Here is a 99,912-nt window from a genome sequence, read left to right on the forward strand (position 1 = left end):
ATCATCGCATCTGTGCACCATACGCTTTATATCTTCCGCGGTTTCATGGTTAGAAATCAGTGCGTGAATTGTTGAAAGCTGGTTTATGAATTCGTGCTTAATAATCCGACTTTGGTTTAGCTGTGATTGTACGTGGAGGTAGCATTCGTATTCTTCCTTTTGCCGCAAAGCTCCAGAACCCCCTGAAAGGAAATAATACATACAGTCTCTGAACTAGCTGAAATATGTATGAAAATAGGATTGGGTAAAGGTAAATATCATATTGTATCACTAGAGGACTCTCCCTTTTCTTCAGCAGAACATAATACAGATGCTATGAAGCTATCCAGCATATCGGATGAAGCGCCTGTCTGCTGTAAAGCGTATAATGTCTGGAGCTGATTAGCGTACTCATGTTTCATGAACCGCTGCTTTTCCAATTGTTTTTGTATATGATAAAAGTAATGGTACTCATCATTTCTCCTGTCATGAAGCTGGCTGAGGTTTTCAGCGGCTTTTTTCTTTTCTTTCAGATGTTCCATGGAGAAAAATAGAATAACATCAATTATTAAATCAAGGGCGAGGAAAAGATTCCCAATCACGGCTGTCTGTAAGGATAACTGTGAAAGTATGTTTAAACATATAAAAAACAATATGAACTGGTAGATGGGAAACAGGCAGTAGGGAATGATATCCAGAACATCCTTTTTATTCCGAAGCAGCTTGAAAACCATGGAAGAAAGCATCATCATTGCCAGCAAAAACATATTGGAGAAGGTAATGCCAACAGAAAACTTTATATTGTTGTCAAGGCCCTGATACATCCTTGTGCCGAGAAGATAGGTCAGGCATACCATGCAGCCTAATTCTCCGGCAATCCCCATAAATGCATAATAACAGGTCAGACACATTGTTGTGCGCACGGATGTTCCGAATAAAAAATAAATATTAAAAAAAGTAAAACAGAAAGCCAGGAATATATGCAGGGGAATTATCCTCTGCAATGGTATGGCAGCCAGTATAAATCCGATATTTAAAGCTGCAAAGCCAAACCAAATGAAGAGCTTTGAATGCTTTTGAGGCGTATACATCATAATCATCCCAAAGGACCCCACGAATCCTCCGATTATATATGAGAGAATGGGCAGCCATATATCACAATCTAATTTAACCAATGTATTGCTCCTTTTATTCATGGACAACAGGTTACTGTAAATATTATAAGCAGAAAAGGGGAGACAGACAATGATGAATTATGCATATTTTGCAGGAATTATGTAAATCATGCAAACCGTATTGTAAAAGTTAGGAAGTACTTTAAAATATTATATAAAATCCGGCGGAGGAGGTAATGTAATGACAAAAGAGAAAAAGAATATCATATCCCGATGTGTGATGTGCGGCGCATTCATACTCTGTTTTTTTGCAGGTACAATTTTTTCACCACTGGAAGCTGGTGCGGCAGCATCGTCTATCATCAATAGACACAATAAAAATTTTACAAAACCTGAAGATGCGATTGAATACTATGTAAAGAAGATATCTGAAGGTGACTTTTCGGGAGCGCTGGATGCCTGTGCAGGAAATGGAGGATTTGACTTTGTCGCATTTAGTGAGGAAGCTGGTTTTATTATACCTTTCAACCAATGGCCTGACCAATATAAAATGTATAAGGATATGAACGAGATATATGATGCAAACAATCTGGTAAAACAGACGAAAGAACTGATTTGGTCACTATTAGAACCCGATATTGATTTTGCACAGACTTATAGCACACAAACTTTAAACGCGGCAGAGATAAGTAACAATCTGAATCCGTCCAGGTTGGCATCGCTTGAGGTGGTTAGGATGGAAGATGATTACATCAGAGAAAGCAATAAACAAAAAATGGCGGATAATTGTAAAAAAATGGCCAAACGATATAGAGCGGATGAGTATAAGGAATATGCTGTTTTATATAAATGGGAAGACAGATACTATTCAGGAGGTTATACCTTACTAAAATTTGGAAAAAATTGGAATATCCTTGGCCCTTATGCTACCTATTGGGGCAGCACCCAAGAATTGACCGAGACAACTGAAAAGGCTTTTAATCAAAAGATAGTTGACTATAAAAAAGAAAAATAATGATGTAGCAGGAGATGAAATGGAAAAGATAAAAGGTGGAAAAATTACTTTTATAGGGGCGGTCATGGTTTTAACTATGTGCATGACCATTACAGCATATGCAGGCTGGCAGAAGAATGGAAGCGCGTGGAAATATGACTATAATGGAAGCTATTTGACTGGAGCATGGGATATCAACGGAAAACGGTATTATTTTGACCAAAACGCAAACATGGTTACTGGGTGGAAGGCGATAAACGGTAACTGGTATTATTTTAATGCAGACGGCCCTATGGCATTTAACCAGTGGGTTGGGGATTATTATGTTGGAAGTAATGGGGCAATGCTTACTGACTCCTGGGTTGGCTCCTATTATGTGGGGGCGGATGGTAAATGGGACCGGCAGAAGGCGGCGGGAGGCCTGATTCAAGATAACATTATGGACAATTTGGGCAATTCCAACAATGAGTATTTCATATGTGATATACAGAGTTTTGAAGATGCAGGCGGTGCCTACAGGACAAAATGTACGATAGCAAAGGCAGTTACAGTCCCCTCCTCTTTTGAAAGTAATAGAAGGATTGGTGAAAAGGTGAGGATTGGAAATTATAATTATACTGTTACACAGGGAACTGCTAACAGCAGATTTAATTACATAAGGGAAAATGATGGGATACAATGTTATTTGCTTCCCAATGTTTGTCCAAACGGAAATTCTGCTATGCGTTTCATGACTCTGGACGGGGAAGGATGGCTTTTTGACGGAGCTGGGACAGACGGATATGTATATATAGCCAAATATGCAGAGATAAAGTTGATTGATGCCTCAAACGATTTCCAATTCCTTGGAAATCTTCCGGTATCAGCAACGGAGTATGTCAATGGTGAATGGAATCGGGAAGGGGTATACGCCTTGGATAACTGTCCGGGCTGGATTGAGACGGACGCAAATGGAATTATAAAAAAGATTACTGTATTGTATGATGATTAATTTAAAAACAAGCTGTTGTTTGGAGAGGATATGATATGCCATGGAAATTAATTGAAAAGATAAAGGGGCTTTTGGAGGTGCCATACACTTTTTTTCGCATTTTAGTTTTTTTCTGTACCATAAGCTTTATAAGCATTATTTATCAAAATGGCCTATCTGGCAGCCTGCTGGCTGTTCCGGCCATAATAGTTTTATATGTTCTGTTTTTCCTTTTTAGAGCGACAGGTAAAAAGATAAATAAGGAAGCCAGTGACGAATACTATTACGCAAGGTACCGAAAATCATTGCCACCGCAGGTGGAAAAGGACTTGTTTGAGTTCCTGGCATCATCGGGCAGTTTACCGGATTTTATTGATGTAGGTAAGGGCGGTATAAAAGTTGGTTATAGAAATTTCTTATTTAGGGATTATCTGTGTGAGGATATAGGTGATGCAGCAGATATGGCAGGTGTTGCCAATTGGCTGGCAGAAACCATATACTCACGGTACAAAAAAAGTTATGAAGTCAAAATAGTTTATTTTCACGATACAGAGTTTCAGGAGAATCATATAACCGGCTTTCGCCTGGAGGTAAAAAGGGAAAAGCCTGTATTACAAAAGTGGTAGGAGCGAGGAGGAATGAGAATGAATAAAGTTATGTGGAGCGTTTTGCCGATGGCTATTGTATTATGCTGTGCATGCGGAAAATCGTATACGTGTGATGAATGTGGAAAAACCTTTCATGGAGATGCCTACTATGATAGTTTCGACGAAGATTTCATTATGTGTGCATCCTGTGCAGAGGAATACTATTCTCCGTTACCCTACAGTAATTTTAAGCTTACTGGCAGCAGGCAGAATCAAGATGCTGATGTGAAGGAAATAAGTACGAAAGCAGATATCTCATCAGAAAAGAATCAGGAGAATTATAGTATTAAAGCGGGGAGCAGCTTTAGTGAGGGAAAGGCATTTGCTTATATTTACAGAAATGGCGGGGAGGAATATGCTTATATTGATTCACAGGGTGAAATCATATTTGAACTTCCGTCAGGATTTACATATGGAGATGAATTTCATGAAGGATACGCAGTGATAACAGACTGGGATTATGGGAAAGGCAAAGACCATACGGCACTTGGGCATATGTATGCGCTGATTGATGAAAAAGGCAATATTGTCATTGAACCGGGTATATATGATTTTATTGGCAGGGTATCGGAGGGGGCCGCATTTACATTTGTTTGTGAGAAGGATTATAAAGGGAACAGGATTGAAACAAAATTTGTATCACCCAATAACGAGGAGATATTTAGTGTTGACCCGGCCTTGGTGGTGGAAGATTATGATGAGGCCCCGGAATATGCAAAATATGTGATACATGATATAAAAAATATTTATTTTATTGATGGATTAGTGTCGATGCAGGGAGTCAATCAAGCGGCCAATGCAGGAGATATACTGGTCTATGACAGCAAAGGAAACCAGGTTTTTTTCTTTGAATGGCTGGGCGACGGGGACAACGCCAGACGTATCTGGAATAAGCCGTTAGGTTCAGAAAAAACGAATTATTTTCTTAACGCTCCGAATAATTGGAGCAAACGTGATTATCCTGCGGGGTTATTCCTTATTTACGACAGAAAAAATTGTACGATTAATAAATATTATCCGGATGCCGAATTTTCTACGAACCAGGAGGCAATGGCCGATGGTTATGTCATGGGATATTTGAAGGAGAAGAATCGCAGCTGCGGCGTTGTTGTTTATGATTATCAGGGCAGCAAAATCTCAGAAAACAGGGAATTGGATATAGAGAGTATAAGAGAGACAGATGCTAATTATTGGGTAGTTGAACTGCAGAATAAATATTACGGAATCATGGACCAAACATCCAAACTTCTTTTTGAACCAATTCAGGGCAAGATTGTATATGTTGGAGAGGGAAAGTTTTATTGTGATGGGACTGGTGATGTGATTGATGCAACGGGAACGGTTCTATTCAATACCCCCTATGATTTAAAGTATGGATATGCCGGATATGATAATGAATATGATATGGAGTATAGGATTTATAAGAATGGATATATCATGGTAAAAGATGGGAAGGACTATTATTATATGGATGATAATGGAAAAATTTTAAATCACTAAACAGATTTCCTCAGGAGGATACTGGTATGGGAATAGCAAGGTATTACCAGATTGTATGTGTTTCTTCACAAGACAATTTGGTATTGGTTTTTGAAAGAAGAGGTAATTGTGATGAAGGGTATAGTAAATAAACGATTCTGGCTGACTCTGCCTGTATTGGGGGCGGCTGTCATAATAACATTTTTCCTGATTCAAGAAATGGTATCCTATGGTGAAGAGCCCATTGACAGCAGCGTACAAAATGATTTTTCATATCAGGATGGGCAGTGGATATACTATATTGACCTGGGAAAAATTATGCGGCTGAATATCAAGGGCGATAAGGCGGAAGTTGTCATGCAGCCAGAATATACAGTTGATGGAAGCGGAAACCAGATTGAAGCAAATCTGACCTATTTGGGAAAGGCAGGAGGTAAAATAATATTTCAGTCCGGTACCTCTGAAATAAAAACGTTTACTGGAAAAAAAGCCAAAAAACTAAAAGGAACCACGGTAAACAATATTAATAAACAATTGGTTGTCAGTGCAGATGCAAAGAGGCTTGTGTGGTTGGAAAACCCTAATTTCAATGGGGATAATAAAAACACACTGGTGCAGCTTCCCATTGGAGGTGGCATTACGAAAAGAAAAAATCTGGAAGCTGAGAATGTGGAGCTGATTGGAGATTATGATAAGGTATGCTACTTTATAGAAAAGGCCGGAGAGGATAATGCGGAGGAAAATTCTTTGTGGAAGCTGGATTTAAGCAAAGGAAGGGTGCCGGACAAACAATTGATGATAAATAAATTTCCGGCGGTAAGTGCCTGCCTGGCAGAGGGAAATATATATTATGCTAGCGATAGTATATATAAGATTGATTTAATGGATTCCAATTTGAAAACAGTTAAAATATACGATGATAAACCCAATATAATAAAGTATTGCGATGGCAGAATATATTGCGGAAATAAAGAAAGAGGAATCATATACAGCATAGACCTTTCCGGCAGCGGGTACAGGGAACTGTATACCGGTTACAATGGAACAGCTATGGATGCCGGCAAAGACTATGTGTCAGTTGGATATCCGCAATCTGAGACATTCAGAATCATACGCATCAATGAATAAGGTAACCAATAACACGCTGAAAAGAGATGAAAATGAAAGAAAACATAATTCGAAAAGTTGTTTTTGCCGGAGCTGTCCTGGTTTCAATGCTGTCCATGTCTGCGCCGGCAATGGCGGCCTGGCAGCAGAGCGGAGATACATGGAAGTATGAGAACAACGGTACATATCTGACTGGTTGGTGGAAGATAGGTGGTTCCCGGTATTATTTTGACCCGGAAGGGAGAATGCTTACTGACTGGCAGTATCTGAACGGATTCTGGTATTATCTAAATGCAGACGGTTCCATGGCACATGACCAATGGGTAGGAAATTATTACGTTGGCAGCAATGGGAGAATGGTCAGGAATGCCTGGATAGGGGAGTATTATGTAGGGGGCGACGGGGCCTGGATTCAGGATAATCAGAATGTACAGCCAATGTATGAAGCATATTGTGAGCAGAACTACGGGAGCCGCGTTCAAAAAATACTGTTTGCAGATATTACTCATGATGGCAGGGATGACTGTATCGTGGTTTTAGCGCCGATAACAAGAGCATATGGTAACGTGGTAATTCTTACTGCGGATAATACCGAAGTGAAGTGTCTTACAGAACTGGAATGCAGTTTTAGGACGGATTTTTATCTATATGAACAGAACGGAAAGGAATATATCCTGGGAGCATATATCGGCATATATCAGGGGTCAGGAACTTATAGTTATGAGATATTCAACCTGAATTCGGATGGCTCTAGAGTTTGTCTGGAAGAAGCCTATGTTGAGGTTTCAGATTCATCACAGATTGAAAAACAGGAGCAGATATATTCTGAAATGTTAAGTCCGTATGTTAGGAATGCAAAACTTATATACCGTGGACTTGACAATTAACAGGATATATTTCAAAGCTAATCCATCCATTTATGCCCTGATGTGTGTTTAATGGTTTATGCGAGCATCATGCTGACAGGAAAAACAAGAAAATATAGGATGAAGCTCCTGGCAGATGTAGCAGGAGCTTCTTTTTATAGCGAAGAAGTGAGATAAGCCAGATATTCATTCTTAGAAGCCTGTTGGAAGGTACGTCCGATAGGAATTATTTCTCCATTTTTTAATACAAATTCCGTACTTTTAAATGTAGCAACATGTCTTAGATGGACAATATAACTGCCATGGCAGCGGACGAAATTAGGGCCAAGTAATGGTTTTAAATTTTTAAGGCTCATGGCGGCTTTAAATGATTTTGTTTCGGTAACTATAATGGAGTGATGCTCAATTTTTTCAACGTATAAAATTTTATCAATGGGTATCCTCAGCTCATAATTGGATATATTTAAAACCAGTGAGGGAGGTGTCTTTTTTAGTTGGTTGATTGCTTTTTCCAATGCCTTTGGCAGCATTTCTTCCAATTGTGTTTTTAAGACAAAATATAGGTGGTCGGCTTCATACACAAAAGGCGCGTAATCAATAAATCCTGTCAGGAAAATAATTTGACAGTTAGGGGCTTGCAAATTGATTTTTCGGGCGATTTCGATTCCGTTTATTTCCCCCAATCGTATATCTAAAATGATGATACTATAATCAAAGGAATTTTCTTTTAATATATGTATCAGTTTTTCTGGTGATAACTGTGTAAAGGAGTATTTTTTATTTTCAGCTTGCTGATGCAGGAGGAAATTATATATGAATCTCTGCACATAAGACATCTGGTTTAAGTCGTCATCGCAGATACAAATTTTCATGGTTACGGTATACCTTTCTGGCAATATTTTATACTTTATATTATAAATTAGATACGTAACCCAAACAATATTAAATCCTTGTAAATAATGAAGATTAGATGTAAATTATGCAAATCCGGTTATATGTAAGAAGATAAATAAACCAGGCAAACCTTCGACAAAGTACGACAGTAAATTGGCAGCTGGCTTTATCCATTGTCTGAGCCGGAGGCCCGGTGTACGGATAATACCGGGCAGCGTATACTAGAGTATGACGGAAAAGACAGTAAAACAAGTATTCCTATTGAAATTGTAGGAATACTATGATATAGTAAAAAGCGTAGATGAAGCTTTTAACTTTAGGACTACAGAAAGGCGGATTTTGATTATGAAACAATTAATTTATCTGGATAATGCGGCTACCACGAAGACCAGGCCGGAGGTGGTGGAAGCCATGCTTCCATATTTCACGGAATATTACGGGAATCCCTCCTCGGTCTACGACTTCTCCACAGAGAGCAAGAAGGCCGTGAACCATGCCAGGGAAACCATTGCCCAGTCCCTGGGGGCCAAAACCAATGAAATATATTTCACGGCAGGCGGCAGCGAGGCCGACAACTGGGCCCTGGTGGCCACGGCTGAAGCCTATGAAAATAAAGGGAAGCACATCATTACCACAAAGATAGAGCACCACGCCGTTCTCCACACCTGCCAGTACCTGGAGAAGAGGGGATATGAGGTGACCTATCTGGATGTGGATGAGAACGGGGTGGTCAAGCTGGATGAGCTTAAAAGGGCCATCCGTCCTGATACCATTCTCATATCGGTTATGTTTGCCAATAATGAGATTGGCACCATTGAGCCCATCAAGGAGATTGGGGCCATTGCCAGGGAACACGGGATTCTGTTCCACACCGATGCGGTACAGGCATTTGCCCATGTGCCTATCCATGTGGATGAATATAATATTGACATGCTCAGTTCCAGCGGTCACAAGCTGAACGGGCCAAAGGGAATCGGGTTTCTCTATATCCGCACAGGCGTGAAGATTCGTTCCTTTATCCACGGAGGCGCCCAGGAACGCAAGCGCCGTGCCGGTACAGAGAATGTGCCGGGCATTGTGGGATACGGCAGGGCCGTGGAGCTGGCCATGGCTAATATGGAGGAGAGGGCTGCCCAGGAAACGGGACTGCGGGATTATCTGATGAAGCGGGTCATGGACGAGGTGCCATTTACCAGGATTAACGGCTCACGCACCAGCCGTCTTCCCAACAACGTGAATTTCGCTTTCCAGTTTATTGAAGGTGAATCTCTTCTCATTAAGCTGGATATGGCAGGAATCTGCGGTTCCAGCGGCTCGGCCTGCACCTCAGGGTCACTGGACCCCTCCCATGTGCTTTTGGCCATTGGGCTGCCTCATGAGATTGCCCACGGTTCCCTCCGTCTCACCTTAAGCGAGGAGAATACAAAGGAAGAAATCGACTACGTGGTGGAGCAGATTAAGGAAATCGTGGAGTATCTGCGCGGAATGTCGCCGTTGTATGAAGATTATATGAAACACAATGGAAACAAGGAAAAATAATATACAGGCAAATGCCTGTATCAAGGATAAGCTTAGAAGCATACCAGGAGGAAATAGATGTACACAGAAAAAGTAATGGACCATTTTGAGCACCCGAGAAATGTGGGTGAAATTGAGAACCCCAGCGGAATGGGGACAGTGGGAAATCCTAAATGCGGCGATATCATGAGGATTTACCTGGATATAGATGACAGCCAGGTTATCCGTGATGTAAAATTTAAAACCTTTGGCTGCGGAGCGGCCGTGGCAACCAGCAGCATGGCAACAGAGCTGGTAAAGGGAAAGACCGTACAGGAGGCCATGGCAGTAACCAACAAAGCTGTGATGGAAGCACTTGACGGACTGCCTCCTGTTAAGGTACACTGTTCTCTGTTGGCAGAGGAAGCAATCCATGCTGCCCTCTGGGATTATGCACAGAAAAACGGTATTACCATTGAGGGCCTGGAAAAGCCCAAGGATAATATTGAGGAAGAGGAAGAAGAGGAGAACTATTGAGCAAGAAAGTAGTGGTAGGCATGTCAGGAGGAGTTGACTCCTCCGTGGCAGCCTGGCTGTTAAAAGAGCAGGGTTACGATGTGATTGGCGTGACCATGCAGATATGGCAGGATGAGGATACTGAGGTCCAGGAGGCAGAGGGCGGCTGCTGCGGTTTAAGCGCAGTGGATGACGCCAGAAGGGTTGCCATGGACCTGGGTATCCCTTATTATGTGATGAATTTCAAGGAAGAGTTCCGCAAAAATGTAATGGATTACTTTGTGGGCGAGTATGCGGAGGGAAGGACGCCTAATCCCTGTATTGCCTGTAACCGCTATGTGAAGTGGGAGTCCCTGCTGAGGCGGAGCATGGCCATTGGAGCTGATTACATTGCCACAGGGCATTATGCACAGATAGACAGACTGCCGGGAGGCCGTTATTCCCTTAAGACCTCAGTGACCGCATCAAAGGACCAGACTTACGCCCTTTACAATCTGACCCAGGACCAGCTGTCCCATACCCTGATGCCTGTGGGCAGCTACCACAAGGAGGAGATACGGGACATGGCGGAGCGCCTGGGGCTTCCGGTGGCCCATAAACCGGACAGCCAGGAAATCTGCTTTATCCCGGACCATGATTATGCGTCGTTCATTGAGGAATACACCGGCAGGGAGCTGCCGCCGGGCAACTTCGTGGACCTGGACGGCAATGTGCTGGGTCGCCACAGAGGCATCACCCACTATACGGTGGGACAGAGAAAGGGGCTGAACCTTTCCATGGGCCGCCCTGTGTTTGTGGTGGAAATACGCCCTGATACAAATGAAGTAGTCATCGGTGACAACAATGATGTATTTACAAATGTGCTCCGCTGCGATAAACTGAACTGGATGGCAGTTGACGGACTTCATGGTAAATCCATGGAGGTAACAGCCAAAATCAGATACAGCCACAAGGGAAGTCCCTGCACCATCCGTGAAATCGGGGAGGGCATGGTGGAATGCCGGTTCCATGAGCCGGTCAGAGCCGTGACACCGGGACAGGCCGTGGTATTTTATGACGGGGATTATGTGGCAGGCGGAGGTACCATAATAAGATGAGACAAACAGCAGGCAGGAACAGCATGTTACGTAAAAAAAGACAGGTAAAGGGTCTGGCAGCCATTGGTCTGGCAGGAATCATGGCAGCCAGCCTGGGTCTGGCCGGATGCGGCAAGTATGAGTCCAGCAGTGAGATGAAGGCCAGAATGGAGTCAGACAGCGGAGCGGTTTCCCAAATCCAGGACAGTCCGGCTGTCCGCGGTGAGTCCGGCGCACCGGATGAAAGAAGTAAGGCTGAGACCATTAAGCTGGATACAGAACGCACCACGGCGCCCATGCCCCAGTTTGAGGATACGGCGGACACGGTTTATGTGAAATCACCGGACGGCGGCAGCGTACGCATACGCTCTGCCTGCGATACAGGGGATGATTCCAACATTCTTACATATGCAAGCCCGGGGACCGGACTGAAGCGCACCGGCAAGGGCGAACAGTGGACCAGAATCGACTATAACGGAACGCCGGGCTATATATCGTCGGAATTTATAACCACCCAGGTGCCTGAGACCACGGCAGCGGCTCCACGGGTGTGCGTGGACAGCGGGGAGATAACTCTGAATCCATCGTGGAAATACGCGGAATTTTCCAAAATCAATTCAGGCGCAGCCGTACTGTACCGTTCCGAGGCAGCAAGCCCCAAGGGCATTACGGTTTGCGTCAATGCAGGCCATGGAACCAAGGGCGGTTCTTCCGTCAAGACCCTGTGCCATCCCGACGGCACGCCGAAGGTAACCGGAGGCACCACCGGGGCAGGGGCAACCTCTGCGGTAGCTGTGTCAGGCGGCATGACCTTTGCAGACGGAACCGCTGAGAGCAGGGTGACGCTGTCCATGGCAAACATACTGAAGGAAAAGCTTCTGGCAACAGGATATGATGTGCTGATGATTCGGGAGAGCGACGATGTCCAGTTGGATAATATAGCCAGGACCGTCATTGCAAATAACGCAAGCGACTGCCACATTGCCCTTCACTGGGATTCCACCACCAATAACAAGGGAGCCTTCTATATGAGTGTTCCCAATGTGGAATCCTACCGGAATATGGAGCCTGTAAAATCCCACTGGCAGCAGCACAACGCCCTGGGGGAAAGCCTGGTGGCCGGGCTTAAGGGGGCTGGGGTCAAGATATTCTCCGGCGGCTCCATGGCCATGGATTTGACCCAGACATCCTTTTCCACGGTTCCGTCCGTGGATATAGAGCTGGGAGATAAGGCGTCTGACCATTCTGCGGCCACGCTGAATACACTGGCGGACGGCCTGGTGGCCGGGGTAAACCAGTATTTTGGGCAGTAAACTGAAAACTGTAAATGTAAGGAAAATGTAATTCCTTCCGCATTTACAAATAAAACCCCATGCGTTACAATGAACATAACACCAAAGTTTTGTTCAAGATAAGGAGGGATTAAATGAGATTAATGAAACGCCTGCTGGCAGTGGTTCTGGGAGCAGCCCTGTTATGTCCCATGACCGCTTATGCGGCTCAGTCACAGGAGGCATTGGAGCTGTATAAGGCAGTGGAAGCCAGGAACCAGAACATGACGGATATGAACGCCTTCTACGATTTCAAGATTAAAATGACAGGCAGCTTACTTGAAAATGAAGGCGTGGGTCCCCTGGACATGAGGCTGGAGATGAATATGAAGATGAATCATATGCAGGACCCCAGCCAGCTGCGCTATATGGCCTATTGCCGTATGACGGTTCCGGACAGCGAGCCCATTACCTATTCCATGTATTATATGGACGGCTACACCTATATGGATATGCTGGGACAGAAGGTGAAGTATCCCATGGCTATGGGCGACATGATGAATCAGGCCATGGCGTCATCCAATGCCTTTGATGTACCGGAGGATTTAATTGGAGATTTCAACCTGTGGGATGAGGGCGAGAACAAGGTCATCGGCTATACCATTAACGATGCCAGGATGAACGAGTACATGCAGATGGTGCTTGGCTCTACCGGATTGTCAGGCATGCTGGACGGACTTGATATGAAGCTTCACAATATCCGCGGCGAGTACGTGGTTAACCCGGCCGGGGACTGCATTAAGATGCGTCTTAAGATGGATATGGATATGACCATGCAGGGCGAGACCTTCAGCGTGAATCTGGACGGCGATGTTGGAATCGCAGACCCGGGCCAGCCCGTGGATGTTCCGGCTCCAAACCCGGCAGAGTATACCGAGATGCAGGCACCGGCAAATTAGCCGGAATTAGAGGCTGTTTTTAAGATAGTTTGAAACTGTGCTGAAAATGTCTAAAAAATTAACGCCAACTACTACACAAAACACGGATTTTAGTGTATAATGCAGTAGTTGGTATTTTTTATGGAGGAGTACCCAAGTGGCTGAAGGGTCTGGCTTCGAACACCAGTAGGTCGGTAGCACCGGCGCGAGGGTTCAAATCCCTCCTCCTCCGTTTTGCAGACAGTACAGTCCGCGGGGACTGTGCCATAATAGGAACACATACCGGCGCAATGCCCGGAAGGGCCGTATTCACGGCTTTCCGGGCATTGCGCTTTTTGGCTGTCACTGCTGCCAGGCATACAAAAAATGCAGCCCTGGTTCATCAGGACTGCATGCGGTTTTCAGGAAATTCCTGAGGGAAATCATGTGTGGCGTTGTCGCCGCAGGGTAAATCAATTTCAGGAATGTCCCCATCCCCATAGGTGCTGCTGTTTCTGCCTGGAAGCTCCAGAGGGCCCTGTCTGTCAGGCTCCTGCCTTCCCGGTACCTGTATACCTTCCATGTGCCTCATCCCTCCGTAAACATATTTTCCACGTAGTTGCGCATTTCCTCATGACTTTTTATGCTTCTGGCCCTGTTTACCACCTGTTCCTGTTCCGGCGTGGAAAGACCGGAAAAACGGCTCATGGCTTCCGGGTTCATGGCCAGTTCCATGGTAAAGCCAATGGGAAGTTCATCTCTCTCTATCATCTTCATCACCTCATGGTTAGTATGGAAGGCGGGGATGGAAAATATGCATGGACGGATTCAGTATTTAAAACGTACCTGTGACAGAACCGGGAATGGTAAACTGTACAGCGCCCATGTAACCCGGCGCAACATCATATTCATTAAATGTAATCACAAGTTCGCCGTTTTCATTGAAGTAATAGCTCTCGTCGCCTGTCAGTCCTTTGAAATCCTCATCCGGCATATCGGATTGGTAGAAATACGCAACAGACTCATCCTGTGCCATCTGTTCCGCCATCTGGCTCTTTATATTGGCGCTGATGGCATCCAGCATTTCCGGCCGGCCGCTGAACAGGTCTTTTAAGGAAATGACATTGCCGGTGGCCTTATCTATGGTGAATACCTTGACGAACTGGGCCCCGCTGGCCATGGTAAGAGTGGTGTCAATGCGGATGGACAGGTATTTGCTGTTGTCCGTTACCACCTCGTAGCGGGAATCCAGACCATAGTGTCCTTCGCCGTTGTCCTTGGACAGTTCTTCCTCGTACATGGCAATGAGTTCATTGCCATATTCCTCAATGGACTTGTTTGCAGGAACCTGGGCGCCTTCGGTTCCTTCAATGGTTACCTGGGGAACCTTGATATCAGCCTCAAAATTATCCTTTTTATCTTCATAGGTGCGGAAAGTCACTACCTTTGCAATGGAGCCAATGACCGGAATCTGTTCCATTGCATTGGCCAGGGCCGGTGTGGAATTGGCCAGTACGGTTATGGCAATCATGGCAGCAGCAGCAGCCCCGCCTGTCTTTTTAGCAAATTTCATGATAATCACGCCTTTCTGTTCTTTTTTTGCCTGGGCAATGCCCGCAAGCATGCGTTCCTTTGCTTCCTTTGGAACCGGTATGCTTTCATATTCTGATTTCAACTTATCCATCTGTCTGCTTTCTTCCTGTTTCATGAGCATGGCTCCTTTCTGAAAAATGGTTCTGGTTACCGCCTGACGGCACCGGCTCCAGTTCCAGTCTTAACCGTTTCAGGGTGCGGTAAAGCCTGGCCTTTACCGTGTTGAGATTTTCACCTACTATGACAGCAATGTCTTCTAATTTAAGGTCCTCAAAATACCGCAGTATGATGACGGTCCTGCTTTTTTCATCCAGCTGGTTTATCATCTGTTTTAAATCCAGGTCCTGGTAATAATCCTCTGTCGGAGTTTCCGGCATTTCTTCTGTGGGGGTTTCTTTCTTTTTCCTGCGCAGCATATCCAGGCTGGTGTTGACTACGATTCGGTATATCCATGTGGAAAGGTAGTCTTTATTTCTGACCCCTTTGCAGTCCTTGATTGCCCGGTAGGCGCTTTCCTGGACCACATCCAGGGCATCATCTTTGTTACGCATTAATTTAAATGCAAGGCGGTAGTATCGTTCATAATTTTCCGTAAGGAGACGTTCTGTTTCCGCCGTATGGTTGTGGAAGCCCATGTATCTGCATCCTCCTTTCATATCCTTCTGACTGTTAGACGTCTGAGGCAATGATAAAGTTGCATCTATTTTAAGATTTTACAGATTGATTCATAAAATGCAACATCCATTGTGTTTTAAGCTGAAAAATGTTATATTGTTCATGTGACAGAATCAGTGAGACAGGAACAATGAGAGGTGTACAAAAGCATGAGAGAGGAACGTACCAAGGATATAGATGGGATGAATGATTACGAAGACATCCGGCAGGTACCGCTGGAGCCGGACAGGCCCTTGGCAGGCCGGCAGAATCCTCCTGTGGGGGATTCCTACATAGGGGGCAGACCCAGGCGCGACCGGGTTTCCAGGAGGAAACCCGGTATGGGAGACAGGGAGCCCCAGGCCCGGAAACCTGCTGCCAGGACAGGGCAGGAGAAAACAGACAACAGAAGACAGGAGGACCGTCCCCGAAAAACGAAAAAAACAGGGGATGCAGGTTCAGGAGAACGCCGGAAAGGTTCTAAAAAAGGCGTGCCCGTCCTGGCGCTTTTGTTGGTGCTGGTGCTGGGCATAGGGGCCGGTCTGGGCGGAGGCTATTACCTTTGGGGCTGGGAGCGGCCCTATACCGTGGATTTGAAAGCAGTGGAAGTGCCGGATTACGTGGAACAGGATTTCATAAGAAAGAACATTTTTTCCAGGCCGGATGTGGGGCGTCAGAAGGTGGATAAAATTGTCATACACTATGTGGCCAACCCCGGCTCCACAGCCAAGAATAACAGGGACTATTTCGACAGCCTGGCGGACCAGGACCCGCAAAAGAGCGGTTCTTCTGCCAGCAGCCATTTCGTGGTGGGCCTGGAAGGCGAGGTCATCCAGTGCATTCCGGTAAGCGAAATTGCCTACGCCAACGCCCCCCTGAACAACACCACGGTTGCCATCGAGGTGTGCCATCCGGATGACAGCGGAAAGTTCAATGATGCCACATATAAATCCGTGGTGGATTTGACAGCCTTCCTGTGCAGGCAGCTGAAGCTGACCCCGAAGGACGTCATACGCCATTACGATGTTAATGGAAAGCTCTGTCCTAAATATTATGTGGAAAACGAAGATGCCTGGGAACAGTTTCTGAAGGATGTGAAGGCAGCTATGAAGACAGAAAGTGCTGGATGAGATTATGGGGAGGGGGCAGGAAAACCCGCCCCCGTCATTACTAAAGCAAAACAAATTCCGGTTTCCTGCCATGATACACAGTAAAATATTTGAAGCCGCAGTCCAGCAGCAGTTCCCGGCAGGTGTCAAAGGCATAGCCTACGTACTCCGGCGTATGGGCGTCGGAGCCGATGGTAATCATCTCGCCTCCCAGTTCCCGGTAGCGGATGAGAATCTCCCGGCAGGGATTTGGCTGGCCCAGGCCGTACTTAAAACCGCCTGTGTTGCATTCCAGGGATTTGCCGTTTTCAATGAGAATCATTAACAGGGGGTCAATCCACCGGCTCAGGTGCTGGTAGTCATAAAAGTCATTCTGGTGGGGGGCGTAGCGCACCGCATAATCCAGATGGCCGAAGGAATCAAAGGTGTGGCACAGGTTCCTGACGCGCATCAGGGAGGCTTCAAAGAAGTCCTCAAAGCCGGGCACCTCTCCCCGCTTATTCCAGTATTCCGGGTCGTACGGGTCCATGCTCTTCACAAAGTGGCTGGAACCGATGATGAAATCAAAGGAATCACCATAACGCTTTACAAAGTGCTCCAGATATTCCTTAAGATGGTCCTGCAGCCCCAGTTCAATTCCAATGTTGATGCGGATGCGGTCCCTGTACTCTGCCTGGAGCATGCGCAGGGATGTAAGGTAGGTTGGAATATCCAGAATAAAATCGCAGTCGCAGAATCCGGAGTCGTAGTCGTGATGGTCGGTGATGCACATCTCCTTCATGCCAAGTTCTATGGCCTTCTCAATCTGCAGACCTATAGGGGTGTTGGAGTCACCGGAAAATTCAGTGTGCAGATGGCAGTCGTATATCATTGGAGCTTCTCCTTTGCTTCTATAGTAATGACTTTTTTACGAAAATAAGAGCATTTTTATACATAACAGCATTTTCATACGCATTTCATAACAACATTATAGCAGAAAATACCCGAATGGCAAGATTCCAGTATTTTCTTAGTATAAAAAGGTCAAATATCCGTAAAAATAAAAAAAGGACTTGCCAATTCATTAGAAATTGATTACAATAGAGAGAGGTTGATTAATATTTAACAATAATATATTTTTTAACAAACTAGGAGGAATTGAATCATGGCAGTAAAAGTAGCGATTAATGGATTTGGACGTATTGGACGTCTGGCTTTCCGTCAGATGTTCGGAGCAGAAGGTTACGATGTAGTAGCTATCAATGACTTAACCGATCCTAAGATGTTAGCTCATCTGTTAAAGTATGATACAGCACAGGGCGGATATGCCGGCGTTTATGGCCAGGGACTGCACACTGTTGAGGCTGGAGAGGATTCCATCACTGTAGACGGCAAGAAGATTACCATTTACAAGGAACCAAAGGCTGCTGACCTTCCATGGGGCGAAATCGGGGTAGATGTTGTTCTGGAGTGTACAGGTTTCTACTGCTCTAAGGACAAGGCTCAGGCTCACATCGAAGCTGGCGCTAAGAAAGTTGTTATCTCTGCTCCGGCAGGCAATGACCTTCCTACTATTGTATATAGTGTAAACGAGAATGTACTGACAGCTGATGACAAGATTATCTCTGCTGCTTCTTGTACAACAAACTGCCTGGCTCCTATGGCTAAGGCACTGAATGATTATGCTCCTATCCAGAGCGGTATCATGTCCACCATCCACGCCTACACAGGCGACCAGATGATTCTGGACGGACCACACAGAAAAGGCGATTTAAGAAGAGCAAGAGCCGGCGCAGCCAACATCGTTCCTAACTCCACCGGTGCTGCTAAGGCTATCGGCCTGGTTATCCCAGAGCTGAACGGCAAGTTAATCGGTTCCGCACAGCGTGTACCTGTACCAACCGGTTCCACCACAATCTTAACAGCTGTTGTTAAGAAGGCTGGCGTTACAAAGGAAGACATCAATGCCGCTATGAAGGCAGCTGCCAGCGAGTCCTTTGGATACAACGAGGATGCGATTGTATCTTCTGACGTTATCGGTATGAGATATGGTTCTCTGTTTGATGCAACACAGACCATGGTAGCTCAGATTGCGGATGACCTGTACGAGGTTCAGGTTGTTTCATGGTATGACAATGAGAACTCCTACACAAGCCAGATGGTAAGGACAATCAAGTACTTTGCTGAGTTAGGCTAATTGTGACAACAGGACAGTGATTTTTAAGTAGACTCATGAAGGGTCCGGTCGTTTGGGCCGGGCCCTTTGTTACATGCAATGGTCCGCCGGCCCTGCCTGCGGGCGATTGTTTGCCAAAAGTAAGAATGACTCTGAAAGGGGATTTGACGATGTTAAACAAGAAAACAGTTGATGATTTAAAAGATTTACAGGGCAAAAAAGTACTGGTACGCTGCGATTTCAACGTTCCGTTAAAGGAGGGCGTTATCCAGAACTATAACCGTATCGATGGAGCCATCCCTACCATCAAGAAGCTGCTTGACCAGGGCGCTAAGGTTATCCTGTGTTCCCATTTGGGAAAACCAAAGGGCGAGCCTGTTCCGGAGATGAGCCTTGCGCCGGTTGCTCCTGCTCTCAGCGAGAGACTGGGCGTAGAGGTTAAGTTTGTGGACGATGCCAAGGTAACAGGACCTGAGACACAGAAGGTTGCTGCCGGCTTAAAGGACGGGGAGGTTCTGCTGCTCCAGAATACACGCTACAGAATTGAAGAGACTAAATTCAAAGACGGCGATGCTGCCAGCGAGGCGTATGCAAAAGAACTGGCTGACCTGTGCGACGGCATTTTTGTAAACGACGCGTTCGGTACTGCCCACAGGGCGCACTGCTCCAACGTAGGTGTTACCAGATTCACCAAGGAGAATGTGGTTGGCTATCTGATGGAGAAGGAAATCAAGTTCTTAGGCCAGGCCGTAGAGAACCCGGTTCGTCCGTTCGTTGCCATCCTGGGAGGCGCCAAGGTTTCCGACAAGATTAATGTAATCAACAACCTGCTTGACAAGGTTGACACCCTGATAATCGGCGGCGGCATGGCTTATACCTTTGCAAAGGCACAGGGCCAGGAAATCGGCAACTCCTTATGCGAGGCGGATAAACTGGATTATGCTCTGGAGATGATTAAGAAGGCAGAGGAGAAGGGCGTTAAGCTGCTGCTTCCTGTTGACCATGTGGAAGGAAAGGAATTCTCCAACGAAACAGAGCATAAAGTAGTGGATGTAATTGATGCAGGCTGGTCAGGATTTGACATTGGGCCTAAGACCATTGCTCTCTATAAGGATGCATTACAGGGTGCCAGGACAGTTGTGTGGAACGGACCTATGGGCGTGTTCGAGTTCTCCAACTTCGCAGAAGGCACACTGGAAGTCTGCCGTGCTGTTGCCGGCCTGGCAGATGCCACCACTGTAATCGGCGGCGGTGATTCCGTTAATGCTGTGAAGAGACTGGGCTTTGCTGATAAGATGACCCATATCTCCACTGGCGGCGGCGCTTCCCTGGAATTCCTGGAAGGCAAGGAACTGCCGGGCGTGGCTGCAGCTGACAATAAATAGTGATTGTGCGTGAAAGGGAGAGGTAAAATACAATGGCAAGAAAGAAAATTATAGCAGGCAACTGGAAGATGAACATGACTCCGTCAGAGGCAGTTGCCCTGGTTAACGAGTTAAAACCATTGGTAGTGAATGAGGATGTGGATGTGGTATTCTGTGTACCTGCCATTGACATCATTCCTGCTATGGATGCAGCTAAGGGCTCTAATATCTGCATCGGAGCTGAGAACATGTACTATGAGGAGAAGGGCGCTTATACAGGTGAGATTTCTCCCGGCATGCTGGTAGATGCCGGTGTTAAGTACGTAATCATCGGCCATTCTGAGAGACGCGAGTACTTTGCTGAGACAGATGAGACTGTGAACAAGAAGGTGCTGAAGGCATTTGAGCACGGCATAACTCCAATTGTATGCTGCGGCGAGACACTGACCCAGAGGGAGCAGGGAATCACCATTGACTGGATTCGCCAGCAGATTAAGATTGCATTCCTGAATGTGACGGCTGACCAGGCTAAGACTGCAGTCATTGCTTATGAGCCAATCTGGGCAATCGGCACAGGCAAGGTAGCTACCACAGAGCAGGCTGAGGAAGTCTGCGCAGCGATTCGTACATGCATTGGTGAGATTTACGATGAGGCTACAGCTGAGGCAATCCGTATCCAGTACGGCGGCTCTGTATCCGCATCCTCCGCTCCGGAGCTTTTCGCACAGCCGGATATTGACGGCGGACTGGTAGGCGGAGCCTCCTTAAAGCCTGACTTTGGCAAAATTGTAAATTACAACAAGTAACAGCGGAATGTGTGCCCTGCCCCTGACGGAGCGTGTCCCATAGCGGGATTCACGTTCTTCAGAGCGTATTTGAAAAATTACTGTGGCCGTCTGGCCGCCCCAATTTGCGGCCTGCCGAGACCCGATTTCGTCAGCGCAGCCCAGCTGCGCATCCTCAATCGGGCCTCAGTACCCCGCAAGCTGGAGCCGCCGGCCGGCCACAAGCATTTTTTAAATCTGCTCCAAGGCGGCAGGGCATTTAAAACAGAAGGAGATTGAACAATGATTAAAAAACCAACCGTATTAATGATTCTGGACGGCTACGGGCTAAATGATAACTGCGACCATAATGCTGTATGTGAGGGCAGGACTCCGGTTATGGACCAGCTTATGAGCCAGTGCCCCTTTGTAAAGGGAGAGGCCAGCGGCATGGCAGTGGGTCTTCCGGAAGGACAGATGGGCAACTCTGAGGTGGGCCATCTGAACATGGGAGCAGGCCGTATTGTGTACCAGGAGCTGACCAGAATCACAAAATCCATTCAGGACGGGGATTTTTTTGATATTCCGGAGTTTCTCTCAGCAGTTGAGAACTGCAGGAAGAATGATTCCGCCCTTCATATGTTCGGACTGGTGTCTGACGGCGGCGTACACAGCCACAACACCCATATCTACGGCCTGCTGGAGCTGGCTAAAAAGAACGGCTTAAAGAAGGTATATGTACACTGCTTCCTGGACGGCCGCGATACGCCTCCTGAATCAGGAAAAGGCTTTGTGGAGCAGCTGGAAGCAAAGATGAAAGAGATTGGCGTAGGCGAGGTGGCCTCTGTCATGGGACGCTACTATGCCATGGACCGTGATAAGAGATGGGACCGCGTGGAGCTGGCATACAATGCCCTCACAAAGGGCGAGGGCAATCAGGCAGACAGTGCTCCGGCAGGCATTCAGGCTTCTTATGACAACGGCAAGGCGGATGAGTTTGTGATTCCTTTTGTGGTGGTGAAGGACGGTAAGCCTGTGGCCACCATCCAGGATAAGGATTCCGTGATATTCTACAACTTCCGTCCGGACCGTGCAAGGGAGATTACCCGCGCATTCTGCGACGACAGTTTTGACGGTTTCCCAAGGGAGAAAAGACTGGACCTGGTGTATGTATGCTTTACGGATTACGATGAAACCATCCAGAACAAGCTGGTTGCATTTAAGAAGGAGAGCATTACCAACACCTTCGGCCAGTTCCTGGCAGCACACAAAAAGACCCAGGTAAGGATTGCAGAGACAGAGAAATATGCTCATGTGACCTTCTTCTTTAACGGCGGCGTGGAAGAGCCAAACGAGGGCGAAGACCGCATCCTGGTTCCCTCTCCAAAGGAAGTTGCCACTTATGATTTAAAGCCGGAGATGAGTGCAATGGGCGTTTGCGACAAACTGGTGGAGGCCATTAAGTCCGGCAAATATGACGTTATCATCATCAACTTTGCCAACCCGGACATGGTAGGCCACACCGGTGTGGAGGATGCTGCCATCAAGGCTATCGAGACTGTGGATACCTGCGTGGGCCGTGCAGTGGAGGCCATCAGGGAAGTGGACGGCGTCATGTTCATCTGTGCAGACCACGGCAATGCGGAGCAGCTGGTGGATTATGAGACCGGCGAGCCGTTTACCGCCCATACCACCAACCCGGTTCCATTTATCCTGGTGAATGCAGACCCATCCTGCAAGCTGCGTGAAGGCGGCGCCCTGTGCGATATCGTGCCTACCCTCATTGAGCTTATGGGAATGGAGCAGCCTAAGGAAATGACCGGCAAATCACTGTTGGTTAAATAAGCATAAAAATGATAAAGCCAGTTCCGGATGTCCGGAGCTGGCCTTTTTAGTGAGAGGGCTGCGGCAAGGGGGAATGACTGTAAAAACTAGACTACCGCATGTCTCGGATGAATGTGCTGAGCTGATACAGTTCCGTCCGTTTCCTGGCTGTCGTCCGCCGGATTTTTATGAATGACATTAATCTCCCGGACATCCGCCTTTACCTTTGAGGCGGCTGCATTATCCATCACAGCTGTATTGCCGGCAGATGTTTTATCCACGGATGATTTGGATACAGCCGCTTTCCCCGGAACACTTCCGGATAATTTGATGGAAGCCTTTGCACAGGCAGGCCCTACCATTTCATACAGAAGACCGCTGGACAGAATGATGGTGGACAGTAGCTGGCCGCTCTCAGCAGGAAGCATACGCTGTCCCAGCACAGCCAGGCCAATGGATACACCGGCCTGGGGAATCAGCGCCAGGCCAAAGTAACGGCGGATTTCCGGTGAGGCGTGGGTAACCGCGGCGCCCAGAGCGGAACCCGTGTATTTTCCTGCAATGCGGACCAGGAAGTAAACAACACCAATGATTCCTGCGGCTGCCAGGCTGGGGATGGAAAGCCTCATGCCGGAGAGCACGAAAAACATTACCAGAAGGGGCGGCGTGAACTGGTTCAGCTGTTTAAACAGGTGTTTATTGCCGCTGGCATTGATATAGGCAGTGCCGGAGGCCATACAGGCCAGCAGGGGAGATACATTGAGGGAGGTGCAGATACCGGCCACGCCCATGATGGTGACGCAGGCCAGGACCAGGCTGTGGTCCTTGCTGCGGCGTTTGTGTATCAGCCTGCTGAGCACCACGCCGGACAATCCGCCCAGAACCAGGGCTAAAAGGTTAAAGAGCACCGGAAAAGCAATCTGGGAAAACGTCACCGAACCGTTTCCTGAACTGGCCTGGACAAAGGCGGCGCACACGCTGAAGGCAATCAGTGACACCGCATCGTCCAGGGCAACAACCTGGAGAATGGTATCCACAAACGGTCCCCTGGCCTTGTACTGGCGGATGGTCATGATGGTGGAAGCAGGGGCAGTTGCACAGCCGATGGCGCCTAACAGCAGGCTGAAGGACAAAGATAACCCCATAACCAGCATGACTGCTGTTATGAAGACGCCTGCGGTCAGGGATTCAAACAGGGTGAGAATAACCATGTTCTTTCCGTTGGCTTTTAAGGATGACAGTTTAAAATATTTACCTACTCCGAACGCGATGAATGCCAGGGCAAGGTCCGTGATAAAATCCATCTGTTCAATATATTGTGAAGGGACAAGGTTCAGGCACCAGGGCCCGATGATGACTCCCGCAATGATATAACCAGTGACATTGGGTAAATGAAGGCGTTTTGTGATTCGTGTCAACAGAAAGCCGGATGCCAGCATGACTGCTATGGACAATATGATTCCTGCTGCTCCCAGGTTTGATAAAAATAGTGCCATAATCAACACTCCTTTCTGCGTTTCTTTTTTGTTTTGCTTGATTATAGTAGTGTTTGGTGATAAAATCAAATGATATTATTTGATTGGGATATAAAAAATATTTATATACGAAGGGGGACGGGCCTGTGTTCGACATGAAAGTAAAGACCCTTTTGGCTGTAATTGAGGCCGGAAGCTATACAAAGGCAGCCCAGAAGCTGAATCTGACACAGCCTGCGGTGAGTCATCAGATTCGCCTGCTGGAAAATGAGTTCGACATAAAAATATTTTATAAGAGTAAAAACAAACTGAAGCTGACCCCCCAGGGAAAGATACTGGTGCAGTACGCCCGCAGGGCGGCTGCCGTCTATTCCAATGCCTGTCAGGCCATTGCGGACAGCAAGACGGAGACCAGCCACCTGAATGTAGGCATCACGCCTACGGCGGGAGAGACCATCATTCCCCAGGTCCTGGCTACCCTCTGCAACGAGAATCCGGATATACATATAAATATTTGTGTCAATACCATTCAAAAAATTTATAGCCGCCTGAAGGCATATGAATTGGATTTTGCCGTGGTGGAGGGCGGGGTGCCGGATACGGCCCTGGTGTCCACCACTTTGGACACGGATTACCTGTGTCTGGCTGTCTCACCCATGCACCGTCTGGCCAGGGCCAAGACCGTGTCCGTGGAGGAGATACGCCATGAAAAGCTGATTCTGCGCAGCCGAAGCGCAGGCACCAGGCAGCTGTTTGAGAAGCACCTGGGAGCCAGGGACATGAGTCTGGCTGAGTTTAACGTTATGATGGAGCTGGATAATGTGTCCATGATTAAGGAGTTAGTAACCATGGATTTGGGAATCACCATCATTGCCAAAAGCGCATGCCGCGAGGAACTGGCCAGCGGCCGTCTGGCTATTATACCCATTGAGAATTCTTCCATGGTGCGCCAGATTGACATGGTATATCAGAAGGATTTCCTCCATCCGGAGCTTATCCAGAATATCCGCGCTATTTATGAACAGTTAAAGGCAAAGTGACGGTAAGTATGAAATATCCCTTCCATTTTTAAGGGAAATAGGATAAAATGGAAGTTGGCTTTTAATTGATATAACATATGATAGGAGTATGAATTGTGTCTGGAAAAAAAGGTATGAAAACCAAGAAACTTTTGAAAAGCTTTCTTCCCTATTATGGGAGGTATAAGAAGATTCTGATATTTGATTTACTCTGCGCAGCGCTGACCACGCTGGGAGAGCTGATTCTTCCCCTGATGCTGCGCTATATCACCAACCAGGGAATGCAGGATTTGGCCTCCATGACAGCCGGAATCGTGATTCGAATCGGCGGTCTGTATCTGGTGCTGCGGCTGATTGATTCCCTGGCAGCCTACTATATGGCTTACACAGGCCATGTTATGGGCGTATACATTGAGACAGACATGCGCCAGGATGCCTTTGAGCATCTGCAGATGCTGTCCGACAGCTATTACAGCAACACAAAGGTGGGACAGATTATGTCGCGTATCACCAGTGATTTGTTTGACGTAACGGAATTTGCCCACCACTGCCCGGAGGAGTTTTTTATAGCGGCCTTAAAGACCGTGGTTTCCTTCATCATTTTGTCCGGCATCAATCTGGAACTGACCCTGCTTATATTTGTGCTGGTTCCAATTATGATTATTTCCTGTACCTGGTTTAATATGAAAGTAAAGGAGGCATTCCGCAGGCAGCGCAACCAGATTGGTGAGCTTAATGCCCAGATTGAGGATACTTTACTGGGCAACCGTGTGGTCAGGGCTTTTGCCAATGAGCCGGTGGAGATTGCCAAGTTCGGCAAGGGCAATAGGGATTTCATGGATATCAAGAAGTACACCTACCGTTACATGGCTGCGTTCCAGATTACCACCAGGTCTTTTGACGGACTGATGTATGTGGTGGTGATTGTGGCAGGAGGTATTTTCATGATTCAGGGCAAGGTGGCGCCGGGAGATTTGGTGGCCTATACCATGTATGTAACCACCCTTCTCACTACCATCCGCAGAATCATAGAGTTTGCGGAGCAGTTCCAGCGGGGCATTACAGGTATTGAGCGTTTCCAGGAAATCATGGATGTGGTGCCTGATATTAAGGACAGCAAAAATGCAAAGAAGATGGAGCATGTAAAGGGCGCTATTTCATTTAACCATGTAAGCTTTGAGTATCCGGATGACCATGTGCCGGTATTGGAGGATATTAACATCACAGTGAAGCCGGGAGAGCGGATTGCCCTGGTAGGACCTTCCGGAGGCGGCAAGACCACCATGTGCAACCTTCTGCCCAGGTTTTATGACACCACCTCAGGCAGCATCACCATAGACGGGCAGGATATAAAGGACGTGACACTGCAGAGCCTGCGTTCCAACATTGGTGTGGTACAGCAGGATGTATATCTGTTCTCCGGTTCTGTCTATGAGAACATCAGCTATGGGCGTCCGGGCGCCACCAGGGAAGAGGTTATGGAAGCTGCCAGACTGGCAGGAGCCCACGAATTCATCACAGAGCTTCAGGACGGATATGACACGTATGTAGGCGAACGCGGAGTCAAGCTGTCCGGAGGACAGAAACAGCGCATCAGCATTGCCCGCGTATTCCTTAAGAACCCGGCCATTCTTATTCTGGACGTAAAATGGAGTAAGGATTTTTTATGTGTATCATGTGCATAGCGTTAAAAAGTGAGGGAAATAGAAACTGCATACACAGATAGAAAGGTAAAGTGTGTATAGCGTTGACATAGATTAGGATTGCAACTGGTGACTGGGGATGACCTGGAGGCCAGTTTTTTATTGTCCATTTTTAATGGAAAGCCATCACTTGTTTGTTGGTTATTGGGATAGCTTTTGCGAAAGAAAAAGGTATAATGCTGTACTGACAATCAAAGAAGAAGGAATGAGGAAACGATGCCATTACAGAAACCAAGGTCTGGGACAGCCAGAGAGAAAAGAAATTGTTGGTCGAGAGGGAACGGACCATACAGCTACAGGGGAGAACTGAAACATGGTCTTTCCCTGAACAGACGGTATCTGAACAGGAAGGTCCGCCGTTACACCGGAGATGCGTTGAAAGGGAATCAATACCGGAAAATATGCAAGACGGTCTATATGGTTGATTTTACTTAACCGTGAGCCATGCTCTTATGTTTGAGGAGCATGGCTTTTAAGTCAGATTGTCATAATGCAGTTGGCAATTGATAGAAGGAGGCTTGGGACAAATGAAAAAGGAAATCTATTCTGTGAAATGTCCGAAACGGGTTCAATTTGGCGATCCGCTGTATTTTGAAGAATACAAGGGGAAGAAGTTGGCCAGTCTGGTAGCGGACTGTAAACCACCGCGCAACTTTGTGGCAAAGGTTGTTTTAACGGAAGAACCAGTAAAGGGATACCCGGATGAGATGTCCTGCACTATGACGCTTTACATGGCGCCGAAGGAAACAATCGACACCTACGTGGACGGCTGTATGTACAAAGGTCAGGATGTTACGGAAAAAGAAATCGGAGTGGATACCGCAAAATACCTGTTCAATGTGGACGGACGCTATGAGGAAATTCATACAGGCGCGGATGGCTATTGGGGAAATTACATGGAGCTTTCCCGTGGACAGGGTACGAACCGGATTCTGGATGCGATGACGGTATCTGTGTGCATGCCGGAATTTAAAGATTTTGAAAGCATGAAGCGCCTGACCGGATATTTCTTTTTAGATGCCCGGCTTTTAGCGGCTCCAGACAGCCAGACCACACAGATGAAAATGGAATAAAAGTGAAGAAAAATATTAGATGGAAGTGAGGAATGATGTCGATGAAAGATTATGAGGTAAACACCGCCGTATTATTCCATACCGGTTTTGCTGACGGGGAATGCAATCGCCTGATGTTTGAAGGAATGAAAGAAAAAATAGTCAATGACATCAGGAGCGCATTCGAGAAAGACAGCACACTCTCCCAAAATATCACCAGTAACCTGGATTTTACGTTTTCCGGGTACAAGGTAAAAGTGGAGTATACGTTCTCGTGCCATGACGAAAACGAAGCGGAAGCGGAAAGTTTTTCAAATTACTGTCTGCAGAATATCCGGGAAGGATTGCAGGAAAAGGGATACACCATGGAAAAAGTTACCTGCGAGGCAGGCGAGATGGATATGGCGTGGCTGGATCGGCTGGAAACTATGTGGTTTGGATAAAGCCCGCCAGGATTCGGCTGTGAGCAAAATGGACATGAATACTACATCAGGGAGGCTGATACAATGATGCATTATGAACGCGTGAGAACCGATTTATCACAGGCAGAAAAGACAATAAAAACAGCACTGAGATTCACGATTGATTCGGAAACAGAAAAAGCGGCATTGGAGGAAGCGCTGGGGCTGGTTCAGCAGGCAAAGGAAAAATGTCGGATGGTTCAGGAAGAATCCATGCAGGCGTTGTTTACACGGGGCATGAAAATGCAGTAGATGATGAAATTGTAAATGAATAAAAAAGAGAAATAAGTAAGACCGATTATGTTCTTCATGTGAGAATATGACCGGTCTTTTTTGTTTTTAAAGCGATTGAAGATGAACACTTATTTTGAGAGAAAGGACTGAGAACCATGACTGCAAAATTTATGGCCAGTACACCATATGCCAATACCGAGTTTGAGATGCAGATGATTCCTGGCTTCACACCCCGCAGAAGCGGAATGACGGTGAGCCGCTTTGAATACAGCGTTTGTGGCGATGACGGTAGCTGCTGCTCACAGCAAGGCAGAAAGAAAAAAGATACAAACCCTGCTGGCTGCGTCTGCCTGCGTGAACGGCTTGTGACGGGCTGTGTCCCCTTTCATGAGCTGTTGGGCGTACTTACCGCAGAGGTACGGGAACGCCCCTTTGTGAGCCGCGTGTCGCGCCTGTCGGCCAGACCACGGACGTTATTCTCTGACCGCAGGCATTTCCGATGCTTTGAACGACAGTGGAAGGAACGTACAAAGATGCAGGATGAGTCTGCGTGGTGCGCCGCCCTGTACCTTCTGACCGCAGATATGTTCCTCTGGAGCAAAGCCGAGGCGGCGGTGCGTCCGGATTTGATTGATTTTTCATCCATCCATATTCACGGTGTGGATCTGGACGGCTATGTTTTGTTTCATACAGCAAAAGACTTATACAAAGGAACCAAACACATCAGCCTTTCGGAACTGACCGATCCGGAGCTGGTGAGTGATGAAGCCTTCTGGCTGATTATCACCGCGTTCCTGATCCGGCGCTATGGCCCGGCTGTCATTTTGAAGGAAACGGAGGGTAAAGAATGCTTGAAATCTATTTAACCGATGGCGAAGATCAGGGCGTGTGGTTAAAGCTGCCATCCTCATCCGCTGAACTTGGCGAAGCCTATGCCAAGCTGGAGGAAGCGAAGGAATACCCGAAAATAGAAATCCATGATGTAAAGTCCCCCGTAGATGGTCTGGCGGACTTTTTGACAGGGAAACCAGCCACATACCACAGTCTGGAGGAACTCGATTTCCTCGCCAGACGGATGGAGGGCATGACGGAACAGGAGCGGGAAATCTTCGGAGCCGCTGTGCAGATTGAAAAGCCGTATACCCTGATGGAACTTGTGAACCTGTCCTGCAACCTGAATAAATTTGCGTTTTATCCGGATGTCCGGACAGAGGCAGAGCTGGGGAAATATCTGATTCAGAAGGATTATGACCAGATACCGGAAGAACTCGCCGCCGCTTTGGATTATGAGGTATTTGGCCGGACGTATGCGGAAAATCACGCCGGACAATTCACACAATCAGGCTATGCCTTCAGAACCGGCGAGGCGCTGGAGCCGCTCTATGATGGAAAATGCCTGCCTGATCCAAATTATGAGAAAAACAGTCTGCTGAAGGTGTCCTGTTACAAGGATAAAAAAGTGGATTCATTCTATCTGCCTGTGCCGGATATGAGACTGGATTATTTAAGGAATAAACTTAGAATATCCAGTCTGGAGGACTTCCGGCAATTTCATGTTCTGGATGAGCTGGAGGGGCTGAAGGAACGTCTGCCCTGTGGCAGTTCCATACCGGAACTGAATCGTTTTGCCGCAGCGCTGAATATGAAATTAGATGGTACAAGAACGCAGCAAAAAACACTATTTGCAGCACTGGAAGCGGAAGCCCCCAGCACAATGGAAAGAGCGATTCAGATTGTGGAGACTCTGGGTGATTACCGGATTGTCATGGAACCGAAGGAGTTTAAAGAACCGGCGGACTTCGCTCATAGAGAGCTGGAGATCAGTGACAGTTACTATGTTGATAAATTCACAGCAAAGTTTTTGAATTTTACCTCCCTTGGAAAAGCCATGATGAAGGAAGAAGGAGCCATACAGACAACCTGTGGGGTGGTGGTAAATGAGCGGAGTACGATACAGCCGCTTCCGGAGGAATTGTCCTCCTTTAAGCTGTTCAGCCCTCTGGCCGCGAACCTGTTTACCAGACATGAATGGGGGTACTCTGACCAGCCACAGGAAATAGATGCCTATGATTTATGTGAGTACGAGAAATTGCTGCGGGATTTCCTGAAGAAGGAGTCGCTGGAATATGAAGGGGAACGGGTGCTTGCCCCTTATCTGAGAAATAAGCTGCTGGAGCGGAAGGTTTACTCCATGACTCCCGCGGTCGAGGAATGGGACGGAAAGCTGTGGGGAGTTTTGGACGTGCAGGCGTATGGGAAACTGTCGGAGGGAGAATTGGAGGGCCTAAAGGAAGAATGGGAGGGACAATGCAGCGACGGGTTCGGGGAAGGATTTGCACAGCAACCGATTGAAGTGGACAACGGTGAGATGTATGTGTGCTTTTGGCAGCCCGGAAACAATTTTGTGATACAAACAGAGCAGGAATTGAAATCCGGCCAGTCACAGGGATTTGGGATGAGAATGGGAGGGATGTAGATGCAGGTGACTATCACGGCAGACCAGCACCGGGGTCAGCGCGGCTACCACGGCGCGGATTTGGAACTGCCAGCCAGCCGGTATGCGATAGACGATGCCCTGCAGCGCGCCCATGTGCCGGAGGGCGGCGGCTATGAGCTGCATGGCTTCAGAGGCTTTCCCAGTTTTGTCAGATCCGCCCTGATTCTATCGGGCAGTAAAACGCTGGAGGAATTAAATCTGCTGGCGGTTAAGGCAGGCCGGATGAATGAAACGCAGCTTGGAGCCTATGAAGGGATTCTGAAACTCCGGCAGGACGCCGATATCGACCACCCCATGAGCATGAAGGAACTGATCAATGCCGCCTACAACGTGGATAGTTTTGAGTTTCATCCCGGCGTCACCAATGATTATGATCTCGGCGCAATCTGTATGCAGAATGAAATGCTGGATTTGATTCAAGACCTGCCTGACGAGGTGTTCGACCTGCTGGATGAGGAAAAGGTCGGCCAGGCACTCCGCCGTAATGATCAGGGTACTTTTACCTCGCAGGGTTATGTGTACCGCAGCTCGAAGGATTGGCAGGAGGTCTATGACGGCGTTCATCTGCCGGAACAGCCGGACGGTCACAGCGGTCTGATTTCCCTGCGGCTGGAAAGCGTGGATAACGCTCCGGTTACGGACAGCGGCGTGTGGCTGGAATTACCCGCCGATGAGCAGGCCATGCGGTTGGCGCTTGCTTCACTTGGAGAAAGTACCTTTGACACCTGTGTGATTGCCGAGGCAGAGAGCATCCTCCCCTCCCTGAAATACCAGCTTGCAGGTGATGAGGACATTGGCAGGCTGAACACGTTAGCAGGGAGGATGCAGGCGTTTCCGGACAGGCGGACACTGGTGAAATATAAGGCTGTGCTGGAGCTGGAGGTCTGCAATGACCTCGATATGCAGTTGGATATTGCGGAGAATCTGGACTGTTATGATTACGATCCCATTATCCTCTCCCTGGAAGCCTATGCGGAATATGTCCTGAAAGAAGCCGATTTCGATGTAAACGATCCGGCATTTTCCGGATTCGATTTTAAAGGTTATGGGGAGCGCTGCCTGCAGGGCAACGGTTTTGTCACCACACCCTACGGCTCCATCGCCCGCAATGAGAAACCCTTTGTGCCGGAGTATACCAGACTGACTCCCGGAATGACCATGCAGTAAAGGCAGAGAAAGGAACATGCAATGGCAGTATTTGACGCGACAAAAGAAGGGTATATGCTGGCGGAGATTGACGGGAAGCCCGTCCTTTTCACCAATATGCGCCTCGACCGTGACACTGTCCCGGAGGGGCTTTTTTGTTATGATGTACGGGATTCTGATGATTTGGACGGCAGCTTTGCCGAGATCAAACGGTCTGTGATGGTCAACCACTGGGGAACCATCCTGTGCCGGGAGCCGTTTCCGTTGGATGAACATGGCGGTTATTATCCGGATGACTGGGGATTTATCGACCGGGATATGAGCCTTACGGAATTTCAGCAGGCAGCGCTGGAACAGCTTGCGGCTGTTATGAAGAAGGAACCTTCCTATTCCGGCATGGAGATGAAATGACAGATAACGACCGCCGCAGGCAAAGGAGGTGATGCGGCATCAACAGCTTTATTAGTTGGGTGGGCGGTAAAAAGGCCCTCCGCAAGTTGATTTATACCATGTTCCCGGCTAAGTTTGACCGTTATATTGAGGTATTCGGCGGCGGTGGCTGGGTGCTGTTCGGGAAGCCGCCCGACCAGAGGTGCATGGAGGTCTACAACGATTACAATTCCAATCTGGCCAACCTGTTCTACTGTGTGAAGAACCGGACGGGATCGCTCCTGCGTGAACTGGGGTTCCTGCCCATCAACAGCCGTGATGAGTTTACCGTAATCCGTAACTTCCTCGACAAACAGGAATTCGACACCCGGTTCTTGAACGAGGAACTGGAGCTGGCCGAGATTTCCCTGCCGCCGCCGGAGTACGAGGAAATAAAAGCGATTCTGCAGGAGAATGCGGAGGTGACGGACGTCAAGCGTGCGGCGGCATTTTTTAAGCTCATCCGTTACAGCTATGGGAGCGGATGTACCTCGTATGGCTGCCAGCCCTTTGATGTGCGGAAATGCTTTGCGGCCATCTGGCAGGCATCCCGCAGGCTTTCGGATACCGTGGTGGAAAACAAAGACTTTGAGGCGCTGATCCGGCAGTATGACCGGGAGAACGCCTTTTTCTATTGCGATCCGCCTTATTATGAAACGGAGGGTCACTATGCCGTGGTGTTCCGGAAAGAGGATCACACACGGCTTAGGGATGCGCTGGCTGTGAGTAAGGGGAAATGGATGGTCAGCTACAACGACTGCGAATTTATCCGGGAACTGTATGCCGGTTATACCATCACAGCCGTCACCCGCATCAACAACCTGGCCCAGCGTTATGACGGGGGCTGTGAATTCCCGGAGGTCATCATCACCAATTACGATCCAAGAGAACAGGAACGGACAGAGCCAAGGCAGCTTCATCTGTTTTCCCTATATGATGAGGACGAGGATGACCGCTATGCGATAGCAGAGCCGACCGGCTCGGAAAGTGAGGCAATATGAATCAGTCAGAAAAGAAAATGACACCGGCACCGCCGGAAGGGAACGTCCTTTCCATCCCGAACATCATGCTGGAAGCGGCGGGGATTCCCAAAGACAGCGACCTGACAGTGGAAACACTCCCTGGTGTCCTGCTAATAGGCCATGAGGAACCGTTTAAGACGGTAACCCATCCCCTGCTTGGACTGCTGGAGGATTTGGGGATTCCGTTTGAAGATGTCAGGCAGGCGCTGGAGGAAGGAGGATATCTTGACAAATAAACCGATTTATAAGTTGGTGGATGGGAAAGGCCGTGTGCTGATTCCCAAGGCATTGCGGGACGCGGCAAAGATGGAATACGGTGACATTGTGCGTCTCGGCCTTGCGGACGGCAGGGTGACGGTGCGCAAGGTGGACATCGTGGAAGCTGGCGACCAGTCCCCGGAAGCCGTGGAAGCCTATGTGCGGGCGGCGTTCAAATCCATGCCGGATGCCACAAGGCTGGAACTGATTGGCGAATTGAGCACTCTGCTCCAGAAAAAGGAGGGATAAACCGATGCGAATCTTTACACATGAGGATTGTGACCAGACCGGCTTTGGATTTTCCCTGAAAAATAAGGTGGTTGTCCTGCCACAGTCTGTGCTGCCCGAAGATCATCCGGGGCAGATTTTCTTTTGCACAGGCGGCAATGGGGCGAATCCCAATCCCATTGGGCGGTCGGTATTTCTGGTTTCCCTGTCCACCGGAGAGCAGTGCCGGTTCCTGCGCGGCGATGTGATGGGGACGCTGAAGCCGGAGCTTCTGCCCGATGAGGCCAAGCTGCAGCTTTCGCAGATCCGCCCATCCGGCGCGTTAGATCTTTCCAGTCATGCGCCGCAATACTCCGGTTACAGTTTTCTGCCCGATGGACGGTATGCTGCGGGCGTCTGGCTGTGCTCCCCGCAGGAGGTCATGGGCTATATGGAAATGCAGAAGCCCTATCAGTACCGGGTGCTGATTTGTGACCGGGATGACTTTGCGGTTATGGAGGTGGTAAAGGGAGAACTGGTTTATCCATCACAGGAAGAACTCGAAGCATTCCGTCAGGGACAAAAAAACGGAGGCATGACCATGACATAAAGGGAGGGAACGGCTATGAAACCGATCCGCATTGAAAGCGGCATCATCGTCTACTACGGAAACCGGGTGGGCCGTGTGTCGGCTGGCCGCGCTGTGGTTGATCCCATGTTTGAGGGGCCGGAATTAATTGATTTCCTTACAAAGCAGCGGAATATCCGTGAGGTCCAGTGGACAGACGGGATGTTTGACCGGCTGATGAGCGCCCCCAGGGACGCCCGCGAAATGGAGGTATTAAAGAACTGCCGTATCTGGCAGCTCAAGCCTGATGTGGATATCCGGATGAAATTCGTCAGCTATGACGAACTGTGCAAAAACTTCGGCCCGCCTGATCTGGAAAATTACCAGCAGGTGTATGACGGCGCGGTAGAAACCAATGACCTGGCCGCGCTTTATACCAAGTTCTACCTTGACTACCCGGCCAGTTATACCGGACACATCATTTCCATGAGCGATGTGCTGGAGCTTTATGATGAATCCGGCAGCACCTTCCACTACGTTGACCGTATCGGCTTTAGGCAGGTAGATTTTGAACCGCCTGGACAGTCGATGGCGCAAGGACCAATCATGCAGTTTTAGCAGGCGGCATTGTCCACCTGTTTTTACTGAAAAGAAACAGAAAGGACGCTTTTCCCATGAAAAGGCAGAAGAAAAAAAGGAGGAACCACCATGACAGAACTGGATATCCGCATCACTTCCATGTACCCGCCCGGCTCACAGGGAGGAACAAGGGCGTATGCCTCGGCAACCATCGGCGGCTGCTTTGCCGTCCGGGGAATCAAAGTCGTCGAGGGCGGTAGAGACGGCCTGTTCGTTTCCATGCCCAGCCGTAAGACACAGGACGGTTATAAGGAAGTCTGTTTCCCCGTAACCGCCGAATTTAGGGAGCAGCTCCATGGAGCTGTGCTGGATGCCTACCATCAGGCCATTGCGATGGCGCAGGCGGATGCGCCTGCGCAGACAGCTTCCGCGCAGGAAGCGCCTCAGCCCGGTCAGCAGATGACCGGAATGTAACTGTAAAACCGTCAAAATCTTAAATTTATGGAGGAAAACACAATGAAGAAGATCAGAAATCAGGTAACCAAGTTTCGCGCCGCTGTTGCCGTGAAAGTCCTGCAGGCAAAGTATAAACTTTTTGAAAATACCGGGGAGGGGTATGTGGATACCGCGGTCTTTTCTTAACTTCAACGACACTATATAAATGTATACGATATAGATAGTGGTCAATCCCTTTAAACATAAGGGATTAGTAGAGGAAATGAATCAGGCAGAGACAGTGTTATATTCCCTGTTTCATGTACACGATATAAACTATAAGGAAAGAGGTAGAATCCTATGAAAGAAAAGATGAATTCCATAAAGATAAAGGCAATAAGGCTGTATGCAAGGACGAGCGGTATCCTGACAGATAAAAGAGGGGAAGGCTACATTGACACGGCCATTGTCATATTGATATCGGTGGTGCTTGGCGCTTTACTGCTGGCCGGATTATACGCCTTATTCGGAGACGTTGTACTCCCTGAATTAACAAGGCGTATTCAGGAAATGTTCAATTATGCCGGATAAAGGAAGTAAATGGTATGGATTCATGGTATAGTTAGCCTGTGCCAGAGGCGCGGGAAGGATGAACCATGAAAAAACGATTTCAGGTAAAACGGTTTCTATTTGAAACCACAGCAGGGGATAAGGTCTGCCGCTTTATGCTGACAGACCGGTTTCTCCCCATGCTGGCGCCAAATCAGTACATTGAGATGAAAAGCATCAATAAACTTGGCACGGGAAAAAGCTACGCCTACAAACTGTGCGTATACTTTAACTTTTTGCATGAGAAGCATCATACGAATTATGAGGCGGCAATTAACAGACAGGTGTTGGGTTTTGTAGATTATTTGATTTATGGAGATAAGGAAAATCTGAGGATATTGAGTCTGCAGGAAAGTCTCCGTTACAGTACGTTATCCGGCTATGTGACCGCAATAACAGACTTTTATCGCTGGCTTGACCAGACCTACGGAAGTGAGATGGTGTTTTACGAAGGAGAGCGCAGGTGTCGTCCGCAGTCCTATCTATATGGGCAAATCTACACCTATCAGTATAAATACCTGATTAACCGGATACTGCCCGATGTAAAAGGAAGTAGAGAATACATTAAATGGTATACAGATGAAGAGAAAGCGCTCCTTTGCAGCGGTTTTCATACGCTACGGGATAAGGCAGTGTTCCGGCTGACGCTGGAGGGATTCCGGATTGATGAGATACTCAGTATGCGTCTCAGTAATTATCAAGCCACGGAACGGTTGATACAGCCCTCACGCTCCAAGATGAGGCAGGCTGCGGTCAGTGGGTATGAGAATAAGCTTCGTACCGTGCGGATATGTGAAGAGACGGCAAGGGTATTGAATGATTATCTTTTTGTAGAGCGGCCGTCTGCTGAAAATGAGGGCGGTATCATAAGTGATTGGTTATTCCTTACTTTATACGGGAAATCGATGGGACAGCCGCTCACTTATCATAACTATCGCAAAATCCTGAGAGACTGTGCTGAACGCTGTGGCATCTCAGCAGTAAATGTCAGAACTCATAGTGGCAGGAGCACGAAGGTGATGGAGGTATTGGAGCATAACGCATTACATCCGGAGCAGGAAAAATCAAACATCCAAATCAAGGCTCTGTTTGGATGGTCGCAGATTGATTCTATTCAGCCGTATATGAACCATAACAGTGAGATTATGGCCAACGCCGCATACAAGCGCCATAGTAAAAAGGATGGTGGTGGTAATGATTAAAATCACACAGAGAATCACTGCTTCTGCTGTCTGGGACATTGAGGGAACCGAGGTACGCCTGCCGTATCGGAAGGAGTATCCGGAGCCGGTAATGAGGAAGAAAATTGAGGACTACCGGAGTGTTTTGGAAAGCATGACTTATGAGCATGACAATATTGGACTTTGCGAAGCGTTTACCGTCTTTGGAGGGATTGCTTTCGTGGCAATCGGACTAACATGCAGGGAAGCGTTTCTACAATGCTTTTCTTACTATGCAATGCAGTTTGCACGGGAGTGGGCTGATGGAGAAAAGTGTCTGAAAGCTAAATACATTGGCTATGAGTATGTGTTTGCAAAGATGCTACAAAATGAAGCAATAAGAATTCATTATGATTTCCGATATATCTTAGATCAGGCAAATGGAGGGGATTTCTGCCAAAAGAATGAAGATGCTTTTGCAGAGCATTGGATTTCAGTCATGAGACCTCTTATGAAAAGCGGTTCATCTCTTTCAGAAGTGTCAAACCGGGTGGGTGATGTAAGGGTATCCAGGTATCTAATGCAGATACCAGACCAGACGCTTGCGTATTTAAAAGATATTGCCGGAAGTTATACGCAAAGGCGGGAATTAATCAGCCTTACGAAAATGAATAACTTTATTCTGGGAAATGACAGCCGGACAGGGTTTGCAGGTGCAGAACCGGACTTTCTGAAGCTACTAAAGCAGATTACAGAGGAAGAAACAGAAATCCAGAGGACACGATTTATTAAGGAAAACAGGAAAGAAATGTCGCTGCATAAGGATGTGTGGATTTTATATCAAAGACATGGAACCGGTCTGAAACTGCTGACTGTGGATTTTCGTAAGGTAAATCAGCCGTCATTCCGAAAAGAGACAAAGTGTTTCCTGAAGGTAAGGTTTTCAGGCCACATACGCGCCAGTGATAGAAGCCACATCTCCATTTTTAATGCAGTGAACCGGATTTGTGAAATGAATGATTGCATACGGCATTTTTCTGATATCGATCATATAGACGTAAAAAAGCTGCAGATATCCTTGGAGCAGGAGATGGATCAATCAAAAATCATGACCATGTTCTCTGCCTGCCGAACTTTATACCATTATCTTTGCTCAGACGAGAATGACAGTAAACTTCCTAAACCTCATAGTAATCCGTTCGAGAGCCTGCATTTTGTAAACGCTAAGCAATATCATAAGAATACACCATATATTCCGGATAAGGTTATAGAAGAACTTTCTGACCGGCTGGCGGAACTGGATGGGACAGACAGGCTGATATTCCAGATATTCTCCGAAACCGGAATGAGGGCCAAAGAGGTGGCATTTTTAGAAGCGGACTGTCTTACAACCGCTCGTTATGATGGGGCAGTGAAGCTAAAATATGTCCCTTACAAGACGCTAAAGGCCAGACGCCGCAATGGAATCGGCGAGTATCATAGTGTTTACATCTCGGCGGAGTTAGCAGATAAAATTAAAAAGCAGATTACTGTCAGTGGGGAACTTCGCAGGGAACATAGTCTTCCTTATATTTTTCTGCATCAGAAGAAAGGCTATAAGGTTGCAATGCTGAATGTAGAGTATTTCATTTCAAAAGTAAATAAGCTGATTCATAAATATGAGATTTGTGATGACAGCGGCGAGCTTTGGAACTTTACCAGCAGACAGTGCCGCAAAACACTTGTGGTAAACATGATTGAAAACGGCGCCACCACCATGGAACTTGTCTATCAACTGGGGCATTTGAACCAGAGCACAGTCATGCAGTATTATGCGGAAGTTAAATCAGCCAGACTGGCAGAAATGAATACCAAGTTTTTTAAAGAGCAGTTTCACCTGTTGTTATCCGATGAACAACTTACCACGTTCTCGGAAGAAGAGAGACGGCTCTTATATGTTGATTTTCGTTTGGGAAAGCGCCGTGTAGAATTCGGTTTCTGTACAAGGAAACTGTGCGATGGAGCATGTAAAAGCCGCAGCCGTTCTGTCCATTGTGCCAACTGCCCGCATCTGTGCACGGGAATAAAATATCTGCCATTCTGGAAAGAATTGCTGCAGTCTCAGGAAGCACGGATGCAGGTATTGATAAAGGGCTATCAACGGGTGGAAGTAGCAGATTATGAAGAATATATAGAGTACCGGCAGGAAATGCAGTTATTGGCTGCTTATAGGAATATCGTTGAGATGATAGAGAAAAGTGGAGGTAGTTGTCTATGAGTGCGATACCAAAACAGAAGTATATTGAGTATTACAAAAAATGTGAGGAAAAACGGTATCGGGATTTTTTAGACAGCTTATCTGATAACATTTCTTTTGACAGTGACAGGTGGATCTGTGAGAAGCAGCTTAAAAATCAGTCCCAGCTTCTGAGCAAGGTCACGATTTATTTTTCAATGGTTCCAGAGCAGCATAGAGAGATGGTAAAATACTTTGCACTGATCCGATTAGTGGAGGGGAAAGGCGTGGGTACAGTTTGTGGAAATGTGGGGAATATCGCCAACTTTCTTCGGTTTATGGCTGATATTTCACTATCAGAAATTCAGGTAACAACCGCTTCCCGATTTAAAGAATATTTGGATGGAAAAGGCTACAGTGAAAGTAGCAGAAGCAGTATCTGGTCAGCCGTGGGTGTTTTTCTTAATCGGATGAGTGATTTTGAAAAAATGAAACTGCCGAATCCTTTTTACAATAATCCCTATCAGTCAAAGCGGCTTGTAGATCAGAAATATGTACCGGAGTATGTAGCGAAGCAGCTTGACCGGATATTTATGGAAGAGGATATTCCCGTGACAACGCGCTGTATTTACTGGCTGCTGCGGCTGATTCCATCCAGGATATCGGAGATTCTGGGTATGAAGATTGAATGTCTCAAGCCTTTTGATGGACATTACTGTCTTTTTATTCCTATGTGGAAACAAAATGGCGGGTATAAAGAACCAATCATGCGTACTATTCACATCGAGAATAAGGAAATGGGGGGACATCTGATTGCTCTAATTCAGGGGCAACAGATAATGGCAATGTCTTACCAATGTTATCTGCCGGAAGAGAAGCAAGGGGCGCTGTTTGCATACCGGTCACAGATTCTACAAAATGGCGTTTGGTATTCGGAAAACAGATACAGTGTGGCATCATGGCCGTATATATCCTATCAGTTAAAAGAAATTTGCAGAAGATATGATGTACGGGATGAAAATGGAGCAGAGTATGTGGTAACTTCGCACCAGTTCCGCCATAATGGGGTTACAGACCGGCTCAGGGCAGGGTTTACTCTGCCGCAAATCGCGGAGATGACGGCACACCATGGCACGGCAATGCTTTATGCCTCGTATGCGCATCTAAATCTGTTCCCTGAGACAATAGTAGAGCCAATGAAGTATCAGACAGAGGCAGAGAATCCATATGTGCTGTTTGGAGGAAGGATTCTGAATATGGATTCCGTTACAGAGTCAAGATTGCTTAAAAATATCCGCGCCCACAGGGTGCCGGGCGGAGTATGTGCTGATATCACTCATTGCAGGAGCGGTGTTTGGGAATGCATCAGTTGCAGGGATTTTGTGCCGGAAATGGAACAACTGGTATATTTCAAGGAGCAGGCGGCTGATTGGGAATCTAAAGCGGAGAAGTTCAGGAGCGACAGACAGCTAGCAGATAATTTTACGGCAATAGCCGCAGGATTTAAAGCCATTGTGGAAAAATTGGAAAGAGGGGACGAGGATGAGAAGGAATAAAGGACTGCCCAAGCAATTAACTGAGAAACAGGAGCTTTTGCGTCAGCAGTCGATTAATAAGGTTTTGAGAGCGATTGAGCAACTGAAGGCGGAAGGAAGGAGCGTGACGATTACGGCGCTGGTGGAATTCACAGGGCTTTCCCGGTCTGTATTTTCTAAAGGTCATATCAGGGAACTGCTTGTGGATTATGGATATTCCGGGATAAAGACGCAGGAGCGTAAGAAAAGTACAAAGAAAGAGAAATTGGCGGATATTGTAGCTGAAAAAGATAGGAAGATACAGGAACTTCGTGCGCAGAAGGAGGAATTGGAAAGGGAGTGTGAGTTACTGCGAGGGAGGATATTCCTTCTTATGCAGGGGGAAGCAAGAAAATAGTTGCATAAAACAGCTGCTTTTATTTTATGAAAATATAAATGTACAAATAAATACGGAAAAAACAAAATTAGATGTTGATTTATTCGCGAAATGGCATATAATAAGATTAAGAGCGTAAAAGAGTGTGAAATGAAGGAGAGTGCCATGCTGATACAGTTTAACTTTAAAAATTTTAAATCCTTCCGGGATGAGGTATCCCTGGATTTGTCGGCTACAAAGATAACGGAGCATGAAGATCATGTGGTGGAGATGGCAAATGATAAGTTGCTGAAGGTTGCGGCCATCTATGGTGCAAATGCCAGCGGAAAGTCTAATATTTACGATGCTTTTAAATTCATGAGCTATTATGTGGAGGAATCCTTTAAGTTTGGCGGTGAAAGCGACAGCAGGCAAAAAACAGATTCTGCTTACATCAGGGTAAGCCCGTTTTTGTTTGACAGCAAGAGCAGGAGTGAGGAATCAACCTTTGAAGTATTCTTTGTTGATAATTCGGAGAATACGGGAAAAATTTATCAGTATGGGTTTGCGCTACAGAATGACGAAGTGGTGGAGGAATGGTTTTATTCCAAGGCCAAGACAGCGAGAAACCGATATAAGACTATTTTTTACCGAAAAAAAGGAGATGAACTGGAAGTAAACGGGCTGCCAAAGAGTAGTATTGAAAATATAAAGGTCGCATTGGAAAAGGAGACTCTGATTGTATCGCTAGGGGCAAAGCTAAAGATATCGAAACTGAAAAGGGTAAGAGACTGGTTTTTGAATAACGAGGTTGTGGACTTCGGAAATCCCGCAGAGAACTTTTTCCGTTCTCAGGTGCTGCCGAAAGGTTTTACCACCAGTAGAGAAATACAGAGCAATGTAGTAAACTATTTTGCATCATTTGATAATGCCATTTGTGATTTTAAAGTGGAGGAAGTTCAGCGGGAAATTGAAAAAGAGTCCGATCTCAGTTATAAGATTGACGCATTGCATAAGATGGCGGATTGTGATGAATTTGAATCTATTCCGTTGAAAAGTGAATCCAGTGGGACGCTAAAGATGTTTGCCTTATATCCATCTTTGAAAGAGGTGCTTGATAACGGCGGAACCTTGTTTGTAGATGAACTGAATGCAAGGCTTCATCCGTTATTGGTCAGAAACATTATATTGACCTTTTTATCACCGGAAATCAACACCAATCATGCGCAGATGATTTTTACCACACATGACATCTGGCAGTTATCTAATGAGCTGTTGCGCCGGGATGAGATATGGCTGGTGGACAAGAATCAGGATGGGGTTTCCGATTTGTATTCCCTTGCTGATTTCAAGGATGAAGACGGAAATAAGGTACGCCGTGATGAAGCGTTGGCGAAGAATTATCTGACGGGCAGCTATGGCGCTATCCCTGCGCTCCGACCTATGGAAATGTTAAAGGGGAGGAACACGGATGGCGAATAAGAGCGGAGGAAAGCCTAGCGACCGCAGGGCCGGAAAGAGGAAAGACCGGAATCAGCGGATGGGGCAGAGAGTACCGGAACTGGGATATTACCTGATTGTGACAGACACTGAAGAGACGGAGAAGAATTACTTTGAGGGACTTCGTGACAGTATACCGGCGGAATTGAAAGATCGGCTGATTATTAAGGTAGAAAAGGCTAAGACGGTAGAACTGGTGAAAAGAGCTTTGGAGCTTGTCGGAAAAGAATCACAATACCGGATACCATGGATTGTGTTTGACCGGGATCAGGTGAAGGGATTTGATGAGATTATATGGACGGCGGAGAAAAACGGTGTACATGCCGGATGGTCAAATCCCTGCTTTGAGATATGGATGTATGCGTACTTTGGAGAGATGCCTGCAATCAGGGAATCTTATACCTGCTGTGACCGGTTTGCGGATAAGTTTGAGAAGGTTACCAGGCAGAAGTATTATAAGAACGACAGGGATGTTTATCGCAAACTGGTACAGTATGGTGATTTTGAACAGGCGGTTGTAGTGGCGGAGAGAAGCCTGAAGAAGTGTGTGGATGACGGGAAGAAGCTGCCATCGGAGATGTGGCCGGCTTGTAAGGTGCATCGGTTGGTGGCGGAGATAATCTATAAGACAATATAATGTCGATGAATTGGGGAGGTAAAAATGTCCAAGAGAAATGGTGATTTTTTTGAAAAAAAGAAGGTATGGTCCGAAATTAAAGACCAATTACTGGGGTGTTATTTAGTGCCGTATTTTTCAAAGATTTCTATGACAAAGAAACCTGTTTACTATATAGATGCGTTTGCCGGAAAAGGAAAATTTGATGATGGTAGTCCAGGATCTCCGATAATTGCATTAGATATAATAAGTAAATTTCCAAATAGTAAAATTTGTTCAGCTTTTATAGAATTAAATTATGCAAATGATTTAATGGAAAATATAAAAAGGTATCCAAATACTAAGATTGTCGAAGGTAGATATGAAGACTACATTGAAAATTTACTTGTAAGTAGAGCAGAACAGAATATTTTTGTATACATAGATCCTTATGGAATAAAATCTTTGAAATTTTCTATATTTGAGAAATGGAAAAATCACAAGTTTAATTCTATTGAAATATTATTAAATTTCAATTCATTTGGTTTCATAAGGGAAGCTTGTAACGCTCTGAATGTTAGGTTTAATTTAAGTGACTTAGATGATGTTTTAATCAATGCAGAACAATTTGATGGTTCAGAAAGAAAGTCTATAAATGAATTAAGTGAAGTGGCAGGAGGCGATTATTGGAAAGATATTATAGAAGATTATAAAGCAGGTATTTTTGACGGATATGAGGCTGAAAGAAAGTTTATAACTCAATATTGTTTGAACCTAAGGCGGGTTTTTAGATATGTATTGAATATGCCCATAAGATTAAAAAAGGGTCAGAGACCAAAATATAGAATGATTTACGCAACGAATCACCAAGACGGTTGTATATTAATGAATGACAATATGTGTAAGCGCTGGGAGGCATTAGAAGAAATACAGAATTATGGACAATTAAGTTTGTTTGAACAGGATGCTGAAAATAATGTAATAGATGAATCAGAATTATTAGAATTACTTGAAAGAGAAATTAAGCAGATTACAAATTATGTTCATTTCAATATATTCTTGGCAGATTTTATTATGAAAGTTGGCGTTAGATATTCTCAGGGGGAGGTAACTAAACAGCTTTCAGAATTAGAAAGGACAGGGAAAATTGAAGTACGCAGATATCCCGTGTATACAGATACAGGGAGAAACTCAAAGTTTTGGTCAGAGAAGAAAGGACAAACTGTTGAATTTAAGTACAGAAAGTGAAAAATCATGAAATACATTACTAGAAAAACAATGATTTATAAAACAGATGTAGAGTATGGGGACTATACCTTGAATCATGTTCAAGGTTGTTCACACGGTTGCAAATATCCATGCTATGCTTTTATGATGGCAAAGCGATTTGGGAAAATAAAAACATATGAAGAATGGACTGAGCCTGCACTAGTAGTGAACGCTATTGAAATAATCAAAAAAGAAATACCTAAATTAAAAGATAAAATAGAAATCTTACATCTATGCTTCACAACAGATCCTTTCATGTGTGGATATCAAGAAGTTTGTGATATGAGTTATGATATTTTAAAACTTCTAAATGAAAATGGTATTAAATGTTCTGTATTAACTAAAGGACTGTTGCCAGAAAAATTGGGTAATTTAAGTAAAAAAAATGAATATGGTATAACTTTGGTTTCGTTAAATGAGAATTTTAGAAAAAAAATGGAACCTCAAAGTGCTGATTTTGAGAGACGAATTGCCTGCCTTGAAGATCTACATAATAAAGGCTTTAAAACATGGGTTAGTATAGAACCATATCCGACTCCTAATATTATAGAACAAGATGTTCATGAAATTTTAGATAAAATTAAATTTACAGATAAAATTATTTTTGGTAGGCTTAATTATAATAAAAAGGTCACGGAATATAAGCAACATAAAGCTTTTTATAACAAATGTGCTTCAGAAGTTATTGGATTCTGTGAACAAAACAATATAAATTTTCATATAAAAAATGGAACAATAACAAAAGAATAAATTATGTTCGAGGTGATAAATCATGGATAATAAGGAAACTATTAAAGAGGGATATTGGTCAGTAGCAGCGGAAAAACATTTAAAAAATTATAAAGATGAAAGTCAAAACTTAGATGAAGTCGAAAATCTGGATATTGCTGGAAAGGCAGGACGATTTATAGGAACAATTAGAGGGAATGGGACTTTAGAATATATCAAAAAAGTTGAAAAAATGGCAGGTAGTGTAGGAATTAGAAAAAGCATGTTGCATAAAATAATTTTGCCTGCTATTGAGAAGGCCACCGATAAAATTGAGGTTATAAGGGATATAACGGGAGAAATTACTGGAGTTGCGGAATATATTTTTGACTCGGATAATGTTTTGGAAATTACTGGAGAAGTATTTGAGAATCAAAAACCTAGCAAGATTGAACGCATAGCAATTGCGACAATGGAAGAAACTAGAAAACTTCCCTATTATCAAAGAGAGTTGATCGATAAACTGATTAAAGAGGGATATTCTGAACAAGATATTAATATTGCGTTAGCGATACAAGAACAATTCCAGTTGATACAGAAAGTCAATTTAACAAAGACAAATGATCCAATAATAAGTAATGAATACATATGGGGAAGAAATCACAAAAAGATAGCGGCAGCAATAGCTTCTCTTGAGTTGGAAGAAAAACAGAGCATGAAACAGATGATAGAAATAATACAAAATAGCCAAGGAGTTCCTTTAGAGAAATTGCCGCCTATAGATAAGAATCTTTTGCTGTTAGCGAAAAAAACAGGAATATTAAATCCTGCCATAATTTCTTCTACGAGAGGTTTAGAAAAAGAATTTGAATTTACACCAGATTTATTAAAGACAGATTCAGTAAATAATGATATTCTTGATGATGTAAAATTGTTATTAGCTTCTATAAGATTTGGAGAAAATTATACAGAATACAGTACGATACAGGAACCTGAAAAATTTCTTAGAGCACTAATTAATAATCAAAAAGTAGGTCCACACTCAGCAAATGGTTCGGATTATATTTTGCTTGAAAAAAGAGGTATTGTAAAAGTATCTATGGGTAGTAAAACTAACTCATTTGGAAGAACAAGAACGGGATATTGTATGGAATTGTTAAAGAAGGATGTTGCAATAGAAGCTTTAAGAATCATTGAGTCTAAAGAATATAATATAAAAATAACAGACAATGATGAGAATTATGGCATTGCTTCTACAGTTGGTAACTTTATTTCTCCAGAAGAAGCAAGAATTAAAATGGGAGTGGTGCCAGAACCGGTTCGCGAAGCACAAGATTATCTAAATAAAGTGCTTAGAGATGAATTGATTTAAATAGGCAGAGAGGTGCATTCATGGAAAAGGAGACTGTTCAAGGTCAACAAATGAGTTTTTTTGAGGATACAAATAAAGTAAAAAATGTAAGAAAAGTAAGCAAAGGAGCTTTATTAGAATTTAGATTGCAGAGATTACTCTTTTTTATGGGATATTTTACGAAAAGAGGGATAATAATGAAGACATCTGCAGATGATTTAGCTGATGAGATAACAGATTTAGATGCATATGGCACATATATTCATAAAGATTTTTCGGTTAAAAGAATCTGGGCAGATTGTAAATCAGGAAAAGCTAAGCCACTGGAAAGAATTTCATGGATAAAGGGAATAAGGACATCTGTAAAAATTGACGATGTTATTTTTGTAAAAAGTGGTGTAAGGATAAACACAAAACAGTTTGCCAGACGAAGTGGAATATTAGTTTTAGATAATGATACTATATCTAAACTAGAAAAAGACTTTGGTATAGCGGAAAATGATTGGAGAGGCTCTTGGGATTATAATACACAATATGATAATATTAATAAGCTCAAGAAGACTGTCGCCTATAACGGGAGAGATTTAAAAAATATTGCACAGTTCATCGAAAGTAATTATTGGGTATTTGATTATTATGCAAGGATAAAAAAATGTATAACAGGGTTGAAACAATTATATGACTTTCATGAATTGGCCAAAGAAGATGAAAAATATATAATAAAATGGGCAATGTATGAATTGATTTCACTGTTTACATTAGCAACCTTGAATATCTGTAGAGAGGTATATTATTTATCGGATGTAGACAAAAAGGTTATGATAAATGATGGAATGATATCTGGTGAAATATCTGCTAAAAAGAGAGCGGAACTTGTCGATGCAACATATAAAATGGCTATTGGTCTGGTAAAACAACAAATACCTGATTTTAAACCAATGCAGCTAGATCTGAATGTGGGACTTAATGCTCCTGAGTATTGCAATAAACTTATTGATTTAGTAAATCGGATAACCAATAACCCTTTGAATTATTTTGATATATTAAGAATTTTAGATTTTTCGCTAATGGAATATGAATTGAAAGATGTTCCAATCAATGAGGATGACTTACAAGAACTGTTTAATAATTATAGACAAGTCAAAGGGAGTGTGAAAACGATATTACATTTTGTATGTGACGTTTGTAATATCCCAATTATATTTTTCGATTTAATAAAAAAATAAATAATTGATAAGAAACACGATTGAACCTAAAAATTCAGTCGTGTTTTTTATATATACAAAACAGGAAAGCGAGGAAAATGAAATGACGAAATCAATTTATCAAGCAAATTACTGGCACTACCTAACCGGAGATTTTCTCTATCGTGTACATCCAAGGTTCAGAAAAGCCATCAAGATCCTCCTCTGCGTAGTGCTGGGCGCTTTGCTGCTGGCAGGTCTCTATGCCCTGTTCAATGACACCGTACTGCCCACCCTGACCCGCCGTATTCAGGAAATGTTCAACTATGCCGGATAATCCGGCAGCCCTGTTGGCGGAGGCCACGGCGGCATTTTTCCCGGTGCTGATTCCGGTACAGGCAGGATTATTTCTCCTTCTGCTGTTGGCGGTGTCCTTTTGTGATATCCGCAGCCGGGAAATCCCTGACAGCCTGCAGGTTGCCATCGCGGCATCGACATTCCTGTGCTTTTCACCGGGAAATCTGCTGGGCATTCTTGGTGCGCTGCCGTACCTTGTGATTGCCCTGTTTTTTGGCGGTGGACACAGCATCGGAGGCGGGGATATCAAGCTGGCGGCGTCCACCGGCCTTGTGCTGGGACTGCCCGCCAGCCTGGCCGCTTCCATGCTGGGGTTAACTGCTTTCACGGTCTTTGGAATTACCTGTACCTGTATCGGACGGCTTCGCGGGCAGAAAGAAAAAATGGCCTTTCCCGTGGGGCCGTTTCTCGCGGCTGGCGCTGCCGCCGGCTATTTTATGAAAATTGGAGGACTAATCCTATGAAGAAGAAAACAATCATTGCCATCTGCACCGCTGTTCCCGTTGCCGCGCTGGCAGCCTTTTGGTATCGCCGTTGCCACAGAACGTATTCGGCGCAGTAAACAGTACGGGCGGGCTTAAAAAAGGCCCGCCATGATAGAGGGAGAATCAAATGGAACAACGAACAGATGCTTCAGCGTGGTATTATGAGCGGTCTGAATTAAATGGAATGGAACTATGGGGAACCGGAGCCGCCCTGGATCACAGCACGGTTCCGGAAGGGCTTTATTGCTACGATCTTTATGGCACGGGAGTACCGGATGACGCCGAGAACAACTTTATTTCCAGGGAGCCGGTGGAAACCGGCTGTGTCGGAGCCATCCTTTCCGCCAGGCCGTTACCGTTTGGAGGGAAAGAATCCATGGGCCTACAAAAGATGCGCTTCTTTGATGAGGAACCATTATGCACTTTGAGTCAAATCGTGGATCAGATGCAGATGGCGGAGCAGGTTCAGACCCAGACAGGATACCAAAATCAAAGTATTTAACTCCGGGAGGAAAACAGAATGCAATTTGTGAAAAATAGAACCGTGATTGGTGTGCTCTGCATTGTATTGTCGCTGATTATCTGTTTTGCAGTCACACCGCTTTTTAATCAGAGCATCAGCGAAAAAACTGAAATCGTCCGGGTGGTGAAGCCGGTAAAGGTGGGCGAGGAAATCACTGCAGACAAGGTAAAAACCGTGGAGGTGGGAGGCTATAACCTGCCGGACGACGTGGTAAAAGATTTCGATACCGCCATCGGCAAGTTTGCGTCTGCCGACCTCGTCCCCGGCGATTATATCATCGCATCCAAGATTGCAGATGAACCTGCGGCCGAAAATGCCTATCTCTATAACCTGAACGGGGAAAAGCAGGCCATCTCCGTATCAGTGAAAGCCTTTGCCAACGGTCTCTCCGGCAAGCTGCAGAGCGGCGATATCGTATCGGTCATTGCTCCGGATTACAGGAAACAGGGGGCGACCGTTATCCCCTCCGAATTGCAGTATGTGGAGGTGATTGCGGTCACGGCCAACAGCGGATATGACGCCAATACCGGCGATCGGGCAGAGGGGGATTCGGAAAAGGAACTGCCTGGAACGGTCACGCTGCTGGTCACCCCGGAGCAGTCAAAGGTTCTCGCCGAGCTGGAAGCGGACGGCAAGCTGCATCTTTCCCTTGTCTATCGCGGTAATCAGGCCAACGCCGCCGCATTTATTACGGCGCAGGAGTCTGTGCTGCTGGAACTGTATCCGCCCGCTGAAGAAGCGGAAGAAAACGCGTCGGAAAAAGCTGGAGAAAATGGCAGTTCTGAATCTACGGGAAACGAGGGTTCCGGACCCGCCGATACGCCGGAAAGCGAGGTGGAGTGACCGTGAACTTTCTGAAAAACAGCATTTTCAGCCGGAAAGACGGTGAGGATGCAGCCGATATGGAGCCGGAGAACGAAAACCAGATGCTGGCCGTCTGGGGCAGTCCCGGCTCCGGAAAGACCACCACGGCGGTCAAGCTGGCGGCGCGGCTGGCACAGCAGCACCGGGATGTGGCTCTGCTGTTATGTGATATGAACACCCCCATGCTCCCCTGTATCTGTCCACCCACGGAACTGGAGGAAGAACATTCCCTTGGCAGTATCCTCGCCGCCAGCCATGTGTCGGAATCCTTGGTGAAACATAACTGTATCACACATAAGAAATTCAGGCACTTAACACTGATTGGAATGCGGAAGGGGGAAAACGAATATACCTATCCGCCCTATGAACGCCAGCAGGCCGAGGGACTCTTAAACTGCCTGCGGAATATCGCGCCCTATATTGTAATTGACTGCGGCAGCTATATCGCCAACGACATCCTCTCGGCCATTGCTCTGATGGAGTCTGACGCGGTGCTGCGGCTGGTGAACTGCGACTTAAAATCCATCAGCTATCTGTCCAGCCAGCTTCCGCTCCTTCGGGAAAACAAATGGGATGCGGAAAAACAGTATAAGGTGGCCAGCAACGTGCGACCCAATGAAGCCAGCGACCACATTGAGCAGGTGCTTGGCAGCGTGACGTTCCAGCTCCCCCATTCAGAGGAAGTGGCGGCGCAGGTGCTGGAGGGGAATCTGTTTAAGGAACTGAGCCTGAAGGACAGCCGGGGCTACCGCAAGACCATCGAATCCATCACAAGGGAGGTGTTCGGATGTTAGGAGAAAAACGGAACAGAGCCGCATTCCATGGGGATTCCGTACAAAGTGTTCCAGAAGAAAAAGTGTCCGGGATGCCCCTTGAATCAGAGCCTGCTGCAGGTCACAAACCGGTATCGGAACAGCCGAACAAATTTGATGATCTGCAGTTTGGCCCGGACTATCCTGTGGGGGACAGCGCCTGGAAGGTGCGGGAAGAAGAATCCGTATCTGATGTGCCGAATCCTGGCATGACAGCAGATGAGAAAACGGCTGCGGAGGAAGAACCGCCTGCTGATGAGATGCAAAGCCTTTCCCCGCAGCGCAAGACGGCCCGAACGCTGCGCACCCATGACCTGTTCTTTACCGCGGAGGACAGCAGCCGGGATTTTACCTCTGTGCTGCGGGAGGTGCAGACATATCTTTCCAAAGAGTACAGCAGTCTGGTCACCGGCGATGGCAGCGAGGAAGTCAAGGCGCAGATTCGGCGATTTGCGGGCAAGTACATTCTGGATCACCGGATTGCGGTTGAGGGAATGACCACCGATGAGCTGATTGACGGAATCTATTCCGAGATGGCGGAGTTCGGTTTCCTGACTAAATATGTTTACGGCGAGGGTATTGAGGAGATCGACGTCAACGCATGGGACGATGTGGAAGTGCAGTATTCGGGCGGTGTCACAAGGAAACTCACGGAACACTTCGACAGCCCGGAGCACGCCATCAACGTAGTGCGCCGGATGCTCCATGTGTCCGGCATGGTATTGGACGATGCCAGCCCCAGCGTCCTCGGACACCTCTCCAAGAACATCCGTATCGCTGTGCTGAAATCGCCCATTGTGGATGAGGATGTGGGCGTGGCGGCATCCATAAGAATCGTGAATCCGCAGAGCATGAAGAAAGAGGACTTTGTGAATGGCGGCACTGCCACCGGCCAGATGCTGGACTTTCTGTCTGAGTGCATCCGCTACGGCATTTCCGTCTGTGTGGCCGGGGCGACTTCCTCTGGTAAGACAACTCTGCTTGGCTGGCTCTTAACCACCATCCCGGACAGCAAGCGTATCTACAGCATTGAAAACGGCTCCCGTGAGCTGGCGCTGGTGCGCCGGGACGCGGAGGGACGTGTGAAAAACTCCGTCATCCATACTCTGACCCGCGACAGTGAGAATGAGCGCCAGCGGGTGGATCAGATTGCCCTGTTAGACATGGCGCTTCGTTTTAACCCCGATGTGATTGTGGTGGGCGAGATGCGCGGACCGGAGGCCAACGCGGCGCAGGAAGCCGCCAGAACCGGTGTGGCCGTGGTCACCACCATCCATTCCATGAGCTGTGATGCCACCTACCGCCGTATGGTTTCCCTGTGCAAGCGTGCCGTGGACATGAGCGATGAAACGCTGATGGGATTTGTGACGGAAGCCTACCCCATCGTAGCCTTCTGCAAGCAGCTTGAAAACAAAGATCGCCGCCTGATGGAGATTATGGAGTGTGAAATCCTGCCGGACGGCACAAGGAACTTCCGGCCGCTGTTCCAGTACCAGATTACGGAAAACCGGGTGGAGAACGGAAAATTCATTGTCACCGGCGAGCATAAGCAGGTAAACCCCATCTCGGACAGCCTCGCCCGCCGCCTGATGGAAAACGGGATGCCGCAGGAAATATTGACACAGCTCTGCCGGATTTCTGATATCAGAAAGGAGGAAAAAACCGCATGACAGCCATTCAATTATTAGCCTGTGCCGGACTGATTGTCGGTGGATTTTTACTGCTGGGCTTAAAACCAGTGGAATTTACGGACGGGCTGTTTGCCTTTTTGCTCCGGCCAAAGCACAGCATCCGGGAGGACATCAAAACCTCTACCAATCGGAAGAAGCCCGGCCCGTTTCGCCGGGAAATCACGGAGGCGCAGACCGTCCTTGAAATGACCGGACGCGGGAAGCGTTTCTCACTGGTATGCGCGGTTTCGCTGGCGCTGTTCTGCCTGGGCGGTTCCCTTGCCATCCTTCTGGGAAACTTCTTTCTGGCTCCGGTGATGGCGGCGGGTTTTATGTTCCTGCCGTTCTGGTATGTGAAGCTGACCGCCAGCCACTATAAACGGGATATCTCCGCCGAGCTGGAAACGGCGCTGTCCGTGATTACCACCGCCTACCTGCGTACCGAGGACATCGTGACCGCCGTGGAGGAAAATACCGCCTATCTAAATCCGCCCGTTTCTAAAGTGTTCCGGGACTTTCTGATGCAGATTAAGCTGGTGAATCCGGATATTGAGGCGGCACTGAAAACCATGCAGGGCCGGATTGACAACGAGGTGTTCCGGGAGTGGTGCGACGCGCTCTGCGACTGCCAGCACGACCGGAGCTTAAAAACCACCCTGACGCCTATTGTGGCGAAACTGTCGGATATGCGGAATGTGAACGCGGAGCTGGAGTACATGATTGCAGAGCCGCGCAAGGAATTTCTAATCATGGTGATTTTTGTGGTGGGCAACATCCCGCTGATGTATCTGTTAAATAAGGACTGGTATGATGTGCTGATGCACACGCCGCTGGGGCAGATTATCCTGGCGATTACGGCGGCGGTCATCTTTATCTCGGCTGGCTTTGTGGTGAAGCTGACCCGTCCCATTGAGTACAGGAGGTGATGTCATGACGGGACTCTTGTTTTTATTCGGGCTGTTCTTAGCTCTCGGCCTGTTCTTTCTGGCGGCAGCCCTGCTGCGTCTCCCCACCATAGGCGCGGCAAAAGCCATGCTGGGGACGGTGAAGCAGGAAAAGAAAGCAGCCAAAACGGTGGAAACTTACCTGATGACCGTGGCGGTGCGGCTGGCAAAATACATCCGGATGGATGAATATAAGCGCAGTCGGATGAACAACGTGCTGAAAGCCAGCGGCATGAACCTGACACCGGAGGTCTATCAGGCGTATGCCTTTGTCAAATCTGGTGCTGTCCTTTTGGGCATTGTCCCTTGTATGTTTCTCCTGCCGTTATTGTCTCCTGTTGTCGTAATCCTGGCGGTTCTGATTTATTTCAAAGAGAGCCAGAAAGCCGATGAAAAACTGAAAGCCAAGCGGGACGAGATCGAGGGAGAACTGCCCCGTCTGGTTGCCACCATCGAGCAGGAACTGAAGGCCAGCCGCAATGTCATCGGGATGCTGGAACGGTTCAAAGAGAACGCGGGGACTGCCCTGACCAGCGAACTGGACGTCCTACTGGCGGATATGCGCTCCTCCAACTATGAAGCGGCGCTCACCCGGTTTGAGGCAAGACTCAATTCGCCCATGCTCTCTGATGTGGTGCGCGGCCTGATCGGCGTGCTGCGAGGTGACGACAGCGCTGTGTATTTCCAGATGCTGTCCCATGATTTCAAGCAGATGGAACTGCAGCGGTTAAAGGCGCAGGCGCAGAAGATCCCTCCAAAAATCCGGGTATTCTCCTTTGCCATGCTGATGTGTTTCCTGCTGACCTATCTGGCGATTATCTGCTATGTGGCGGTGACCAGCCTTGGCGGGATGTTTTAAGAGAGGGGGTTCTGTATGCCTTCAAAGCCAATTCAATATCAGGGGAAGCTCTACCCGTCTAAAACAGAATTGTGTCAGGAATTTGGAATTGATTATAATTTATTTGTTCAGCGTGAAATGAGAGGCTGGAGCATTGAGGATGCGATTAAAACCGGTGTGGGTGAATTGTGGGCTAACAGGACTCCGGTTGAATTCCGTGGAGTCCTCTACCCCAGTGTCAAGTCGGTGGCGGATGAATACGGACTATCCTATTCCCGTCTCAGCCATTTTTACTACCGGAACAACGATATAGACCAGGCGGTGCAAAGATGTGTAGAATCGCAAGGCGTTTCTATTGAACTCTGGGGCCGGAGCTATTATGGCGTCAGCGATGTTGCCATGAAATTTGGGCTGAAGTACGCCGCATTAGTCTGGAGGATGCGGGATGGCACGGGACTGGAACAGGCCGTCAAAACCATGCTGGAAGAAGAACCGGTGATTTTCAGGGGAAAACAATATGAAAACTTTGTGGACTTGTGTGCGGAGTATCATATCCAGCCGGGAAATGTGTATGAGAGACTGAGGTATGGGCTGACATTGGAAGATGCCCTGACGCGAGGGATAAAAAACACGGGAAACCGGAGGACAATTTATTATGAAGGGAAAGAATATCCAAGCCATCGGGATTTATGCCGGGCCTATGGACTTTCTGAACTGTGTGTAAGGGAACAGACAAGGCGCAATCCACTTCAGTTTCTGGATGCCTTTCAGCTCCTGGTTGACTTAAAAGAGCAGGCTGGGATTCCAAGGGAGGAATACTTAAATTATATTCCCGGTTGTCGGGTTCGGGGGAAGAATTATAAAACAGCCGCGCGGTTTGCAGCAGAGTTTGGAATAACCGCTTCAACACTGTATACCTACAAATCCAGGCATGACTGCAGCACTGTTTTTGAAGCCTTTGAACAAATGCAGGAGGAAGTCAGGTGCGCTTATTTAAAGGAGGGTAAACCGGAATTTTATTCTGACCTGCTAAAGAAGTATGACGACTATCAGATAAAGAAGATGAACCTGGAAAAGGTAGCGGTCCCCCGCTATCCGACAATCCAGGGATTTGATTTTCATACGGACTGCTATGATACCCTGGCAATTTATGAAGGACTGCTGAATCAGAGGATTATGGAGATAACCGGGGGAACTCAAACGCCGCAGATGGAGGGGCTAAAATGATAGTGAGAGATATGGCAGGCAAAGTGGTTCGTGGCGGTGTGTATCCGATGATGGAGAAAACCGCAGCGCTGATATTGGGACAGGAGGTGGTCATGTGCTGAAGCGGCTTCAAAATGTTTGGAAAGACAGGCAGGCCGAGGGATATATTGATGTTGTTGTGCTGGTGCTGTGCGCCGTACTGGTGCTGGCGCTGGCAATCCGGATTCTGCCCGTGTTCGTGGCAAAACAGCAGCTTGACACTTTTGCCACGGAACTGGTGCGGGAAGCCGAAGTCACGGGCCGGGTCGGGTCGGAAACCTCCCGACGCGCCGCCATTCTGCGGGAAAAGACCGGTATTGATCCGGATATCTCGTGGTCAACGGGCGGCAGAATCCAGCTTAACGAGGAAGTGACGGTCACCCTGACGCTGCGCCGGAACATCGGCCTGTTCGGCGGGTTCGGCTCCTTCCCCATTACCCTGCGGTCACAGGCCGCAGGAAAATCAGAAGTCTATTGGAAATGAGGGGAGGATGCAGTTGGCTGAGAAAATCAAACAGATCCTAAAAGACCGGCGGGGCGTGTCCTTTCCTCTGGTGATCGGCGTCACGCTGGCGCTGGTGATGATTCTGTGCGGCGTGAGTGAATATTTCCGCTTGCAGATCATTGCCGCAGGCGTCAGGGAAGCTGTGGAGGATGCCATCATTTCCACGGTAAACGACAACTATGCCGGTGTGTACCACGGAGTGCGGGAGGGCTATTCGGGAAGCTATCTGCCGGCAGGGGAGTCTGACTGGGAAACGGCGGTCAGTGAAAGTGATATTTATACTTATCTCGATAGTACCATCGGCACGGAGTGGAGCGGCGGCAGACACGTTAAATATGCGGGTGACTCCGGCAGGGCGATGGAATATGCCATTGACAGTCTGGATGTAACCATCCGCAATGCGCCTCTGGCTCCCTCCGACCCCGAAAATGCCCAGCGGTTTGAGGCCGATGCCGTCATCCGGCTGGAGGTTCCGGTACGGTTTGGCGGCAGGCTTCTGCCCTCCATGTTCATCACTTTGAAGGTGCAGGCCGGTTATATCGAAGTATTCTAAAAAACTTCGGGAAGAAACAGGGAAGTTGCTGGACTTTTGAAAAAGTATGTAGTATGTTGTGACGTAACAAGAGAAACCATTACCCCAAAAGGAGGAATCCCTTATGAAATTAAGTGAAAAAACGAAAAAATATCTTGCCATCAGCGGCGGCGCGGTAATCTGTGTCGGGCTGATCGCGGCTATCAGCCTTCAGTTTAACAAAACTCCCGTAGGTGAGGATACGCTTCCGGAGAAGAATCCCGGCGTGGTGGAAATCGTAGTCGATCCCAGCAGCCTTGCCACCTCCCCAGAGGAACCAGTCACAGAAGAAACCAAGGTAATCGTCCAGCCGAACACGGAAACGGCGGCAGACAGCACGGAATCCAGCCAGCCGGTGGATACCAGACCGGCGCAGACCGACCAGACGGAGCAGAGCATCCAGCCGGAGGTCACAAAACCGGCAGAACCGAGCCAGGAAGTGAAAAAGGATGCTACACAGAAGCCGGATGGAACTAAGGTGGAGACTCCGCCAGTGCCGGTGGTACATGAGGAAGTTGTCCAGCCGACAGAAACGGAATCCGCGCCGAATCAGCCGCAGGGTGGGGATGTGCAGGACGGAAAAACCTACCTGCCCGGATTCGGATACATTGAAAACAGCGGGTCGAATCAGGAAAACTATGCGGAAGATATGTTTGAAAATGGAAACAAGATTGGCAATATGGATTAAAAACCTAAGTGCAGAACAAAGAGGCATCACAGAAACGTGGCGCCTTTTTTCGTGGTGGAAGGAGGATACTGTGAAAAAGAAAATGTTGCTGCCGATGCTACTCATGCTCCTCTCGTTGGCGTTTACCGTTCCGGTCTATGCTGTCGGTGATGGGAATATTGATAATGGCGGCGGCAGTATGGGACAGGGAACAAGCCAGAATTCATGGTCACCGGGAAACGAGGGGGTACGTGTGACGGTAATCCGTGTAACGGATAGGGAGCCGGTAACCAGACCCATTGATTTGACCAATAAGACCCCTGCGGCCACGCTGTTCCATTTTGGCAAGGTCAGTAAGATTTCTTACAACGGCGGGATGTCCCTCCATCCGGTCCAGGGGAATTACGCATATACAAGACCGGCCCAGGCCCTTCCCAAAATCATCAGCTCCAAGAGCCTGGGACAGTCCAGCATTGAAGAAATCAAAGGGTATTTTACGGATGAGCAGGTGATACGCAGCATCGCGGGAATTACCGGGATGCAGTTTGAGGTGCTGACAAATGGGGAATACCGTCTGCTGATTGAACCCATCGCGTATTACAAATTTGAAGGTGTTATGATTGCCACAACAGCCACCGAGGCGGCCCTGTATGATGAGCAGTTAAGCGGCGGCCTGCGCTCCCGGATGCAGGGGGTAACCCATCAGAATCTGCCGTTGTCCATGTTCCTTGAAACAGCGGACCTTGGCTATCCGGCATGGGCGGGAAGCCGGAATTCTCCCGCATCCAATGCCGATATCAAGTCCAGCCTTGGGCTTGGCATTGTGCGGTTCAATGAAGTCCCACCGGAAGCGCCGGAAGTCAGCACCTTTGATTATGAGTACCGCACCAATACCGAAGTCATCACGGCCGTCGATGTTAGCGGCGGCCAGAGCGATCCGGATCACCCCGTGTCGGTTACCTTCCACGTGGCGGGCCGAAGCTATAGGGTGAGTAACGTCTATTACCCGGAGGGCGACAGCCAGCTCGCATGGATTCGCTGGACGACGCCGGACGAGCCACAGACCATGACTATCACGGTCCGCGTCCATGGCGGCGGCTCGGTGAGCAAAGGAACCATCAACGTGAACATTGTGGATCTGGATGAAAATCCGCCGCCCGATCCCAATGCAGATGACCGAAACGATGGATTTGCCCGGCCATCGCTACCGGAGAACCCACAGGCGACTTCGGCAGACTGGGGTGTGTGGCGGCCATGGTGGTATGAGCATTGGGTATGGCACAGCGGCGATGACGATGATGACGGATATTGGTGCGACCACGGCTGGTGGAAGTTCGATCTCGACCGATACTCCGCCAGCCTTAGCGCTTCCATGCACATTGCACCGGACGAAAAGGCTCCAACAGCCAGCGGCAGAACCCTGAAATCAGGGTATGGGATCAATGAAAAAGTCACCACCCGTGTAAACACGAATCAAAGTTCAGCGGTTACGGCGGCACAGAATGCGGTTACCTATTTCCCGGAGTTCCAGTACCAGGGATTCTGGCGGCTTCTTGACCGGATGGGCGGCGGCTACAACTTGACCCATGAATTCAAAGAAAACCGCTACAGCACTTATAACCGGCGTACCCATTTCACGCCCATATGGTATCCGGACGGCAGCTATACACCCTATACCTGGTTAATCGACTGCTGGACGCCTGCCGGGATGCTCTCCATGAACCTCACCGATTCGGTGACGGTGAGCGGCAACCTCTGGAGCGACTGGCACATTGCGCCGCAGAATCCAGATTAAAGGAGGAAACGAAAATGGCTTATGAACGAATTGCCAGGCCGGATGGCTGTCTGTACCATTATACGACCCGCGGCCATCTGGATAGTATCCTGCGGGATGGCCGTATCCGGCGCATGGGCGATACTGAGTGCTGGTTCTGCACGTCACTGGAAAACACGCTGGCGGTGATGGCGCGTACCGTCATGCAGGAGGGCAAGCCTTATTTTGGCATTGGCGGCGTACTGAAGCGTTACCCCGCATTTGTGCCGGAGGATTATGTGATCCTCAAGCTGGAACCGCGTTATCAAAACGGCGATTGGGTGTGCTGGAATTATGAACTGCCGCCCGGTGCGCCGCCGGAGCTGACGGAAGAAGCGGGTGTGTTCAGCCGTCTGAAGGTGGGCTATCGCGGCGACTTAAAATTCCGGGAGCATCCGGAAATCATTGAAGTTGCCCCGTTGCTTTTGGAGCAGACGCCGCAGCAGAGTCTCACTATGTAACCTCTTAAACAGCAGAAAAAGAACAAAGACTGCAGAACCGGATACGTCGGCTCTGTGGTCTTTTCTTTTTTCAGACCTCAAAATGAAGGGAGAAATCAAATGAAAATGAAACGAATTGCTCTGCTTGTGTGCGTGGCCGCCCTGACGGCCTGCGTGTTCGGAGTCCCGGCTTATGCGGCCAGCGGCGATGTGGCCGGAGCGATTGAGGGGACATGGACAACAGCCTCCCAGCAGATCAAGACCGTGGTGGACAACGTGGTGTTCCCCGCCATCGACCTGATCCTTGCCGTGTTCTTCTTTGCCAAGCTCGGAACGGCGTACTTTGACTACAGGAAACATGGACAGTTTGAATGGGCGGCCCCAGCCATCCTGTTCTCCTGCCTTGTGTTTACCCTGACTGCCCCGCTCTATGTGTGGCAGATACTTGGAATGTAAAGGAGAATAAGTCTATGGGATGCTGGGGAATAACCGCATTTGAGTCAGATGCGGGACTGGATGCTGTCGGTCTGCTCAGAGAACATCTGACGGAGGATGGCAGGCTGGAGCTTGAAAATCTGATTGAAGCCTTGCGACAGGATGACTGGAATGCACCGCCTGATGTGTGACGCGGTGTTTGAAGATGTCAAATTCGTAGGGAATACCTGCTATGGCAGGCTGACTGACAACATCCGGGTTAAAATCAATTTTCAGACCGGCATTTCTGCCGACAACTACGACCGGCTGAAGGTGACTCTTCTCAACCGAAGTGAGGGACCGGTTGACAGCATGGTGATACGTTTTCATGACCTGTGGGGCAGGAAACAGACCAGCAATCCAAACTTCCGTGAAGGAGTCAGCCCCCATATATGGCAGGACGGTAATAAGGCGGACTGGTATGTATACCACCCAAACAAAACCGACTACCGGCAGCTCTCAGAGGCGGTTGGAACCTATCTGTCGGTGTTTCAGGAACCGGTACAGGGTCAGCAGATGGGACAGAATATGTGCTGATGCTGTGTTTCTGTTGCTGGTTTTACAACTGTGATGCGTATTTTCAGTATGATATACAACTGTTTGTGGAGTTCCAGCCAGGAAAGGAAGTGAGAAGAAAACGTGTTTATATGGGACTTTGTCGCCGACACCGTACTGGGCCAGATTATCGACTGGATCTATGGCCAGATTGTAGGGTTCCTCGGCGATTTTTTTATGCAGATGGGCAACATGGGAGCCGATTTATTTGAGATGAGCTGGGTGCAGTCCATCGTGCTGTTTTTTTCGTATCTGGCGTGGGCGCTGTATGTTACCGGCCTTGTGGTGTCCGCCTTTGAATGCGGGATTGAATACCAGACCGGACGCGGCAGCGTCAGGGAAAGCGCCTTAAACGCCATCAAAGGATTTATGGCCGTCAGCCTGTTCACCGTTGTGCCGGTGGAGCTTTATAAGCTCTGCGTATCTTTGCAGGGTGGCTTCACGGCAGGAATCACCGGATTGGGCGAGGACTTCGGGACGGTGGCCTCTGGTATCATCACCTCCCTGCAGGATGCGGGGACATGGGAACAGGCGGTCACTTCCGGTGCGCTGGGCGGATTAGGCAGCGTCACCAGTCCCATCCTGATGATTTTTATCCTGATCATGATGGGGTACGCCATCATCAAAGTGTTTTTTGCCAACCTAAAACGCGGCGGCATCCTGCTGATCCAGATTGCGGTGGGCAGTCTTTATATGTTCAGTGTTCCGCGGGGATACATTGACGGCTTTGTGGGCTGGTGCAAACAGGTGATTGGGCTGTGCCTGACTACCTTTCTGCAGGCAACCATTCTGACCGCCGGTCTGCTGGTGTTAAAGGACCATGCCCTGCTGGGCCTTGGCCTGATGCTCTCGGCGGGTGAAATCCCCCGCATTGCCGGACAGTTCGGTCTGGATACCGGCACACGGGCCAACGTGATGGGGGCCGTCTATGCGGCGCAGGGCGCGGTAAACCTGACCAGAACCATTGTGCAGACAGTGGCAAAATAGAAAAGGGGTGAAAGATGAAACTGATTTATGTGACCTCTCACTATGCCGGGGAAGTGGAAAATGGCTTTGCCATTGGAGTGCCATGGGGGACTTTACAGACAGAGTTCCAGTCAGCCGCGCCTGTCATGGGGATGTCCTGATGATGACGCTTGGAAGTCTGTTCGATGGGATTGGAGGGTTTCCCCTGGCCGCCGTCCACTATGGGGTGACGCCCCTGTGGGCAAGCGAAATCGAAGCCTTTCCCATCGAAGTGACGAAAATCAGATTCCCCGATATGATTCACGTCGGGGATATCACAAAACTAAACGGAGCGGAACTGCCGCCCGTGGACGTCATCTGCGGCGGATCGCCCTGCCAGGATTTATCCGTGGCCGGAAAACGACAGGGACTTGCGGGCGAGAGGTCGGGATTGTTCATGGAGCAGGTCCGCATCGTGAAAGAAATGAGGGATGCGGATGAACGAAGAAATGTACCAGCTCACCTTGTCCGACCTCGATACCTCGTTTGGGAAAACGTCCCCGGAGCCTTCTCCTCCGCGGAGGGTGAGGACTTCCGGGCGGTGCTTGAGGAAATTGTCCGCGTTAAGGATGGCGCCTGTCATGTTCCTCGACCTGACACCGGGCGCTGGGAATCTGCTGGGGGAATCCTTCTGGGAACTGAGTTCAGTCTGGCTTGGAGAGTCCTCGATGCTCAATACTGGGGAGTCGCCCAGCGCCGCCGTCGTATCTTCCTTGTCGCAGATTTTGGAGGCTGCACCGCCCCAGAAATATTATTTAAGCAGAACTGCCTGTTTGGGAATCCTGCGGAGGGCCGAGGCGAGGGGCAAGGAACTGCCGCCCCAGCTAAAGGAGGCGCTGCTGATACAGGCGGGACTTGTCTGACTCCATGGGATGTGCAGAGCCGCCGCATTTTCGGGGAAAACGGTACATGGCCCGCGCTCTACGGCGGCGAAGGCGGTGGACATGGATATATAAAGACAGAAGAAAAAAAGAAAGAGGTCTTTGCCTTCCACATCAACCAGAGGGAGGAAACCATTGACCTGGGCGGGATATCCGGTGCTTTGATGGCAACCACAAATATGCAGATGCAGACCTTTGTGAAGGAGCCGGTTCTGTGCCTGAATGACCAGGGCGGGGAGCGGATGGATGTGACGGAAGGAATTACAGCAACCCTGCGGGCCGGAATGGGAGGAAACATCCCGATTGTGCCGCAGCCCTTTGCGGCGGGGGCGGCAGGGACCCTCCAGGCACAGGAGCAAGGAAATCAGCCGCTGATTTTTGATAACCATGCACAGGATTCCAGATTTACCGGACCGGTAGAAGTCTCACAAACGGTGTCAGCTGGCTTTGGAATGGGCGGAAACAACCAGCCGCTGGTGATGTCCACCTGGCAGGGAGCCGCGGAAATAGGTGGAAATGGCAGTCCGACCAGCCCGGACAGCGCCGGGATGAGCGGCAGCAATCAGCCAATCCTGTTTGAGAACCACGGCATTGATGCCCGTTATACGGGCCCCCATGAGGTGGCGCCAACCATGTCCGCACGGTATGGGACGGGTGGAAACAATGTGCCGTTAGTGTCGCGGGAGCCGGAGAGCTTCTGTATCGCGGGTAACATCATTGACCGACAGCCGGAAAACGGCGGCAACGGGTTCGGATACCAGGAGGATATTTCTTATACTTTAACCGGGATGGACCGTCATGCGGTGTTTTCCCGCCAGAGGGTGGATGTGTTCCAGCCAGATGAGGTGGTCAGCACGCAGAGCGCAAGGCAGCATAAAGACGCCACAGATCTGGTCTGTCAGCCGTATCAGGAAACTGTTGGCACGCTGTGCCAGGACGATGGGAAAGGCATCAACAGCCAGTATGTCACGCAGGATAAATGTATTGTGGAACGGAGGAACTTAATTCGCCGTTTGACTCCACTGGAGTGTGAGCGGCTTCAGGGTTTCCCGGACGGATGGACAGACATCCCCGGAGCATCCGATTCCGCCCGTTACAAGGCGCTGGGAAACAGCGTGGCGGTACCGTGTGTGGATTTCCTCCTGCGCGGCATCGCTTATTTTTTACAAAAATTCAAAGAGGAACCAGAAAAACCGGCTATGTAACATTGGTACATCTGCTTCCCTTTGGAGAAAATCCTTGTTGGGTATGGTCATAGCTATTCCCTCACATTGCCGATATACTTGGCTTATAAAGAATCAGAAGAAAGGAGTTACACTGCATGGAAAACCGCAAAAATCTCTGCGCCATGATTCCCGAATCCCTGCACACGCAGGCGCGGACGGAGCAGGAAAAACTGGAGCTGACACTGAGCCAGTATGTTGAGATGGTATTAAAAGAACACTTTGAGATGGGAGGGAAAGCAATGGATGGCAAGACAAGGACGCTGGCGTTTCAGGTATCGGAGGAACTCTTCGGGAGGATTAAGGGGCATCTGAAAAAGACGGGTTTAAGCCAAAAGGATTTCGTGATTAGCCTGATTGAGCAGGCGCTGGCTGAAGCGGAGAACGCTGAACCAGACACAGCCGGACAAAAAGAGGAATCATAATGACAGACATTTCAAACCGCCGGAGCCATGGAGCCTCGGCGGTTTTCACTTGGAGGTGAACAATTTTGTATATTTACCCTGACAATTTAAAATCCAAGGCCACGCTGTGGCTCTGGCAGCTAAAAGACATCGGCATCATCGGCGTGTGTGCGGTGGTATCCATTCTGGCGCTGACGCAGGCCGGGTTCTTCCCGCCCATCGTCCTGACGGCGGTGTTCGCCTTTCTGACGATCCGCTTCGACGACACCAGCATTCTGGATTTTATCAAGTATGCCTGCGGGTTCTTTTTTACCCGCCAGCAGCTCTATGAATGGAGGTACAGATAATGAGCAGAAAGAAAGACACCGTCCCCGCAGGAGGGAAGAAACAGGCCCGTGAGAAAGCCTCTACCCGCCAGCTCATCGGGGCCGAGGCCGTCACGGATTACAGCCTTGTCACCCACGGGCAGGGCGAGCTGGTGTATTTCATCGTCAAGCCCTCCAACATCTCCGTACTGTCCGAGGCCAGCGTCGGGGCGCGGATTTATGCCCTGATGACGGTGCTCAAGGGCGTGGCGGAGATTGAAATGCTGTGCCTAAACAGCCGGGAGAGCTTCGAGGACAACAAGCGGTTCCTGCGCTCCCGCATGGAACAGGAGGACAATCCCGTGGTGAGGAAACTCCTTGAAAAAGACCAGACCCACCTCGACCGGATACAGGTGCAGATGGCGACCGCCCGTGAATTTTTAATCATGATCCGGCTGAAGGATGAGAAGGAATCCGAGGTGTTCCCCTATCTTTCACGGATAGAAAAATCGCTGAAGGAACAGGGGTTTTCCGTAAAGCGGGCCGACCGGGAGGACATCAAGCGTATCCTTGCCGTGTACTATGAGCAGAACGTGACCACGGAAAAATTTGAGGATTTTGATGGGGAACGCTGGATCATTCCGGAGGATTAAGCCGTGGGTATTCCCAAATATCCTGGTGAAAAGGCTACTTTTTTTTGCGGTATTGTGGTATGATAATCAGAAGAAAAACGAGAGGATGGTGACGCGGTGGAAGTACTGCAGAAAGTGGACCGCTTTCAGAAAGAAATCAATGCCTTGCGTCCGTTTGAGGGCGAAATGCTGGATCAGATAAAGGATTATTACCGGATTGGGCTGACATGGACCTCCAATGCGCTGGAGGGAAATTCCCTGACCGAGAGTGAAACCAAGGTGCTTTTGGAGGAAGGGCTGACCGTGGGCGGCAGGCCGATGAGGGATGTGTTTGAGGCGGTGGACCACGCCAGGGCCTATGATTTTATGTTCTCCCTGATGAAGAACCGTTGCATTGACGAGTCCGCCGTGCTGCGGATGCATAAACTGTTTTACCAGAATATTGAGCCTGACTATGCCGGGCGGTACCGGGATATGAAAGTAGTGATTACCGGGTCCCATTACCCGACGACAGCGCCGGAAAAGCTGGACAGGGAGATGGCCGGTCTGTTTCAATGGGCGGCTGGGGAACGGGAGCGGCTCCATCCGCTGGAATTTGCCGCCGAGCTTCACAGGCGCTTTGTGTTCATCCATCCGTTTAAGGACGGAAATGGCAGAGTCGCCCGCCTGCTGATGAACCTGGCGCTCATTCAGGATGGCTATCTTCCGGCTGTGATTCCGCCGGTTCTGCGTATGGATTATATCTCCCTGCTGGAAAGGGCGCACCGTGACCCGCATGATTTTATCCAGTTTATTGCCGAAAGGGAGCTGGAATCACAGAAGGAAATCCTGAGACTGTTTCAGATCCCGTTTCCCAAGATGGAGCAGGGATTGTCAGGAATGGAATTAATGTAACAACAGAAAAAAGAATTGACCATGCGTCGGATACAGAAATGTGTCCGGCGTTTTTCTATGCCCAAAATCAAGGAGGTATCCATTTGAAAAGAGCGAGAACCGCCCCTACGGCGGCTGCGGAGGATGTGCATATTCAGGAGTTTCTGGACATGATCGCGCCCTCCGTTATCAAGTTTGAAACTGACCACTTCATCTGTGGCAACACCTACCGCTGTGTGTGGGCATTGCGGGAGTATCCGACCGCCACCGATGAGCAGGCTATCCTGTCGCATCTTGGGGAAAAAGATGGCGTCACCCTGCGTATCTACACCCGCCATGTCACGCCGGTGGAGGAAAAGAAAATCATCAGCAACGCGGCCAACAAAAACCGCATGGACAGGAGCAACACCAACGACCTCCAGCAGACGGTGCTGGCGGAATCCAACCTGCAGGACGTGACCACCATCGTGGCGCAGATGCACCGGAACCGGGAGCCGTTACTTCACGCGGCAGTTTATCTGGAGCTGTGCGCCCATGACATCGACCAGTTAAAGCTCCTGCAGACCGAGGTGCTGACGGAGCTGATCCGCTCCAAGTTAAATGTGGACCGGCTTATGCTCCGTCAGCAGCAGGGATTTCAGTGTGTGATGCCTACCGGCTGGAACCTGTTCCGGGATCAGTTCGAGCGTGTCCTGCCCGCCAGCAGTGTGGCCAACTTATATCCCTTCAACTACAGCGGTAAGACCGATCCGCAGGGATTTTATATCGGACGGGACAAGTTCGGCAGCAACGTGCTGGTGGATTTTAACCGCCGCGCCGATGACAAGACCAACGCCAATATCCTGATCCTCGGTAATTCCGGTCAGGGCAAGAGCTACCTGTTAAAGCTCCTGCTGACAAACCTGCGGGAATCCAATATGCGGGTGTGTGCGCTCGATCCTGAGATGGAGTACGAGGATCTGACCAATAACCTCGGCGGCTGCTTCATTGACCTGATGGGCGGCAAGTATATCATTAACCCATTGGAGCCGAAAACATGGGATGAAGCGGGCAGTCCAGAGGACATGGATGCGCCACAGACCTTCCGCATCGGCTCCCGTCTGTCTCAGCACATCAGCTTCCTGAAAGACTTTTTCCGCACCTATAAGGATTTCACCGACCGGGAGATTGACGTCATTGAAATCATGCTTCAGAAGCTGTATGCCAAATGGGGCATCAGCGACCAGAGTGACTTTGACCGTCTGGAGCTGGAGGATTATCCCATCCTGTCTGACCTGTATGCCTTTATCGAAAGGGAGTACAAAGGCTTTGACGAGAGCAGGAGGCAGCTCTACACGGCGGAAATGCTGCAGAGCATCCTGCTGGGCTTAAACTCTATGTGCGTGGGCGCGGAGAGTAAATTTTTCAACGGGCATACCAACATCACCGATTCCAGCTTCGTCACCTTCGGCGTGAAGGGACTTTTACAGGCCAGCCGGAGCTTAAAAAATGCTCTGCTGTTCAACGTGCTGTCCTTCATGAGCGATGAACTTCTGACCGAGGGGAACACCGCCGCCAGCCTGGATGAATTTTACCTGTTCCTGTCCAACCTGACCGCTGTGGAATATGTCCGGAACTTCATGAAGCGTGTGCGGAAGAAGGACTCGGCGGTGATTATCGCCAGCCAGAACCTGGAGGATTTCAATCTGGACGGCGTCCGGGAGTACACCAAGCCCCTGTTCTCCATCCCCACGCACCAGTTCCTGTTCAACGCGGGCAGTATTGACGCCAAGTTTTATACGGATACCCTGCAGCTTGAGGACAGCGAATACAACCTGATCCGTTATCCGCAGCGCGGCGTGTGTCTCTACAAGTGCGGCAACGAGCGGTATAACCTGATGGTAAATGCACCGGAGCATAAGGCGAAGCTGTTCGGAAAAGCAGGCGGCAGATAAGGAGGGAGGCGACAGCGCATGGATTTAAAAGACCAACGCTTCGGCATTGAGATTGAAATGACCGGCATTACCCGCGAAAAAGCCGCCGAAGTGGCTGCTGAATACTTTGGAACAACCTCCCGTTACCTTGGAACTTACTATGATACCTACGCCGCATTGGACAGTCAGGACCGTCAATGGAAGTTTATGAGTGACTCCAGTATTGACGCGCATCGTAAGGTGGGCAACCGTAAGGTTTCTGCCGGTGTCGAATATCAGACAGAGATGGTCAGTCCCATCTGTAAGTATGAGGATATTGTCCCGATTCAGGAAATTATCCGCAAATTGAAGGAGGCCGGGGCAATCACAAACGGAAGCTGCGGCATTCATGTGCATATCGACGCCTCCCCATTTGACGCCCGGACGCTGCGCAATATCACCAACATCATGGCATCCAAGGAGGATTTGATCTACAAGGCCCTGGGGGTTTCCGTGGCCCGTCAGGACCGATGGTGCCAGCCGGTGGAGGAGCGTTTTCTTGAAGAATTAAACAGACGCAGGCCAAGAAACATGCAGGAGGTGGAGCGGATCTGGTACAACGGAGCAAGCCGCAGCCATGAGCACTATGACAGAAGCCGCTACCATTGCCTGAACCTGCACTCGGTCTTCCAGAAAGGCACGGTGGAGTTCCGGCTGTTCAATGGGACGCTCCACGCCGGGAAAATCAAGGCTTACATCCAGTTCTGCCTTGCCATCGGGGCGCAGGCGTTAAACCAGAGCTGTGCCAGCCGGAGGAAAACGCAGACCACCAACGAGAAATATACCTTCCGCACCTGGCTGCTGCGGCTGGGGTTAAACGGCGATGAGTTTGCCACCGCCCGCCAGCATCTGCTGGCCAATCTCCCCGGCTGTATCGCATGGCGCGATCCGGCGCAGGCCGAGGCGCAAAAGGAGCGGTTAAGGCAGAAAAGAGAAAAGGAGCGGGAGCAGGCAAGGCTGGAGCACACCGCTGCCGGAGCCGTCCCGCAGGAGCAGACAAACGAACAGACTGAACAGGCCGGGACTTCCGATGAAGCACCGGCCTTTGTCATGCGGATGTGAATCCGCACTATGAATCGTGAAGGAGGAAATCATGAGTAGAAAACCTACGCTTTATATTGCCTATGGCAGCAATTTAAACCTGCCGCAGATGGCGTTCCGTTGCCCCACCGCCGAGGTGGTTGGGAAAAGTGAACTGAAAGATTATGAGCTGCTGTTCCGCGGCAGCCGCTATGGCGCAGTCGCCACGGTGGAGCCAAAGGAGGGCAGCTCCGTCCCTGTGCTGCTCTGGAAAATCCGGCAGATGGATGAGGCAGCGCTCGACCGCTACGAAGGATATCCCAGTTTTTACGGCAAGCAGATGATGGATGTGGAACTGGACGGCAAGACGGTGTCAGCGATGGTTTACATCATGACGCCCGGCCATGAATTTGGCGCCCCATCGGATTGTTATACCGGGGTCATCCGGGAGGGATATAAGTCGGCGGGCTTTGACACGCAGGTGCTTGACGATGCCATCGACCACGCATGGGAGCTGATGCGGGAGCAGAGCCAGTTCAGCCAGCAGTCCCTGTTCGGCATGGGAGGCTGGGATCAGCTAAAATAAAAAAACGCATCCATTCAGATGCGGCTTACTTGTCGGATAACCGGATTGATTTCACATAGGCGGCCAGCAGCTCTTCCACATAGGGAATGTATTCCGGAGGAAGGCCGGAGAGCATGGCATTAATGGCTGACAGGTTCCCTTTTTCTTCCGTGCCAAACAGAATGTAATCGGCGGATGTCCCCAGCGCCCTGCAGAGTTTGATCAGGGATTCCGCCGTGAAGCTGCCGCTGCCAAGCTCAATCGTTCCGATGAAAGAACTGGCAAGCTCCGCTTTTTCCGCAAGTGTTTCACGGGAATAGCCCAGAGTCTCACGGCACTTCCTGATCCTTCCCCCAATTTCTACGTTAAGCTGTTTTTTCAAACCAACACCGCCCTTCATCCTTTATAGTGATAGTTTATCCTACTCGATTGAATATAAACATCATTGATACAGGTTGAAATATAACCTCAATCAAGTATAATTAGTATCATCAACAGAGGATAAAGGAGGAAATGAATCATGGAGGCTAAAAGAACCTGCTGTTTTACGGGACACCGCCCGCAGCGGCTTCCGTTCCAGTTTGACGAGCAGCATCCGGATTGTGTGCGGCTGAAGGAACGGCTCCGTCAGGAGATGGTGCGGTTGATTACCGAGGAAGAAGTGAGCTGTTTTATAACCGGATTGGCGCTGGGGATTGATATGATCTGCGCCGAACTGGCGCTGGAACTGAAGGAAACCCATCCGCAGGTAACGCTGGAGTGTGCGATTCCCTATGAGGAACAGGCGGCAAGATGGACGGTTCCTCATAGGGAACGGTACTATGACATCATTGTCCGGAGCGATTATGAAAATCAGCTTCAGGGATATTACACCAGTGACTGCATGAAGAAACAAAGCCACTACATGGTGGAAAAAAGCGGCCATGTGCTGGCGGTATGGGACGGCGATGCCCGCAGCAGAACCGGGCGGACCGTCCGCTATGCCAGAGAGCTGGGGCGGGAGATCACCATCATCCACCCGGTGACATTGGAAATCATCAGAGAAAAGAAAACAGAACCTGCGCTGAAATAGGCTCCTTTTACGGGGCTTGTTTCAAGCGCCCTGAAAGGAGGAAACGCCTATGGCAGCACCCGCCGCCGTGCTGGTGGCCAAGGCCGCCCTTGTTGCGGCAACGGATAAACGCACATGGACGGCCATCGCTTCGGTGGCCGCCGCCATCCTGACGCCGTTCATTTTAATCATTGTGGTTCTCTTAAGCACTCTGTCCGGCACAGCAGACCACAACAATGCCGCCGTGGATCTGACATTCAACGGCGGCTATTTATCTTCTGGACTTCCCGAGGATTACCGGATGTACATCGAAAAGATGCGGGGCAGCTTCACGGACTTGGATGCGGCCTTGGCTGAGATCAACGGCATGGCCGAGGACGGAGAGGTGGACGCCTACCGGGTGAAATCCATCTTTTATTCTCTGTTCTTCGGCGCGGATCAGCCCCGGATGAACGACGGGGACTACCGGAGATTTGCCGACTGCTTCGTGACCTACGAGGAACAGGAGGATGAGGATGGCGAAACCTATACCGTAGCTGTTCCAATTATAGACTTGGAAGCCGTTTATGGGAACCTTTCCGCCGCGCTTGGCAGGACAATCACCGCAGAGAACAAATCCAATGCGGGACGGATCTACCTGCTGGCACTATATGGCCCCGCCGCTGTTCCGGGCGGGGGGAACGGCCTGCCTCCCGGTGTGTCTATGGGTGACGGCAGCTTTGCGGCGCTGATGGCGGAGGCCACCAAGTATATCGGATACCCTTATGTGTGGGGCGGCTCCAGCCCTTCGACCTCCTTTGACTGCAGCGGGTATGTGTGCTGGGTTTATACGCATGCCGGTGTTTACAACCTGCCGCGCACCACGGCCACTGGTATCTATGACCAGTGTTCCCTCGTGCCGAAAGCGGAAATGCAGCCGGGCGATTTGCTCTTTTTTACCCGTACCTATGCTTCACCTGGGCCAGTCAGCCATGTCGGAATCTATGTTGGCGCGGGTCAGATGCTGCACTGTGGCTCCCCGATTGGCTATGCGAATATCAATTCCGCCTACTGGACAGAACACTTTTATGCCGTGGGCAGGCTGCCTGCCGGTTGATGTCGAGTGACAATTATAACTGATAAAGTCACAAAAATAATTGATAATTTACAATTAAAAGTGATAAAAAGCCGTTCAGTAAGAAAAGTGACAAATGGATTGATAAAAACAATCTGAAAATAACAATTATGTTTGATAATACAGGCCTGTTATCAGAACGCATATCTGCTGACAAAAAATAGCATGGCATGATTGTGTAATAGGGTAGCTTTGCTTTTATGCCGGACAGGTATTTTATCAAACATAATTGTAAAAAACGTGCAAATTGTTATCACTCATAATTGTAAAAGGACAGTTGATTTTAGTACATTCTGGTATCGACTTTACGGGATTTCTGTAGTATGTTCGGTCGCGGAAGGAGGTGAAAAGCGATGGAAGAACTGGATGAGATGGCAAGAGAACTACTGGCCGAGCGCATCCAATCCATACGGAAGGGATTTGCCAAGGGGCAGCCGGAGGACTGGAAGGATAGAAGTAAAAACCATATGGAACGGATGGATGCCATCCTGCAATCCCTGTCGGACGCAGATCGGGAGTGGCTGGACGACCATCTGACGGACGGCATGATGGTCTCGGAGGAAGAATGCACCGCCCTCTATCTGGCGGGCATGAAAGACGGCCTGAAGCTGTTCAAACAGCTATTCTAGAAAACAAACCAGCGGCAGACCGCCAGAGCATTGGCGGCTGTTGCTGTTCCCATAGAAAAACAAGGAGGTGTGTAAATGACGGAAAGGAGAGAAGAAAGCCTGTTTTATCAGGCGCTCGGCTACATCAGCCAGGTTGAGAGTGGATTTGGTTTGTACGACTGTCTGCATAACGGTGTTGGCATGACCAATGCCGAGATTGAGGAAGCAGGCTATGAACTGGAGGAATACTACCAGAAGGATACGCCGGAGCACCTGGCCGCCGCCAGCAATCAGCGGTACCTTTCGTTGGAGGAACTGGAGCGGCAGGCCCGCAAAGCGGTGGAATTTATCATACAGGACGGTACCGAAAATACCTCAAGCGGAAACTGGATCCTGTCCTTTGTGGAACTGGAACAACAGAGCGGATTGTGTGTGGAGGGCAAGCCTTTTTTTCAGCAGCTCATCGGAAATATGCTGTGTGAGCGCCCGGAGGTTGCGGATCTGTCCATCGATGAAAATGGCTTTGATGTGACCTATTATCTCGATTTCTGCCGGAACTTTGAGCAGGAAACGGAACCGGAAGCTGTGCAGACAGACGGCTCCCGGCAGAAGCTCTGTGAACTGCTCCGCATCCCTCTGGCCGATGTTCACCTCGTTCACAAGGAGGTGAACATCGATCCGGCCACCATCGTGGAACTGTCGGAGAATACCCTGACGGATGCCGGGAAGCAGGCATGGACCGATGTGTTGGACGCGGAAGTGTGCCGAATTTATGCGGGAGCCTACGGGCTTCAGGTAGAACTTGCAGGTGTGAAGCCATACCGCCTGCAGGATTTTTCCACCATGCTGGCAGGCTACTGTTCCGAAGAAAACTATGAAAAATGGGTGGCCGCGCCGAAAGAAGCGCCAGCGCAGTCCCCGGAAATGAAGCTGTGAAAAGGAGGATGCCCGAATGAAAAACACTACCCTGACGCTCTCGTTCAACACTGAAAAGCTGGACGCACTGACCTTCCACATGGGCAAAAAGGATGCCGACCTGCAGGCGGAGCTGAACGAAACGATCCAGAAACTGTATGAAAAATATGTGCCGCAGGCCACCCGTGAGTACATTGATGATAAGGTGATCCGCGAAGCCGGAGCCAAAGACCGCCCCCGCAGGCCGTCCAGACTCGCGCCTCGTCCGGTGGAAGATGCCCAGCCGGAGGACAACGCCTGATAAGTACGTCTGCGGGAAAGCCAGCCGCTCCCCCGTGTCTGCCCCTGTGACGCCCCGTGTGGGCTTTTTCGGGGCAGGGTGGCATCCGTGTACCCCTGTGGCTGGTTTCGCCAGCGTTGGGGCAATGTGGCCGCCACTCTGGAAAAAGACTGAAAAAGCCTTGCTGTGGCTGGAGTTTAGGGGGAACTGGCAGGGTCGAAATGTGTGCAGGTTAAAGGGGTTATGCTGCTTTCGCAGCCTAACCCCGGAAAACACCGCCCGGCAAAGCCGTGCGGGGAACAATGTTTGAATACTGTTCCGGCGCTTTCTGAAAAATTTGATGCCTGACCGCCCGTAAATGCCCATACTGTGGGCGGTTTCGTGAATACCAAGCGGGAAATCCGGGGAAAGGAGGCCGAAATGGTGGAAGAAAAAGCAGCAATGCGGCGGGTAGGACTTTATCTGGAGCAGGAAGTGCTGGACTTATGCGACAGCCTGCTGGGACTGGCAGAGGTGCGCTCCCGCAATGAGTTTGTGGGGGAAGCACTGCGGTTTTACTGCGGTTATCTCACCTCGAAAAAAGCAGAGGACTATCTGCTCCAGTCCCTCTCGTCCGTCATGACTGGCACGGTGCAGGACAGCGAGAACCGTATCGCCCGGATGGACTTTAAGCTGGCGGTGGAGCTGTCCAAGCTGGCCCATGTGATTGCGTACACCCATGAGGTTGACGAGGAAGCCCTGCACAAGCTACACTTAAAATGTCTGGAGGAAGTCAAACGCATCAATGGCGCGATTGATTTTGAAAGCGCATATAAATACCAGAAACGCGAAACCTAAATTGTGAGAAAATATTTGTTGGGTTTGGATATGGACTGACGCACCGTCATCGTTTATGGTGTGCCTAAAAAGGAGCTGATTGAGTATGGACAAGAATGAAATTTTTGAATTTGTCATCCGGGAGATGACGGAAACGGCACTGCTTAACCGCAGGGAAACCTGTGCGGAGGAAGAACAGCAGCTATACAAAGAAACCGGCGCACTGTCACGGCAGCGGCAGGAGATATTGGCAAAGCTGCCGCCGGAGGATTGTCAGGTGCTGGAGGATTACTTTGTGAAAACTAATCTGATCGCCGACCATGAGTGCAGGCACCTCTATGTGCAGGGGGCGAAAGACTGCGTGGAGCTGCTGAAGAAGCTGGGCGTGCTGTAAAAGTAAAAAACAAGGACAGAGGGAGCGGCTGAGGCTGCTCCTTTTGTCTTGCCGGAAAGGAGTCCCTCTATGGCAAAAATTATTTTCACCTCCCGCTATCTGCGGGATGCGCCGCCCGCCCAGCTTGAAAATTATGTCCGCTACATCGGAACCCGTGAAGGTGTGGAGAAGATTGACGAGAGCAAGCTGCTGCTCCCGGCAACGGTGAACCAGCGCAGGCTGATTCGCCAGCTCGTCCGCGATATCCCGGCATCCAAAGATATGCTGGAATACGCGGATTTTCTTTCGCACCCGACCATCGGAAACGCATCGGAATTTATCTCCTGCGCGCTGGAACAGAACCTCGACCTCGTGGCAAAGAAAGAAAACTATGTGGACTACATCGCAAACCGCCCCCGTGTGGAGCGTGTCGGCGAGCATGGTTTGTTTACGGATGCGGGTAAGCCAGTAGTGCTGGCAAAGGTGCAGGATGAGGTGGCGGATCACAAAGGCCCGGTCTGGACGCACGTTATTTCCCTGCGCCGGGAGGATGCGGCCCGGCTCGGTTATGACAGCGCCGAACAGTGGATGGCGCTGCTGCGCTCCAAACGGGCAATGCTCTGCAAGCACATGAAAATCGACAGCGCCAACCTGCGCTGGTATGCCGCGTTCCACAATGAGAGGCATCATCCCCATGTGCATCTGATGGTCTATTCAGCAAAGGACAACGATGGCTTTCTCACGGAGACGTCCATTGAGGCCATGCGTTCGGAACTGTCACACGATATCTTCCGGCAGGACTTTGCCAATATCTATGAGAAACAGAATCAGGCTCGTGCAGAACTAAAGGCCGGGGCTGGCGATGTCCTTCAGGAGCTTCTGGATGCGCTGCGCTCCGACACGATGGCCAGCCCGTGGATTGCAGAGCAGATGGAGCTGCTGGCCAGACGACTGCAAAACACCAGCGGCAAAAAAGTGTATGGCTACCTCAAACGGGATGTGAAGAATCTGGTGGACCAGATCGTAGATGAGCTGGCAAAGGACAGCCGGGTGGATACGCTGTATCAGGCGTGGGGCAAGTGGCAGAATGAAATCCTGCTGACCTATCAGAAAACCGCGCCGCCTCTGCCGCCCCTATCCCAGCAGAAACAATTCAAGAGTATCAAAAACATGGTGATCGCTGAAGCAATGAAGCTGGGCGGTCACCATTTTACATTTGAGGATGAGGGAGCGCCGGAGCCGGAGAGCGCCGCTGATCCGGCCGAACCGGTGGAATCGACAGTGCCGGAGGATGAAGGAGCGCCGGAACCGGACTGGACGCCGTCTGAAAGGGAGTCCGTCCGATACGCTGGCGGCTCCGGCCGCAACACCATGTGGAGCGATCGCTATAAAAAAGCGCGGCTGTTCCTGTTCGGCGGTACGGATACCGAGCAGGACTTTAAACAGGCATTTGCCTTATTCCAGCAGGAGGCGGAATCCGGCAACCCATTGGCCATGCATGACCTCGGCAGGATGTATGCGGACGGTCTTGGCCGAGAGATTGACAACGCCGCCGCACAGGAATGGTACGCCAAGGCCCTCGCCGCTTTTCAATCTGCGGAGCGGACAGTCAAAGAGAAACAGCGCCCCTATCTGCAGTACCGTATCGGAAAGATGTATGCAGCCGGTCTTGGCACAGAGCAGGACTATGGGGAGACGGCTCTGTGGTTTGGCAAGGCGGTTGTAGCGAACCACAGGTATGCGCAATATTCGCTGGCCGGATTGTACTACCGCGGTCAGGGGGTGGAACAGAGCTATGAGCAGGCGTTCCAGCTCTACGGCTGTTCCGCGGCGCAGAAAAATCCCTATGCCAGCTATGAACTGGCTAAGATGTACCGGGATGGGATCGGCACAGAGAAGAATATGGAAGCTGCTGATAAGCATTTCATAGATGCGTTCAACGGCTTTTTTCAATTGGAGAAAGACAGCCATGACGATAAGCTCCAATACCGCCTTGGCCAGATGCTCCACACAGGAACCGGCACGGAGCAGGACGATGCGGCGGCCGCCGACTATTGGGAACGCTCCGCCAAGCTGGGAAACGTAAACGCGCAGTATGCCTTGGGCAAGCTGTGGCTGGACAATGAAACCGGCAATCCGGAGCAGGCTGTGGTGTGGATCACCAAGGCGTCAGACGGCGGAAACGCGGCGGCGCAGTATGCGCTGGCTAAAATCTTCCGTGACGGCAAGTATGTCCAGCAGGATATCAGCAAAGCGGTGGAGCTGTTCACTTTATCGGCAGAACAGAAAAATGAATATGCGGCCTATCAGCTCGGCAGGCTCTATCTGTCCGGGGAGGATATTCCCAAGGATGTTGCGGCTACCGTGAAGTGGCTGTCTTTTTCTGCTGACCTCGGAAATCAGTTCGCACAGTATGCCCTTGCCAAGCTGTACCTTGCCGGAAAAGATGTGCCACAGGATATCAGCAAAGCGGTGGAGCTGTTCCAACGGTCTGCTGGTCAGGAGAATCAATACGCACAGTACCAACTCGGAAAGCTGTATCTGTCTGGGGAGCATCTGCCAAAGGATGTGGAAGCGGCAATCCGCTGGCTTGAAAAATCAGCGATGCAGGAAAATCAGTTTGCACAATACGCTCTCGGCAAGCTGTACCTCTGTGGCCACGATGTTCCCCGCGACAAAGAAAAGGCGGTTCCGTTGCTGGAGGCGTCTGCCGCACAGGGAAATATCTATGCGCAGTTTTTACTGGATCACATAGACTCCTTCCGCAATCCCTCACCGTTCCTTGCCGCCACAAGACTGCTCCGCCGGCTGGAGAACCTGTTCCGTGAGGATGTCCGTAAGGCCGCGGGCGGCACGGCATACCACATCGACCGCAAGCGCAGACGCAGGCTGGCGGAGAAAAAACAGGCGCAGGGCCACAAACGGGATGACCGGGAGCCTGTGCAGCAGCAGACCTATTGATTAGGAGGTGTCTTTTTATGGGCTATGTTTATTTTACAGATGACCAGAAGCAGCGGGCCAACGCTGTGGATCTGGAGGACTTTCTCACTCGGCAGGGCGAGAAGCTACTCCGGTCCGGCAGGGAGAAACGGCTGGCCAGCGACCACAGCATCACGGTGCGCGGCAACGAATGGTACGACCATGCCGCTGAGAAAGGCGGCTGCGCCATCGACTTCGTGCAGATGTTCTACGGCAGGAGCTTTCCGGATGCGGTAACGATGCTGTTAAACGGCGAACAGGGGCAGGCGTACCGCTCCAGTGAACAGCGGAAGCCGGAACCTCCCAGACCATTCGTGCTGCCAGAAGCAAACCATGATATGCGGCGCGTGTATGCGTACCTTACCAAAACACGCTGCCTTGACCGGGACATTGTTTCCACATTTGCCAGAGCGAAGATGCTTTATGAGGATGCCAAATATCACAATGTCGTGTTCGTTGGATTTGACAAGGAGGGCGTTGCCCGCCATGCGCACAAGCGTGGAACCTACACACAGGGAGAACCATTCAAGGGAAATGTGGATGGATGTGATCCCCGGTTCAGTTTCTATTACACCGGCCAGAGCGATACGGTGTATGTGTTCGAGGCGCCCATTGATATGCTGTCCTTTCTTTCTCTTTATCAGCAGGACTGGCAGCGGCACAGCTATGTGTCCCTCTGCGGTGTGTCTGAACACGCTCTGCTTCAACTCTTGGTTGAAAACCCGCAGGTAAAGAAAATCGGCCTGTGCCTCGACAACGACAAGGCCGGACTGAAAGCGCGGGAGAGGCTCACTGGAATCCTTGCGGAAAAGGGATATGGTGAGGTGTTTTCCCTCCTGCCGCGGCAAAAAGACTGGAACGAGGATCTGCAGACGAAAAAAAACATGATTACACAAACACCTGCGACCGGGCAGGCAATGCAGATGGCTTGAAGGGAGGAAAAACTTGCAGACACATCAGATTGCTTTACTCATCTGCGTCGGTCTTGGGATGTTTGCCGTTATCGGCGGCCTGTCCCTGCTGGCGCATTACTACACGCTGAACGGCATCAAATCCAAGACAGTCGGCGATGGTCAGCATGGTACGGCGCGGTTCGCCACTGAGAAAGAAATCAGGGATACCTACGCGCAGGTGGCCTACGAGCCAGAACGTTGGCGGCGCGGCGAAGCCCTGCCGGGAGAGCAGGGGCTGGTGGTCGGCTACAAGAAGCACGGCTCTGCCATTACAGCGCTGGTGGACAGCGGCGACATCCACTGTCTGATGATCGGCGCGGCAGGCGTCGGCAAGACCGCCAATTTTCTCTATCCAAACATTGAGTACGCCTGCGCCTCCGGCATGAGCTGGCTCTGCACCGACACCAAAGGAGATCTGTTCCGCAACTACGCGGGGATAGCCAAGGACTGCTACGGTTACCAGATTTCTGTGCTTGATCTGCGTAACCCCACCCGCTCGGACGGCGATAACATCCTGACACTGGTCAACAAGTATATGGACGAATTTCTGGCGCACCCGAAGAATCTGGCGGCAAAGGCCAAAGCAGAGAAATACGCCAAGATTACCGCAAAGACCATCATCTGTTCGGATGGAGCGGAGGCCAGCAGCTATGGTCAAAATGCCTTTTTCTACGATGCCGCCGAGGGACTGCTGGCATCGGTCATCCTGCTGATTGCGGAGTTCTGCGAACCGGAGAAACGGCACATCATTTCTGTGTTTAAGCTGATTCAAGACCTGCTGGTCCCCTCCCCTGTCAAGAACCGCAGCCTGTTCCAGCTCCTCATGGATAAGCTGCCGCCTACACACAAGGCCAAGTGGTTCGCAGGCGCGGCGCTCAACAGTGCGGATCAGGTGATGGCATCGGTGCTGTCCACGGCCATGTCCCGGCTGAATGCATTCCTCGACTCCGAGATGGAGCAGATACTGTGCTTCGACAGCGCACTGGACACGGAAACCTTCTGCACCAGCAAGTCAGCCATCTTCATTGTGCTGCCGGAGGAAGATAATACAAAGTATTTTATGGTCAGTCTGTTCCTCCAGCAGCTCTACCGGGAGATGCTGACCATTGCTGATGAACATGGTGGTAAGTTGCCGAACCGTGTGATGGTATTTGCTGATGAGATTGGTACGATTCCCAAAATTGAGTCAATGGAGATGATGTTCAGTGCCGGACGTTCCCGCCGGATTTCGATGGTACCCATCATCCAAAGTTTTGCGCAGCTCCAGAAAAATTACGGCAAGGAAGGTTCCAGCATCATCATCGACAACTGTCAGGATATCCTGTTCGGCGGTTTTGCTCCCAATTCCGAAAGTGCTGACATTCTTTCCAAGGCGCTGGGCAACCGGACGGTGCTGTCCGGCTCCATCAGCCGGGGAAAAAACGATCCCAGCCAGAGCCTGCAGATGATGAGCCGACCGCTGATGTCCCCGGATGAACTGAAAACGCTGCCTAAAGGCCACTTCATTCTTGCAAAGACCGGGTGCTGTCCCATGCAGACACAGCTTCCGCTGTTCCTCAAATGGGGCATCCGCTTCGGCGACGCCTACGAGGTGGCGGAGCAGGCCGCAAGGCCTGTGGCTTATGCTGACCGCTTCGAGCTGGAGCAGGAGATCCTCCGACGCAGAGATGACTGCGATGCCGAGGAAGATACGGAGGAACCGCCGCTGCCGTCTACAGGCGCGGCAACCGGGTCAGGTCAGCTTCATACTCCGGCCCCGGCTCTGGAACGCAAAGAGCATCGCGGTGCAGCCCGCCGTCCACCGCTTCGCACGGATTAGGGGGTGCCTATGGGATATTTCTCTGCAATCTATGCCGAGGATCTGCCGCACCGCGCCAAGACAGTCTATATGTACCTGAAAGACCGCTGTAACCATCAGGGGCAGTGTTATCCCGCCATCGGAACCATTGCAAGAGAGCTGCAGCTCTCCCGCAGAACCGTGGAACGGGCCATTGCCGATCTGGTTCAGGCGGGCCTGCTGACAAAGGAGCAGCGCTGGCGCGAGAACGGCGGTAAGAGCAGCCTGCTCTATACGCTGAAGGAGATAACTCCGTAAAAAAAAACGCCGCTAGGGGGCAGCTCTGCGCTTTTGACGGCGTATGGTATATGCCATGATGACGTATGCATTGAAGGAATCACTTGAAGAAATACTTAATGGCAGAGAAAAAACAAGAATCACCTTCCGAAGAAGGTGGTTCCGTTCATTCAGCCTCTAACATCTGCTTGACTGTGGCTAACAGGACTTTTTATCGCTGCTGTTCAGCAAGCGGATTAAGCGTATTAACTATTCGGATTCACTGCTGTCTGTATCTCTATCCGAAAAGACAATGGTATCTGCAGAGAGGTTGAGCGCCCGAAGAATACGGTTTAATGTCTCCAGACCAATCCCCTTTTTCTCATTTTCAATGGCTTGGAGATATCGGGCAGTTTTTCCAACCCGTTCACCAAGTTCTTTCTGTGTCATTTTTGCAGCAATGCGGGCCTGCTTTAAAATAGACCCCATGTATGAAAGATTTAGTTTTTCCACCAATAGTTCACCATTGTACAGTTCAGGTGATGGTTCGTGAATGTACCGACATTACATGAAAAACAGGAATATAATCTGATTCTATTCGTTGAATACTATAACAGGAAAAGAAAACTTCACGTTACCATGTAGTGCTCAAATATGTATGGGTTCAAAGTGACATTGTCAGATTCTAAACGGGAATCAAGCATAAGCTCGATTCCCGCAGTAGCTGATTAAATGCCAATTCTACTTACCTGCCTGGATCAAAGAATTATCCCTGGTATGCGTTTTCAGTAGTGTAATCCTCCACCACCCGGTAGCCAGGATCAGGAACTGTAGTGTTATACTGTTCTAACCAGACACCGTCATCATCTACCCAATAGTAGGTGTTGTTGACTGCAGATTTAATGTAGCATTCAACAAACAGATAACCATCCATGCCAAAGCAATAGTCTTTTCCAGCAATTGTTTTCCAAACGCTAATGGGGAAAGCATACCCCTTTTCCACATACCACCATCTGTTGTTATCATTGTAGTCCTTTACCCAGCCCTGTACATAATCGCCGCTGATCCAGCCATCGGCGATATGGAACCAGGGATCGCCATTAATCAAAATGCGGCCAGTGGCCTGAACGCTTGCACCTGTGTTGAGTTTCCTCACGATAGTAGCACTGGTATTCGGACTGGTTCTTACATTTACATTCGTACCCTGGACGGTCAACTGGGCGCTGACAGGGATTTCATTAGACGGGGCGGGAGTGCCATTCAAAAACATTGCTTTTTCCGCAGCGCGCCTTCTTACCAAACCCGGCTGGATTACATGATTATCATAAATCCATACATCAAACTGATTGGCGGCACCATTAATATCCCCCTGATTCAACAATCTCAGCAATGTGCTGTTGCTAAATGCCGTAGGTCCGATATTAAAAGTGAGTGAAACAAGCGCATCAAACATATTTTGCGTAATGCTGTAGGTTACCTTGCTGTTTACAGTGTTTTCTGCACCTTTGACATCCTGTCTGAGAAATTCTACCGCCTGTGCCTGAGTAATGACCATACCCGGATAAACTCCGGCGGTATGTCCATAACCAATTGTCCATACGCCTCCTGTGTCCTGGTACGCAGTTAATTCGCACCCCTCAAAAGAGGTAATTAAATCAATTCCTGCCTGTGAAGTTGTAAATGCCATATCTGTTCCTCCATTCAAATTTTATTTTGTACATGTACATCTGGTAATAAGGATTAAATGAAGGATTTGTAAACTGATTTCATGAAATCAGCAAAGTTTATTGTACTGTATACTCATACTAAATAGTAACTCAAACTTCCCACACCGTTTGGTGTACCGCACCTGGTGAGTATTCTATTTTAGTATGCGAAGTTTGAGTGATTAAATGGAATTCATTAGGGATTCAGAATAGTTGTGAAGTATTAAGACTAAGCAGGAATCACGTTATTCCGTGATTCCTGCAATTGAAAAAATCAAGTGTAGAAAAAAATCTAAAGCGCCATAGATTCCAAATTCGGCACAATATCTTTTATGTCGATATCTACTCCGATAGGAACATTAAGATTCATGTATACACCATCATTGAGCCATAGATAATATTTATAGTCCTCATCTGAAGCGTAATAATACTCATATCCGTCTGCTTGCTCGTTAGTAAAGGTATTGGTATTTGTGGAAGTAATGCTCTTCAAAGCGGAAGCGCCATCTTCATACCGATTGGTTATTACGCAAATCCCATCGTTATAGATACAATTAAAATAAGATTCCTTAACCTCAATCTTTGCCAGAGATAATCCCAGGTTATTACCATCAGTAAGGTAATAGACCTTTTCTTCTGCAGACTCTGAAATAGTGCGGGTATTGGAAGCTGTGGCTATGTTATATGCCTGCATCAGCTCTTCCAAAGAACCATATGTGTCTACCGCAGAGTAAGGCGCAGCAGCCTGCTCAACAGTCCCTGGTGAGACTGGTTCCGCCGAATTGGCATTTGCTTTGCACCCGGTAATTAAAGCTGCTAACACTATAAATCCAATTAATTTCTTATACATTGTTATCCCTCCTGATTTAATGGTTATCTCTTTTAAAAGTTTCCTTACAGTGCTCACACCAAATGTCATCTGTAGACAGTGGCATATTGTCAAAGCCACCATTCATGATGCAAGGAGCATCTTTAGTACACTTTCCATCATCTAATCCAAACATGTGTCCCATCTCATGTTGAATAATACGTGTATGGACATTTTTTGTAGAAGATGGAAGTACTGTTATATAACTATATGAGTCGTTGGAAAATGTTACCCCTAATATATTGGTTGCATGTTTATCCCACCACCCACATAATGGGGTCATTGTCATTGCAAATTTTAAATCTGCAGAAAAGTCAGGTGTGTTTTCTTTGAAAAAATTCAAATTTTTAATGGCGTTCCGATGGTGATACTGTGTAACTGTAGAGTTTTTGCAATCAGAATCAGGTACTTCGTTACAGTGATTGTTAACTCCGCTTTTACATAAAGTATTGGGAAATTTCGTGTCTTGGAAGGTATAGCCTGTATCAAATTCAAAATTCCATACATATTTATAAGGTGTTTGAATTTGACTTAACAGGGAATTTGCGTAAGCCTCACCGTATTCATCATCAAAAAGAGTATCAATGTATCCTTTTACAGTAAAATTCTTTGCCGTTTTAGGCTGTTCTATTATCATTCTCCCGTCTTCAGCAAAATAATACTTTACGCCATCAATGGTCAGCCAAACCTTGGAGACCATAACACCATGAGCATCCATATAGTACCAGTTTCCGCTTGCCTGTACCCAGTAAATCATCATATAGCCTTCTGTGTCATGTAAATAATACCATTTCTTGTCCACATCCTGGAACCAACCGGTCTGCATCCAACCGCTACTGTCAAAATGATACCACCTGTCTCCAATTTGTTCCCAGGCATTTGTGGTGTAGCTTCCATCTGTATGGCGGTACCACCATTTGCCTGAAGAACTGTCCTGAATCCATTCCCCGGTGGTTGCTTTTGGCTGGGTCAGCATACTAGCGTTGCTTTCAGTCAGCTCAATAACGGACAGAGGGGGTAATGTTCCAAACGTCCCCTCCTTTTTTTCGGCGGCAAAAACCGTTGACAGCATTAACATGGATATGCAAATACTGATTATAGCAGTAAAAAACTTCTTTTTATTCATTTTATTAATCCTCCTCAAATTATTTGATTTATAACCGGTTATACCAAATAATAAGGATAGGAAAGTCCATGTTGTAAACGATATAATATAATTATTTAACGGTTAATGATAGTCTTAGTGTCCGCACTAAACCGCAGTTGGAATCTGTCTATGGGAGCTGTTAAGCTCAGGAAATTCTTTTTTATTGTATGATGTATTTGGATTGGTTGACAAACTCATATTTAATTAAAATGATTATATTCTAAATTGATTCTTTCCTCCAGTAACAAAATAATGTCACTTATATGTTATATAACTATTATTAATAGTTAATATTAGCATGTGTTTGTTGATTTATCAATTAATCTTATCTATTTTACAACTTAATTTCCTCGATATTGGTAAAATAATATTACATAGTCTTTTATATTTGCAAATTCACCTAGTTTATAAAATTACTCAAACTTCTCACACCGTTTGGTGTACCGAACGAAGGGACAGCGCAAGAAGCAAGTGTTGAATCAGAAACGGGGGGTGCAGAGCAAAAGAGAGAAAGCGTCACGATAGAAACAGCATCAGTGACTCAGGATGATATTATTTTATATGGATCCATCAAAACGATAGACGGTTTTCAGATGGTTGACGGTACTGACGTCCCGGTACAGGTATCATTTAATGTAACGGATGTTCAGGAAGGAGAATCCGGTTCTATTGCGGTAGAGGAAGAATGGAAAACTTCATCAAGGAAGGAAAAAGTGGTTTTGATTTTGCTTTGGTCAGCAGTTCCTCAAAGGTAGTAAATGCAAACCGCCTGCAGGTTCATGTGCTGGCATATAACTTATTCAATTGGTTCAGACGGCTGGCACTGGCTGCCGGAATGCGGAAACAGCGAATAGATACCATCCGTTTAAAACTGCTGAAGATTGCTGCAAAAGTGGTAAAATCAGCAAGAAATAAATATTTCAAGCTGTGCAGCAGTTGTCCCTACAAGAAGGAATTCTATGAGACACTGGAACATATCCGGAATCTGCATCCACAGTTGGAATAGCAATTGTTAGCGAACCTTGACCTCCTCCCAGATGCTCCCATTTTCTGCAATAGGGAAAGTCTGCCCTTTTTTAGCTGTAATTCTGCCAAATGAGGTATTGTAGGTGAGTTCAAGGCAGTGGCAGCATGTTAAATATCAAAAACGTACCGCTGTGAATAATTCAGGATTAACTTTTTTAAACCCTAAAAGTATAATCTTTTTTGCATCATTCATGCCCCAGTTTATTGTTAAAGAGAATTCATATATTACAAATCATAATATTGGGTACAACATATTTAATGATAGGTTTAATTAATGATTTCACATATAGTTTCTGTGCAGACAAAATAGCTGGTTTTTTAGGGAATCATTCCAAACGATGGATTGGACGAATTGGCGGTGTGGCGATGATTTGTACAGCATTGACAATATTGGTAAAGAGTATTGGTGTATAGCATCCGGCGATATGGAAATGGTTCCGTTTATAATTATTATGGTGTGGTTAAAGAAAATCTGGGATATTACAGCTCTGTTGGCGGCGTTAATATCGGGATTTAAGAAGACCTTGAATTTACATACTGCTTGAATGATTTTTACAACCGTATTCTACGATATATGATTAATTCATGAATGATGATGGTACAGGCCCGCTCCACACGGCGTTATTTTGCCTGGTAGCGGGCCGCCTTTGTTATTGTTATCTTCTATAATGTATGGTGTCTGTGGCCGGAAGATATAACTTAGATAGATGCTATAGTCTTGATACTAATGTAGCCATTACAAAAATTGTACATGCCTAACTCAGTACAAATTGATAAATTTATAAATATATGTTATTATATTACTATAAGTAATAGATATACAACAAGTTTTGTCACTGTTTTGTCACTGGAAGAAAGGAATAATTTAGAATATAATCATAGTTACAATTAAAAATATGGTGGTTCTTTTCAGACGTTGAATTTGCTATATAAAGGGAGATTAGATGAATAGAGAATTTATGAGAAGAAAAATACTGATAGCTGGTGTTTGTGCAACTTACTTAATAGCAGGCTGTTCGCAAAATAAAGTGAATAACGATTCAGATACAGCACAGCCTCCCATAAATTCGGATATGGACACACCATCAACCTTATCCGAAGAAAAGAATTTAGCAGACATTGAAACCATGCTAACCTCTTCACCTCAAGATGCAGTGGAACCAGGACATGCAGAAGAGAGTATTACCGATGGTTATTCTTCCAATAATGGGCTTACAGAATTAATATTGCTCCCCGAACACCCTGTCTTAAGCAAAGTACCGTTCTTTGCTGTGAGCTTAGGTGATGTATTATCTGGAGATTCGTATACGGAATCATACTCGGCAAAATCAGAACATGGATATCTGCATTTTTTCGAGGACACAGGAATTACTTATATTACGGGGGAGCCAAGCGGCACCATGGATAATAGTGTAAAAAGAATTCGTGGTGTTATTATCACCGATGAAACATACAAATTTTCTTGTGGCTTAAAAGTTGGAATGACTGTTTCAGAACTAATGGATATGCCGGTTTTATTTAATGATAGTTCATTAGTAACTATGATGAATTATTCTTATCTTCCTTTAGTAAAAGATAAGATGGATTGTGATAATATTTATATAACGTCCATCGTTATGGAAAGAGGAAAAGATTATACCTATCAGGGGCTTGTCTACTCATATATAAAGTGTCAACTTCTGGCTTTTGTTAAAGATAGCAGAGTGATTGCTGTTTCTGTTGATGATGCAGTAGGCAACCTACATGATTTTTCAATCACAGAACTTTTTGTCCCTGAACACCCTCTTTTTAATGACAAGTTCTTCCAATTTGTTTCAATGAAAGAACTTGAAGAGGAGTTTCCTGATTTTCAATATAGGGGGACGCACGAAGGGACAAATGCCACAACTACTTACTATTATACGCCTGGAATGGAGTATGCAACACTTGGGGGGATGGACGGGGGTGTGACTGCAATTTTAATTACGGATGGAACATACTCCCTGGGGTGCGGTTTGCAGGTGGGGAGTGATGAATCTGAAATACAGAAATTATGTTATCCTGACGTTGAAGAGTGGTTTCCAGGTGGTGATTCCATGTCGGTCGTAGATATCTGGAATGCCGAGGAGGTAAACAGTATTTTCCATAGTATAGACTATGATAAAATATATGCCATATCCATGTTAAACTTTAATCCCTTTGAATTTAGAAAGCAATATAGAGATTTGGGCTATGAAAAACAGGCAGAATTATTTAGCGGTGGTCAAAGTTCGATGTTGATTTATGTGAAAGGTGGGAAAATAGTGGCGCTTGGTACCAGTTTTTAATAAGAAAATATTTTGATTTTGTTTCTATTTTTTGGATTATTGCCTTATTTCAAGATACAAGCGCTTGAAAAAATAATCCGAAGGAGGAAACAATATGAGTTTTCAGAGTGATTTAAAATCCCGAATAGAGGAGTACACAGAATTTAGTGTTTACGGCGAAAAAATTCAGCTTCCCTATTTCATTTCCAACACGCAGGTAGTCCCACCGGTATATGGCGGTAAAAACACACCTGCACTGATTCGATCCTATATTATGGCTGGGCTGCCGGCTGGTTCTACAAAGGCCCAAATTGAGACATTTGTTAATGATAGCAACAATAAGCCCAAAACAGGAATAGACTGCTCCGGTTTTGCTTACTATACGGTTAATGAGGCATCTGGAGGAGCGCTTATGGCCGTCTTTGGGAGCAGTTACGCAAATGGAGTAAAGGCTTCCACTCTGACTAATACAGCATATGGTACTAAGTGCACAAAAGCGGCTGATATAGTACCAGGGTGCCTTATGAGTTCAGATAGTAGCGGCCATGTCCTGGTGATTTACGGAGTATCTTATGGCTCTGATGGGCGGGTAAATCGAATTGATTATGCTCATTCAAATGGCTCAAAGGGACCACACCTTGGATATATCATTATCGGTGATCCAAATGCGGACTTGAAAGCAAGTTCTCAGACTTGGTATGATATTGCATACACCGATGTACAGGCCAGAAGTTTATACGATTATACCATTCGTTTGGACTGCCTTTCCGGTGGTGTGGAACCTATTGATGAAATTCCGGTAAGCGCCAATTTGACGGTTCAGGGAACGGACGTAAACGTAAGGACTAACCCCAGTACCAGTGCTTCAATTGTAACGAAACTGAGCACCGGTGAGTCTATTCAGGCTACCGGACGAGTTCTGATTGATGGGGAGCCCTGGTTCCATATCTCCACTGGTTGGATTAGCGGAGCATATGTTCAGGGCTGGGTGAAAGATTATAACGATAACAACCGGTGGTGGTACGTGCAGAGAGGTTATTCCTACCCAGTCAGCACATGGATGACCGTTGGAGGAAAGGATTACTGTTTTGGAAAAGACGGTTATCTGTTTGTTGAGTGCTACATCAAATCCGAGGATAAGGAAAAATACTACTGGGTAGATGATGATGGCGTCTATTTACAGCAGTATGATGCCGATGTTCCTGATGCTGGGTATAGAGTGGTTTACAATTACAAAACGGAAAATGCTTATCAGGGATAAAAACTATAAGCAGTTTTAGCAGTTCAATAACCTTAAAAGCGGCCTGGAAAGTACAGGCCGCCTTTGGTTATAATGTTAGAAACAGCACTTGGACAGACAGCCTAAGGATTTTAAGCGAAAAGGATTTACAACCGCACTATTCATGGAGGGAAAGCAGAAGGTTATTATTTGCCATGTCTTACAGTATTAGATGCTGTAATGATGTTATAAGTTTGAGTAGAGAGGTGAAAGAATATGATAATTGTAAATGAGAAGGTTACTAAAATAATACTGATAATTACAGCTTTTTTTGTTCTTATAATGAATATACTGGGTCAGCTGTTTTGGGAAAATATTATTATTTCTAAAGAGCTGCTTTTGTTTTTTACCATAACTACACTGATTAGTCAACTTGCGTTATTAATTTTAATGGGGAACAAGCTGCTGTTGAAAATAGGATTTTATTACTGGATATATGTTTTAATAATGAATGTGGCAATGACGGTATATTTTTTTTACTTTTCTGTCAGTATCATCAAAACAATTTCTGGTTTTTTTCTTGTTTTTCGTAAATATACATATTGGCTGTTTTCTACTACTGATCTTCTTTACCTTCCAGGTTTAAATACACAGGGTGGAATATTGTCAAGTAAAAACCTGCTCTCATATTCAGTTATTATCGTTTTATATAGAATAAAAATTAGAAAAGCTGCTACTGATAAATAATCTGTGGTAGCTTTTTCGGTTAAATTAATTCTGCAGTGAGTCCAGAGCCTGTAGCTACAGAATCATAACGGAGGTTTCCCACTAAAACTAAAAAATAGCAGAAGATAATAACTAAAAAATACATAAAATCGAACCACAATACAATTATGTGGCTCTTATATAGTAGATGCATCATAAAAAATGGAAAGGAATCAAATAATGGAGGCCAAGACAAGAATTTTGGTTGAGCGCATGACCAGAGACGATGAAGAAGCATTCGATGAATTATATCAATCTTATTCTGTCAAATTGTTCCGTATGGCGTATTTTATTACAGGTAATCGAAGTGACAGTGAAGATATTCTGCAGGAGACATTTATAAAATGTTATCTTCATAGAAAGAAATTGAAGCAACCAGAGTACTTTGAATCCTGGCTATATCAGATTATGGTAAGAACCGCTTGGAGAGCCAATCGTAAGAAAAAAGGAAAAATGAAAGAATTCTCTTTTGAGGAAATTCTAAATGATGACAGTAATATTCGATTTGCAGAATCAATTCAGAAAGGGGATGCGATTGGTCCACTAGAAAAGATACTGGAAAACGAAATTGCTACTGAATTACATCGGGCCGTTAATTGTCTGGACTGGAAGTATCGAACCGTAATTCTTTTGTATTATTACAATGACTTAAGTATCAAGGAGATTGCATGTGTAACAGGTACGCTAGAGGGAACGGTAAAATCTCGTCTTCACAGTGCGAGAGTTCTCCTGCGGAAACAGCTTGATTCAGATTATAGAAAGTCAGAGAAAGGTAGTATGTGCCATGAGTGAAAATTGGGATAGAGAATTAAAGAAACTTATTCGAAACGATGTCGAAGGCATAGATCTTGAAGAACTTACTCAAAATAAGTTACTCGAAAAAATTCATAGTCGCATAGAAGTAAGGAAAAAAATTATGAAAATATCAAATAAAAGAGTGATTATTGCAATGGTGACAGCAGCAATGATGATAGGAACTTTTACAGTAATGGCAGCGGGGAATATCGTTGGTTTAATTAGTCAGACCGACAGGAAAAATGATATTCTTACTGTTGAAAAGCTTGAAAAGATTGCAGAGGAGCGTTTAGAAAAAGACTTGATAATTCCTGAAAGTCTTACGGATGGAAGTGCATTTGCAAATGGGCAGGTTAGTGATATGCAGGGGGTCGATGAAAAGAAAAATGTTATGGTTTCCTATCCAGAAGTCTATATTATATATGGTGATGAGGGAGATGGCGGTATTACCCTAAGTATTAGTAAATTTTTAGAGCAATTCCCTGAAGGTGCAATTAGCTACGATTTGGAAGAAGAATATAGAGGTATAAATCTTCAAGTAAAAGTAGAACAATATTTGTTTCTTCCACCAAATAAAGAGCCAAGTGAATCTGATAAGGCTTTATCAGCGGAAGGTAAACTTTTTATAGGTTTTGGCAGTTCTGAAGAAGAGCGTAAGGTATTTAAGAACGTGTCCTGGATAAAAGATGACCTTCAATATAAATTATTTACCTATAGTAATAAAAGTCTGGAGGAAATGGTTTCTCTTGCTAAAGGTATCGTTGATGGAGACTAAAAACTAATGTAGAAAAACAGGCAAGATTTGTGCTTTCGTCTATGGCATATATAGTGATGGCACAAAATTGGCATTTTTTTGTCACTTTAATCTGTTAATGATTTGATGTAATATAAAAGCATCATAAGAGATACTTGATGCATGTTTTTATTCAATAAAAAATATGAGGAATCCCCCCACCTCTACAGGTGGAGGGAGGAATCGCTAGTAACAAGCTTAACAGTAGAAGTCGATCCCCCACCGACATGAGGTCAAGACTATCCGGCAAACGGATAAGATGTTACAAAGCGGCATGTTATTTTGAGCGATATAAGAGCTTCGAATTTGAAGGAAATAAAAGTAAAAAAGCCACTTGTATTTTCTCAAAGATACTTTATAAATTATGAAAGGAAAAAGTAATGGAAGAATATCGTAAAACTATTGAAAAAGTGAAATCTAATGGCAATTGGTTCAGGCAAGGTAAAACGTTTCGGACAAGTCAATATTTCTATTTTTTGGATACTGGAACTGGTAAGGTATATAAAGTGAACGAAAATGTATTTCGTGTTTTAGATTGTCTGTTTAAAACAAACTCTTTTGATAATTTGTATAGTATCAATATGCCAAAGAAAGATATTAAAAATGCTCTTGAGGAGATTTGCAGTGGCATCGACAAGCAGAATCTATTTTCGGCACCATTACTTACATTTAATAACATTGCCGGGCAGAATCTTGCGTTGGAAGACAATCTGACAAAGGATATGAATTCGATTACTCTTGAATTAACTGAAAGATGTAATTTAAGATGTAAATATTGTGTATATAGTGAAACAAATAATGATTACCGAACCTTTGGTATAAAAGACATGACTTTCGAGACTGCTCAAAAGGCAATTGACTTCCTTATGGAACATTCTTCTGAAGATAAGAGAGTTTTCATTGGATTATATGGTGGAGAGCCTTTATTACGCTTTCCTTTAGTAAAACAGGTTATTGCGTATGTTCAGAAAAGATATTCTCAACGTGATGTTTATTATTCTATGACAAGTAATATGACATTAATGACAGAGGAGATAGCAAATTTCCTGGTTAGCATAAAAAATATGTCTGTTGTAGCGAGTATCGATGGTCCAGAAGAAATACATGATATGCAAAGAACTTATTTAAATGGAGCTGGTTCTTTTTCCGATGCGATAAGAGGTCTTAATACTTATATTAGAATAAAGCAGTCCTCACCGAATAAGGATATCCCAATTGCATTTAGTGTTGTTGTACAAGCACCCTACACTAAAGAAAAATTTGAAAAGATAAATAGCTTTTTCAAACCATTAAAGCTGCAATATCCATGCAGTGTTTTAATTTCTTATGTATCGACTACATCGACACCAGAAGAGTATGTACCGATTAATAAACGACCTGAAAATATCTGGACAGATGACGTAGAACCAGATTATGCCTACGATCCTATAGATGTGTGGACATTGCATAATCTGGACACAAAAAATTTCTCGTTTGACTATTTTAGACGGAATGCGTTATTAGAGATACATAAGAGAACTATCTGTGATTTGCCTATTAATACTTATCCGTTAAATGGCTGTTGTGTTCCGGGGGCCCGGCGGTTGTATGTAACAACTACCGGAGATTTTCTTCCATGTGAGCGAGTAGGTACTCAATTACCATTAGGTAATGTTAATGAAGGTTTGAATATTGATTACATAAAAAAGCATTACATTGATGAGTTTATTAAACAGGAAATTAAATATTGTGGAGAGTGCTGGGCAATTAATGTATGTAACAACTGTTATATGAATTGCTTTGGCGCAGAGGGCATGGACTTTTCTCATAGGCATAGAATGTGTAGAAATACTAGAAAACGATTATCAGAAAGTCTCTCTATATATCATGAGGTTATGACACTCCATCCCGAAATTATTAATGATTTAAATGCCGTGGTAATTGAATAAAAAGATTAGGAGGAACATATATGGAATTAATCAATCCGTTTGGAAGAAACCTTAATGATTCAATACAGCCTCGCGCATGCTATTGTGCGTCTGATGGTGGTAGTGCAGCCGACAATTTTGTTGATGGGAAAGGTAGTGATAGCTGCGCTAATTGTGGTTGCTATTGCGATACACTTTTAGGTAAACCATATAACACCGCTTCATATAAGTCAGTTGCAACTGGTACAGATCGTATATCTGAATTATAAGATATTACGAATTATTGAGAGATTATCTGATATGTTTTTAAAACCATAATACGGTAATAATTTCGGGATGCATAACCTTATGAGATGTTATTTTCTTATAATTTATAAAAACTTAGTAAATATTATATAATGATTTAATGCTCTTTTGAACAGAAACATTAAATAAGGGTATAAATTTTATGGTAAGCAAATTCAAAAACATTTTCAAATATATAAAAGATTATATTTCAGTTATTGCTTGGTGCCTCCCATTTTCATGGAATGCATCTCATTTTTATACTATTTTACGTATAAGTGGCGCAGTAATTCTACCATTACTTACAGTAATAACAACTTTTATCGGAAAATGCATTATTGATATACTTGCTATTTCAACAAAAGAAGCAACTATTGGCAAATCATTATTAACTCTTCTTCTTACTCTTTTGACGGTAACAATATTACGTAAAGTTATTCAAAGTGTAGTACAGTATAGTCAGTCAATGCATGGTGAGTTAATCAATGGAAATATTTCATTAATGATTATGGATAGGTCTTTAAATGCTGATCTTGAATATTTTGATAACCCTCAATTTAATGATAAATTATTATCTGTAAATCAGGATTCCTATGTCATTCCCAATATTTTGTGGAATGTCATTTCTGCTATAAGTGCAACCATATCTTTTATATGCGTATTCATAGTTTTATGTCAAGCTAATATAGTCTATGGTGTAATATTAATTGCATCTGCAGTACCATCTTCATTAGTAGCTGCCAAATATACTAGATTATTGTATAATTTAAGCTTGGAACAAATCAATGGTACACGACAAATGAGTTATGCACAAAGCATAGCAACTGATAAAAATTATGCGCAAGATATTCGATTGTTCAATTTCGGCAATTGGCTAAAAACGCGTTACAGAAATATTTGGCATGTATTTCTAATGGAAAGACGTAATATGAACCGCAAACGATCCTTTGTAACTGGACTATTAGAATGCCTACCAGAAATAATTATTACGTTAATTAGCATAGATATTGCATTTAAAATACTTAATGGAAAAGCAACTATTGGAGATTATGCATTATACACTGGATTAATGGGGCAATTATGGAATGCTATAAACTCATTATCATCTTCAGCAGTAGAAATATATGGAAATAGATTAAAAATAGAAAATATGAAATCATTAGATAAATTTAAAAACAAAATTATTGATAGTGGTACATATAGGTTACATGAAGTACGTTCTATCAACTTCAAGGAGGTTAGCTTTTCATATCCTGGCACCAATCGTCTCGCCTTAAATGCAGTAAGTTTTGAAATATACAAAGAAGAAAAAGTCGCATTTGTTGGCGTGAATGGATCAGGTAAGTCAACTCTAATTAAATTACTATTGCGTATGTATGAACCAGATAGTGGCACTATCTACATTAATGGTCTAAATATTCAACAATATAAAATTACCGAGCTACGAGCTAATTTTAGTGTATATTTTCAGGAAATGTTAAATTATGGATTCTCATTAAGAGAGAACTTTATAATTACAGATACTGGTCAAATACCATCGGATGCCAACATAAAATCAGCTTTGAAAAATGCTTCTTTTGAAGATCTGGCTGAACGCTCTTCCAAACATCTTGATGCTACTCTTATGCGTTTTTTTGATACAGATGGTATTGAACTCTCTGGTGGCCAATTTCAGAAATTAGCTTTAGCCCGAGTTTTATATCGTAGAAATACGGTATTTATACTGGACGAACCATCATCAAACCTAGATCCAATTGCTGAAAAAAATATATTTAAATCACTAGAAACAATAACAGCAAATAAAATGACTATATTCACTTCGCATCAATTATCAAATGTATATTTAGCAAGCCGAATTATTGTATTAGAAAACGGGGAAGTCATTGAAGATGGGACGCATGCAGACCTTTTGAAAAACAATCAACGTTACGCTGAACTATTCCATTATAAACAAGAAAGGTATAATTCAGCAAATTAACTGCAAAAGACTTTGAAACTAATTTATATATAATCGGGAGCATGTTATAATGTTGTCAGTAAAGATACGATAGGGGGGGCATATATTGAAAAAGGAATATTCTTTGTTGCATAATTTATTGTTATATTCTGTCTTGATTTTTTATGTGATTATTTTGTTCTTGCTACTGTTTATGAAGAGATATTCATTTCGTTCAATAAACATGATTCCATTTCATACCATAAATAGCTACTTACTTGATGATGATATAATTCGCCATAGTTTTTCATTTATCAATATAGCAGGGAATATCGTTTTATTCATACCATTAGGTGGATACATTACCTTATTTAATCATGATAAAAGACTTTATAAAAACCTTTTGTTTGTTATCATATTCAGTGTTATTGTTGAAATCATACAATATGCTTTTAGAGTAGGTGTATCTGATATTGATGATGTGATTTTAAATGGCCTGGGTGGATTAATCGGTATACTAATATATAAAGGATTACTGCTGATATTGAAGGATAAAAGGAAGGTTAGACATACTGTTGCAGTATTTGCTCCTATAGTTGCAATTGTATTCTTTGTTACGTTATTCATCTTCAACGCTTAATTAGATTTATAAATTAAGAAGCAAAGGGACACAAGAATTTTATTACAGGCTCCTTATTAAAATGTCAATGTAATGACTAATCCCAATGATGATAGCATGGTACATGAGTCTACAGATTGTATGTGGTTTAGTATTAAATAGTCCACTATAATAATATGGTAACGAAGATAATGTCACTCGCCTTTTTCAGGGAGTGGCATTATTGAAATAGATGGGAGAATATATGGAATATATTATACAGGTCAAAGGGCTAAAAAAAGTGTATAGGCAGGGAGATATAAAGTAAACGCTCAATAGCCTGTACCTTGCAAATCACAAGGTCGCTGTTATTTGCGCCCCTGTGATTCCTGTGGTGCGCCTTGCGGCGCACGTTTCTAACGGGTGAAAGTCGTGTGTTCTGCAAGCTGTTATCAGCTTGCCAGTGAAAGTCTGGTCAAGGTAATCGCCAGTGAGCCTTGTAGCGAGCCTCCAATGCTTTTGGGCGACCAATTGTGTTGAAGCGAGGTATGCCTGTGAGAAACAGGTGTAAAATAGCAGTCCGTAACATAAAGTGAATCCTGTAGCATCGTTACGTTAACCCTGCAAAGGGACAAAAGGGAGTCGAGTCACTGACTTTCTGACGAAGACCATGGAAGATGTGCAGATACTGGAATACAGCATTGAAGAACCCTTCGGTGTAGAGGGAGCGGAATGTTATGAAAGTTGATAACGGAACAGAAGAGATTTCATACCATCATATAACCACAAGTATGTAATCGGAGATATAAGCAGGCATGCGAAGTTCTTCGAAATGTGGTATGAGAAGTCGGAGGAGCCCATAGTATCTATGAACTATTGGCAAGAGAAACAATAGGAGAAAAGGGGCTCTGCTTTAATCAGGATTAACGGGAAGGTAAGGGATAGTGCATGCCAAATATTGGACAACAACACTCAATAGAAAAGTCACGACAACTTCAACGTAATCTATACCTGACAGCCAAAAAAGATAAGCGGCGCAGGTTTCATGCGCTGTATGACCGTATCTTTCGCCTGGATATTTTGTGGCGGGCATGGAAAGAAGTACGAGCAAACAAGGGAAGTGCTGGGATAGATGGCATCACCTTTGATATGATTGAGGAATACGGAGTAGAGGAATACTTGCTGGATATTCAAGAGGATTTGCAGAATAAAAAATACAGACCTAAACCGGTAAAAAGAGTATACATTCCAAAACCGGACGGAAAACAAAGACCATTGGGGATACCCACGGTGACTTCATACTGCACACCTCCCAACGATGTTTTGGAATGCTGCCTCCAGCTATACGGAAGGCAGCTGGTTTCAGGGTAAAGAAAACCTATGTATAAAGAGCTTTTATTGATTCCAGATTGGTATCATCGATCAATACCTCCCAAGGCCACCCGGGATGCTGCTTTTTGGCGGGGATCTTTCCCGCAGAGATGCCATAATAGATCTTTCCGGTGGATATGCCCAGCAGGCTGGCGGCTTCAGCAACAGAGATGCCTTGACGGTTTCTCTGGTAAGGGCCGGAAATAGCATGCTTGTAACGGATCCATCTGACACCGGCATAAGTGAAGTTTTTTCCTTCCGGGGTGGTCAGGCCGTCCTGGTTCAGACAGTCGGCAATCTCGTAATCATCCATGGATGAAGCGAGATCACGGATGATGGTGATGGTATCATCCGTGTGCCGCCTGCGGTCCGCGCAGGGGAGGGGATTTTTTAAGGATAAGTGTTCGACTCTGCCGCTGCGGAAACGGATGCCTATTGAAAAATCAGGTTTTTTTTCTGACAGGACGGTGATATCTTCGATCAGGACACGTATAATGCGCTTCTTCTCCACTGGTGTTGAAGAGGGTGCGTTCCAGATCTCAGGGATCCTGCGGGCAAGGTCCAGGATGTCCTTTTCCTCTTCTTCGGAAGGGACCCAGTTTTTTTTGAACGGTATGCAGCGTAATCCTGCTTTGCTTTTTCCAGATCCTTGAGCTTCTGGTCCCAATTCGCTTCCAGGGAACGGACAACGAGCCGGTTTTCCGGATCTGCAAGCATGAACTGCCTTTCTGCACGGTCTGCTTCGTACTGTGCCCGTTCGACTGCAAGGAGCCATTGCTTATCCGACATCCTGTCCGTGTCATTGATACTGTGCATCACCTTCAGGGAGATCTCCAGTTCCGAAGGCTTCATAATGGAGAGGATCTTATCGGATACAGCCTGGTCGAGGGGAACGGCAGGGACGGAGGAACAGGTGGCCTTGCTGCCGTGTTCCCAGCGGCCGACGCATTCGTACAGGGGGCGTATGCCGCCATTCCCGGTATAACGGACAGTCATGCGGCGGCCACACTTGCCGCAGATCAGGAGTCCCGGGAGGAGGGCGGCGCCTTCGCGCGCCGGTCGCAGAGCTCTGTGTTTGTCTGGTTGGAGCAGAGCTGTTTTTGGTTCGCTTCGAAATCGTCCCAGGAGATATAGGCCTGGTGATGCCCGGGAATGAATACCCTCCATTCTTCCTTGTCAGGGAGACGGACGGGATGGTGTTCGAAATGGCCGTCAGCATTTACGGTTTTATTGTCCCGGTAACGGCCATACACATATGCGCCAGTATAGGCAGGGTTATGTATGACGGAAAGGACACGGCTGTGGGTCAGCGTCCCCCAGGTGAGCTTTCCATCCCATGCACCGCCATAGGCGCGTTTAGGAAATAGGATGCTGTTTTCTGCGAAATACCGCACAACGCCGTAGGCGCTCCCAGAGGTACGGAAAACACTAAACAGGGTGGAGACCGCATGCTGCACTTCCTCATCCGGATCTATGATAGTCCTGCCGTTGGGGTCATAGTTTATTGTACTGTATACACATACCAAATAGACCAGTGTAAGAAATATAAGATTCAGAGATTGATAAAGCAATTGTTATGTGATATTATTACTATTGGTAATATATATATAACATATAAATGTCTCTGTTTTGTCACTAGAGAAAAGGAGTGATACAGAGTATAATAATTTTTAATGACACAAATTCAGGCAAAGACGAGGAGGACGCTATGATAAAAAAAGTAAATAAACTTTTGGTAATTGTAATAATTGCAGTGGCAAGCATCATTGAAGTTGGTTGTACCCAAAGTAAAAACGATAATTTCAAAACAGGCGGCAGTGAACAATCTATGGAAAGCACAGTAGACGAAGGTGAAATATCTATCACAAATGAAAGTGACACAATTTCTACCGGAGGGGAGGAAGGAATCGAGCAAGAAGCAGTTGTTGAATCAGAAACGGAGGGGGCAGAGCAAAAGAGAGAAAGCATCGCAATAGAAACAGCACCAGTGACTAGGGATGATACTATTTTATATGGAAGTATCAAAACGATAGACGGTTTTCAGATGGTTGACGGTACTGACGTCCCGGTACAGGTATCATTTAATGTT

Annotated in this window: 109 protein-coding genes, 1 tRNA gene and 1 pseudogene; 95 read left to right on the top strand and 16 right to left on the bottom strand. The window is 47.0% G+C overall.

Annotated features, from left to right (window positions below):
- Window positions 1–257: 257 nt before the first annotated feature.
- Window positions 258–740 (bottom strand): hypothetical protein, encoded by a 483-nt coding sequence (locus FGS84_RS09715; RefSeq protein ID WP_207671115.1) that lies wholly within the window; start codon window positions 738–740, stop codon window positions 258–260.
- 595 nt (window positions 741–1,335) lie between these two features.
- Between FGS84_RS09715 and FGS84_RS09720 the strand changes: the two genes are divergently transcribed.
- The 6 genes from FGS84_RS09720 (at window position 1,336) to FGS84_RS09745 (ending at window position 7,178) form a co-directional block, all read left to right on the top strand.
- A complete protein-coding gene (locus tag FGS84_RS09720; RefSeq protein WP_138307923.1) occupies window positions 1,336–2,109 on the top strand; it encodes a hypothetical protein in 774 nt (257 codons plus the stop codon).
- A gap of 19 nt (window positions 2,110–2,128) precedes the next feature.
- Window positions 2,129–3,079 (top strand): hypothetical protein, encoded by a 951-nt coding sequence (locus tag FGS84_RS09725; protein WP_138307925.1) that lies wholly within the window; start codon window positions 2,129–2,131, stop codon window positions 3,077–3,079.
- Window positions 3,080–3,114: 35 nt separating this feature from the next.
- Complete coding sequence (locus tag FGS84_RS09730) at window positions 3,115–3,684, top strand: hypothetical protein (RefSeq protein ID WP_138307927.1); 570 nt, start codon at window positions 3,115–3,117, stop codon at window positions 3,682–3,684.
- 18 nt (window positions 3,685–3,702) lie between these two features.
- Window positions 3,703–5,205: a WG repeat-containing protein gene (locus FGS84_RS09735; RefSeq protein ID WP_171042586.1), complete on the top strand. Its 1,503-nt coding sequence runs from the start codon at window positions 3,703–3,705 to the stop codon at window positions 5,203–5,205.
- 336 nt (window positions 5,206–5,541) lie between these two features.
- Window positions 5,542–6,312, top strand: coding sequence for a hypothetical protein (locus FGS84_RS09740; RefSeq protein ID WP_138307931.1), 771 nt, complete (start codon window positions 5,542–5,544; stop codon window positions 6,310–6,312).
- A gap of 32 nt (window positions 6,313–6,344) precedes the next feature.
- Window positions 6,345–7,178, top strand: a complete 834-nt coding sequence (locus FGS84_RS09745) for a hypothetical protein (RefSeq protein WP_227146956.1) — start codon at window positions 6,345–6,347, stop codon at window positions 7,176–7,178.
- A gap of 134 nt (window positions 7,179–7,312) precedes the next feature.
- On the opposite strand, the gene FGS84_RS09750 is transcribed toward FGS84_RS09745, so the two are convergent.
- Window positions 7,313–8,029 carry a LytTR family DNA-binding domain-containing protein gene (locus FGS84_RS09750; protein WP_138307936.1) on the bottom strand — a complete coding sequence of 239 codons (717 nt, stop codon included), beginning with the start codon at window positions 8,027–8,029 and terminating at the stop codon, window positions 7,313–7,315.
- Window positions 8,030–8,396: 367 nt separating this feature from the next.
- Here FGS84_RS09750 and nifS point away from each other — a divergent pair, with 367 nt between their 5' ends.
- The 6 genes from nifS (at window position 8,397) to FGS84_RS09780 (ending at window position 13,581) form a co-directional block, all read left to right on the top strand.
- A complete protein-coding gene (gene nifS / locus FGS84_RS09755; RefSeq protein WP_138307939.1) occupies window positions 8,397–9,590 on the top strand; it encodes a cysteine desulfurase NifS in 1,194 nt (397 codons plus the stop codon).
- Between the two features lie 57 nt (window positions 9,591–9,647).
- The gene (nifU, locus tag FGS84_RS09760) at window positions 9,648–10,085 is read left to right on the top strand and encodes a Fe-S cluster assembly scaffold protein NifU (protein WP_138307941.1); all 438 of its coding nucleotides are present in this window, start codon (window positions 9,648–9,650) and stop codon (window positions 10,083–10,085) included.
- Entirely contained in the window at window positions 10,082–11,161 is a 1,080-nt protein-coding gene (gene mnmA / locus FGS84_RS09765; protein WP_138307943.1) for a tRNA 2-thiouridine(34) synthase MnmA, read from the top strand. The genes nifU and mnmA overlap by 4 nt, the downstream gene beginning before the upstream one ends.
- A 23-nt stretch (window positions 11,162–11,184) precedes the next feature.
- A complete protein-coding gene (locus FGS84_RS09770) occupies window positions 11,185–12,453 on the top strand; it encodes an N-acetylmuramoyl-L-alanine amidase (RefSeq protein ID WP_347563816.1) in 1,269 nt (422 codons plus the stop codon).
- Window positions 12,454–12,566: 113 nt separating this feature from the next.
- Entirely contained in the window at window positions 12,567–13,370 is an 804-nt protein-coding gene (locus FGS84_RS09775; protein WP_138307947.1) for a DUF6612 family protein, read from the top strand.
- Between the two features lie 122 nt (window positions 13,371–13,492).
- Window positions 13,493–13,581 (top strand) — tRNA-Ser (locus tag FGS84_RS09780).
- A 150-nt stretch (window positions 13,582–13,731) separates the two neighbouring features.
- Here the strand turns inward: FGS84_RS09780 and FGS84_RS09785 are convergent.
- The 4 genes from FGS84_RS09785 to FGS84_RS09800 form a co-directional block, all read right to left on the bottom strand.
- Window positions 13,732–13,911, bottom strand: coding sequence for a hypothetical protein (locus FGS84_RS09785; protein WP_138307949.1), 180 nt, complete (start codon window positions 13,909–13,911; stop codon window positions 13,732–13,734).
- A 5-nt stretch (window positions 13,912–13,916) separates the two neighbouring features.
- Complete coding sequence (locus tag FGS84_RS09790; protein WP_138307951.1) at window positions 13,917–14,099, bottom strand: hypothetical protein; 183 nt, start codon at window positions 14,097–14,099, stop codon at window positions 13,917–13,919.
- Window positions 14,100–14,163: 64 nt separating this feature from the next.
- A complete protein-coding gene (locus FGS84_RS09795; protein ID WP_138307954.1) occupies window positions 14,164–15,036 on the bottom strand; it encodes a DUF3298 and DUF4163 domain-containing protein in 873 nt (290 codons plus the stop codon).
- Window positions 15,005–15,556, bottom strand: coding sequence for a sigma-70 family RNA polymerase sigma factor (locus tag FGS84_RS09800; RefSeq protein ID WP_138307956.1), 552 nt, complete (start codon window positions 15,554–15,556; stop codon window positions 15,005–15,007). Before FGS84_RS09800 ends, FGS84_RS09795 begins: the two co-directional genes overlap by 32 nt.
- Before the next feature lie 189 nt (window positions 15,557–15,745).
- On the opposite strand from FGS84_RS09800, the gene FGS84_RS09805 reads away from it, so the two are divergent.
- Window positions 15,746–16,705, top strand: coding sequence for a peptidoglycan recognition family protein (locus FGS84_RS09805; RefSeq protein WP_138307958.1), 960 nt, complete (start codon window positions 15,746–15,748; stop codon window positions 16,703–16,705).
- A 40-nt stretch (window positions 16,706–16,745) separates the two neighbouring features.
- Here the strand turns inward: FGS84_RS09805 and FGS84_RS09810 are convergent, their stop codons facing one another.
- Window positions 16,746–17,555, bottom strand: coding sequence for a histidinol-phosphatase HisJ family protein (locus tag FGS84_RS09810; RefSeq protein WP_138307961.1), 810 nt, complete (start codon window positions 17,553–17,555; stop codon window positions 16,746–16,748).
- 273 nt (window positions 17,556–17,828) lie between these two features.
- Between FGS84_RS09810 and gap the strand changes: the two genes are divergently transcribed.
- From gap to gpmI, 4 genes are all read left to right on the top strand, one after another.
- Window positions 17,829–18,860: a type I glyceraldehyde-3-phosphate dehydrogenase gene (gap, locus tag FGS84_RS09815; RefSeq protein WP_002569449.1), complete on the top strand. Its 1,032-nt coding sequence runs from the start codon at window positions 17,829–17,831 to the stop codon at window positions 18,858–18,860.
- 149 nt (window positions 18,861–19,009) lie between these two features.
- Window positions 19,010–20,224, top strand: coding sequence for a phosphoglycerate kinase (locus FGS84_RS09820; RefSeq protein WP_138307963.1), 1,215 nt, complete (start codon window positions 19,010–19,012; stop codon window positions 20,222–20,224).
- A gap of 32 nt (window positions 20,225–20,256) precedes the next feature.
- Window positions 20,257–21,009 (top strand): triose-phosphate isomerase, encoded by a 753-nt coding sequence (gene tpiA, locus FGS84_RS09825; protein ID WP_138307965.1) that lies wholly within the window; start codon window positions 20,257–20,259, stop codon window positions 21,007–21,009.
- 261 nt (window positions 21,010–21,270) lie between these two features.
- The gene (gpmI, locus tag FGS84_RS09830; RefSeq protein ID WP_138307967.1) at window positions 21,271–22,812 is read left to right on the top strand and encodes a 2,3-bisphosphoglycerate-independent phosphoglycerate mutase; all 1,542 of its coding nucleotides are present in this window, start codon (window positions 21,271–21,273) and stop codon (window positions 22,810–22,812) included.
- Window positions 22,813–22,898: 86 nt separating this feature from the next.
- On the opposite strand, the gene FGS84_RS09835 is transcribed toward gpmI, so the two are convergent.
- Complete coding sequence (locus FGS84_RS09835) at window positions 22,899–24,287, bottom strand: cation:proton antiporter (RefSeq protein ID WP_138307968.1); 1,389 nt, start codon at window positions 24,285–24,287, stop codon at window positions 22,899–22,901.
- Between the two features lie 125 nt (window positions 24,288–24,412).
- Here FGS84_RS09835 and FGS84_RS09840 point away from each other — a divergent pair, with 125 nt between their 5' ends.
- From FGS84_RS09840 to FGS84_RS10100, 54 genes are all read left to right on the top strand, one after another.
- Window positions 24,413–25,306 carry a LysR family transcriptional regulator gene (locus FGS84_RS09840; protein WP_138307969.1) on the top strand — a complete coding sequence of 298 codons (894 nt, stop codon included), beginning with the start codon at window positions 24,413–24,415 and terminating at the stop codon, window positions 25,304–25,306.
- A gap of 95 nt (window positions 25,307–25,401) precedes the next feature.
- On the top strand, window positions 25,402–26,970 hold the full coding sequence (locus FGS84_RS09845) for an ABC transporter ATP-binding protein (RefSeq protein WP_347563817.1): 1,569 nt from the start codon (window positions 25,402–25,404) through the stop codon (window positions 26,968–26,970).
- Between the two features lie 545 nt (window positions 26,971–27,515).
- Window positions 27,516–28,061, top strand: coding sequence for a hypothetical protein (locus FGS84_RS09855; protein ID WP_138307970.1), 546 nt, complete (start codon window positions 27,516–27,518; stop codon window positions 28,059–28,061).
- A 125-nt stretch (window positions 28,062–28,186) separates the two neighbouring features.
- Window positions 28,187–28,483, top strand: a complete 297-nt coding sequence (locus tag FGS84_RS09860; RefSeq protein WP_243129936.1) for a hypothetical protein — start codon at window positions 28,187–28,189, stop codon at window positions 28,481–28,483.
- Between the two features lie 63 nt (window positions 28,484–28,546).
- On the top strand, window positions 28,547–28,753 hold the full coding sequence (locus tag FGS84_RS09865) for a hypothetical protein (protein ID WP_002595335.1): 207 nt from the start codon (window positions 28,547–28,549) through the stop codon (window positions 28,751–28,753).
- 152 nt (window positions 28,754–28,905) lie between these two features.
- Complete coding sequence (locus FGS84_RS09870) at window positions 28,906–29,601, top strand: hypothetical protein (protein ID WP_243129937.1); 696 nt, start codon at window positions 28,906–28,908, stop codon at window positions 29,599–29,601.
- Window positions 29,583–31,211, top strand: coding sequence for an antirestriction protein ArdA (locus FGS84_RS09875; protein WP_138307971.1), 1,629 nt, complete (start codon window positions 29,583–29,585; stop codon window positions 31,209–31,211). Before FGS84_RS09870 ends, FGS84_RS09875 begins: the two co-directional genes overlap by 19 nt.
- Window positions 31,212–32,399 carry an antirestriction protein ArdA gene (locus FGS84_RS09880; RefSeq protein ID WP_002595338.1) on the top strand — a complete coding sequence of 396 codons (1,188 nt, stop codon included), beginning with the start codon at window positions 31,212–31,214 and terminating at the stop codon, window positions 32,397–32,399.
- 21 nt (window positions 32,400–32,420) lie between these two features.
- Window positions 32,421–32,789 carry an LPD28 domain-containing protein gene (locus FGS84_RS09885; RefSeq protein ID WP_138307972.1) on the top strand — a complete coding sequence of 123 codons (369 nt, stop codon included), beginning with the start codon at window positions 32,421–32,423 and terminating at the stop codon, window positions 32,787–32,789.
- 38 nt (window positions 32,790–32,827) lie between these two features.
- On the top strand, window positions 32,828–33,808 hold the full coding sequence (locus FGS84_RS09890) for a DNA adenine methylase (RefSeq protein WP_080633549.1): 981 nt from the start codon (window positions 32,828–32,830) through the stop codon (window positions 33,806–33,808).
- Window positions 33,805–34,065 (top strand): hypothetical protein, encoded by a 261-nt coding sequence (locus FGS84_RS09895; RefSeq protein ID WP_002595341.1) that lies wholly within the window; start codon window positions 33,805–33,807, stop codon window positions 34,063–34,065. The genes FGS84_RS09890 and FGS84_RS09895 overlap by 4 nt, the downstream gene beginning before the upstream one ends.
- Window positions 34,022–34,336: an AbrB family transcriptional regulator gene (locus FGS84_RS09900; RefSeq protein ID WP_051077490.1), complete on the top strand. Its 315-nt coding sequence runs from the start codon at window positions 34,022–34,024 to the stop codon at window positions 34,334–34,336. Before FGS84_RS09895 ends, FGS84_RS09900 begins: the two co-directional genes overlap by 44 nt.
- A 4-nt stretch (window positions 34,337–34,340) precedes the next feature.
- On the top strand, window positions 34,341–34,904 hold the full coding sequence (locus FGS84_RS09905; protein WP_138307973.1) for a hypothetical protein: 564 nt from the start codon (window positions 34,341–34,343) through the stop codon (window positions 34,902–34,904).
- Window positions 34,905–34,919: 15 nt separating this feature from the next.
- Complete coding sequence (locus FGS84_RS09910) at window positions 34,920–35,480, top strand: YodL domain-containing protein (RefSeq protein WP_138307974.1); 561 nt, start codon at window positions 34,920–34,922, stop codon at window positions 35,478–35,480.
- Window positions 35,481–35,570: 90 nt separating this feature from the next.
- On the top strand, window positions 35,571–35,915 hold the full coding sequence (locus FGS84_RS09915) for a SpoVG family protein (RefSeq protein ID WP_002595345.1): 345 nt from the start codon (window positions 35,571–35,573) through the stop codon (window positions 35,913–35,915).
- A 42-nt stretch (window positions 35,916–35,957) separates the two neighbouring features.
- Window positions 35,958–36,083: a hypothetical protein gene (locus FGS84_RS31785; RefSeq protein ID WP_279232801.1), complete on the top strand. Its 126-nt coding sequence runs from the start codon at window positions 35,958–35,960 to the stop codon at window positions 36,081–36,083.
- Between the two features lie 153 nt (window positions 36,084–36,236).
- Window positions 36,237–36,467 carry a DUF6133 family protein gene (locus tag FGS84_RS09920; RefSeq protein WP_025532361.1) on the top strand — a complete coding sequence of 77 codons (231 nt, stop codon included), beginning with the start codon at window positions 36,237–36,239 and terminating at the stop codon, window positions 36,465–36,467.
- A 65-nt stretch (window positions 36,468–36,532) separates the two neighbouring features.
- Window positions 36,533–37,687 (top strand): site-specific integrase, encoded by a 1,155-nt coding sequence (locus tag FGS84_RS09925; protein WP_138307975.1) that lies wholly within the window; start codon window positions 36,533–36,535, stop codon window positions 37,685–37,687.
- Window positions 37,680–39,902 (top strand): site-specific integrase, encoded by a 2,223-nt coding sequence (locus FGS84_RS09930; protein WP_171042588.1) that lies wholly within the window; start codon window positions 37,680–37,682, stop codon window positions 39,900–39,902. The genes FGS84_RS09925 and FGS84_RS09930 overlap by 8 nt, the downstream gene beginning before the upstream one ends.
- A complete protein-coding gene (locus tag FGS84_RS09935; protein WP_138307977.1) occupies window positions 39,899–41,416 on the top strand; it encodes a tyrosine-type recombinase/integrase in 1,518 nt (505 codons plus the stop codon). The genes FGS84_RS09930 and FGS84_RS09935 overlap by 4 nt, the downstream gene beginning before the upstream one ends.
- Entirely contained in the window at window positions 41,403–41,792 is a 390-nt protein-coding gene (locus FGS84_RS09940; protein ID WP_138307978.1) for a DUF6262 family protein, read from the top strand. Before FGS84_RS09935 ends, FGS84_RS09940 begins: the two co-directional genes overlap by 14 nt.
- A 90-nt stretch (window positions 41,793–41,882) precedes the next feature.
- Window positions 41,883–43,232 (top strand): ATP-binding protein, encoded by a 1,350-nt coding sequence (locus tag FGS84_RS09945; RefSeq protein ID WP_347563818.1) that lies wholly within the window; start codon window positions 41,883–41,885, stop codon window positions 43,230–43,232.
- The gene (locus FGS84_RS09950; RefSeq protein WP_138307983.1) at window positions 43,222–43,887 is read left to right on the top strand and encodes an RloB family protein; all 666 of its coding nucleotides are present in this window, start codon (window positions 43,222–43,224) and stop codon (window positions 43,885–43,887) included. Before FGS84_RS09945 ends, FGS84_RS09950 begins: the two co-directional genes overlap by 11 nt.
- A gap of 24 nt (window positions 43,888–43,911) precedes the next feature.
- On the top strand, window positions 43,912–45,093 hold the full coding sequence (tcmP, locus tag FGS84_RS09955; RefSeq protein WP_138307985.1) for a three-Cys-motif partner protein TcmP: 1,182 nt from the start codon (window positions 43,912–43,914) through the stop codon (window positions 45,091–45,093).
- Window positions 45,094–45,099: 6 nt separating this feature from the next.
- On the top strand, window positions 45,100–45,864 hold the full coding sequence (locus FGS84_RS09960; protein ID WP_138307987.1) for a radical SAM protein: 765 nt from the start codon (window positions 45,100–45,102) through the stop codon (window positions 45,862–45,864).
- A gap of 22 nt (window positions 45,865–45,886) precedes the next feature.
- Window positions 45,887–47,194 (top strand): hypothetical protein, encoded by a 1,308-nt coding sequence (locus FGS84_RS09965; RefSeq protein WP_138307989.1) that lies wholly within the window; start codon window positions 45,887–45,889, stop codon window positions 47,192–47,194.
- Window positions 47,195–47,214: 20 nt separating this feature from the next.
- The gene (locus tag FGS84_RS09970) at window positions 47,215–48,399 is read left to right on the top strand and encodes a hypothetical protein (protein ID WP_138307991.1); all 1,185 of its coding nucleotides are present in this window, start codon (window positions 47,215–47,217) and stop codon (window positions 48,397–48,399) included.
- Window positions 48,400–48,481: 82 nt separating this feature from the next.
- On the top strand, window positions 48,482–48,694 hold the full coding sequence (locus tag FGS84_RS09975) for a DUF6133 family protein (protein WP_138307993.1): 213 nt from the start codon (window positions 48,482–48,484) through the stop codon (window positions 48,692–48,694).
- Complete coding sequence (locus tag FGS84_RS09980) at window positions 48,684–49,178, top strand: prepilin peptidase (RefSeq protein WP_138307995.1); 495 nt, start codon at window positions 48,684–48,686, stop codon at window positions 49,176–49,178. Before FGS84_RS09975 ends, FGS84_RS09980 begins: the two co-directional genes overlap by 11 nt.
- Window positions 49,179–49,326: 148 nt before the next feature.
- Entirely contained in the window at window positions 49,327–49,701 is a 375-nt protein-coding gene (locus FGS84_RS09985; protein ID WP_138307997.1) for an LPD28 domain-containing protein, read from the top strand.
- 18 nt (window positions 49,702–49,719) lie between these two features.
- Complete coding sequence (gene cpaB, locus FGS84_RS09990) at window positions 49,720–50,565, top strand: Flp pilus assembly protein CpaB (RefSeq protein WP_002595350.1); 846 nt, start codon at window positions 49,720–49,722, stop codon at window positions 50,563–50,565.
- 2 nt (window positions 50,566–50,567) lie between these two features.
- Window positions 50,568–51,380 (top strand): AAA family ATPase, encoded by an 813-nt coding sequence (locus FGS84_RS09995; protein WP_118077224.1) that lies wholly within the window; start codon window positions 50,568–50,570, stop codon window positions 51,378–51,380.
- Complete coding sequence (locus FGS84_RS10000; RefSeq protein WP_118077225.1) at window positions 51,374–53,068, top strand: ATPase, T2SS/T4P/T4SS family; 1,695 nt, start codon at window positions 51,374–51,376, stop codon at window positions 53,066–53,068. The genes FGS84_RS09995 and FGS84_RS10000 overlap by 7 nt, the downstream gene beginning before the upstream one ends.
- A complete protein-coding gene (locus tag FGS84_RS10005; protein ID WP_138307999.1) occupies window positions 53,065–53,994 on the top strand; it encodes a hypothetical protein in 930 nt (309 codons plus the stop codon). Before FGS84_RS10000 ends, FGS84_RS10005 begins: the two co-directional genes overlap by 4 nt.
- 4 nt (window positions 53,995–53,998) lie before the next feature.
- Window positions 53,999–54,871: a hypothetical protein gene (locus FGS84_RS10010; RefSeq protein ID WP_002595354.1), complete on the top strand. Its 873-nt coding sequence runs from the start codon at window positions 53,999–54,001 to the stop codon at window positions 54,869–54,871.
- Between the two features lie 15 nt (window positions 54,872–54,886).
- Complete coding sequence (locus tag FGS84_RS10015) at window positions 54,887–56,077, top strand: hypothetical protein (protein ID WP_002595355.1); 1,191 nt, start codon at window positions 54,887–54,889, stop codon at window positions 56,075–56,077.
- Window positions 56,078–56,174: 97 nt separating this feature from the next.
- Window positions 56,175–56,579, top strand: a complete 405-nt coding sequence (locus tag FGS84_RS10020) for a DUF4320 family protein (protein ID WP_038292858.1) — start codon at window positions 56,175–56,177, stop codon at window positions 56,577–56,579.
- 7 nt (window positions 56,580–56,586) lie between these two features.
- Entirely contained in the window at window positions 56,587–57,153 is a 567-nt protein-coding gene (locus FGS84_RS10025) for a hypothetical protein (RefSeq protein ID WP_002595358.1), read from the top strand.
- A gap of 103 nt (window positions 57,154–57,256) precedes the next feature.
- Window positions 57,257–57,859: a DUF6550 family protein gene (locus FGS84_RS10030; RefSeq protein WP_002595359.1), complete on the top strand. Its 603-nt coding sequence runs from the start codon at window positions 57,257–57,259 to the stop codon at window positions 57,857–57,859.
- A gap of 94 nt (window positions 57,860–57,953) precedes the next feature.
- Window positions 57,954–59,633: a hypothetical protein gene (locus FGS84_RS10035; protein ID WP_243110910.1), complete on the top strand. Its 1,680-nt coding sequence runs from the start codon at window positions 57,954–57,956 to the stop codon at window positions 59,631–59,633.
- A gap of 14 nt (window positions 59,634–59,647) precedes the next feature.
- Window positions 59,648–60,112, top strand: coding sequence for a hypothetical protein (locus tag FGS84_RS10040; RefSeq protein ID WP_002595361.1), 465 nt, complete (start codon window positions 59,648–59,650; stop codon window positions 60,110–60,112).
- A 99-nt stretch (window positions 60,113–60,211) separates the two neighbouring features.
- Window positions 60,212–60,547, top strand: coding sequence for a DUF3852 domain-containing protein (locus tag FGS84_RS10045; RefSeq protein WP_002595362.1), 336 nt, complete (start codon window positions 60,212–60,214; stop codon window positions 60,545–60,547).
- 14 nt (window positions 60,548–60,561) lie between these two features.
- Window positions 60,562–60,717 (top strand): DUF4259 domain-containing protein, encoded by a 156-nt coding sequence (locus FGS84_RS10050; RefSeq protein ID WP_002595363.1) that lies wholly within the window; start codon window positions 60,562–60,564, stop codon window positions 60,715–60,717.
- Window positions 60,698–61,102, top strand: a complete 405-nt coding sequence (locus FGS84_RS10055; RefSeq protein ID WP_002595364.1) for a hypothetical protein — start codon at window positions 60,698–60,700, stop codon at window positions 61,100–61,102. Before FGS84_RS10050 ends, FGS84_RS10055 begins: the two co-directional genes overlap by 20 nt.
- A gap of 102 nt (window positions 61,103–61,204) precedes the next feature.
- Window positions 61,205–62,107, top strand: coding sequence for a conjugal transfer protein TrbL family protein (locus FGS84_RS10060; RefSeq protein WP_118077227.1), 903 nt, complete (start codon window positions 61,205–61,207; stop codon window positions 62,105–62,107).
- 14 nt (window positions 62,108–62,121) lie between these two features.
- Window positions 62,122–62,247, top strand: a complete 126-nt coding sequence (locus FGS84_RS31790; RefSeq protein WP_002595366.1) for a hypothetical protein — start codon at window positions 62,122–62,124, stop codon at window positions 62,245–62,247.
- A complete protein-coding gene (locus FGS84_RS10065) occupies window positions 62,247–64,211 on the top strand; it encodes a DNA cytosine methyltransferase (RefSeq protein ID WP_118077228.1) in 1,965 nt (654 codons plus the stop codon). The genes FGS84_RS31790 and FGS84_RS10065 overlap by 1 nt, the downstream gene beginning before the upstream one ends.
- 116 nt (window positions 64,212–64,327) lie before the next feature.
- Window positions 64,328–64,654, top strand: coding sequence for a hypothetical protein (locus tag FGS84_RS10070; RefSeq protein WP_002595368.1), 327 nt, complete (start codon window positions 64,328–64,330; stop codon window positions 64,652–64,654).
- Window positions 64,655–64,719: 65 nt separating this feature from the next.
- On the top strand, window positions 64,720–64,980 hold the full coding sequence (locus FGS84_RS10075) for a hypothetical protein (RefSeq protein WP_002595369.1): 261 nt from the start codon (window positions 64,720–64,722) through the stop codon (window positions 64,978–64,980).
- The gene (locus FGS84_RS10080) at window positions 64,980–65,591 is read left to right on the top strand and encodes a hypothetical protein (protein ID WP_118077229.1); all 612 of its coding nucleotides are present in this window, start codon (window positions 64,980–64,982) and stop codon (window positions 65,589–65,591) included. Before FGS84_RS10075 ends, FGS84_RS10080 begins: the two co-directional genes overlap by 1 nt.
- A gap of 96 nt (window positions 65,592–65,687) precedes the next feature.
- The gene (locus FGS84_RS10085; RefSeq protein WP_118077230.1) at window positions 65,688–66,464 is read left to right on the top strand and encodes a Fic family protein; all 777 of its coding nucleotides are present in this window, start codon (window positions 65,688–65,690) and stop codon (window positions 66,462–66,464) included.
- A 149-nt stretch (window positions 66,465–66,613) separates the two neighbouring features.
- Entirely contained in the window at window positions 66,614–68,377 is a 1,764-nt protein-coding gene (locus FGS84_RS10090; RefSeq protein ID WP_341466695.1) for a DUF87 domain-containing protein, read from the top strand.
- An 18-nt stretch (window positions 68,378–68,395) separates the two neighbouring features.
- Complete coding sequence (locus FGS84_RS10095) at window positions 68,396–69,457, top strand: amidoligase family protein (protein WP_138308001.1); 1,062 nt, start codon at window positions 68,396–68,398, stop codon at window positions 69,455–69,457.
- A gap of 31 nt (window positions 69,458–69,488) precedes the next feature.
- Entirely contained in the window at window positions 69,489–70,001 is a 513-nt protein-coding gene (locus tag FGS84_RS10100; protein WP_118077232.1) for a gamma-glutamylcyclotransferase family protein, read from the top strand.
- Between the two features lie 25 nt (window positions 70,002–70,026).
- Here the strand turns inward: FGS84_RS10100 and FGS84_RS10105 are convergent, their stop codons facing one another.
- Complete coding sequence (locus FGS84_RS10105) at window positions 70,027–70,362, bottom strand: helix-turn-helix transcriptional regulator (protein WP_002595375.1); 336 nt, start codon at window positions 70,360–70,362, stop codon at window positions 70,027–70,029.
- A 138-nt stretch (window positions 70,363–70,500) separates the two neighbouring features.
- Here FGS84_RS10105 and FGS84_RS10110 point away from each other — a divergent pair, with 138 nt between their 5' ends.
- The 11 genes from FGS84_RS10110 (at window position 70,501) to FGS84_RS10160 (ending at window position 81,164) form a co-directional block, all read left to right on the top strand.
- Window positions 70,501–71,052: an SLOG family protein gene (locus tag FGS84_RS10110; protein WP_118077233.1), complete on the top strand. Its 552-nt coding sequence runs from the start codon at window positions 70,501–70,503 to the stop codon at window positions 71,050–71,052.
- Window positions 71,053–71,101: 49 nt separating this feature from the next.
- On the top strand, window positions 71,102–72,127 hold the full coding sequence (locus tag FGS84_RS10115) for a C40 family peptidase (RefSeq protein ID WP_118077234.1): 1,026 nt from the start codon (window positions 71,102–71,104) through the stop codon (window positions 72,125–72,127).
- Between the two features lie 371 nt (window positions 72,128–72,498).
- A complete protein-coding gene (locus FGS84_RS10120; RefSeq protein WP_118077235.1) occupies window positions 72,499–72,774 on the top strand; it encodes a hypothetical protein in 276 nt (91 codons plus the stop codon).
- Between the two features lie 75 nt (window positions 72,775–72,849).
- Window positions 72,850–73,689 (top strand): hypothetical protein, encoded by an 840-nt coding sequence (locus FGS84_RS10125; RefSeq protein WP_182464849.1) that lies wholly within the window; start codon window positions 72,850–72,852, stop codon window positions 73,687–73,689.
- 16 nt (window positions 73,690–73,705) lie between these two features.
- The gene (locus FGS84_RS10130) at window positions 73,706–73,969 is read left to right on the top strand and encodes a DUF6103 family protein (protein ID WP_118077236.1); all 264 of its coding nucleotides are present in this window, start codon (window positions 73,706–73,708) and stop codon (window positions 73,967–73,969) included.
- A 399-nt stretch (window positions 73,970–74,368) separates the two neighbouring features.
- Window positions 74,369–74,785, top strand: a complete 417-nt coding sequence (locus FGS84_RS10135; RefSeq protein ID WP_118077237.1) for a hypothetical protein — start codon at window positions 74,369–74,371, stop codon at window positions 74,783–74,785.
- A gap of 85 nt (window positions 74,786–74,870) precedes the next feature.
- Window positions 74,871–75,158, top strand: a complete 288-nt coding sequence (locus FGS84_RS10140; protein ID WP_118077238.1) for a hypothetical protein — start codon at window positions 74,871–74,873, stop codon at window positions 75,156–75,158.
- 69 nt (window positions 75,159–75,227) lie between these two features.
- Entirely contained in the window at window positions 75,228–78,098 is a 2,871-nt protein-coding gene (gene mobP3 / locus FGS84_RS10145) for a MobP3 family relaxase (protein ID WP_138308003.1), read from the top strand.
- Window positions 78,099–78,115: 17 nt separating this feature from the next.
- A complete protein-coding gene (locus FGS84_RS10150; protein ID WP_118077240.1) occupies window positions 78,116–79,048 on the top strand; it encodes a DUF3991 and toprim domain-containing protein in 933 nt (310 codons plus the stop codon).
- A gap of 58 nt (window positions 79,049–79,106) precedes the next feature.
- Window positions 79,107–80,888 carry a type IV secretory system conjugative DNA transfer family protein gene (locus FGS84_RS10155; RefSeq protein WP_138308031.1) on the top strand — a complete coding sequence of 594 codons (1,782 nt, stop codon included), beginning with the start codon at window positions 79,107–79,109 and terminating at the stop codon, window positions 80,886–80,888.
- Between the two features lie 9 nt (window positions 80,889–80,897).
- Window positions 80,898–81,164: a helix-turn-helix domain-containing protein gene (locus FGS84_RS10160; protein ID WP_002595386.1), complete on the top strand. Its 267-nt coding sequence runs from the start codon at window positions 80,898–80,900 to the stop codon at window positions 81,162–81,164.
- Between the two features lie 228 nt (window positions 81,165–81,392).
- Here FGS84_RS10160 and FGS84_RS10165 read toward each other — a convergent pair whose 3' ends face one another.
- The 4 genes from FGS84_RS10165 to FGS84_RS10180 all read right to left on the bottom strand — a co-directional run bounded on the left by FGS84_RS10165 (window position 81,393) and on the right by FGS84_RS10180 (window position 84,822).
- On the bottom strand, window positions 81,393–81,635 hold the full coding sequence (locus tag FGS84_RS10165) for a helix-turn-helix transcriptional regulator (protein WP_051077491.1): 243 nt from the start codon (window positions 81,633–81,635) through the stop codon (window positions 81,393–81,395).
- A 253-nt stretch (window positions 81,636–81,888) separates the two neighbouring features.
- Window positions 81,889–82,809 carry a glycoside hydrolase family protein gene (locus tag FGS84_RS10170; RefSeq protein WP_002595387.1) on the bottom strand — a complete coding sequence of 307 codons (921 nt, stop codon included), beginning with the start codon at window positions 82,807–82,809 and terminating at the stop codon, window positions 81,889–81,891.
- 311 nt (window positions 82,810–83,120) lie between these two features.
- Window positions 83,121–83,678 carry a hypothetical protein gene (locus FGS84_RS10175; protein ID WP_002595388.1) on the bottom strand — a complete coding sequence of 186 codons (558 nt, stop codon included), beginning with the start codon at window positions 83,676–83,678 and terminating at the stop codon, window positions 83,121–83,123.
- A gap of 16 nt (window positions 83,679–83,694) precedes the next feature.
- Window positions 83,695–84,822, bottom strand: coding sequence for an N-acetylmuramoyl-L-alanine amidase family protein (locus tag FGS84_RS10180; protein WP_002595389.1), 1,128 nt, complete (start codon window positions 84,820–84,822; stop codon window positions 83,695–83,697).
- A 679-nt stretch (window positions 84,823–85,501) separates the two neighbouring features.
- Between FGS84_RS10180 and FGS84_RS10190 the strand changes: the two are divergent.
- The 12 genes and pseudogenes from FGS84_RS10190 to FGS84_RS10240 all read left to right on the top strand — a co-directional run.
- Window positions 85,502–85,849: pseudogene (locus FGS84_RS10190) on the top strand (transposase); the annotation flags it as partial.
- A 358-nt stretch (window positions 85,850–86,207) separates the two neighbouring features.
- A complete protein-coding gene (locus tag FGS84_RS30780; RefSeq protein WP_038292822.1) occupies window positions 86,208–86,414 on the top strand; it encodes a hypothetical protein in 207 nt (68 codons plus the stop codon).
- 399 nt (window positions 86,415–86,813) lie between these two features.
- On the top strand, window positions 86,814–88,175 hold the full coding sequence (locus FGS84_RS10195) for a hypothetical protein (RefSeq protein WP_002595391.1): 1,362 nt from the start codon (window positions 86,814–86,816) through the stop codon (window positions 88,173–88,175).
- A gap of 94 nt (window positions 88,176–88,269) precedes the next feature.
- Window positions 88,270–89,415, top strand: coding sequence for an SH3 domain-containing protein (locus FGS84_RS10200; protein ID WP_002595392.1), 1,146 nt, complete (start codon window positions 88,270–88,272; stop codon window positions 89,413–89,415).
- Window positions 89,416–89,649: 234 nt separating this feature from the next.
- Entirely contained in the window at window positions 89,650–90,120 is a 471-nt protein-coding gene (locus FGS84_RS10205) for a hypothetical protein (protein WP_002595393.1), read from the top strand.
- A 198-nt stretch (window positions 90,121–90,318) separates the two neighbouring features.
- On the top strand, window positions 90,319–90,930 hold the full coding sequence (locus FGS84_RS10210) for an RNA polymerase sigma factor (protein WP_118077532.1): 612 nt from the start codon (window positions 90,319–90,321) through the stop codon (window positions 90,928–90,930).
- Window positions 90,923–91,708 (top strand): hypothetical protein, encoded by a 786-nt coding sequence (locus tag FGS84_RS10215; RefSeq protein WP_002595395.1) that lies wholly within the window; start codon window positions 90,923–90,925, stop codon window positions 91,706–91,708. Before FGS84_RS10210 ends, FGS84_RS10215 begins: the two co-directional genes overlap by 8 nt.
- Before the next feature lie 398 nt (window positions 91,709–92,106).
- Window positions 92,107–93,654, top strand: a complete 1,548-nt coding sequence (locus tag FGS84_RS10220; RefSeq protein WP_002595396.1) for a radical SAM protein — start codon at window positions 92,107–92,109, stop codon at window positions 93,652–93,654.
- Between the two features lie 20 nt (window positions 93,655–93,674).
- Window positions 93,675–93,902 (top strand): hypothetical protein, encoded by a 228-nt coding sequence (locus FGS84_RS10225; RefSeq protein ID WP_002595397.1) that lies wholly within the window; start codon window positions 93,675–93,677, stop codon window positions 93,900–93,902.
- Window positions 93,903–94,081: 179 nt separating this feature from the next.
- Window positions 94,082–95,896, top strand: coding sequence for an ABC transporter ATP-binding protein (locus tag FGS84_RS10230; protein ID WP_002595398.1), 1,815 nt, complete (start codon window positions 94,082–94,084; stop codon window positions 95,894–95,896).
- Window positions 95,897–95,981: 85 nt separating this feature from the next.
- A complete protein-coding gene (locus FGS84_RS10235; protein ID WP_242828602.1) occupies window positions 95,982–96,494 on the top strand; it encodes a VanZ family protein in 513 nt (170 codons plus the stop codon).
- A gap of 906 nt (window positions 96,495–97,400) precedes the next feature.
- Window positions 97,401–97,823, top strand: a complete 423-nt coding sequence (locus tag FGS84_RS10240) for a hypothetical protein (RefSeq protein ID WP_002595400.1) — start codon at window positions 97,401–97,403, stop codon at window positions 97,821–97,823.
- A gap of 7 nt (window positions 97,824–97,830) precedes the next feature.
- Here FGS84_RS10240 and FGS84_RS31445 read toward each other — a convergent pair whose 3' ends face one another.
- From FGS84_RS31445 to FGS84_RS31460, 3 genes are all read right to left on the bottom strand, one after another.
- Window positions 97,831–98,334, bottom strand: coding sequence for a helix-turn-helix domain-containing protein (locus FGS84_RS31445; protein WP_243129938.1), 504 nt, complete (start codon window positions 98,332–98,334; stop codon window positions 97,831–97,833).
- Window positions 98,304–98,675: a hypothetical protein gene (locus FGS84_RS31450; RefSeq protein WP_243129942.1), complete on the bottom strand. Its 372-nt coding sequence runs from the start codon at window positions 98,673–98,675 to the stop codon at window positions 98,304–98,306. The genes FGS84_RS31445 and FGS84_RS31450 overlap by 31 nt, the downstream gene beginning before the upstream one ends.
- 167 nt (window positions 98,676–98,842) lie before the next feature.
- Window positions 98,843–99,280 (bottom strand): recombinase family protein, encoded by a 438-nt coding sequence (locus tag FGS84_RS31460; protein ID WP_242828603.1) that lies wholly within the window; start codon window positions 99,278–99,280, stop codon window positions 98,843–98,845.
- Window positions 99,281–99,531: 251 nt separating this feature from the next.
- Here FGS84_RS31460 and FGS84_RS10250 point away from each other — a divergent pair.
- A partial coding sequence (locus FGS84_RS10250) for a hypothetical protein (RefSeq protein ID WP_347563819.1) occupies window positions 99,532–99,912 on the top strand: 381 nt, incomplete at its 3' end.

Source organism: Clostridium sp. 1001271st1 H5 (assembly GCF_005845215.1).
In the GTDB taxonomy this organism is placed as follows: Bacteria; Bacillota; Clostridia; order Lachnospirales; family Lachnospiraceae; genus Enterocloster.

Excerpts from the sequence above, each read along its gene's own strand:
- FGS84_RS10015 (WP_002595355.1), top strand. The coding sequence starts at position 54,887 with ATGCCTTCAAAGCCAATTCAATATCAGGGGAAGCTCTACCCGTCTAAA.
- FGS84_RS10205 (WP_002595393.1), top strand. The coding sequence starts at position 89,650 with ATGATAATTGTAAATGAGAAGGTTACTAAAATAATACTGATAATTACA.
- FGS84_RS10180 (WP_002595389.1), bottom strand. The coding sequence starts at position 84,822 with ATGAATAAAAAGAAGTTTTTTACTGCTATAATCAGTATTTGCATATCC.
- FGS84_RS31790 (WP_002595366.1), top strand. The coding sequence starts at position 62,122 with ATGAAACTGATTTATGTGACCTCTCACTATGCCGGGGAAGTGGAAAAT.
- FGS84_RS10150 (WP_118077240.1), top strand. The coding sequence starts at position 78,116 with ATGGGCTATGTTTATTTTACAGATGACCAGAAGCAGCGGGCCAACGCT.
- FGS84_RS31450 (WP_243129942.1), bottom strand. The coding sequence starts at position 98,675 with ATGAAGCCTTCGGAACTGGAGATCTCCCTGAAGGTGATGCACAGTATC.
- tpiA (WP_138307965.1), top strand. The coding sequence starts at position 20,257 with ATGGCAAGAAAGAAAATTATAGCAGGCAACTGGAAGATGAACATGACT.
- FGS84_RS10220 (WP_002595396.1), top strand. The coding sequence starts at position 92,107 with ATGGAAGAATATCGTAAAACTATTGAAAAAGTGAAATCTAATGGCAAT.
- FGS84_RS10240 (WP_002595400.1), top strand. The coding sequence starts at position 97,401 with ATGCCAAATATTGGACAACAACACTCAATAGAAAAGTCACGACAACTT.
- FGS84_RS09965 (WP_138307989.1), top strand. The coding sequence starts at position 45,887 with ATGGATAATAAGGAAACTATTAAAGAGGGATATTGGTCAGTAGCAGCG.
- FGS84_RS10080 (WP_118077229.1), top strand. The coding sequence starts at position 64,980 with ATGAGCAGAAAGAAAGACACCGTCCCCGCAGGAGGGAAGAAACAGGCC.
- FGS84_RS10010 (WP_002595354.1), top strand. The coding sequence starts at position 53,999 with ATGACGGGACTCTTGTTTTTATTCGGGCTGTTCTTAGCTCTCGGCCTG.
- FGS84_RS10200 (WP_002595392.1), top strand. The coding sequence starts at position 88,270 with ATGAGTTTTCAGAGTGATTTAAAATCCCGAATAGAGGAGTACACAGAA.
- FGS84_RS09785 (WP_138307949.1), bottom strand. The coding sequence starts at position 13,911 with ATGGAAGGTATACAGGTACCGGGAAGGCAGGAGCCTGACAGACAGGGC.
- FGS84_RS10090 (WP_341466695.1), top strand. The coding sequence starts at position 66,614 with ATGATCGCGCCCTCCGTTATCAAGTTTGAAACTGACCACTTCATCTGT.
- FGS84_RS10215 (WP_002595395.1), top strand. The coding sequence starts at position 90,923 with ATGAGTGAAAATTGGGATAGAGAATTAAAGAAACTTATTCGAAACGAT.
- FGS84_RS09900 (WP_051077490.1), top strand. The coding sequence starts at position 34,022 with ATGTCAGGCAGGCGCTGGAGGAAGGAGGATATCTTGACAAATAAACCG.
- FGS84_RS10210 (WP_118077532.1), top strand. The coding sequence starts at position 90,319 with ATGGAGGCCAAGACAAGAATTTTGGTTGAGCGCATGACCAGAGACGAT.
- FGS84_RS09865 (WP_002595335.1), top strand. The coding sequence starts at position 28,547 with ATGATGCATTATGAACGCGTGAGAACCGATTTATCACAGGCAGAAAAG.
- FGS84_RS10025 (WP_002595358.1), top strand. The coding sequence starts at position 56,587 with ATGCAGTTGGCTGAGAAAATCAAACAGATCCTAAAAGACCGGCGGGGC.
- gap (WP_002569449.1), top strand. The coding sequence starts at position 17,829 with ATGGCAGTAAAAGTAGCGATTAATGGATTTGGACGTATTGGACGTCTG.
- FGS84_RS10070 (WP_002595368.1), top strand. The coding sequence starts at position 64,328 with ATGGAAAACCGCAAAAATCTCTGCGCCATGATTCCCGAATCCCTGCAC.
- FGS84_RS09770 (WP_347563816.1), top strand. The coding sequence starts at position 11,185 with ATGTTACGTAAAAAAAGACAGGTAAAGGGTCTGGCAGCCATTGGTCTG.
- FGS84_RS10195 (WP_002595391.1), top strand. The coding sequence starts at position 86,814 with ATGAATAGAGAATTTATGAGAAGAAAAATACTGATAGCTGGTGTTTGT.
- FGS84_RS10170 (WP_002595387.1), bottom strand. The coding sequence starts at position 82,809 with ATGGCATTTACAACTTCACAGGCAGGAATTGATTTAATTACCTCTTTT.
- mobP3 (WP_138308003.1), top strand. The coding sequence starts at position 75,228 with ATGGCAAAAATTATTTTCACCTCCCGCTATCTGCGGGATGCGCCGCCC.
- FGS84_RS09820 (WP_138307963.1), top strand. The coding sequence starts at position 19,010 with ATGTTAAACAAGAAAACAGTTGATGATTTAAAAGATTTACAGGGCAAA.
- FGS84_RS09885 (WP_138307972.1), top strand. The coding sequence starts at position 32,421 with ATGGCAGTATTTGACGCGACAAAAGAAGGGTATATGCTGGCGGAGATT.
- FGS84_RS09925 (WP_138307975.1), top strand. The coding sequence starts at position 36,533 with ATGAAAAAACGATTTCAGGTAAAACGGTTTCTATTTGAAACCACAGCA.
- FGS84_RS09895 (WP_002595341.1), top strand. The coding sequence starts at position 33,805 with ATGAATCAGTCAGAAAAGAAAATGACACCGGCACCGCCGGAAGGGAAC.
- FGS84_RS09940 (WP_138307978.1), top strand. The coding sequence starts at position 41,403 with ATGAGAAGGAATAAAGGACTGCCCAAGCAATTAACTGAGAAACAGGAG.
- FGS84_RS09985 (WP_138307997.1), top strand. The coding sequence starts at position 49,327 with ATGGAACAACGAACAGATGCTTCAGCGTGGTATTATGAGCGGTCTGAA.
- FGS84_RS10055 (WP_002595364.1), top strand. The coding sequence starts at position 60,698 with ATGCACCGCCTGATGTGTGACGCGGTGTTTGAAGATGTCAAATTCGTA.
- FGS84_RS09910 (WP_138307974.1), top strand. The coding sequence starts at position 34,920 with ATGAAACCGATCCGCATTGAAAGCGGCATCATCGTCTACTACGGAAAC.
- FGS84_RS09975 (WP_138307993.1), top strand. The coding sequence starts at position 48,482 with ATGACGAAATCAATTTATCAAGCAAATTACTGGCACTACCTAACCGGA.
- FGS84_RS10130 (WP_118077236.1), top strand. The coding sequence starts at position 73,706 with ATGAAAAACACTACCCTGACGCTCTCGTTCAACACTGAAAAGCTGGAC.
- FGS84_RS09775 (WP_138307947.1), top strand. The coding sequence starts at position 12,567 with ATGAGATTAATGAAACGCCTGCTGGCAGTGGTTCTGGGAGCAGCCCTG.
- FGS84_RS09970 (WP_138307991.1), top strand. The coding sequence starts at position 47,215 with ATGGAAAAGGAGACTGTTCAAGGTCAACAAATGAGTTTTTTTGAGGAT.
- FGS84_RS09980 (WP_138307995.1), top strand. The coding sequence starts at position 48,684 with ATGCCGGATAATCCGGCAGCCCTGTTGGCGGAGGCCACGGCGGCATTT.
- FGS84_RS09730 (WP_138307927.1), top strand. The coding sequence starts at position 3,115 with ATGCCATGGAAATTAATTGAAAAGATAAAGGGGCTTTTGGAGGTGCCA.
- FGS84_RS09915 (WP_002595345.1), top strand. The coding sequence starts at position 35,571 with ATGACAGAACTGGATATCCGCATCACTTCCATGTACCCGCCCGGCTCA.
- FGS84_RS10125 (WP_182464849.1), top strand. The coding sequence starts at position 72,850 with ATGACGGAAAGGAGAGAAGAAAGCCTGTTTTATCAGGCGCTCGGCTAC.
- FGS84_RS09875 (WP_138307971.1), top strand. The coding sequence starts at position 29,583 with ATGCTTGAAATCTATTTAACCGATGGCGAAGATCAGGGCGTGTGGTTA.
- FGS84_RS09810 (WP_138307961.1), bottom strand. The coding sequence starts at position 17,555 with ATGATATACGACTGCCATCTGCACACTGAATTTTCCGGTGACTCCAAC.
- FGS84_RS10100 (WP_118077232.1), top strand. The coding sequence starts at position 69,489 with ATGAGTAGAAAACCTACGCTTTATATTGCCTATGGCAGCAATTTAAAC.
- FGS84_RS10110 (WP_118077233.1), top strand. The coding sequence starts at position 70,501 with ATGGAGGCTAAAAGAACCTGCTGTTTTACGGGACACCGCCCGCAGCGG.
- cpaB (WP_002595350.1), top strand. The coding sequence starts at position 49,720 with ATGCAATTTGTGAAAAATAGAACCGTGATTGGTGTGCTCTGCATTGTA.
- FGS84_RS10155 (WP_138308031.1), top strand. The coding sequence starts at position 79,107 with ATGTTTGCCGTTATCGGCGGCCTGTCCCTGCTGGCGCATTACTACACG.
- FGS84_RS09800 (WP_138307956.1), bottom strand. The coding sequence starts at position 15,556 with ATGGGCTTCCACAACCATACGGCGGAAACAGAACGTCTCCTTACGGAA.
- FGS84_RS31785 (WP_279232801.1), top strand. The coding sequence starts at position 35,958 with ATGAAGAAGATCAGAAATCAGGTAACCAAGTTTCGCGCCGCTGTTGCC.
- FGS84_RS09935 (WP_138307977.1), top strand. The coding sequence starts at position 39,899 with ATGAGTGCGATACCAAAACAGAAGTATATTGAGTATTACAAAAAATGT.
- FGS84_RS10120 (WP_118077235.1), top strand. The coding sequence starts at position 72,499 with ATGGAAGAACTGGATGAGATGGCAAGAGAACTACTGGCCGAGCGCATC.
- FGS84_RS10175 (WP_002595388.1), bottom strand. The coding sequence starts at position 83,678 with ATGTATAAGAAATTAATTGGATTTATAGTGTTAGCAGCTTTAATTACC.
- FGS84_RS09880 (WP_002595338.1), top strand. The coding sequence starts at position 31,212 with ATGCAGGTGACTATCACGGCAGACCAGCACCGGGGTCAGCGCGGCTAC.
- FGS84_RS10095 (WP_138308001.1), top strand. The coding sequence starts at position 68,396 with ATGGATTTAAAAGACCAACGCTTCGGCATTGAGATTGAAATGACCGGC.
- FGS84_RS09750 (WP_138307936.1), bottom strand. The coding sequence starts at position 8,029 with ATGAAAATTTGTATCTGCGATGACGACTTAAACCAGATGTCTTATGTG.
- FGS84_RS09740 (WP_138307931.1), top strand. The coding sequence starts at position 5,542 with ATGCAGCCAGAATATACAGTTGATGGAAGCGGAAACCAGATTGAAGCA.
- FGS84_RS10160 (WP_002595386.1), top strand. The coding sequence starts at position 80,898 with ATGGGATATTTCTCTGCAATCTATGCCGAGGATCTGCCGCACCGCGCC.
- tcmP (WP_138307985.1), top strand. The coding sequence starts at position 43,912 with ATGTCCAAGAGAAATGGTGATTTTTTTGAAAAAAAGAAGGTATGGTCC.
- FGS84_RS09930 (WP_171042588.1), top strand. The coding sequence starts at position 37,680 with ATGATTAAAATCACACAGAGAATCACTGCTTCTGCTGTCTGGGACATT.
- FGS84_RS10000 (WP_118077225.1), top strand. The coding sequence starts at position 51,374 with ATGTTAGGAGAAAAACGGAACAGAGCCGCATTCCATGGGGATTCCGTA.
- FGS84_RS10035 (WP_243110910.1), top strand. The coding sequence starts at position 57,954 with ATGCTACTCATGCTCCTCTCGTTGGCGTTTACCGTTCCGGTCTATGCT.
- FGS84_RS10030 (WP_002595359.1), top strand. The coding sequence starts at position 57,257 with ATGAAATTAAGTGAAAAAACGAAAAAATATCTTGCCATCAGCGGCGGC.
- FGS84_RS10040 (WP_002595361.1), top strand. The coding sequence starts at position 59,648 with ATGGCTTATGAACGAATTGCCAGGCCGGATGGCTGTCTGTACCATTAT.
- FGS84_RS09745 (WP_227146956.1), top strand. The coding sequence starts at position 6,345 with ATGAAAGAAAACATAATTCGAAAAGTTGTTTTTGCCGGAGCTGTCCTG.
- nifU (WP_138307941.1), top strand. The coding sequence starts at position 9,648 with ATGTACACAGAAAAAGTAATGGACCATTTTGAGCACCCGAGAAATGTG.
- FGS84_RS10140 (WP_118077238.1), top strand. The coding sequence starts at position 74,871 with ATGGACAAGAATGAAATTTTTGAATTTGTCATCCGGGAGATGACGGAA.
- FGS84_RS09920 (WP_025532361.1), top strand. The coding sequence starts at position 36,237 with ATGAAAGAAAAGATGAATTCCATAAAGATAAAGGCAATAAGGCTGTAT.
- FGS84_RS09960 (WP_138307987.1), top strand. The coding sequence starts at position 45,100 with ATGAAATACATTACTAGAAAAACAATGATTTATAAAACAGATGTAGAG.
- FGS84_RS09790 (WP_138307951.1), bottom strand. The coding sequence starts at position 14,099 with ATGATAGAGAGAGATGAACTTCCCATTGGCTTTACCATGGAACTGGCC.
- FGS84_RS09795 (WP_138307954.1), bottom strand. The coding sequence starts at position 15,036 with ATGAAACAGGAAGAAAGCAGACAGATGGATAAGTTGAAATCAGAATAT.
- FGS84_RS09835 (WP_138307968.1), bottom strand. The coding sequence starts at position 24,287 with ATGGCACTATTTTTATCAAACCTGGGAGCAGCAGGAATCATATTGTCC.
- FGS84_RS30780 (WP_038292822.1), top strand. The coding sequence starts at position 86,208 with ATGGATTGGACGAATTGGCGGTGTGGCGATGATTTGTACAGCATTGAC.
- FGS84_RS10225 (WP_002595397.1), top strand. The coding sequence starts at position 93,675 with ATGGAATTAATCAATCCGTTTGGAAGAAACCTTAATGATTCAATACAG.
- FGS84_RS10065 (WP_118077228.1), top strand. The coding sequence starts at position 62,247 with ATGATGACGCTTGGAAGTCTGTTCGATGGGATTGGAGGGTTTCCCCTG.
- FGS84_RS10135 (WP_118077237.1), top strand. The coding sequence starts at position 74,369 with ATGGTGGAAGAAAAAGCAGCAATGCGGCGGGTAGGACTTTATCTGGAG.
- FGS84_RS10005 (WP_138307999.1), top strand. The coding sequence starts at position 53,065 with ATGACAGCCATTCAATTATTAGCCTGTGCCGGACTGATTGTCGGTGGA.
- FGS84_RS10230 (WP_002595398.1), top strand. The coding sequence starts at position 94,082 with ATGGTAAGCAAATTCAAAAACATTTTCAAATATATAAAAGATTATATT.
- FGS84_RS09725 (WP_138307925.1), top strand. The coding sequence starts at position 2,129 with ATGGAAAAGATAAAAGGTGGAAAAATTACTTTTATAGGGGCGGTCATG.
- FGS84_RS09860 (WP_243129936.1), top strand. The coding sequence starts at position 28,187 with ATGAAAGAAAAAATAGTCAATGACATCAGGAGCGCATTCGAGAAAGAC.
- FGS84_RS09805 (WP_138307958.1), top strand. The coding sequence starts at position 15,746 with ATGAGAGAGGAACGTACCAAGGATATAGATGGGATGAATGATTACGAA.
- FGS84_RS09855 (WP_138307970.1), top strand. The coding sequence starts at position 27,516 with ATGAAAAAGGAAATCTATTCTGTGAAATGTCCGAAACGGGTTCAATTT.
- FGS84_RS09945 (WP_347563818.1), top strand. The coding sequence starts at position 41,883 with ATGGCATATAATAAGATTAAGAGCGTAAAAGAGTGTGAAATGAAGGAG.
- gpmI (WP_138307967.1), top strand. The coding sequence starts at position 21,271 with ATGATTAAAAAACCAACCGTATTAATGATTCTGGACGGCTACGGGCTA.
- FGS84_RS10115 (WP_118077234.1), top strand. The coding sequence starts at position 71,102 with ATGGCAGCACCCGCCGCCGTGCTGGTGGCCAAGGCCGCCCTTGTTGCG.
- FGS84_RS09735 (WP_171042586.1), top strand. The coding sequence starts at position 3,703 with ATGAATAAAGTTATGTGGAGCGTTTTGCCGATGGCTATTGTATTATGC.
- FGS84_RS09870 (WP_243129937.1), top strand. The coding sequence starts at position 28,906 with ATGGCCAGTACACCATATGCCAATACCGAGTTTGAGATGCAGATGATT.
- FGS84_RS10050 (WP_002595363.1), top strand. The coding sequence starts at position 60,562 with ATGGGATGCTGGGGAATAACCGCATTTGAGTCAGATGCGGGACTGGAT.
- nifS (WP_138307939.1), top strand. The coding sequence starts at position 8,397 with ATGAAACAATTAATTTATCTGGATAATGCGGCTACCACGAAGACCAGG.
- FGS84_RS09905 (WP_138307973.1), top strand. The coding sequence starts at position 34,341 with ATGCGAATCTTTACACATGAGGATTGTGACCAGACCGGCTTTGGATTT.
- FGS84_RS09950 (WP_138307983.1), top strand. The coding sequence starts at position 43,222 with ATGGCGAATAAGAGCGGAGGAAAGCCTAGCGACCGCAGGGCCGGAAAG.
- FGS84_RS10045 (WP_002595362.1), top strand. The coding sequence starts at position 60,212 with ATGAAAATGAAACGAATTGCTCTGCTTGTGTGCGTGGCCGCCCTGACG.
- FGS84_RS09720 (WP_138307923.1), top strand. The coding sequence starts at position 1,336 with ATGACAAAAGAGAAAAAGAATATCATATCCCGATGTGTGATGTGCGGC.